Source organism: Lentisalinibacter orientalis (genome assembly GCF_040706535.1).
Taxonomy (GTDB): Bacteria; Pseudomonadota; Gammaproteobacteria; order Steroidobacterales; family Woeseiaceae; genus Lentisalinibacter; species Lentisalinibacter orientalis.
On sequence record NZ_JAPDRJ010000005.1, the window covers coordinates 56,131 to 167,929 of the forward strand.

Annotated in this window: 102 protein-coding genes, 1 tRNA gene and 1 pseudogene (2 of these 104 running past the window's edge); 45 read left to right on the forward strand and 59 right to left on the reverse strand. The window is 69.4% G+C overall.

Translation table 11 applies throughout. From position 1 onward, the window contains the following. From ACJMK0_RS16025 to ACJMK0_RS16050, 6 genes are all read left to right on the forward strand, one after another. Positions 1 to 366, forward strand: partial view of a TVP38/TMEM64 family protein gene (locus tag ACJMK0_RS16025; RefSeq protein ID WP_405239795.1) — the 3' portion only. The gene continues 342 nt to the left of window position 1, outside the view; the window shows 366 of its 708 coding nt (coding positions 343-708); its start codon lies beyond the left edge, outside the window; the stop codon is at positions 364 to 366. Then, positions 363 to 1,820 carry a dihydrolipoyl dehydrogenase family protein gene (locus ACJMK0_RS16030; RefSeq protein WP_405239797.1) on the forward strand — a complete coding sequence of 486 codons (1,458 nt, stop codon included), beginning with the start codon at positions 363 to 365 and terminating at the stop codon, positions 1,818 to 1,820. Before ACJMK0_RS16025 ends, ACJMK0_RS16030 begins: the two co-directional genes overlap by 4 nt. Next, the gene (locus ACJMK0_RS16035) at positions 1,817 to 2,527 is read left to right on the forward strand and encodes a glycosyltransferase family protein (RefSeq protein ID WP_405239798.1); all 711 of its coding nucleotides are present in this window, start codon (positions 1,817 to 1,819) and stop codon (positions 2,525 to 2,527) included. The genes ACJMK0_RS16030 and ACJMK0_RS16035 overlap by 4 nt, the downstream gene beginning before the upstream one ends. Next, positions 2,524 to 2,919, forward strand: coding sequence for a hypothetical protein (locus ACJMK0_RS16040; RefSeq protein WP_405239800.1), 396 nt, complete (start codon positions 2,524 to 2,526; stop codon positions 2,917 to 2,919). Before ACJMK0_RS16035 ends, ACJMK0_RS16040 begins: the two co-directional genes overlap by 4 nt. Then, positions 2,912 to 3,814: a radical SAM protein gene (locus ACJMK0_RS16045; RefSeq protein ID WP_405239802.1), complete on the forward strand. Its 903-nt coding sequence runs from the start codon at positions 2,912 to 2,914 to the stop codon at positions 3,812 to 3,814. The genes ACJMK0_RS16040 and ACJMK0_RS16045 overlap by 8 nt, the downstream gene beginning before the upstream one ends. A gap of 39 nt (positions 3,815 to 3,853) precedes the next feature. Further along, a complete protein-coding gene (locus ACJMK0_RS16050) occupies positions 3,854 to 3,976 on the forward strand; it encodes a hypothetical protein (protein WP_405239804.1) in 123 nt (40 codons plus the stop codon). A 129-nt stretch (positions 3,977 to 4,105) separates the two neighbouring features. Here ACJMK0_RS16050 and ACJMK0_RS16055 read toward each other — a convergent pair whose 3' ends face one another. The 11 genes from ACJMK0_RS16055 to ACJMK0_RS16105 form a co-directional block, all read right to left on the reverse strand. Further along, positions 4,106 to 5,062 (reverse strand): AgmX/PglI C-terminal domain-containing protein, encoded by a 957-nt coding sequence (locus ACJMK0_RS16055; RefSeq protein WP_405239806.1) that lies wholly within the window; start codon positions 5,060 to 5,062, stop codon positions 4,106 to 4,108. A 10-nt stretch (positions 5,063 to 5,072) separates the two neighbouring features. Then, on the reverse strand, positions 5,073 to 5,597 hold the full coding sequence (locus ACJMK0_RS16060) for an ExbD/TolR family protein (RefSeq protein WP_405233865.1): 525 nt from the start codon (positions 5,595 to 5,597) through the stop codon (positions 5,073 to 5,075). 3 nt (positions 5,598 to 5,600) lie between these two features. Then, positions 5,601 to 6,107 carry an ExbD/TolR family protein gene (locus ACJMK0_RS16065; protein WP_405239808.1) on the reverse strand — a complete coding sequence of 169 codons (507 nt, stop codon included), beginning with the start codon at positions 6,105 to 6,107 and terminating at the stop codon, positions 5,601 to 5,603. Further along, positions 6,104 to 6,751 (reverse strand): MotA/TolQ/ExbB proton channel family protein, encoded by a 648-nt coding sequence (locus tag ACJMK0_RS16070; protein WP_405240294.1) that lies wholly within the window; start codon positions 6,749 to 6,751, stop codon positions 6,104 to 6,106. Before ACJMK0_RS16070 ends, ACJMK0_RS16065 begins: the two co-directional genes overlap by 4 nt. A gap of 32 nt (positions 6,752 to 6,783) precedes the next feature. Beyond that, the gene (locus tag ACJMK0_RS16075; protein WP_405239809.1) at positions 6,784 to 7,212 is read right to left on the reverse strand and encodes a hypothetical protein; all 429 of its coding nucleotides are present in this window, start codon (positions 7,210 to 7,212) and stop codon (positions 6,784 to 6,786) included. Beyond that, complete coding sequence (locus ACJMK0_RS16080) at positions 7,212 to 7,877, reverse strand: tetratricopeptide repeat protein (RefSeq protein WP_405239811.1); 666 nt, start codon at positions 7,875 to 7,877, stop codon at positions 7,212 to 7,214. Before ACJMK0_RS16080 ends, ACJMK0_RS16075 begins: the two co-directional genes overlap by 1 nt. Continuing rightward, complete coding sequence (locus tag ACJMK0_RS16085; protein ID WP_405239813.1) at positions 7,855 to 10,656, reverse strand: tetratricopeptide repeat protein; 2,802 nt, start codon at positions 10,654 to 10,656, stop codon at positions 7,855 to 7,857. The genes ACJMK0_RS16080 and ACJMK0_RS16085 overlap by 23 nt, the downstream gene beginning before the upstream one ends. Further along, on the reverse strand, positions 10,653 to 12,500 hold the full coding sequence (locus ACJMK0_RS16090) for a tetratricopeptide repeat protein (protein WP_405239815.1): 1,848 nt from the start codon (positions 12,498 to 12,500) through the stop codon (positions 10,653 to 10,655). The genes ACJMK0_RS16085 and ACJMK0_RS16090 overlap by 4 nt, the downstream gene beginning before the upstream one ends. A gap of 7 nt (positions 12,501 to 12,507) precedes the next feature. After that, the gene (locus ACJMK0_RS16095) at positions 12,508 to 13,053 is read right to left on the reverse strand and encodes an AraC family transcriptional regulator (protein WP_405239817.1); all 546 of its coding nucleotides are present in this window, start codon (positions 13,051 to 13,053) and stop codon (positions 12,508 to 12,510) included. Positions 13,054 to 13,105: 52 nt separating this feature from the next. Further along, a complete protein-coding gene (locus ACJMK0_RS16100) occupies positions 13,106 to 13,609 on the reverse strand; it encodes a TlpA family protein disulfide reductase (RefSeq protein ID WP_405223075.1) in 504 nt (167 codons plus the stop codon). A gap of 392 nt (positions 13,610 to 14,001) precedes the next feature. Next, positions 14,002 to 15,039, reverse strand: a complete 1,038-nt coding sequence (locus ACJMK0_RS16105; RefSeq protein WP_405239819.1) for an FAD:protein FMN transferase — start codon at positions 15,037 to 15,039, stop codon at positions 14,002 to 14,004. Between ACJMK0_RS16105 and ACJMK0_RS16110 the strand changes: the two genes are divergently transcribed. The 3 genes from ACJMK0_RS16110 to ACJMK0_RS16120 all read left to right on the forward strand — a co-directional run bounded on the left by ACJMK0_RS16110 (position 15,038) and on the right by ACJMK0_RS16120 (position 18,604). Then, the gene (locus ACJMK0_RS16110; RefSeq protein WP_405239821.1) at positions 15,038 to 15,631 is read left to right on the forward strand and encodes a LemA family protein; all 594 of its coding nucleotides are present in this window, start codon (positions 15,038 to 15,040) and stop codon (positions 15,629 to 15,631) included. The two genes, ACJMK0_RS16105 and ACJMK0_RS16110, sit on opposite strands and share 2 nt — an antisense overlap. 32 nt (positions 15,632 to 15,663) lie before the next feature. Then, a complete protein-coding gene (locus tag ACJMK0_RS16115; protein ID WP_405239823.1) occupies positions 15,664 to 17,601 on the forward strand; it encodes a M48 family metallopeptidase in 1,938 nt (645 codons plus the stop codon). A gap of 148 nt (positions 17,602 to 17,749) precedes the next feature. Next, the gene (locus ACJMK0_RS16120; protein ID WP_405239825.1) at positions 17,750 to 18,604 is read left to right on the forward strand and encodes a lipid-binding SYLF domain-containing protein; all 855 of its coding nucleotides are present in this window, start codon (positions 17,750 to 17,752) and stop codon (positions 18,602 to 18,604) included. A gap of 91 nt (positions 18,605 to 18,695) precedes the next feature. Here the strand turns inward: ACJMK0_RS16120 and ACJMK0_RS16125 are convergent, their stop codons facing one another. After that, the gene (locus tag ACJMK0_RS16125) at positions 18,696 to 19,163 is read right to left on the reverse strand and encodes an EexN family lipoprotein (protein ID WP_405239826.1); all 468 of its coding nucleotides are present in this window, start codon (positions 19,161 to 19,163) and stop codon (positions 18,696 to 18,698) included. A 240-nt stretch (positions 19,164 to 19,403) separates the two neighbouring features. Here ACJMK0_RS16125 and ACJMK0_RS16130 point away from each other — a divergent pair, with 240 nt between their 5' ends. Then, a complete protein-coding gene (locus ACJMK0_RS16130) occupies positions 19,404 to 21,293 on the forward strand; it encodes an MFS transporter (protein ID WP_405239828.1) in 1,890 nt (629 codons plus the stop codon). Here the strand turns inward: ACJMK0_RS16130 and ACJMK0_RS16135 are convergent. Beyond that, the gene (locus ACJMK0_RS16135) at positions 21,238 to 25,323 is read right to left on the reverse strand and encodes an AAA-like domain-containing protein (protein ID WP_405239829.1); all 4,086 of its coding nucleotides are present in this window, start codon (positions 25,321 to 25,323) and stop codon (positions 21,238 to 21,240) included. The genes ACJMK0_RS16130 and ACJMK0_RS16135 overlap by 56 nt on opposite strands. Positions 25,324 to 25,443: 120 nt before the next feature. Between ACJMK0_RS16135 and ACJMK0_RS16140 the strand changes: the two genes are divergently transcribed. From ACJMK0_RS16140 to aceK, 5 genes are all read left to right on the forward strand, one after another. Beyond that, complete coding sequence (locus ACJMK0_RS16140; protein WP_405239831.1) at positions 25,444 to 26,112, forward strand: serine/threonine protein kinase; 669 nt, start codon at positions 25,444 to 25,446, stop codon at positions 26,110 to 26,112. 63 nt (positions 26,113 to 26,175) lie between these two features. Further along, positions 26,176 to 26,430: a hypothetical protein gene (locus ACJMK0_RS16145; protein WP_405239833.1), complete on the forward strand. Its 255-nt coding sequence runs from the start codon at positions 26,176 to 26,178 to the stop codon at positions 26,428 to 26,430. Continuing rightward, the gene (locus ACJMK0_RS16150; protein WP_405239834.1) at positions 26,430 to 28,550 is read left to right on the forward strand and encodes a TonB-dependent receptor; all 2,121 of its coding nucleotides are present in this window, start codon (positions 26,430 to 26,432) and stop codon (positions 28,548 to 28,550) included. Before ACJMK0_RS16145 ends, ACJMK0_RS16150 begins: the two co-directional genes overlap by 1 nt. A 108-nt stretch (positions 28,551 to 28,658) precedes the next feature. After that, positions 28,659 to 29,957, forward strand: a complete 1,299-nt coding sequence (icd, locus tag ACJMK0_RS16155) for an NADP-dependent isocitrate dehydrogenase (protein ID WP_405239836.1) — start codon at positions 28,659 to 28,661, stop codon at positions 29,955 to 29,957. Between the two features lie 20 nt (positions 29,958 to 29,977). Next, a complete protein-coding gene (aceK, locus tag ACJMK0_RS16160; RefSeq protein WP_405239838.1) occupies positions 29,978 to 31,738 on the forward strand; it encodes a bifunctional isocitrate dehydrogenase kinase/phosphatase in 1,761 nt (586 codons plus the stop codon). A 115-nt stretch (positions 31,739 to 31,853) separates the two neighbouring features. Here aceK and glpD read toward each other — a convergent pair whose 3' ends face one another. The 4 genes from glpD to ilvN are packed head-to-tail and all read right to left on the reverse strand — an operon-like array spanning position 31,854 to position 36,472. Continuing rightward, a complete protein-coding gene (glpD, locus tag ACJMK0_RS16165; RefSeq protein WP_405239840.1) occupies positions 31,854 to 33,476 on the reverse strand; it encodes a glycerol-3-phosphate dehydrogenase in 1,623 nt (540 codons plus the stop codon). Next, the gene (locus ACJMK0_RS16170) at positions 33,473 to 34,777 is read right to left on the reverse strand and encodes a glutamate-5-semialdehyde dehydrogenase (protein ID WP_405239842.1); all 1,305 of its coding nucleotides are present in this window, start codon (positions 34,775 to 34,777) and stop codon (positions 33,473 to 33,475) included. The genes glpD and ACJMK0_RS16170 overlap by 4 nt, the downstream gene beginning before the upstream one ends. Then, positions 34,774 to 35,934, reverse strand: coding sequence for a glutamate 5-kinase (gene proB / locus ACJMK0_RS16175; protein WP_405239844.1), 1,161 nt, complete (start codon positions 35,932 to 35,934; stop codon positions 34,774 to 34,776). The genes ACJMK0_RS16170 and proB overlap by 4 nt, the downstream gene beginning before the upstream one ends. 19 nt (positions 35,935 to 35,953) lie before the next feature. Continuing rightward, positions 35,954 to 36,472 (reverse strand): acetolactate synthase small subunit, encoded by a 519-nt coding sequence (gene ilvN / locus ACJMK0_RS16180; RefSeq protein WP_405239846.1) that lies wholly within the window; start codon positions 36,470 to 36,472, stop codon positions 35,954 to 35,956. Between the two features lie 172 nt (positions 36,473 to 36,644). On the opposite strand from ilvN, the gene ilvB reads away from it, so the two are divergent. Continuing rightward, on the forward strand, positions 36,645 to 38,495 hold the full coding sequence (gene ilvB, locus ACJMK0_RS16185) for a biosynthetic-type acetolactate synthase large subunit (protein ID WP_405239848.1): 1,851 nt from the start codon (positions 36,645 to 36,647) through the stop codon (positions 38,493 to 38,495). A 30-nt stretch (positions 38,496 to 38,525) separates the two neighbouring features. On the opposite strand, the gene ACJMK0_RS16190 is transcribed toward ilvB, so the two are convergent. The 3 genes from ACJMK0_RS16190 to ACJMK0_RS16200 form a co-directional block, all read right to left on the reverse strand. Next, positions 38,526 to 39,962, reverse strand: a complete 1,437-nt coding sequence (locus ACJMK0_RS16190; RefSeq protein ID WP_405239849.1) for an aldehyde dehydrogenase family protein — start codon at positions 39,960 to 39,962, stop codon at positions 38,526 to 38,528. Between the two features lie 43 nt (positions 39,963 to 40,005). Next, entirely contained in the window at positions 40,006 to 40,935 is a 930-nt protein-coding gene (locus tag ACJMK0_RS16195; protein ID WP_405239851.1) for a DUF1838 family protein, read from the reverse strand. A gap of 68 nt (positions 40,936 to 41,003) precedes the next feature. Next, on the reverse strand, positions 41,004 to 41,999 hold the full coding sequence (locus ACJMK0_RS16200) for a threonine ammonia-lyase (protein WP_405239853.1): 996 nt from the start codon (positions 41,997 to 41,999) through the stop codon (positions 41,004 to 41,006). 147 nt (positions 42,000 to 42,146) lie between these two features. On the opposite strand from ACJMK0_RS16200, the gene ACJMK0_RS16205 reads away from it, so the two are divergent. Continuing rightward, the gene (locus ACJMK0_RS16205) at positions 42,147 to 42,941 is read left to right on the forward strand and encodes a DUF1295 domain-containing protein (RefSeq protein WP_405239855.1); all 795 of its coding nucleotides are present in this window, start codon (positions 42,147 to 42,149) and stop codon (positions 42,939 to 42,941) included. A gap of 6 nt (positions 42,942 to 42,947) precedes the next feature. Here ACJMK0_RS16205 and ACJMK0_RS16210 read toward each other — a convergent pair whose 3' ends face one another. From ACJMK0_RS16210 to ACJMK0_RS16220, 3 genes are all read right to left on the reverse strand, one after another. Beyond that, complete coding sequence (locus ACJMK0_RS16210; protein ID WP_405239857.1) at positions 42,948 to 43,289, reverse strand: 4a-hydroxytetrahydrobiopterin dehydratase; 342 nt, start codon at positions 43,287 to 43,289, stop codon at positions 42,948 to 42,950. A gap of 67 nt (positions 43,290 to 43,356) precedes the next feature. Further along, entirely contained in the window at positions 43,357 to 43,929 is a 573-nt protein-coding gene (locus tag ACJMK0_RS16215) for a GNAT family N-acetyltransferase (protein WP_405239859.1), read from the reverse strand. After that, positions 43,926 to 45,578: a serine hydrolase gene (locus tag ACJMK0_RS16220; protein WP_405239861.1), complete on the reverse strand. Its 1,653-nt coding sequence runs from the start codon at positions 45,576 to 45,578 to the stop codon at positions 43,926 to 43,928. Before ACJMK0_RS16220 ends, ACJMK0_RS16215 begins: the two co-directional genes overlap by 4 nt. 143 nt (positions 45,579 to 45,721) lie before the next feature. Between ACJMK0_RS16220 and ACJMK0_RS16225 the strand changes: the two genes are divergently transcribed. Next, entirely contained in the window at positions 45,722 to 46,258 is a 537-nt protein-coding gene (locus ACJMK0_RS16225; protein ID WP_405239863.1) for a GFA family protein, read from the forward strand. Positions 46,259 to 46,268: 10 nt separating this feature from the next. Here the strand turns inward: ACJMK0_RS16225 and ACJMK0_RS16230 are convergent, their stop codons facing one another. From ACJMK0_RS16230 to ACJMK0_RS16290, 13 genes are all read right to left on the reverse strand, one after another. Beyond that, a complete protein-coding gene (locus tag ACJMK0_RS16230) occupies positions 46,269 to 47,450 on the reverse strand; it encodes an alpha/beta hydrolase (protein ID WP_405239864.1) in 1,182 nt (393 codons plus the stop codon). A 167-nt stretch (positions 47,451 to 47,617) separates the two neighbouring features. Next, positions 47,618 to 48,367: a DUF456 family protein gene (locus ACJMK0_RS16235; RefSeq protein WP_405239866.1), complete on the reverse strand. Its 750-nt coding sequence runs from the start codon at positions 48,365 to 48,367 to the stop codon at positions 47,618 to 47,620. A 129-nt stretch (positions 48,368 to 48,496) separates the two neighbouring features. Beyond that, positions 48,497 to 49,501, reverse strand: a complete 1,005-nt coding sequence (locus ACJMK0_RS16240) for a VWA domain-containing protein (RefSeq protein WP_405239868.1) — start codon at positions 49,499 to 49,501, stop codon at positions 48,497 to 48,499. 3 nt (positions 49,502 to 49,504) lie between these two features. Continuing rightward, on the reverse strand, positions 49,505 to 50,605 hold the full coding sequence (locus ACJMK0_RS16245) for a vWA domain-containing protein (RefSeq protein WP_405239869.1): 1,101 nt from the start codon (positions 50,603 to 50,605) through the stop codon (positions 49,505 to 49,507). After that, a complete protein-coding gene (locus ACJMK0_RS16250; RefSeq protein ID WP_405239871.1) occupies positions 50,595 to 51,953 on the reverse strand; it encodes an FHA domain-containing protein in 1,359 nt (452 codons plus the stop codon). The genes ACJMK0_RS16245 and ACJMK0_RS16250 overlap by 11 nt, the downstream gene beginning before the upstream one ends. A 10-nt stretch (positions 51,954 to 51,963) precedes the next feature. Further along, positions 51,964 to 52,764, reverse strand: coding sequence for a MotA/TolQ/ExbB proton channel family protein (locus tag ACJMK0_RS16255; RefSeq protein WP_405239872.1), 801 nt, complete (start codon positions 52,762 to 52,764; stop codon positions 51,964 to 51,966). Between the two features lie 7 nt (positions 52,765 to 52,771). Continuing rightward, positions 52,772 to 53,206: a hypothetical protein gene (locus ACJMK0_RS16260; protein WP_405239873.1), complete on the reverse strand. Its 435-nt coding sequence runs from the start codon at positions 53,204 to 53,206 to the stop codon at positions 52,772 to 52,774. A 122-nt stretch (positions 53,207 to 53,328) separates the two neighbouring features. Then, a complete protein-coding gene (locus tag ACJMK0_RS16265) occupies positions 53,329 to 55,758 on the reverse strand; it encodes a PEGA domain-containing protein (protein ID WP_405239875.1) in 2,430 nt (809 codons plus the stop codon). Further along, a complete protein-coding gene (locus ACJMK0_RS16270; RefSeq protein WP_405239877.1) occupies positions 55,755 to 58,091 on the reverse strand; it encodes a protein kinase domain-containing protein in 2,337 nt (778 codons plus the stop codon). Before ACJMK0_RS16270 ends, ACJMK0_RS16265 begins: the two co-directional genes overlap by 4 nt. A gap of 40 nt (positions 58,092 to 58,131) precedes the next feature. Next, on the reverse strand, positions 58,132 to 59,439 hold the full coding sequence (locus ACJMK0_RS16275) for a hypothetical protein (protein ID WP_405239878.1): 1,308 nt from the start codon (positions 59,437 to 59,439) through the stop codon (positions 58,132 to 58,134). A 24-nt stretch (positions 59,440 to 59,463) separates the two neighbouring features. Continuing rightward, positions 59,464 to 60,132, reverse strand: a complete 669-nt coding sequence (locus ACJMK0_RS16280; protein WP_405239880.1) for a hypothetical protein — start codon at positions 60,130 to 60,132, stop codon at positions 59,464 to 59,466. Further along, positions 60,122 to 60,520 carry a hypothetical protein gene (locus ACJMK0_RS16285; RefSeq protein WP_405239882.1) on the reverse strand — a complete coding sequence of 133 codons (399 nt, stop codon included), beginning with the start codon at positions 60,518 to 60,520 and terminating at the stop codon, positions 60,122 to 60,124. The genes ACJMK0_RS16280 and ACJMK0_RS16285 overlap by 11 nt, the downstream gene beginning before the upstream one ends. Positions 60,521 to 60,699: 179 nt before the next feature. Beyond that, a complete protein-coding gene (locus ACJMK0_RS16290) occupies positions 60,700 to 61,302 on the reverse strand; it encodes a Spy/CpxP family protein refolding chaperone (protein WP_405239884.1) in 603 nt (200 codons plus the stop codon). Between the two features lie 162 nt (positions 61,303 to 61,464). Between ACJMK0_RS16290 and ACJMK0_RS16295 the strand changes: the two genes are divergently transcribed. Together ACJMK0_RS16295 and ACJMK0_RS16300 are read left to right on the forward strand one after the other, a co-directional pair. Next, positions 61,465 to 62,202: a response regulator gene (locus ACJMK0_RS16295; RefSeq protein ID WP_405239886.1), complete on the forward strand. Its 738-nt coding sequence runs from the start codon at positions 61,465 to 61,467 to the stop codon at positions 62,200 to 62,202. Then, on the forward strand, positions 62,195 to 63,556 hold the full coding sequence (locus tag ACJMK0_RS16300; RefSeq protein WP_405239888.1) for an ATP-binding protein: 1,362 nt from the start codon (positions 62,195 to 62,197) through the stop codon (positions 63,554 to 63,556). The genes ACJMK0_RS16295 and ACJMK0_RS16300 overlap by 8 nt, the downstream gene beginning before the upstream one ends. On the opposite strand, the gene ACJMK0_RS16305 is transcribed toward ACJMK0_RS16300, so the two are convergent. The 6 genes from ACJMK0_RS16305 to ACJMK0_RS16330 form a co-directional block, all read right to left on the reverse strand. Further along, positions 63,541 to 64,710: an acyl-CoA dehydrogenase family protein gene (locus tag ACJMK0_RS16305; protein ID WP_405239889.1), complete on the reverse strand. Its 1,170-nt coding sequence runs from the start codon at positions 64,708 to 64,710 to the stop codon at positions 63,541 to 63,543. The two genes, ACJMK0_RS16300 and ACJMK0_RS16305, sit on opposite strands and share 16 nt — an antisense overlap. Continuing rightward, the gene (locus tag ACJMK0_RS16310) at positions 64,697 to 65,614 is read right to left on the reverse strand and encodes a PP2C family protein-serine/threonine phosphatase (RefSeq protein ID WP_405239891.1); all 918 of its coding nucleotides are present in this window, start codon (positions 65,612 to 65,614) and stop codon (positions 64,697 to 64,699) included. The genes ACJMK0_RS16305 and ACJMK0_RS16310 overlap by 14 nt, the downstream gene beginning before the upstream one ends. After that, positions 65,607 to 66,920, reverse strand: coding sequence for a protein kinase domain-containing protein (locus tag ACJMK0_RS16315; RefSeq protein ID WP_405239893.1), 1,314 nt, complete (start codon positions 66,918 to 66,920; stop codon positions 65,607 to 65,609). The genes ACJMK0_RS16310 and ACJMK0_RS16315 overlap by 8 nt, the downstream gene beginning before the upstream one ends. A 123-nt stretch (positions 66,921 to 67,043) precedes the next feature. Beyond that, the gene (locus ACJMK0_RS16320) at positions 67,044 to 68,225 is read right to left on the reverse strand and encodes an acetyl-CoA C-acyltransferase (protein ID WP_405239895.1); all 1,182 of its coding nucleotides are present in this window, start codon (positions 68,223 to 68,225) and stop codon (positions 67,044 to 67,046) included. 58 nt (positions 68,226 to 68,283) lie between these two features. Beyond that, the gene (locus ACJMK0_RS16325; protein ID WP_405239897.1) at positions 68,284 to 69,204 is read right to left on the reverse strand and encodes an SDR family oxidoreductase; all 921 of its coding nucleotides are present in this window, start codon (positions 69,202 to 69,204) and stop codon (positions 68,284 to 68,286) included. A 48-nt stretch (positions 69,205 to 69,252) separates the two neighbouring features. After that, on the reverse strand, positions 69,253 to 69,714 hold the full coding sequence (locus ACJMK0_RS16330) for a MaoC family dehydratase (protein WP_405239898.1): 462 nt from the start codon (positions 69,712 to 69,714) through the stop codon (positions 69,253 to 69,255). 273 nt (positions 69,715 to 69,987) lie between these two features. Between ACJMK0_RS16330 and ACJMK0_RS16335 the strand changes: the two genes are divergently transcribed. After that, on the forward strand, positions 69,988 to 70,782 hold the full coding sequence (locus ACJMK0_RS16335; protein ID WP_405239900.1) for a UDP-2,3-diacylglucosamine diphosphatase: 795 nt from the start codon (positions 69,988 to 69,990) through the stop codon (positions 70,780 to 70,782). 7 nt (positions 70,783 to 70,789) lie between these two features. Here the strand turns inward: ACJMK0_RS16335 and ACJMK0_RS16340 are convergent, their stop codons facing one another. Beyond that, the gene (locus tag ACJMK0_RS16340) at positions 70,790 to 71,326 is read right to left on the reverse strand and encodes a phosphatase PAP2 family protein (protein ID WP_405240296.1); all 537 of its coding nucleotides are present in this window, start codon (positions 71,324 to 71,326) and stop codon (positions 70,790 to 70,792) included. 173 nt (positions 71,327 to 71,499) lie between these two features. Between ACJMK0_RS16340 and ACJMK0_RS16345 the strand changes: the two genes are divergently transcribed. Continuing rightward, complete coding sequence (locus tag ACJMK0_RS16345) at positions 71,500 to 72,549, forward strand: glycosyltransferase family 4 protein (RefSeq protein ID WP_405239902.1); 1,050 nt, start codon at positions 71,500 to 71,502, stop codon at positions 72,547 to 72,549. A 47-nt stretch (positions 72,550 to 72,596) separates the two neighbouring features. Continuing rightward, on the forward strand, positions 72,597 to 73,118 hold the full coding sequence (locus tag ACJMK0_RS16350; RefSeq protein ID WP_405239904.1) for a hypothetical protein: 522 nt from the start codon (positions 72,597 to 72,599) through the stop codon (positions 73,116 to 73,118). Positions 73,119 to 73,127: 9 nt separating this feature from the next. Here the strand turns inward: ACJMK0_RS16350 and glpK are convergent, their stop codons facing one another. The 3 genes and pseudogenes from glpK to ACJMK0_RS16365 all read right to left on the reverse strand — a co-directional run bounded on the left by glpK (position 73,128) and on the right by ACJMK0_RS16365 (position 77,111). Then, a complete protein-coding gene (gene glpK / locus ACJMK0_RS16355) occupies positions 73,128 to 74,624 on the reverse strand; it encodes a glycerol kinase GlpK (RefSeq protein WP_405239905.1) in 1,497 nt (498 codons plus the stop codon). Positions 74,625 to 74,629: 5 nt separating this feature from the next. Next, complete coding sequence (locus tag ACJMK0_RS16360; protein ID WP_405239907.1) at positions 74,630 to 75,154, reverse strand: thioesterase family protein; 525 nt, start codon at positions 75,152 to 75,154, stop codon at positions 74,630 to 74,632. Further along, positions 75,151 to 77,111 (reverse strand): annotated as a pseudogene (locus ACJMK0_RS16365) (acetoacetate--CoA ligase). Before ACJMK0_RS16365 ends, ACJMK0_RS16360 begins: the two are co-directional and overlap by 4 nt. Positions 77,112 to 77,288: 177 nt before the next feature. On the opposite strand from ACJMK0_RS16365, the gene ACJMK0_RS16370 reads away from it, so the two are divergent. After that, positions 77,289 to 78,224 carry an alpha/beta fold hydrolase gene (locus tag ACJMK0_RS16370; RefSeq protein WP_405239909.1) on the forward strand — a complete coding sequence of 312 codons (936 nt, stop codon included), beginning with the start codon at positions 77,289 to 77,291 and terminating at the stop codon, positions 78,222 to 78,224. A 43-nt stretch (positions 78,225 to 78,267) separates the two neighbouring features. On the opposite strand, the gene ACJMK0_RS16375 is transcribed toward ACJMK0_RS16370, so the two are convergent. Beyond that, positions 78,268 to 78,447, reverse strand: coding sequence for a PLDc N-terminal domain-containing protein (locus ACJMK0_RS16375; protein WP_405239910.1), 180 nt, complete (start codon positions 78,445 to 78,447; stop codon positions 78,268 to 78,270). Positions 78,448 to 78,586: 139 nt separating this feature from the next. On the opposite strand from ACJMK0_RS16375, the gene ACJMK0_RS16380 reads away from it, so the two are divergent. Continuing rightward, positions 78,587 to 79,909: an MFS transporter gene (locus ACJMK0_RS16380; RefSeq protein ID WP_405239911.1), complete on the forward strand. Its 1,323-nt coding sequence runs from the start codon at positions 78,587 to 78,589 to the stop codon at positions 79,907 to 79,909. Positions 79,910 to 79,925: 16 nt separating this feature from the next. Here ACJMK0_RS16380 and corA read toward each other — a convergent pair whose 3' ends face one another. Further along, complete coding sequence (gene corA, locus ACJMK0_RS16385) at positions 79,926 to 81,065, reverse strand: magnesium/cobalt transporter CorA (protein ID WP_405239912.1); 1,140 nt, start codon at positions 81,063 to 81,065, stop codon at positions 79,926 to 79,928. Between the two features lie 134 nt (positions 81,066 to 81,199). Here corA and ACJMK0_RS16390 point away from each other — a divergent pair, with 134 nt between their 5' ends. The 3 genes from ACJMK0_RS16390 to ACJMK0_RS16400 are packed head-to-tail and all read left to right on the forward strand — an operon-like array spanning position 81,200 to position 84,522. Beyond that, complete coding sequence (locus tag ACJMK0_RS16390) at positions 81,200 to 82,030, forward strand: DUF6502 family protein (RefSeq protein ID WP_405239914.1); 831 nt, start codon at positions 81,200 to 81,202, stop codon at positions 82,028 to 82,030. Between the two features lie 31 nt (positions 82,031 to 82,061). Beyond that, positions 82,062 to 83,495: a DUF5666 domain-containing protein gene (locus tag ACJMK0_RS16395; RefSeq protein ID WP_405239916.1), complete on the forward strand. Its 1,434-nt coding sequence runs from the start codon at positions 82,062 to 82,064 to the stop codon at positions 83,493 to 83,495. Between the two features lie 31 nt (positions 83,496 to 83,526). Beyond that, entirely contained in the window at positions 83,527 to 84,522 is a 996-nt protein-coding gene (locus tag ACJMK0_RS16400) for an NAD(P)H-quinone oxidoreductase (protein WP_405239917.1), read from the forward strand. Here the strand turns inward: ACJMK0_RS16400 and ACJMK0_RS16405 are convergent, their stop codons facing one another. Then, positions 84,523 to 85,299 (reverse strand): SDR family NAD(P)-dependent oxidoreductase, encoded by a 777-nt coding sequence (locus ACJMK0_RS16405; protein ID WP_405239919.1) that lies wholly within the window; start codon positions 85,297 to 85,299, stop codon positions 84,523 to 84,525. A 70-nt stretch (positions 85,300 to 85,369) separates the two neighbouring features. Here ACJMK0_RS16405 and ACJMK0_RS16410 point away from each other — a divergent pair, with 70 nt between their 5' ends. Further along, positions 85,370 to 86,392 carry a phosphotransferase family protein gene (locus ACJMK0_RS16410; RefSeq protein WP_405239921.1) on the forward strand — a complete coding sequence of 341 codons (1,023 nt, stop codon included), beginning with the start codon at positions 85,370 to 85,372 and terminating at the stop codon, positions 86,390 to 86,392. After that, a complete protein-coding gene (locus tag ACJMK0_RS16415; protein WP_405239923.1) occupies positions 86,392 to 86,796 on the forward strand; it encodes a DUF6285 domain-containing protein in 405 nt (134 codons plus the stop codon). The genes ACJMK0_RS16410 and ACJMK0_RS16415 overlap by 1 nt, the downstream gene beginning before the upstream one ends. Here the strand turns inward: ACJMK0_RS16415 and ACJMK0_RS16420 are convergent. Then, positions 86,793 to 88,061 carry an acyl-CoA dehydrogenase family protein gene (locus ACJMK0_RS16420; RefSeq protein ID WP_405239925.1) on the reverse strand — a complete coding sequence of 423 codons (1,269 nt, stop codon included), beginning with the start codon at positions 88,059 to 88,061 and terminating at the stop codon, positions 86,793 to 86,795. The two genes, ACJMK0_RS16415 and ACJMK0_RS16420, sit on opposite strands and share 4 nt — an antisense overlap. 168 nt (positions 88,062 to 88,229) lie before the next feature. Between ACJMK0_RS16420 and ACJMK0_RS16425 the strand changes: the two genes are divergently transcribed. Further along, positions 88,230 to 88,862: a peroxiredoxin family protein gene (locus tag ACJMK0_RS16425; RefSeq protein WP_405239927.1), complete on the forward strand. Its 633-nt coding sequence runs from the start codon at positions 88,230 to 88,232 to the stop codon at positions 88,860 to 88,862. Positions 88,863 to 88,961: 99 nt separating this feature from the next. On the opposite strand, the gene ACJMK0_RS16430 is transcribed toward ACJMK0_RS16425, so the two are convergent. The 3 genes from ACJMK0_RS16430 to ACJMK0_RS16440 all read right to left on the reverse strand — a co-directional run bounded on the left by ACJMK0_RS16430 (position 88,962) and on the right by ACJMK0_RS16440 (position 92,727). Further along, positions 88,962 to 91,202, reverse strand: coding sequence for a TonB-dependent receptor (locus tag ACJMK0_RS16430; RefSeq protein WP_405239928.1), 2,241 nt, complete (start codon positions 91,200 to 91,202; stop codon positions 88,962 to 88,964). Positions 91,203 to 91,480: 278 nt separating this feature from the next. Further along, the gene (locus ACJMK0_RS16435; protein ID WP_405239930.1) at positions 91,481 to 92,059 is read right to left on the reverse strand and encodes a GNAT family N-acetyltransferase; all 579 of its coding nucleotides are present in this window, start codon (positions 92,057 to 92,059) and stop codon (positions 91,481 to 91,483) included. Continuing rightward, complete coding sequence (locus ACJMK0_RS16440; protein ID WP_405239932.1) at positions 92,056 to 92,727, reverse strand: HAD hydrolase-like protein; 672 nt, start codon at positions 92,725 to 92,727, stop codon at positions 92,056 to 92,058. The genes ACJMK0_RS16435 and ACJMK0_RS16440 overlap by 4 nt, the downstream gene beginning before the upstream one ends. 147 nt (positions 92,728 to 92,874) lie before the next feature. Between ACJMK0_RS16440 and leuC the strand changes: the two genes are divergently transcribed. Together leuC and leuD are read left to right on the forward strand one after the other, a co-directional pair. Continuing rightward, complete coding sequence (gene leuC / locus ACJMK0_RS16445) at positions 92,875 to 94,290, forward strand: 3-isopropylmalate dehydratase large subunit (protein ID WP_405239934.1); 1,416 nt, start codon at positions 92,875 to 92,877, stop codon at positions 94,288 to 94,290. A gap of 1 nt (position 94,291) precedes the next feature. Further along, positions 94,292 to 94,909: a 3-isopropylmalate dehydratase small subunit gene (gene leuD / locus ACJMK0_RS16450; RefSeq protein ID WP_405239936.1), complete on the forward strand. Its 618-nt coding sequence runs from the start codon at positions 94,292 to 94,294 to the stop codon at positions 94,907 to 94,909. A gap of 35 nt (positions 94,910 to 94,944) precedes the next feature. On the opposite strand, the gene purU is transcribed toward leuD, so the two are convergent. After that, positions 94,945 to 95,823, reverse strand: a complete 879-nt coding sequence (gene purU / locus ACJMK0_RS16455; RefSeq protein ID WP_405239938.1) for a formyltetrahydrofolate deformylase — start codon at positions 95,821 to 95,823, stop codon at positions 94,945 to 94,947. Further along, on the reverse strand, positions 95,820 to 96,968 hold the full coding sequence (locus ACJMK0_RS16460) for an aminotransferase class V-fold PLP-dependent enzyme (RefSeq protein WP_405239939.1): 1,149 nt from the start codon (positions 96,966 to 96,968) through the stop codon (positions 95,820 to 95,822). The genes purU and ACJMK0_RS16460 overlap by 4 nt, the downstream gene beginning before the upstream one ends. A 194-nt stretch (positions 96,969 to 97,162) precedes the next feature. Between ACJMK0_RS16460 and ACJMK0_RS16465 the strand changes: the two genes are divergently transcribed. Beyond that, entirely contained in the window at positions 97,163 to 98,353 is a 1,191-nt protein-coding gene (locus tag ACJMK0_RS16465; protein ID WP_405239941.1) for an amino acid aminotransferase, read from the forward strand. A 7-nt stretch (positions 98,354 to 98,360) separates the two neighbouring features. Here ACJMK0_RS16465 and ACJMK0_RS16470 read toward each other — a convergent pair whose 3' ends face one another. After that, on the reverse strand, positions 98,361 to 98,828 hold the full coding sequence (locus ACJMK0_RS16470; protein ID WP_405239942.1) for an Lrp/AsnC family transcriptional regulator: 468 nt from the start codon (positions 98,826 to 98,828) through the stop codon (positions 98,361 to 98,363). A 129-nt stretch (positions 98,829 to 98,957) separates the two neighbouring features. On the opposite strand from ACJMK0_RS16470, the gene ACJMK0_RS16475 reads away from it, so the two are divergent. The 4 genes from ACJMK0_RS16475 to ACJMK0_RS16490 are packed head-to-tail and all read left to right on the forward strand — an operon-like array spanning position 98,958 to position 103,625. Next, the gene (locus ACJMK0_RS16475) at positions 98,958 to 100,058 is read left to right on the forward strand and encodes a Leu/Phe/Val dehydrogenase (protein WP_405239944.1); all 1,101 of its coding nucleotides are present in this window, start codon (positions 98,958 to 98,960) and stop codon (positions 100,056 to 100,058) included. Between the two features lie 25 nt (positions 100,059 to 100,083). Beyond that, complete coding sequence (locus tag ACJMK0_RS16480) at positions 100,084 to 101,325, forward strand: thiamine pyrophosphate-dependent enzyme (protein ID WP_405239946.1); 1,242 nt, start codon at positions 100,084 to 100,086, stop codon at positions 101,323 to 101,325. 3 nt (positions 101,326 to 101,328) lie between these two features. After that, complete coding sequence (locus tag ACJMK0_RS16485) at positions 101,329 to 102,345, forward strand: alpha-ketoacid dehydrogenase subunit beta (RefSeq protein WP_405239948.1); 1,017 nt, start codon at positions 101,329 to 101,331, stop codon at positions 102,343 to 102,345. Beyond that, positions 102,342 to 103,625: a dihydrolipoamide acetyltransferase family protein gene (locus tag ACJMK0_RS16490; protein WP_405239950.1), complete on the forward strand. Its 1,284-nt coding sequence runs from the start codon at positions 102,342 to 102,344 to the stop codon at positions 103,623 to 103,625. Before ACJMK0_RS16485 ends, ACJMK0_RS16490 begins: the two co-directional genes overlap by 4 nt. A 63-nt stretch (positions 103,626 to 103,688) precedes the next feature. Here ACJMK0_RS16490 and ACJMK0_RS16495 read toward each other — a convergent pair whose 3' ends face one another. Then, complete coding sequence (locus tag ACJMK0_RS16495; RefSeq protein WP_405239952.1) at positions 103,689 to 104,894, reverse strand: CaiB/BaiF CoA transferase family protein; 1,206 nt, start codon at positions 104,892 to 104,894, stop codon at positions 103,689 to 103,691. Between the two features lie 177 nt (positions 104,895 to 105,071). Here ACJMK0_RS16495 and ACJMK0_RS16500 point away from each other — a divergent pair, with 177 nt between their 5' ends. From ACJMK0_RS16500 to def, 3 genes are read left to right on the forward strand one after another with little or no spacing between them, the layout of a single operon-like run. Beyond that, a complete protein-coding gene (locus ACJMK0_RS16500; RefSeq protein WP_405239954.1) occupies positions 105,072 to 106,028 on the forward strand; it encodes a hydroxymethylglutaryl-CoA lyase in 957 nt (318 codons plus the stop codon). Then, complete coding sequence (locus ACJMK0_RS16505) at positions 106,004 to 106,822, forward strand: formate/nitrite transporter family protein (RefSeq protein WP_405239956.1); 819 nt, start codon at positions 106,004 to 106,006, stop codon at positions 106,820 to 106,822. The genes ACJMK0_RS16500 and ACJMK0_RS16505 overlap by 25 nt, the downstream gene beginning before the upstream one ends. Continuing rightward, a complete protein-coding gene (gene def, locus ACJMK0_RS16510) occupies positions 106,823 to 107,350 on the forward strand; it encodes a peptide deformylase (protein ID WP_405239958.1) in 528 nt (175 codons plus the stop codon). It begins immediately after the preceding gene. A gap of 13 nt (positions 107,351 to 107,363) precedes the next feature. Here the strand turns inward: def and ACJMK0_RS16515 are convergent. Then, a tRNA-Met gene (locus tag ACJMK0_RS16515) sits at positions 107,364 to 107,440 on the reverse strand. A 126-nt stretch (positions 107,441 to 107,566) separates the two neighbouring features. Between ACJMK0_RS16515 and ACJMK0_RS16520 the strand changes: the two genes are divergently transcribed. The 3 genes from ACJMK0_RS16520 to ACJMK0_RS16530 all read left to right on the forward strand — a co-directional run bounded on the left by ACJMK0_RS16520 (position 107,567) and on the right by ACJMK0_RS16530 (position 110,181). Then, positions 107,567 to 108,091: a PH domain-containing protein gene (locus ACJMK0_RS16520; RefSeq protein WP_405239960.1), complete on the forward strand. Its 525-nt coding sequence runs from the start codon at positions 107,567 to 107,569 to the stop codon at positions 108,089 to 108,091. Next, a complete protein-coding gene (locus ACJMK0_RS16525) occupies positions 108,078 to 109,598 on the forward strand; it encodes a PH domain-containing protein (RefSeq protein ID WP_405239961.1) in 1,521 nt (506 codons plus the stop codon). Before ACJMK0_RS16520 ends, ACJMK0_RS16525 begins: the two co-directional genes overlap by 14 nt. 67 nt (positions 109,599 to 109,665) lie before the next feature. Then, entirely contained in the window at positions 109,666 to 110,181 is a 516-nt protein-coding gene (locus ACJMK0_RS16530; RefSeq protein ID WP_405239963.1) for a hypothetical protein, read from the forward strand. A gap of 6 nt (positions 110,182 to 110,187) precedes the next feature. Here the strand turns inward: ACJMK0_RS16530 and ychF are convergent, their stop codons facing one another. Then, positions 110,188 to 111,279, reverse strand: coding sequence for a redox-regulated ATPase YchF (gene ychF, locus ACJMK0_RS16535; RefSeq protein WP_405239964.1), 1,092 nt, complete (start codon positions 111,277 to 111,279; stop codon positions 110,188 to 110,190). Positions 111,280 to 111,412: 133 nt separating this feature from the next. Here ychF and ACJMK0_RS16540 point away from each other — a divergent pair, with 133 nt between their 5' ends. Beyond that, positions 111,413 to 111,799, forward strand: partial view of a glutathione S-transferase family protein gene (locus tag ACJMK0_RS16540; RefSeq protein WP_405239966.1) — the 5' portion only. It continues 315 nt past the right edge of the window; 387 of the gene's 702 nt are visible here — the first part of the coding sequence; the start codon lies at positions 111,413 to 111,415; its stop codon lies beyond the right edge, outside the window.

A 111,799-nucleotide genomic window follows, 5' to 3' on the forward strand; every position in this document is an offset into this window, starting at 1 on the left:
CTCGCGGCGGTGGACCGTGCCACGGAGGACCGCGGCTTCCTGATCGTCATGCTGCTCCGGCTCTCGCCGGTGTTCCCCTTCAACGCGCTCAACTATTTTCTGAGCCTGACCGGCGTGAAGACCGTGCATTACGTGCTGGCGTCGTGGATCGGCATGCTGCCCGCGACCATCCTCTACGTGTACATCGGCTCGGCGGCACAGGATCTCGCGGCCCTGCTGGCCGGAGACTTCGGCACGGGCACGGCGGGCGACATCCTGTTCTTCGCCGGGCTCGGGGCCACGGCGGTGGTGACGGTACTGGTGACAAGGTTCGCCACCCGCACGCTGCGCACCGAGCTCGCCCGGGCCGAGGCGGCCGAGTCATGAGCGGCTATCCGGGCGCAGCCGCGGACCGGGAGTGGAAGAACCTGGTCTTCCCGGCGGACTACAGCAATCCGACACCGGCGGAGCGCTACCACCTGGTGGTGGTCGGCGCCGGCCCCGGCGGGCTCGTCACGGCCATCGGCGCGGCGGGGCTCGGTGCGAGGGTGGCTCTGGTCGAGCGCCACGCAATGGGCGGCGACTGTCTGAATGCCGGCTGCGTGCCTTCGAAGGCCCTGCTGGCCATGGCGAAGCGGCGCCGCGCGAGCGGCGGCGAGCAGCCGGACTTCGACGAGGCCTTCGCCTGGCTTCGCTCGGTCCGCGCCGGGATCGCCCACCACGATTCGGTGGAGCGCTACGGCGAGGCGGGCGTGGACGTATTCCTCGGCGAGGCCCGATTGATCGACGGCCACACCGTGGCCGTAGGCGATGACCGCCTGCGCGCACGCGCGGTGGTGATCGCCACGGGCAGCCGCGCCGCCATGCCGCCCATCGAGGGCCTGGCCGAGGCCGGACCGCTGACCAACGAGACCTTCTTCGATCTGCGCGAGCAGCCCCGCCGGCTGGCGATCCTCGGCGCGGGCGCCGTCGGCTCGGAAATCGCGCAGGCGATGGCGCTGCTCGGCACCGAGGTACACCTGTTCGAGATGGCCGACCGGCCGCTGGCGGCGGAGATTCCCGCCGCCGGCGAACTGGTCGCCGCCCGGCTCAGGGAAGACGGCGTCCACTGCCGCTTCGGCGCCGGGGTCGAGTCGGTCCGGCGGCAGGACGGCACGGTAACGGTCCGCGCCGGCGACGTCACCGTCGAGGCGGACGCCGTGCTGGTCGCGCTCGGGCGCCGGCCCAATGTGGAGGGCCTGGACCTGGAGGCGGCCGGCGTGGACTACGACGCGCGGGACGGCATCCGCATCGACGAGCGGCTGCGCACATCGAACCGGGCCGTCTATGCGATCGGCGACGTGGCCTCACGGCAGCGCTATACGAGCAACGCGGACCGGCAGGCCCGGGTCGTCATCCGCAACGCGCTGTTCCCGGGCAGCGGCACGATGAATGCCCGCCACGTGACCCGCTGCGTCTACACCCAGCCGGAAGTCGCCCACGTCGGCGCGGAGGAATCCGAACTGGCGGAGGACGGATTCGACGTCTACGAGGTCGAATGGGGCGAGCTCGACCGGGGCCGGGCCACCGGCGATACGACGGGTTTCGCTCGAGTGCTTACCGAGAAAGGCGGCGACCGGATACTGTCGGCCACGCTGGTGGGCAGCGACGCCGGCGAGCAGATCGCACCGCTGTCCATCCTGCTGGCCCGCGGCGAGGGGCTGGGTGCGCTGGATCCGGCCGTCTTCGCCTATCCCACTCGCGCGGAGTACCTGCGGCGCCTGGCGGATGCCTACAACCGCAGCCGGCTCACGCCGTTCGTGGCGAGGTTGTTCCGCTTCTGGCTCAGGCTGCGCGGGTGAGTGGCGAGCGCGTCGCCGTGGTCGTCCCCGTGCGCGGAGACGCGGAACCGCTGGCGGAGTTGCTCGGCGGCCTGGGCGACGAGCCCGACGAGATGATCGTGGTGAGCGCCGGCGACGACACGGCCGTGGAACGCATCTGCGCGGAGGCAGGTGCGCGTTGCCTGACCGCGCGGGCGGGGCGCGGCCCCCAGCAGCATGCGGGCGCGCTGGCGGCGGGGGCCGACTGGCTGTGGTTCCTGCACGCCGACGCGCTGCCCGGTCCCGGGTCGGTCGCGCACATCCGCGAGGCCGGGAGACTCGGCGCCGTGGGCGGCTATTTCCGCTTCCGCTTCCGGGGCCCGCAGACGGCCGGACGACGGTTGCTGGCCGCGCTGATCAACGTCCGCGCCAGCTTCGGCATCCCCTACGGCGACCAGGGGCTGTTCTTCCGGCGCGACGTCTATCTGGCGTGTGGCGGCTTCCCCGACGAGCCGCTGTTCGAGGAGGTCCGGCTGGTCCGGCGCGCGCGGCGTCGTGGCCCCTTCGTCGCGCTGTCCGCCACGCTCGGGGTATCACCCCGGCGCTGGGAACGCGATGGCTGGATACGCCGCACGCTGGGCAACCGCATGCTCGCTTTGGGCTATGCTATGGGGTTTTCCCCGCGCCGCCTGGCGCGCATCTACGAGAACCGAAAGGAGAACCGGTTTAACCGGCAGACACGATCATGACCATCTACGCTGGCAATTCCTGGGCGCTCAGGCTCGCTTCCGGCTGGACCGGCCGCAGCGAGGACGACGCCGAAGTGCTCTATCACCCCGAGGGCGCCGGCGCATTGCGCGTGAGCGCGGCGCGCAAGGACGATCCCGTCACCGACGAGGACCTGCAGGGCTTCGCGGTCCAGCACCCGCAGGAAGGCGCCAGTGTCGAGGCCGTGGAATGCGGCGAATTCCGCGGCTACCGCTACGAGATCGAGGGTGAGAGCGTCCTCGTGCGCCAGTGGTTCCTGCGGGCCGGCACCCTCGCGCTGTTTCTCACCTATAACTGCTCGCTGGAACATGCAGGCGAGGAGGACGAAGCACTGGAGACCATGCTGGAGACCCTGAGCCTTGTTGATGCTTGAACGCCCGTCCCTTCACCACACGCGAGATGGCGAGCCGCGAGGCTACATCGATGCCCATGCGCTCGACGAGCTCTGGTTTCATACGGGCACGGCCTGCAATCTGGCCTGCCCGTTCTGCCTGGAGGGGTCGAAGCCGGGCGACACGCGACTCGACCGCATCACGCTGGAGGATGTGCAACCGCTGATGGCAGAGGCGTGCGACCTGGGCGTGCGGCAGTTCTCGTTCACCGGTGGCGAGCCGTTCATCGTCAAGGACTTCGTGCGCATCCTGCGCCACGCCGCCTCGCTGCGCCCCTGCCTGGTGCTGACCAACGGCACCGAGCCGGTGCTGAAGCGGCTGAAGCAGATCGAGAGCCTCCGGGAATGCGACCAGCCGATATCGTTCCGTGTCAGCATCGACTGGCCCGATCGGGATCGCCACGATGCGGGTCGCGGCGCCGGCACCTTCGATCAGGCGCTGGAGGGCATACGATCTCTGGCGGCGCTGGGTTTCCACGTCTCGGTGGCCCGCCAGGCGGAGAAGGACGAAGACAGCGCCGCGGCGGACGACGTCTTCCGCGAGCTGTTCGCCACCAATGGCATCGACCGCGGCACCCGCATCGTATCGTTCCCGGATTTCGGCACGCCCGGCAGCGCCTTCGACGTCCCGGAGATCACCGAGAACTGCATGACCCGTTATCACACGGAGGAATCCCGGCGCGGCTTCATGTGCGCGTATTCCCGGATGGTGATCAAGAAAGCGGGCAGGATGCGGGTGTACGCCTGCACGCTGGTGGACGATGACCAAGACTACGATCTGGGCGGCAGCCTGGCGGAGGCCGATCGCCGCGTCTTCCTGCGCCACCATCGCTGCTACAGCTGCTTCGCCTACGGCGCCTCCTGCAGCGAATCCTGAAGGTGCCGGGCCGAACATTTGCAACTTTTTNGCACGCTGGTGGACGATGACCAAGACTACGATCTGGGCGGCAGCCTGGCGGAGGCCGATCGCCGCGTCTTCCTGCGCCACCATCGCTGCTACAGCTGCTTCGCCTACGGCGCCTCCTGCAGCGAATCCTGAAGGTGCCGGACCGAACTTTTGCAACTTTTTAAACTTGTTGCCCCGCGATTCAGGCAACCGCCCGACGCGCAAACGTCGAAACGCAAAAAAGTTGCAAAAGTTCGGTCCGGCACCTGCTAGGGGCACCTGCTAGGCGGGGAAGAAGTCGATCGGTTTCGTGGTTGTGACCGGTTCCACGTCTTTCGCGTCGAAGCGGAAGAGTTTCACGCGCTGGACGAGCTTGCGTTCGAGTTCCTCGTCACCGAGATCGCTGGAGACGATATCGCAGGCGGTGACCGCGCCCGATGGCGCGATGGTCAGCCTCAGCACCAGCTTGCCCTGCAGCGTGGGGTCGCGGCGCAGCGCGCGGTTGTACAGCGCATAGATCGCTCCCTTGTTGCGATCGAATACCAGCTCGATCTCTTCCCGGCTGCGCGACGCCCTGCCGCTGTCGCCGGTCCGCCGGGCCTCGCCGCCACCGCCGCCGACGCCGGCGACCGGACTCTCCACCCTGGTCGTGTCCCGTGCGGCGAGTCCGCTGCCGCCGGTATTGCGTGACAGCGAAGCCGTATTGATGCCGCCGCTGCCGCCGGCCACGTTGGAAGTGACCAGCGAACGTTCGTTGCTGGGTCCGCTGCCGACCGACCCGGTCAGCTCCTTGTCCGCCTTGACCGCGGCCACTGCCTCGTTGTCGCGCAAATCGGCAAGCTCGTCCGCGAAGGGCAGCAGACCCGCCACCGACGCCTTCTCCCGTGCCTGCTCCACCCGGTCTACCGGCTCCGGCTCCGGCTCCGGTTCGGGCTCAGGGACCACCTCTTCGGGCACTGTCTCCTCGGCTACCACGGGCTCCGTCTCCTCGGGCTGCTCCTCCACCCTGGGCGGTGGCGGAGGCGGCGGCGTGCGCTCCTCCATCATCAGCTCGACGAAACGCTCGGGGATCTCCTCCGCCTCGAATGGGTCGCGCTCCGGCACAGGCAACCAGGGCCAGACGAGGGCCAGCAACAGCAGAGTGCCGCCCACGATCGCAAGGATGCGCCGGAAGCGCCGCTCCTGCTCCGTCGAGACTGACCAGGGGAGTTCGTACTCTCTGTAGAACGGTATATCCAAGTCCGTCCCCTCAGGCGCCCTCGCCCACCATGGCGAGCTGTTCGGATGGCTTCTGCAGCACCGCCAGCGAGATACGGCCGTAGTCCGCATCGCTGCAGGTACGCATCACCCGCTTCAGAAGACTGTAGGAGATATCCCGGTCACCCATGATCGTGACCTGACGCTGGGCGATATCCTCTTCCGCCGTCTTCCTCAGCACGCGGTCGTTCTGTGACTGGAGGGCCGCTTTCAACGGCGCGATCACATGCTCCTTCTGCGCCATGGCCTCCTCGATCGTGATCACCGGCGTTCCCTGCACCAGGATCTCCGTCTCGGAGACCAGGATCACCACCGTCTCCTCCGCCTTCTCCTCGGCGATGGATTCCGGCAGCTGTACGTCCCTGGCGTTCGGCAGCACCTCCACCTCGCTGGAGTTCACCAGCAGGAAGAACACGAGAATGGTGAAGATGTCCATCAACGAGACCAGGTTGAGGCCCTTGGAATCTTTGTAGCGCTTGTGGCGCCGGTCCATGCGTTTGGCGCGATCGGAATGCATCGGTCAGGCTCCTTCCTGGCGGGCCACGGCGTCACCGATGGCGATCTCGGGGAACAGCTCGGCCTTGACGAGACTGCCGCCGCGCACCTGTTCGGCTACGCGCACCTTGTCGATCACCTGCACGATCACGTCGTAGGAGATGTCCGGCTCCAGCAGCAGGGTCACATCCAGCTTCTCGGGGAAGCGCGCCTTGATCTGCTGCAGCTTCTCGGCCATCGCCAGAAGGTCGTAACCGTCTTCGGTGTTGGGGATACGCGATAGCAGGCCCTGGTTGCGGTCACCGATCTCGATCATGTCCGTGCGCACGGTGATCTCCAGTGTCAGCGTCTGCTGGGGTTCGGCGGCGGCCTCGGAAGAGGAACCCGGCAGGTTCAGTTCCAGAACCGCCAGTCGCGAGAACACCGCCGTTATCAGCAGGAACGGCACCAGGATCACCATCAGGTTCATGAACGCGGTGATGTTGAGCTCCGCCGTCTCGATGTGACGCCGGGGCCTGCGGTTGCGGATCATGCTGCCTCCGCGCCCTTGCCTTCACGCTCGGTAATGGCGTTCAGGAACTTCACCGAGGCCATCTCGAGGCTGTCCACGATCTTGTTCGTCTTGGTCTGCAGCACCGTGTGGATCAGCAGCAGCGGGATGGCCACCATCAGCCCGAAAGCCGTGGTATTCATCGCCACCGAGATGCTGGCCGACAGCATGTCCGCCTTCTCGGCCGGGTTGGCATTCGCCACCGCCGTGAAGGCGCGGATCAGGCCGATGATGGTGCCGAGCAGGCCGAGCAGCGTGGCGATGTTCGCCAGCGTCGCCAGATAGTGGGTGCGCTGCTCGAGTCGCGGCAGCACCTCCATCATGCTCTCCTCCATGGCCTTCTCGATGTCGTCCCGTCGCCGGGCCGAACGGATGCGGTACAGGCCGTAGGTCAGAATGGTGCCGATGGCGGCCTTGGACTTGCTGGTCAGCTCCACCGCCTTCTGGAAATTGCCGGCCTTGAGATAGGGCACGATCTTGTTCCAGAGCTGACGGTTGGAAGCGCCGGAATAGGTGAGATACAGGTAACGCTCGATGGCGATCGCCATACCGATCGCGAACACGATCAGGATGGGGTACATGAATTCGCCCCCGTCCTGGAAGAAACGCACTATGGCGCCGAACATATCCATTTGATTGCTCCTCTAATAATCAAACGTCATTGCGAACTGCCGGCATCGCTGCCGGACTCGGCGCCGGCCTCCGGGCCGGCATAAAGGTTCTGGTAGTAGTCCACCTGGCGGACGAAGACCTCCCGGTCCACGGGCGCGAGCACCTCGTCCAGCAGGCTGTTCACCGGGCGGCCGACCAGGTCGCCGAGGTCGGATGCCTTCCAGGGCACGATGTAGAGCACCTTCGGCAGCTCCCGGTTGCCCGTGATCTCGGTGCGATCCAGGTCCAGCTCGTCCATCACGCGAGCCTCGCCGCGGACGGGCGGCGCCGGGGTCTCGGCCGACAGCGCCGCACCCGAAACGGCCGGCTCCACCGCATCCCGCTCGTCGCTCTCTTCCGCGCCGAGGGGAGCGAGTGCGGGGGCGGCCAGCAGAAACAGCACCGGCAGCAGGCGCATCGCGGGCGCGCAGCGCATCAGTCCGCCCTCGCCGACTGGGTCTCGATGCCGAGACGCCGCCTGATATCCACTATCCACATCGCCACCCTGTCGTCGCCTCCGCTGGTGAGTGCCTGGTATTGCTCGTAGTGGGTCAGCGCCGTTTCCGGGCTGCCCAGATACAGGTCGTTGAGCACGCCGAGGTTGAAGTGTGCCAACGGGTACTCGGGATCCGCTGTGACGGCCTTCAAATAAGCGGCTTCCGCCTCATTGAAGCGTCCGGCCTCCCGGTGCATGACGCCGAGCTGATTCAGGGCCGGCGCATAGCCCTCGTCGAGACCCAGCGCCCGGTCGAGAGCGGCCTTCGCCTCGTCGGGCCGGTCGTCGCGGCGGTAGACGATGGCAAGGTTCGTCCAGGCGCCCGGGTAGGCCGGATTGGCGTCGACGAAGCGGCTCAGCAGCGCCTCTGCACCTTCCAGATCCCCGGCCTCCAGCAGCGCCACGGCCTTGCCGTAATCGGCCCGGACCCCCGGGGCGACCGCGCCCTCCGGATCCGCCGGCCCCTCGTCGGCCACGGTCTTCCCGCCGCCGGTGCTGGCGCAGCCGGCCGCCAGCGCCGCCATGGCCACCATGCCGGCCAGCAGCGCCAGGCGCGGCCAGCGGCGGCGGACGGCACCCGCCTCAGTAAAGGCCCGGTAACGCATCTTCCGTCTTCTCCGCTTTCGCATAACGCGCCGGCATCAGCGCCGCCAGCTCCTCGAAGCTGCGGCGCACCCATTCGTCGTACACGCCTTCGTTGGCGCGAGCGGCGTTGACCTCGTGCAGCTCGATGGACTTCTCCTCGAACGGGAACGCCTGCTCCTCCAGCAGGATCTCGTATTGCTCGAGTTCGAGTTCGTCCAGGCCCGCCGGCCGCTCGGAATCGATCAGATCCTTGCTGAATCGGTGGTAGACCTCCGCGATGCGGAAGGTCGCCGCGGTCGTCACTTCGGCGACGCCGTAATCGGCCGCCCTGCCATAGGCGGCCAGCAGCTCTTCCATCATGGCCTTCTTGGCCGCCAGGCTCTCCTTCAGGGGATGGCTCAGGGGCACGGCGGCGAAGGAGCGGCGCTTCGGCTCGGCGAGTTCCAGCGAAGCCTTCGCCGCCAGGAACTTCGTGCGCTCGGTGCGCGCATCACCGGCGCTGGCGTCCGCGCTGACAATGGCCTCCAGCCAGCGCTGCCGGGCGCCCGCATCGCCGGCTTCCCGGGCCAGGTCGGCCAGACGCTGGCGCGCCTCCACCGCCTCGGCCACCGGCGCGGGGAAGCGCGCCACGATATCCTCGAGCACGGCGCGCTCGTCGGCGACGTTGCCGGTCTCCTGGTAGAGATCGGCAGCCTGCCACAGAGCCTCGCGCTGCAGCTGCGGCGCCGTCGAGCCCGCCACGGCGATGCGGCGGAACTCGCTCGCCGCCCGGCCCTTGCGCCCCGACTCCATGTAGACGACGGCGAGCCGCCGGGTCACCTCGTCGGCGCGCTCGCTGTCGGGATAATCCAGGCGGAAGGTCTCCAGGACGGCGGCCGCCCGGTCCCAGGCCTGCATCGCGATCAGCACGGCGGCCGCATCGTATTCCGCCGTCTCCCGGATCGAAGCGGCAGGCACGACGGTGCCGACGCGCAGGAAGTGCCCGACGGCTGCCTCCTGCTCGCCCGCCTCCCGGGCGATCTCGCCCTGCTTGTAGATGGACGAGGCGATGCGCTGGCGTATCTCCGCCACGGCCTCGGCATCCTGCGGGTCGGTGCGCGCCCGGAGCTCCAGATAGGCGCTCTCCGCCTCGCCATAGCGGCCCAGGTCGAAGCGGGAGTGGGCCATCACGCGCCAGGCCGTCTCCTCGAGCGCGGGGTCGACCGGCGGCATCTTCGTCACCACGTCGCCGGCCACGGCGATGGCCTCCTCGAAGCGGCCCTGGCCGAACAGGTCTTCGGCGACGGTGGTCAGTACCGCGCCGGTCTCGGGATGGGCCGGGAAGGTATCGGCGAAGCGCAGTGCGCTCTCGAGGTAGCGCTCGTGCCAGGCCGTGCGGGCTTCCGTCTGCAGGGACTCCTCGTGGCGGCGATAGGCCAGCAGCGCGGCATAACCGGCTTCGGCCGCCTGGTCGTGGAAGGCATAACCGTAGGCGGTCGCCTCGTAGGCGTCGGTGGCGGCCTGATAGTCGCCGCTCTCGTACAGGATCTCCGCCAGCAGGAAGTGGGTCTTCGCCGAGTCCTCCTCGCCGGGGAAGAAATCCAGGTGCTTGCGGTACCAGCGCGCCGCCCGCTGGTAGTCCGCGGTCTCGCCCTCTTCCTGGGCGCGGGCGTGATAGTACTGCGCCAGATCCGTGATGCTCGATTTGACGTGGCCCACCACGGCCTCGTGCCCGGCCCGCTCGCGCTCCGCCCACCACGGCGTATCCATGCCGTAGCGCTCGACGAACTCCTCCTTGGCTTCCAGCACCAGCGTGGGGAAACCGCCGTCCCCGTAGGCATCCACGACGCGCACCAGCAGGTGGGGCGCGCGGTCATGCAGAGCGTCGCGCTCGACGAAAGCCCGGTAGGTGGCCGCGGCGTCGTCGTAGCGCTCCTTCTCCAGGTAGAGGTCGCCCAGGTTCTCGTAGATCGCATACGTGTAGTGCGGCGCCTCGTGCTCGTCCAGGTAGGCATCGATGCTCTTCGCGCCTTCCAGGTAGGAGAACGTGATGGAGAGGACGCGGAAGGTATCGGCCACCAGTTCGCGCTCGGCGCGGCTCAGCCCGTCCAGCATGGCCTCCCGGTCCGCCGCGCCGGGTGCCACCTTCAGGTCCAGCAGGCCGAAGAACGGCTCCAGGCTCTCTTCGTGCAGCGCCAGCTTGAAGCGGCTCCAGCCGAGCTTGTACAGCGCCTGCTGGTAGAACCCGGTGTCCGTGCCGGCGGCCGCCAGGATGCGGTAGGCCTCCTCGGCTTCCGCGTAGCGCTTCAGAGAGAACAGCATCTCGCCGCGGCGGAACCGGGCCTCGTGCAGGTGCGCGGTGTCGGGCCATTCGGTCACGAGTTCGTCCAGCACGACCAGCGCCTCCTCCTGGCGGCCGGCGCTCTCGTAGGCGCGCGCGAGCTGGTAGAGCACCAGGTCGTTGCGGGCATAGTCGGGATAGGTCTCAAGCAGCTTGCCGTACAGCTCGATGGCATTGTCGTAGCCCAGCCGCTCGATGGCCTCGGCATTCGCGGCCAGCTCGGCGGCCTCGGTGGCCTCCAGCTCGAGATCGGCCAGCCGGCGCATGGCCTCGGCCTTCAGCGGATCGTCGTCGGCGAGTTCGAGGAAGCGCCGGTAGTTCTCCCGGGCCAGGCGGTTGCTGCCCGGGATGGGCCCGGCAGGCTCCACCTCCACTCGTTGCTCCTCGAGGCTGCCGATGGTCTCCTCGCCCGACGGCTCGTCGCCGCCGAACGGCCAGAGCCAGCTCAGCGCGATCAGGCTGATGGCCGCGCCGTTCACGGCGTCTCCCTCAGCTGGGCGGCGCGATCGTAGATGGAGGCGAGCGCGAAGCGCGCCTGCACCGTATAGGTGGCCATGCGGCCCTTCTGCGCCTCCAGCTCACGCACCGAGATGCGCCTGAGGTAGGCCTCCTGACGATCGGCGAGATCGGCCAGGCGGGCCAGCAGGGCATCGATACGCGGTGACAGACTGTCGATGCGCGACTGGAAGCCGGCCAGAGTCTCCGGCCCCTCGACGCGGGCCTGCTCGACGTTCTGGCGCGAACGCCGGCCCTCGGCCAGCGCACGCTCCAGGTCGCGCAGATTCTTGCGCTGACGCCAGACGCGCGCCTTGAAATGCTTGTCCAGATCCCACGCCAGCACCCCCCGCATCAGGCGCAGCTTCGCGGCGGCGTCCTGTGCCTCCGGCAGGTCCGCCTCGAGCACGGGGTCGGCCGACAGCGTCCGCACCTCCTCCCAGAGGCTGTGCTCACGGGGGGTCGCCAGGGCCAGCGTGTCGCGCTCCTGCACGATGCGATTCAGGCGGGACTCGAATTCCCGGCGGCGCTGATCGATCGCCTCCAGGTCGGCGTCGGCAAGCGCCTGCTCCACCCGGGGCAGGCGGCTGGCATAGGCGAGCCGGCGGGTCTCCAGCATGTGGTCGAACACGCCGACGCTGTCCCTCCAGTCCAGCAGGTTGCGCTGCAGGAAGCGAAGGTCGCGGTAGTTCTTCAGCGCTTCCTGGAACTCGTGGCTCGCGAGCAGATGCAGCAGGTAGCGGTTCTCGGTGGTCGCCGGCAGTTCGTCGAGCTGCCAGTACCAGCCCATCTGGTCGCCGGGGTCGGCGGCCAGCAGCGTGTCGATCATCTCGCCCCGGCGGATGCGTTCGATGGCGCCGTCGATGCGCGACGACTCGGCCTCGAAGGCGTCGATGGCCCCCAGGTAGTGCTCCGCGGCCCGGGCGTTGGCGCCCAGCATGCCATAGGCATAGGGCACGGCCAGCAGCGATTCCTGCACGGCCGGATCCAGCAGGTTGCGGGAACGGAGCTCCAGCCACGGCACCAGCGCACGCTCGAATTCCGCATCCGCCGAATCGGCCCACCCCGTGCCCAGCAGCGCCTTGTTCGAGAACGGCCCCTGCAACCGCACCCGCTCGAGCACCGGCCGCGAGGCCTCCGGGCGCTCTTCCTGGAGATAGCTGTAGCCCAGCGCGACGTTCGCCTTGTCCCGCAGGCTCTTCATCTCCTCGCTGTCGGCCCGGATGCGCCCGACCTCGTCGAGCAGCGCGGCGCCCTCCTCCAGCCGACCGTTGCGGACCAGCGCCACGCCGAGGTTGTAGCGGGCATAGGTCAGCCAGTCGCCGGGTCCGCGCCAGTCAGAGAGGTTGTCGATGGCTTCCTGGTAGCGTTCCTGGCCCATCAGCACCTGCGCGGCCAGCATGCGGCGCTCGGCCTCGAGCTCGTCCGGCAGCGCGTCACGGATCTCCGCAAGGGCCAGTTCGGCGTCCCGGTGATAGCCCCGCTGGAACCGGATCTTGGCCAGGAAGAACCAGGTCCGGTCCCGGATCGACGGATCGGTGCTCGCGGCAAGCAGGCGCTCGAAGATGAGCGACGCCTCCTCGTGCTGGCCGTAGGAGAGGTAGAGCCCCCCGCGCAACAGCTCTGCCTCGGCGGCGTGATCCGCCACCAGCCCGCGCTCCTCCGCGGCGGTCAGATGCACCAGCGCGGTGAAATAGTCCCGCTGATAGAAATGGAAAAGGACCTCGCCGTAATGCGGGTCCTCCACGGTGACCGGTCCCTGCTCTGCCACGGCGGCCGCCGGCAGCAACAGGGCCGCCGCGGCGGCCAGGAATTTTCGCCCGGCCACCAAATCCCTACTCCCACTCGGTGACGACGAACTCGGGCTGCTGCTTGTGCTTGCGGTCCGAGATCTTGAGTTCCATGTACTTGGCGCCGATGCCTTTCTCGAAGACGAGATCCGCGCCGCGTCGGTAATCCCGGCCATGGGGACCCTTGCCGCTGAAGAAAGCCACCAGCTCGTGCTCGCCCACCTTGAGGTTACCCACGTGGATGCGGTGCACCCCGCCCCGGCGCAGCGCCTCGGCCTCGCGCTCGGTGTATAGATAGTTGGCGACCTCCTTGCCGTTGACCTCGAGGCTCACCGACTCCACGTCGAAGAAGGTGCCGACGTCGAGAGAAACGAACATCGCCACCTGGGAGTTGGCCGGGAACAGGAGGTCCTCCTCCAGCAGGAAGAGTTCCCGATTGAGATTCAGCACCTCTTTCTTCAGCGACTGGACCTGCTGGTCGAGGCTGCGGAATTCCTGCTCGTCGCCGGTGTCGGCGGCATCGGCGGAAAGCACATGGGCGTTGATCCCGGTGATCACCAGCAGCAGCAGGGGGAAAAGCAATCGTCTCACTGTCCTGTCTCCGGGCGCCGCGGCGCCTGTTCGCGACCGGTTCCGTGCGCCGTCATTCGCGCAGCAGCGTGCGGACCTGGTCCAGGTAATACTCTTCGTAGCCGGGCTTGTAGCCGTAGTGCGTGTAGCGGACCACGCCTTCGCGATCGAGGATCACGGTGACCGGCATCGCCTCCACCCGGTACAGCTCGCTCACTTCCTTGCGGTCATCGAACAGCACCGGGAAGCTGATGCCGAGTTCCTCGGCCATCTCCATGGCACGGCGCGGGTCGTCGTCGATATTCACGCCGAGCAGCTGGAAACCCACCCGCTCGTAGCGGTCGTAGAGTTCGTCGAGCAGCGGCATCTCCTGGCGGCACGGTCCGCACCAGGTGGCCCAGAAGTTGATCATGACGACCTCGCCCCGGTACTCGGAGAGGCGCAGGTTCTCGCCGTCCAGGCTCGTCAGGGCGAAGTCGGGCGCCTGCTGGCCGTCGAGCGCGCCCTTGCTGGCCAGTGCCGGTGTCGCGGCGAACGCCACGAGCAGCAGGGCAGCCAAAGATCTCCTTATCTCCATCACGGACTCCTCACTGGTTGCACGGGCGACGACCCGTACGGATTACACGGGCGGCAGGCCCGCACGAATCACACGGGCGACGGGCCCGTCGGCGACCGGACATAATGGTCGCAGCGCTTGCACGTAAACGGCCGTGATGCCTGTCACAGTACCGTCAGGCCTGGCTCGGGCCGGTCGACGGGCACGGGTGTGACGGGCAGCGACGGCCGCCGCACCGATCTGTAGCAAATGGCGTGCCAGCCGCGGCGGGGCGCGGTTTATCAGGGACTTAGCAGCGGGGTGGCGCCGGGCGGGAGGCGCCGGTGTCGGCAACAGCGGACAGGCCCGGGCGGCTGCCCGGTAATGCACTGAAATTCAGCGATTTTTGCTGTCGCCGAAAGGCGACGCCCGTGTCACCCCGGCGGGGCCAGTCCCGCCGTGTAATGCATGCGCCCGCCGGCATCGATCACGATGGCCTCGTAGCCGGGCAGCTCCTCGATGAGAGCCAGGCCGCGCTCGACCCCGAGCACGAATACCGACGTGGACAGGGCGTCGGTCAGTACGCCGTCCGGACCCACCACGGTCGCGCTGTAGACGCCACGGGCCGGCTCGCCGGTGGCGGGCGACAGGATGTGGTGGTAACGGACGCCGTCCTCCTCGAAGTAGCGCTCGTAGTCGCCGGACGTGGAGATGGCCTCGTCCACCAGCGGCAGGCGCACGGCCACGCCCTCCTCGGAGCGGGGATCGCGCACGCCCACCACCCAGGGTTCCCCGCCCCGGTCGCCGAGCAGGCGGGAGTCGCCGCCCGCCGAAACGATGGCATGGCGGTAACCCGCCTCGGCCAGCACGGCGACGGCGCGCTCCACGGCGTAGCCCTTCGCGATGCCGCCCAGGTTGATGCGCACGCCCTCCCGCTGGAAGCGGATGGCATGATCCTCCGGCACCAGCGTGACCAGGCGATAATCCAGGCGCCCGATCTCCTGCTCGATGGTGCCGGCGTCGGGCCTCCTCCCCGCGCGGTAGTCGTAGTGCTGGCCGACGCTGTCGTAGGTAATGTCGAAGGCGCCGTCGGTCAGGCGCGACACGCGCAGGGCCGTCTCGACCAGGCCGTAGAGTTCCTCGCCCGCCGGCACCGGTCGCTCCGCCGCATCGCGGTTGATCCCGGAGATGCGGCTCTCGTCGATATAGGTGCTCATGAGCTGCTCGATGCGGTCGATCTCGGCGATCGCCGCATCCACCGCCGCGGCGGCGGCCTGCCGGGACGCCTCGCCCTCCTCGTACCAGAGCCGGACACTGACGCGCGTGCCCATCATCGCCTCGCTGCGGTCCAGCCAGGCCGCCGCGGCCGGCTGGGCGAAGGCGAGGCAGGCCAGCAGGCACCAAAGCGCTGGTCCTGCCGTGCCGCGATGGGTATGCTCGGACCCCGGGACTGTTGCGGAGAGCCCGTCCATGTCTGGATTCCTCATATTCCTCGGCCTGATCGTCGTTGTCGCCGTCTTCGGCATCGGCATCTACAACCGGCTCGTCAACTCGCGTAACCGGGTGAAGAACGCCTTCGCCCAGATCGACGTCCAGCTCACGCGCCGTTACGACCTGATACCGAACCTCGTCGAGTCGGTAAAAGGTTACATGAAACACGAGCGTGAGACCCTCGAGGCCGTCATCAGTGCCCGCAATGCCGCCGCCTCCGGGCTGACGGCGGCGAAGGCCGACCCGGCCAACGCCGACGCCATCAAGCAACTGGCGGCCGCCGAGGCGACGCTGGGCGGCGCGCTCGGGCGCCTGTTCGCCCTGGCCGAAGCCTATCCGGACCTGAAGGCCAACGAGAACATGCTGCGCTTCCAGGAAGAACTCGCCAGCACCGAAAACAAGGTGGCCTTCGCCCGCCAGGCGTTCAACGACGCGGTGCTCACCTACAACAACACCCGCGAGAACTTCCCGAACAACATCGTCGCCGGCATGTTCCGTTTCGAGGCGGCTTCCTTCCTGGACATCGAGTCCGAGGAGAAGCGCACGGTGCCGGAGGTCTCGTTCACCGGATGAGCGGGAGCGGCGCAGCCCGCTGAGTAGCCGCCGTGAATTTCTTCGAGGCCCAGGACCGCAGCCGGCGCACCAGCCGCTGGCTCGTGGCCGTCTTCCTGCTCGCCACCGCCGCCATCATCGCGGCGGTGACCCTGATCGTGGCGGCGGCGCTCGCGCTGATGCAACCCGAAGGCGCGGCCGGCCTGATCCATGGCGGCCGGCTGTCCGCGAACGCCGGCCTGCTCGGCACGGTCGCGCTGGCCACGGGCGGCGTGATCGGGCTGGCCAGCCTGTACCGCACGGCACGGCTCTCCGACGGCGGCGGCCAGGTGGCGCGCGAACTCGGCGCGACACCGGTGCCCACCGACGTGCAGGACCCGCTGCGGCTGCGTCTGCGCAACGTCGTCGAGGAGATGGCGATTGCCTCCGGTGTGCCGGTGCCGGAAATCTACGTCCTCGAGGAGGAGCCGGGCATCAACGCCTTCGCCGCCGGCTTCAACCCGGGCGATGCGGCGATCGCCGTCACCCGCGGGACGCTCGAGACGCTGGACCGGGACGAGCTGCAGGGCGTGGTCGCCCACGAATTCAGCCATATCATGAACGGCGACATGCGTCTGAATATCCGCCTCATGGGGCTGCTGTTCGGCATCCTCGCCATCGCGCTGGCCGGCCGCATGGTGCTGCGCGGCACCCGCCACGTGCGCCTCGGCAGCCGCTCCGGGCGGGGCGGTGCGCCGGTCGTGCTCGTCATCGGCGTGGGGCTGTTCCTCATCGGTTCCATCGGCGTGCTGTTCGCCCGCCTCATCAAGGCGGGCGTCTCCCGGCAGCGGGAGTATCTGGCGGATGCCTCGGCAGTGCAGTTCACCCGCCAGACGCAGGGCATCGCCGGCGCGCTGAAGAAGATCGCGGCCGCGAGCGCCGGTTCGCGTTTCCGCGCCGCCGACCCCGAGGAGGTGAGCCACATGCTGTTCGCCTTCGGCGGCCGGTCGTTCACCCGTCTGATGGCCACCCATCCGCCGCTCGAGAAGCGCATCCTCGCCCTCGATCCCTCCTTCGACCCGGACAGCCTGGCCGATATCGCAGCGGGCGCAGGAGCCGCGGACGAAGAGGGCCGGGTAGCCGGTCTCGCGGCGGGTGCGGCGGGCGGCGCCGAAATACCCCTGGATGCCGAGCGCATCACCGCGAGCATCGGCAATCCGGGTGACGAGCAGGTGGCGTTCGCCGGCCGCCTGCGGCGCACGATTCCGGAAGAGGTGCACCATGCGGCACACTCCCGCGACGGCGCCGTGCTGCTCGCACTGGCACTGGTCCTGCACGCCGAACCGGCAGCGAGACAACGCCAGCTCGCACTGCTGCAGAGCCGTATCGGCGAGGCCCGAACCCGGCGCGTGGAAAGGCTGCACGAGGACTGCGCCGCCCTGGGTCCCCTCTACCGCCTGCCCCTGCTCGAACTCGCCTTCCCGGCCCTGAAGGACCGGCCGCAGGCTCAGCTCGCCTTCCTGGTCGATCTCGGCGAGGAACTCACCACACTCGACGGCGCGCTCGATTTCTACGAATACTGTTTCACCCGGACGCTGCGGGGACACCTGTCCGAGGCGCTGGCGCCCCGCGCGGAGGCACGGCGGGACGGTACGGACATCGGCCGCCGCAACGCGCGCGCCGCGGTGCAGCGGCTGCTCGCCACGGTGGCGGCGCACGGCGCACGCAGCGAGGAGTCGAGCCGGCGCGCCTACGAGGCCGGCATCGCCACGCTGGACGGCGACTGGCCGCCCTATCGACCCCTTGCCGAGTGGCAGCGGGAACTGGACGCCTCGCTGCAGATTCTGCGCCACCTCTCCGGCCGCGCCCGGCGCCGCGTGGTGGTGGCGCTGATCGCCGTGATCCGGCACGACCGGCGCACCACCCTGGCCGAAGCGGAACTCCTCCGCGCCGTGTGCGCCATGCTGGACTGCCCCCTGCCGCCGCTGGCCGCGGAGGTGGCGGAGCACTGAGGCCGGATCGCGGATCGCCGCCCGGCGAAATCGCGTATCATTCGCATCCTGTTGCCACTTCGATAATCACTTCGTACCGGGGCGGCGGCCGCCTGCGGGAGGCCGCCGCCGAAATACCCGAACAGCGAATCAGAGAGCGAGCGAACCAATGAGAATCCTGATGACCGCCTGGGTGTGCGCGGCCGTCCTGCTGGCCGGTGCCGCCCGGGCCGAGACGCCGGAAGAACAACGCCTCATCAACGCGACCGAAGTCCTGGAACAGCTGGCCGCCATCCCCGAGGACGGCATACCGCCGGCATTGCTCGGCAGCGCCTACGGCGTGGCCGTCATCCCGGACGTGCTGAAGGTGGGCCTCGTGGTCGGCGCCCGCTGGGGCAAGGGCGTCCTGGTGGTGCGCCAGCCCGACGGCCAGTGGAGTCAGCCGAGTTTCATCACCGTCACCGGCGGCAGCGTCGGCTGGCAGGCGGGCGCGCAGTCCTCGGACCTGATCCTGGTCTTCAAGAACCGCCGCGGTGTCGAGGGCATCACCAACGGCAAGCTGACCCTGGGTGCCGATGCCTCGGTGGCCGCCGGGCCGGTGGGCCGCTACACCTCCGCCAGCACCGACATTCGCCTCCGCTCGGAGGTGTATTCCTACTCGCGCACCCGCGGGCTGTTCCTCGGCGTGGCCGTCGACGGCGCCGCGCTCGGCATCGACCAGTCCGCCAACGCTGCCTTCTACGCGACGCCCGGCGTCAGTGCGGAGTCGATCTTCTCGGCCGACGGCGTCACCGCCCCCGTGCAGGCGCGGCGCTTCGTCGCCACCCTCACCCGCCTGACGCCCGAGGACGGCACGGCGCTGCCGCCGCCGGCGCAGAACGCGGGCGGTGACGGCGGACCGGCACCGGCGCGGGAAGGGCCGGAACCCGAAGTGCGCACCTATGGCATCGGCGACGGGGCCGGCGAGCCGCCGCCGCCCGAGGAAGAGCCGGAGACCTTCGAACCCGTCGAGCCCGACGAATAAAGCCGACCGGCGGCAGCGCCGCCGGCAGGTTCATCCAGGATCAGCAACGAGGGAGACGCGCCGACCGGGCGGCACCGTATCCGCGTTCCGCTCAGCCCTCTCCGGACCGGGTATCCCCGGCGCCGGGGTCGTCGCCAGGGGACTCGCCTGCCGGCGTCCCGCCGGGCTCCCCGGCCGCGGCCTCACCCGCCGGCGCGGTGGCGCCGCCCTCGATCAGCTGCCGCATCAGCTCCGCCTCCTCGGCACGGCGCTCGGCTTCCTCGGCACGCTCGCGAGCCTCGTCGGCCGCGCGCTGCAGCGCCCGCAGCTCGTCGAGCTTGCGCTGGGACTGGGCCTCCAGTTTGCGCAGCCGCTCCTGCTCTTCTTCCACCGAGATGCGGTGTGCGGCCTCCCTCGCATTCTGGCATTCCGGGTCGCGCAGCGTGCGGGTACGGTCTGCGTTGCAGCGGGCCAGCGTCGCTTCGAGGGCGATCGGGTCGTCCAGGAAGTCGGCCGTGGTCCGGGGCGGGGGCTCGGGCACACAGCCCGCCGCCGCCAGGGCGGCGACGGTAAAAAACACTCTGCAGATATGCGAGACAGGCGGTTTCACTGGTTTACGGATCTCTGCCCGGCGGCACGAAATGCGAAAAATACTAGCACGCAGGGCCGGCCGGTCCCGTGACGCAGGTCCCGCCCCGGCCATGACCGGATCTCCTCATCCGCCAACGCCACACGATACCGTCGAGCGATGGCGTCGGTTACCATTGGCCGACGTCGCCACGACGGCCGCCGCGGCAAGGGGGCCTTGCCGGGGAGCAACATGGCGGAGTCTGCTCGAAGCCAGTTCGGTCTGCTGCGGGAACGCCGGTTCCTGCCGTTCTTCGTCACCCAGTTCCTCGGCGCGCTGAACGACAACGTACTGCGCAACGGGCTGATCTTCCTGCTCACCTTCCACGCCGTCAGCATCGCGGGGCTGGCGCCGTCGCTGGCGGTCAACCTGAGCGCCGCCCTGTTCATCCTGCCGTTCTTCCTGTTCTCCGCCCTCGCCGGGCAGCTCGCCGACAAGTATGACAAGGCGCTGCTCATGCGCCGGGTGAAGCTCGCCGAGATCGCCCTGATGCTCCTCGCCGCCTTCGCCGTCATCGCCGCCCACGGCGGCGCCCTGCTGGCGCTTGTTTTCCTGATGGGGCTGCAGTCCACGATGTTCGGTCCGGTGAAGTACTCGATCCTGCCCCAGACCCTCACCGAGAAAGAGATCGTCGGCGGCAATGCGCTGGTGGAGGGCGGCACCTATCTGGCCATCATCCTGGGACTCGCGATCGGCGGGCTCGCCGTCGCGGCCGGCGGCCCGGGGTCGGTGCTGCTCGCGCTGCTGCTGCTCGTCTTCGCGGTGGCCGGCTATGCCGCCTCACGCTTCATACCGGAGGCGCCGCCGCCGGAACCGGACCTGGTGCTGCGCTGGAATCCGTTGACCGAAACGCTGCGTATCATGCGTTTCGCGGGCGAGGAGCGCAGCGTCCTGCTCGCCATCCTCGGCATCTCCTGGTTCTGGAGCTTCGGTTTCGTCGTCCTCTCGGAACTGCCGGTGTACGCCGCGGAGATCCTGCGCGGCGACCCGGGCGTCGCCACCGTCCTGCTGGTGGCCTTCGCCGTCGGCATCGCCCTCGGCGCCCTGCTCTGCGAGCGGCTGTCCGGGCGCCGCATCGAGCTCGGTCTGGTGCCGATCGGCGCGCTGGGCCTCACGGTGTGCGCACTGGACGTGTACCTCGCACACCCGACGGCGGTGGCGGCGGAGCAGGCCGGCATCGTCGCCACCTTCGCCCGGGAAGGCACCCTGCGCGTGTTCGTCGACTTCCTGCTGCTGGGCGCGTTCGGCGGCCTGTTCAGCGTGCCTCTGTACGCGCTGATGCAGGAGCGCAGCGCCGAGCGGCATCGCTCCCGGGTCATCGCCGCCAATAACATCATCAACGCCCTGTTCATGGTGCTCGCGGCCGTGCTGGCCCTGGCCGCGCTGGCCGCCGGCCTGACGCTGCCGGGGATGTTTCTGGTGCTCGCCGCGGTAAACGCCCTGGTGGCCGTCTATCTCTGTGTCACCCTGCCGGAATTCCTGCTCCGCGTCTGCGCCTGGCTGCTGGTGCACGTGATGTACCGGGTGCGGGTCCGGGGGCTCGAACACATCCCGGAGACCGGACCGGCGGTGCTCGCCTGCAACCACGTCAGCTTCGTGGATGCGCTGATCATCGGCGGACTGGTGCGGCGTCCGGTGCGCTTCGTGATGCACCATCGCATCTTCGCGGTGCCGGTGCTCTCCTACCTGTTCCGCGCCGCCCGCGCCATCCCCATCGCCTCGCGCCGGGACGACGAGGCCCTGCTCGAGGCCGCCTACCGCACCATCGACGACGAACTGGCGGCCGGCCACCTGATCTGCATCTTCCCGGAGGGCGCCCTGACCCCGGACGGCCGCATCGGGGAGTTCCGCCCCGGCATCGAACGCATCCTGGCCCGGCGGCCCGTGCCGGTCGTGCCGATGGCGCTGCGGGGTCTCTGGGACAGCTGGTTCAGCCGCCGGGGCGGACGCGCGGTGCTGAAGAGGCCCCGTCGATTCAGGGCCCGGGTCGAACTGCAGGCGGCCGCGCCACTGCCGCCCGGGCGGGTCACGGCCCAGGGGCTGGAGATGGTCGTTCGGGCCCTGCGGGGAGCGGCTCGCTGACCAGGGCGGTGCCCGCCCGCAGGCGGTCCCGCCACTGCTCCACCAGCACGGCCGTCTCGCCCTGCAGCGGCGCCACGTCCGCCGCACCGAAGTCCACACCCGCCGGCCGCGGCGCGCCGTAGCCGGCCAGCACCCGCACCTTCTCGCCGTCGGCGCCCGCCACGCTCATGCCGCCGCGCACGACGGTGGCGGGCAGCAGCCGGGCCGACTCCGGCAGCAGCTGGAATACGGACAGGCGGTAACGATGCAGCCAGTGGCCGCTGCGGGCGACGAGGTGGTCGCCGTCGGCGCTGAACGCCAGCGAGGCCGCCGGCCCGGGCAACGGATCGGCCGCCCCCTTCAGCTGGCGATCGGCCATGTCCAGGAGTTGCAGCGCGCCCTCGGCGGTGGCGACGGCGAGGATGCCGCCGTCCGGGCCGGACGCCAGCGCCGAGACCGGCCCGGCGACGCCGGCCAGGCGTTCCAGCCGATCGTCGCCGGCCAGGCGCCACACGCTGCCCGACGCGTCGCCGAACAGGAATCCCTCGCCCCCAGGCAGGCTCTCGACTGCCGTGATCCGGGCGCCCGGCTGGCGCTCCGACAGCAGGGTGCCATCCCGGGCATCCCAGATCCGCAGATAGGGCCCGGCGATGACGGCGACCCGCCCGCCGTCGGCGGTCAGCGCCAGCGCGCTGACCGGATGGGCGCTCGGCTGCAGCGCGAGAAACGCTCTCGGTTCGCCCGTCCCCGCATCCCATACCCGCAGGCTCCCGTCGACGGCGGCACTGGCCAGCACGCGGCCGTCACGGCTGAACGCCGCGCAGCAGACCGCGCGGGCATGGCCGAAGTAGTCGACCTGATCCGCCGCCCGCTCGTCGGCACCGCCTTCGTCGCGGGCCTCGTCGCCGCGCTCTTCGCGGCCATTGCCATTGCTCCGGTCATCGCCGACCGACTGCAGTCGGAGGCTGCCGTCGCGGGTACCGACGGCCATCGTCTGGCCGTCCGGAGACAGCGCGACGGTCGTCACGGCACCCGCCGCGCCGCGGCCGACGGCCGACGGCGGGGGCGGCAGGCGCCACACACGTATCCAGCCCTCGCCCGGGCTGCCCGTCAGCGCGAGACGGTCCGCATCCCGGTGCGCCGCCCAGACCGGCTGGCCCGTCGCGAAGCCGCCCCGCAGCAGGGGCCCGGCCAGGGTCTCCAGATCCTCGCCCAGCAGCCGGAAGCCGGAGGCGGCCGACCCCACCAGGAGGCGGTCGCCGGTCTCGTCGAAACTCACCCGCCAGGGGCCCGGCCCCGGGAAGCTGCGCACACGCCCCGCCCCCTCGTCGCCCGCCCGCCACAGCATCAGGCCGCCGTCGGCGAGCTGCACGGCCAGGCGGCCGCCCCGCGAGTCGAAGTTCAGCGCGACGGGCTGGCCCGGCGGATCCAGCTCCGCGGCGGGCTGCTCGTCACCGAAACGCCAGATGCGCACGGCGCGGTCCGGATCGGCGACGGCCACCATCCGCCCGCCGGGCGCGATCGCGATGGCACTGTGGTCCACGCCGGCCGCCGTGGCACCCAGCTGCCGGCCTTCGATGAGATCGAAAGCCTCGACGGCCCGCTCGGGGCCGGCGCCCACCAGGGCGAGCATCTCGCCGTCCGACGACAGGGCGCTGAGCGTCGCTTCGCGGCCCACCCCCGGCAGCTCGACCGGATCCCCGGTGGACAGCGTCCAGGCCTCGATGCCCGCAGCGCCGTGCACCAAGACGACCCGCTGATCCAGGACGAAGCCGATGATGCGGTCTTCCCGGGTGATCGGCAGCGTGGACACGGGGCTGAGCGAGGCCAGATCCCAGACCCGGGCGGCCGCATCCCCTGCCGGCGGCACGGCGATGGCGTAGCGCCCGGCGGGGCCGAGGAACAGCGCCGATGCGGACTCCGGTATCGGGTCCTCGAGCGGCAACGGCGGTCCGCCCGGCGATCCGTCGGCCCGGACGTCGCCGAAATCGAGGCTCCAGCCCGCCAGCGCGCCGGTGACTCCGGGCACCCGATCGGCGACGGACAGCGTCCAGGTGCCGCCCCGCGGCTCGTCCGCCAGCGGCGCCAGCACGCCGCCCACTTCCGCCGTGAAGCGATGGCGCAGCGGCGACGCACCGGCGAGACCCGGCTGGAAGGTCACGCTCCGGCCCGAGGGCGCGGTCAGCGTGATGCTGAGGTCGAAGGGGCGGTCGTGATCGAGCTGGGCCTCCAGCACCAGATCGGCGCCGGCCCTGCCCTCGGCCGGCACCTGGCGGCGGCTGACCGCGGGCAGGAACGCGAGCGCCGTGGCATCCCAGGCGGGCTCGGCCACCGGCGGCAGGCGGTCGATGCGCCAGGCGTGCACGCTGTTGCCGCGCACGGCGATCAGCCGGCTCCCGTCCCGGTCGAGCACCGCCTGATCGAAGCCGCGCGGCACGCGCAGCGTCGCCGCCAGCAGATCGTAGTCCGCGCCGATGAGCGCGGCCGCCCTCCGCCGCCGCTCCACGGTGGGCTCCACCAGCGAGCGAAGCCTGGCCAGCAGGGCGGCGTCGCGCTCGTGGCGGAACTCGGCCGCCAGCGCCCTGCGGTCCCAGAATTCGGCCACCAGCTGGTCCGCCACCGGCTCCGCGCCGGGCAGCGTCCGCAGCAGCTCGTCTGCCGCCTCCACGGCGGTGACGTCCGTGGCGCCGCGGCTCAGGCGGGTGAGGTAGTCGAGGAACATGCGGTCCGCGCTGGCCCCATGGCCCGGCAGCCGGGAGAGCGTCTCCCACGCCTGCCGTGCCTCCGACAGGGTCGCGGTGGCCGAGGTCAGGACGGCGGTCCACGGACGCGGCAGGAACTGGGTGTACCAGATCGGGATCAGGATGGTGAGCAGCACCGCCGCCGCCACCGCGCTGATGCGCCGCCAGCGGAAAGGCAGCTGCTCGTTGGCCCAGCGCGCGGTGAATACCTGATGGTAGAGCCGGCTGCGGACGGCCAGCGTGCCGCCCCTCGTCGGCACCAGCAGGCCCTGGGAGATGAGACGCCGCTGCGCCGGCGACTCCGGATCCAGGATGACCTTGCCGCCCTTGCGCACGCGTCCGTACACCGCAAGGATCTCGTCGTGCTCCTTGCGCGGCTCCGTGAGCGCGTGGTGCAGGTAGCTGAGATGGGGTTCGTTCCTCAGCGCCGACGGGTTCAGATACAGTCGGTAGACGAGCGCGTCGACGACGAACGCCGGGTCCTCCAGGTCGGCCTCGCGCATCTTCGCCCGGGCGACCGCGCGGGCGAGTTTCTGGGTGAGATAGGGCTGACCGTTGGTCCAGAAGTGGATCCGCTCCAGCGCCTCCTTCGCCCGCGCCGGCGGCAGCCCGAGCGCGGGGCCGAACACGTCCAGCTGATGCAGGCGGAAGTCGCGCAGCACCACGGGCTGGGCGACGGCGAAGGGCGAGTATTCCGAATCCGTGTCGAAGCCTTCCGGCACGCTCATGCCCAACATGACGAAATTGAGCCGGGCCAGCGCCGGCTCCGCGGCCCGGGCATTGTGGGCCGCCCGGATGCTCGCCAGCAGCTGTTCGACGCCGGGGAAGTTGTCCAGGCACTGCATCTCGTCGATGAAGATGGTCACCGGCCCGCTCGTGCTCTCCAGGATCAGATCCCAGTAGAGCTCCGTGAGCCGCTGCCGGTTGGTGAGCACCGCCTTGTCCTGCCACCACTCCTGCAGGTCCACCTTGAGACGCAGCTGGCGGATCAGGCGGAAGGCGAAGCTGTAGAACCAGCGCCCCAGGTCGTCCGGCCGCTCCCGGGCGCCCACCTGGGTGAGGTCGACGACCGCGACGTGGCGGCCCTCGCCGCGCAACTCGTCGGCGAGCCGGGCCATCAGGCTGGATTTGCCCATGTGGCGCGGCGCCATGACCTGGACGTATTCGCCGGCGCGCACCAGCCGTCCGAGTTCGCGGTCGGCCGCCCGGCGCACGTAACAGCCCCGGCCCGGCTGCACGGGCCCGCCGGCGACGAAGAAGCCATCCGGGTCCCGGCGACCGTCCTGTTTTTTCTTGCCCGGCTGGCTCATGGCTCCCCGGCGGTTATCATGCGTCCACCGGTCCGTCCGGCGGACGGACCCGAGCGGGCCATTCTGGCCAAATCCCGCCGCGGGCGCTATCCCGGCGGAGGCCCGGGGCACCACGGAGCCATGGAAAGCACGGAATTACTGAAGAGCGATACGTTCGGCCGCGTCCTGCGGGTGCGCGACGACGCCGGGCGCAACTGCATCCGGCGCGACGTCGGCGCGGCGCCCTGGTGGTCGCGCTGGCTGGCGCGACGGCTGGCGCGCCGCGAGGCACGGGCACTGGCCGTGCTGGCGGCCGTGCCGGGCACGCCGGCGATACTGCGTGAAGGCTCCTGGGGCCTGGACCGGGAGTGGCTGGCCGGCCGCCCCATGCACGAAGCCCGGCCGCAGGACGCGCGCTACTTCCGTGAAGCCTTCCGGCTGCTCCGGCGACTGCACCGTGCCGGCGTCGCCCACAACGACCTGGCCAAGGAGCCGAACTGGCTGGTGGACGACGACGGCATGCCGGCGCTGGTCGACTTCCAGCTGGCCTCCGTCAGTCGCCGCCGCGGCCCGCTGTTCCGTCTGCTGGCACGGGAAGACCTGCGCCACTTCCTGAAGCACAAGCGCACCTATCGGCCCGAGGCACTGACCGCCCGGGAGCGGCGCATCCTCGCCACGCCGGCCTGGACCTCGCGCATCTGGATGGCCTCCGGCAAGCGCCTCTACCTGCTGGTCACCCGCCGCTGGCTGGGCTGGGCCGACCGGGAAGGCGCCGGCGACCGCCCGCCGCGAACGGATGGTCGGCAGTGACGCGGCCCGGCTAACCGTTATAATCCCGCCTCCGCCCCAGCTGCGGACCAACCGCGAGCCGTCATGGAATACGCCCACCGCCACAATCTCGTCGACAAGGACCGTGCCGGGCAGGACCGCCCGTGGGGCATCCGCGTCACGCTGCCGCCGTCGGACCCGTTCAACAACCTGGTCGACGAGGACTGGGAGAAGGTCCACTGGTACGCCACCGAGCGCGAACGAGACGAGGCGCTGGAGCGCATGCGCACCCGCCACGGCTACTACCGCATCGGCGACGAGGTGAGCCTCATCTTCGAGAAGGTGGGGAAGCAGACCTGATGCCGCTCCGCGCCGGACACGGAGCCCGCCTCACGCCGGCGCTCCTGCCGGCCGCCGCGCTGTGGGCGGGCGCCGCGATGCCCGCGGCAGCGCAGACGACGACGGCCGCGGAACCGATCCAGGAGATCGTGGTCACCGCCACCCGGCGCGACCAGCCGCTCATCACGGCGACCGGCAACGCCGCGCGGATCGAGGGCGAGGCGATCGAGGCGCTGGGGCATCATCACGTGCACGAACTCATGCTGGAGATGCCGGGCACGTGGATCAGCCGCGGCAGCGGTCAGGAGCATCTCACTGCCATACGCTCGCCCGTCCTGACCGGCGCCGGCTCCTGCGGCGCGTTCCTGTTCCTCGAGGACGGCCTGCCCGTGCGTCCCACCGGCTTCTGCAACGTCAACCAGCTGTTCGAGGTGAACACGGAACAGGCCAGCGCCGTGGAGGTGGTGCGGGGTCCCGGCAGCGCCTTCTACGGCTCCAACGCCCTGCACGGACTGGTGAACGTCATCACGCCGGACCCGCGCAGCGACCGACGCCGCGGCTTCAGCGCGGAAGCGGGGCCGAACGACTACCTGCGGGGCTCGGCGCGCTGGGCGGGTGGCGAGGCGGCGCCCTGGGCGCTGCGGCTGCACGGTGAGCAAGACGGCGGCTTCCGCGCGGATTCCGGCTACGGACAGGGCAAGCTGAACCTGAACCTGGTGACGCCGCTGGCCGGCCGCGAGATGCGCTGGTCGTTCGCCGCGACCCACCTGGAACAGGAGACGGCCGGCTATATCCTCGGCGAAGATGCCTACGAGGACCCGGACCTCAACCGTACCAACCCCAACCCGGAGGCCTTCCGTAACGCGGACGCGCAGCGGCTCAGCGCCCGCTGGGCGGCCTTCAAGGGCGACACGGTCGAGCTGGACCTCACCGCCTACGCCCGCCGCTCCGACATGGAGTTCCTGCAGCACTTCCTGCCGGGACAACCGCTGGAGGAGAACGGCCAGGTGAGCGCCGGCCTGAACGGCGTGCTCGACTTCGCCGGCGCCAGCCTGCCGCTGCTCGCCGGCATCGACATGGAGTGGTCCGACGGCTACCTGCGCCAGACCCAGGACGGTCGGGTGGAGGACGGCCCGCCCTTCCTGGTCGAGACGCGGCCGCCGGGCAAGCAATACGACTACGAGGTGGCGGCCTGGTCGGCTGCGCCCTTCTTGCACTGGACGCCGACCATCGGCGAGCGGCTCACGCTGGAGCTCGGCCTGCGCCTCGAGCACCTCAGCTACGACTACGACAACCGCATGCTCGCGGGCAACACCCGGGACGACGGCACGCCCTGCGGCTTCGGCGGCTGCCTCTATACCCGTCCCGCCGATCGCAGCGACGATTTCACCAATCTCGCGCCGAAGCTCGGCTTCAACTACCGCCTGGACGCGGCACAGGCCCTGTTCGCCAACCTGCGCCGGGGCTTCCGCGCGCCCCAGGCCACCGAGCTCTATCGCCTGCAGAACGGCCAGGAAGTGGCCGACCTGGACAGCGAACGCGTGGACAGCCTCGAGCTCGGCTATCGCCGCCTGGGCGAGGCCGTTCGGCTGGAGCTGGTCGGCTTCCTGATGGACAAGGAGGACAGCGTCCTCAGGGACGCGGAGGGCTTCAACGTGAGCGGCGGCGCCAGCCGGCACGTCGGCGTCGAGGTGAACTTCGACTGGTTGCTCGCCGACACGCTGAGCCTGTCGCTGGACGGCACCTGGACGCGCCAGACCTACCGCTTCGACCTGGTGGCCGATCGCGGCGAGACCTTCGTCTCCGGCAACCTGGTGGATACGGCGCCGCAGACGCTCGCCAACCTGAAGCTGCGCTGGGAGCCGGTGCCGGGCTACGCCTTCACCGCGGATCTGCGCCATCAGGGCAGCTATTACCTGGACGCCGAGAACGAACACCGCTATCCGGGCCACGAACTGCTCGATCTGGGCGCCGAGCTCGACCTCTCGCCCCGGCTCGGCCTGCGCGCCCGGCTGAACAACGTCGCCGACCGGGACTACGCTGACCGCGCCGACTTCGCCTTCGGCAATTACCGCTATTTCCCGGGCCGCGGCCGGGAGCTTTACGTGGAGCTGGCCTGGCGGCTGGCGCCGGCCCGCTAGCGGGGTGGGACTGCCGCGGCCTATCCCTCATAATACGGGCATCGCGCGACGCCGGCGCCCGCCTCCGGGCGCCGCCGCCGGAACAACGACATCCAGAACGGAGACACCATGTCCGAACCAACACTGACACCGCCCCAGGGCGGCGAGAAGATCGTCAACGACAACGGCAACCTGCGCGTGCCGGACAATCCCATCATCCCCTACATCGAGGGTGACGGCACCGGTCCGGACATCTGGGCCGCGGCCGTGCGGGTCTTCGACGCGGCCGTGGAGAAGGCGTACGACGGCAAGCGCAAGATCCACTGGATGGAGATCTTCGCCGGCCAGAAGTCCAACGACCGCTACAACAGCTGGCTGCCGGAGAGCACGGTGGAGGCGTGCCGGGAGTACCTGGTCGCCATCAAGGGCCCGCTGACCACGCCCATCGGCGGCGGTATCCGCTCCCTGAACGTGGCGCTGCGCCAGCTGCTCGACCTCTACGTCTGCCTGCGGCCGGTGCGCTGGTTCAAGGGCGTGCCCTCGCCGGTGCGCAACCCCGCCGACGTGGATATGGCGATCTTCCGCGAGAACACGGAGGACATCTACGCCGGCATCGAGTTCCAGGAGGGCTCCGACGACAACGCGCGCTTCCTGCGCATCTTCAAGGAGAACTTCCCGGCCGAGTACAACAAGATCCGCTTTCCCGAGACCTCGGGCATCGGCATCAAGCCGATCTCCCGGGAGGGCACCGAGCGGCTGGTGCGGGCGGCCATCCAGTACGCCATCGACAACAAGCGCAAGAGCGTGACCTTCGTGCACAAGGGCAACATCATGAAGTTCACGGAAGGCGCCTTCCGCAACTGGGGCTACCGGCTGGCGGAGACCGAGTTCGCCGACCAGACCTACACCTGGGATCAGTACGACCGCACCAAAGCCGAGAAAGGTGGCGACGCGGCCAACGCGGAGCAGGAGGCGGCGCTGGCCGAGGGCCGCATCCTCATCAAGGACGCGATCGCCGACATCACCCTGCAGCAGGTGCTGACGCGACCGGCCGAGTTCGACGTGATCGCCACCATGAACCTGAACGGCGACTACCTCTCGGACGCTCTGGCCGCCCAGGTCGGCGGCATCGGCATCGCGCCCGGCGGCAACATCAACTACGAGACCGGCCACGCCGTGTTCGAGGCCACCCACGGCACCGCGCCGAAGTACGCGGGGCAGGACAAGGTGAATCCGGGCTCGCTGATCCTCTCCGGCGAGATGATGCTGCGTCATCTCGGCTGGGAGGAAGCCGCCGACAAGATCATCGCAGCCATGGACGCGACCATCGGCTCCAGGACTGTCACCTACGACTTCGCCCGCCTCAAGGAAGGCGCCACCGAGGTGAAGTGCAGCGAATTCGCCACGGCGATGATCGGCAACATGTAAGCCGACGGATCGCGTCGATCTTGAGCGCCGACGACAACGCCTCCACGATGGCCGCCGATACGGCGGAGTACATCGTGGAGGCGTTCCTCCATTACAACCGGGAATTCCGCCTGATCACCCAGCGAGCCCGCGGGCGGTTCGAGCGGCGGGAGTGGGCCGCGGGCCAGCAGGACGCGGCCGAGCGCATCGACCTCTACGACAAGATCGTCAACGGCACCGTCGCCGAGCTCAAGGCGCGTCTCGGCGACCGGGGGCAGGACCGGGAACTCTGGGCGGCTATCAAGGAACACTATGCCCGGATGATCCTCGAGTATCCGGACTCGGAGTTCTTCAAGACCTTCTTCAGCTCCATCACCCGGCGCATCTTCGCCACCATCGGCGTGGACCCGGCCGTGGAGTTCATCGCGCTGGACGTCGAGCCGACCGAGCACCTGCTGGACGGTATCCAGCGCCGCGTCTACAAGAACCGGGGTGCGCTCGACTTCGTCTTCGACGAGGTGCTGTCGGATTACAGCTTCTCGGTGCCGTTCCGCGACCGCGAGCGCACCATCAACTACATCACGCTGGAGGTGGACGCCTTCCGCGGGTCGCACGGGGCCGATGCGCGGATCCGCCGCATCGAACTGCTGGAGCCCGTCTTCTACCAGGGCACGCGGGCGTACCTCGTCGGCCGCATCCAGGGCAACGACTGGTGGTCGCCGCTGGTGATCGCGCTGAAGAACACGGACGAGGGCATCTATGCGGACGCGGTGATCCTGTCGGAGAACGACGTCAGCATGCTGTTCGGCTTCACCCGCAGCTATTTCCACGTGGACCTGGAGGTGGTGGGGGCGACGGTCGCCATGCTGAAGTCCATGCTGCCGCAAAAGCCGATCGCCGAGATCTACACGGTGCTGGGCCGGGCGAAGCAGGGTAAGACGGAGCGCTACCGCAGTTTCTTCCACCACCTCGAGCAGTCGGACGACCTGTTCGTGCGGGCGCGGGGCGACAAGGGCATGGTGATGGAGGTGTTCACGCTGCCCTCCTACGACATCGTGTTCAAGATAATCAAGGATCGCTTCGCGTTTCCGAAGACGACGGTGCGCAAGGACGTGCTGGAGAAGTATCAGCTGGTGTTCAAGCACGACCGGGCCGGGCGGCTGGTGGACGCGCAGGAATTCCGCCAGCTGGAATTCGGCAAGCACCGCTTCGAGCCGTCGCTGCTGGAGGATCTGCTGACCGGCTGCGCGGATACCTGTCGGATCGAGGGTGAGGATCTGGTCGTGGAGCACGCCTACATCGAGCGCCGGCTGACGCCGCTGAATCTCTATGTGCAGGAGGCGGAGCCCGATGACGCGCTGCGGGCGGTCATCGACTACGGCCAGGCGATACGGGATCTGGCCTTCAGCAATATCTTCGCCGGCGACCTGCTGCTGAAGAACTTCGGCGTCACCCGCCACGGCCGGGTGATCTTCTACGACTACGACGAGCTGTGCCTGGTCACCGAGGCGAATTTCCGCAACATGCCAACACCGCGGGACGACATGGAGGAGATGCAGTCGGGTGCCTGGTTCTACGTGGGCCCGAACGACGTGTTCCCGGAGCAGTTCATCGAGTTCCTCGGACTGAAGCCAGACTACCGGGAGGCCTTCATGGAGCACCACTCGGAACTGCTGCAGGCGGAGTGGTGGATCGGCGTGCAGAAGCGGCTGAAGGCGGGCGAAATCATCGAGGTAGTCCCCTACTCCCCCCGAAGCTGGACCGACCACCGCGGCCCGGGCCTCTACGCCCTGCGTCACTAATAAGAATAAGGTGCCGGACCGAACTTTTTAAACTTTTGAAACTTATTTGCCGGGAAGACGGCGGGCAATGGTGGCAGCCGCCTTTGTACTGCCACGAGGAATAAGTTTCAAAAGTTTAAAAAGTTCGGTCCGGCACCTGAAAGCGGTCGAGGCGTTGGTGGTAGGCGGACTTCGCGGCACTGCGTTCTTCGTCGCTCCAGCCCAGGTGGTCGCCAGCGACCGACGCCACGGCGTCCAGCACGTCCAGCCCCAGCTGCGGACCCAGGCCGATCATCATGCGCCGTTGCAGCAGATCGTCCAGCGTCCGGGCATGTTCCTGCTCCAGGCTGAAGACCACCTCCGCCGCGATCGCGCCGGTGCGCTCGCAGACGATCTCACCCAGCGCGGGCTCGGCGACCGCCATCTCCGCGATCTCCAGGGCCCGGCTGCCGTAGACCGATAGCAGGTGGCCGGCAGTCTTCTCCGCGACGATCCCGGCCGCAGCCAGCCGCTCCCGCGCCTCCTCGAACTCCGCGCCACCGGGCAGCGGCTCGTCATCGGTGGGACACCCCGGCAGATCCCGCTCCAGCAGCCGCCCGATGCGGTCCACGACCTCCTCCGCCAAGTGGCGGTAAGTGGTCAGTTTGCCGCCGATGATCGACAGCAGCCCGCGCGCCACGTCGTCATGCTCGCGGATGATGTGCTTGCGCGTGATCGCGCCCTCCGGCCCCTCCTCCCAGGGCAACGGCCGCACGCCACAATAGGTGTAGTGCACCGATTGCCGCCGGAGGCCGGCCCGCGGGAAGACCCGGTTGGCCTCCGCCAGCAGGTAGTCCACCTCCTCGGCGCTCGCCCGGGCGTCGGCGGGATCACCGGAATACCGGATATCCGTCGTGCCGATCAAATACAGCCCGGCCCACGGGATGATGAACATCGGCCGCCCGTCGGCCTCCGCCTCGATATAGAACGCGCTCTTCGGCGCGCCCTCGAACGGCGAGACCACCACGTGGCTGCCCTTCGAGCCGCCCATCAGCCGCGGCAGCCGCGCGGGCAGGCCTTTCAGCACCCGGTCCACCCACGGACCGCCCGCGTTTACGACCACCGGCGCATGCACGCGGTGCCGCTCGCCTGTGGCGAGGTCCCGATACTCGACCCCGTCCATCGTACCCGAGCCGTCGCACAGCGCCTCCACCCGGCAATAGTTGCGGAGCTCGGCGCCGGCCCGCTCGGCCGCCACCAGATTCTCGATCACCAGTCGCTCCGCCCAGGGCACCTGGGCGTCGTAATAAGCGGCCGCCCCACGCAGCCCCTCGGCCAGTATCCCCGGCTCCTCGGCCAGCAGCTCCCGCCGGCTCAGCATGTCGTGCCCCGGCAGCTCCTTGCCGAGCGAGAGCAGATCATAGGCGAGCATGCCCGCGCGGATCAGCGCCTTGCCCCGCCGCGCGCCCCGATAGACCGGGATCACCAGCTTCAGCGGATGCACCAGGTGCGGCGCGGCCTCGAGCAGGTGGCGCCGCTCGTGCAGCGACTCGTACACCAGCGAGATCTCCGCGTATTCCAGATAGCGCAGCCCGCCGTGGATGAGCCGGCTGGACCAGGCCGTGGTGCCCGCGGAGAAGTCGTCCTGCTCGAGCAGCAGCACATCGAGCCCCCGCTCCGCCGCATCCCGCGCGATACCCGCGCCGTTGATGCCGCCGCCGATAACGACGACATCGTAGCGGGACCCGCTCCCGCCCTCGCCGGCCGCGGCCTCGCTCACGGCCGCGTCTGCCCGTCGCCGCGAACCAGGTACTTGTAGCTCGTGAGCTGCTCGGCGCCGACCGGCCCGCGCGCGTGGATGCGCCCGGTGGCGATGCCGATCTCCGCGCCCATGCCGAACTCGCCGCCGTCGGCGAACTGGGTGGACGCGTTATGCAGCAGGATGGCGCTGTCGAGCTCGCGGAAGAACCGCTCCACCGGCGCCGGGGCTTCCGCGATGATGGATTCCGTGTGCCCCGAGCCGTAGCGGCGGATGTGCCCGATGGCTCCCTCCACGGCGTCCACCACGCGGATGGCGATCACCGCGTCGAGATACTCGGTGCGCCAGTCCGCCTCGTCCGCCGGCTCGCAGCCGTCCAGTATCCGGCACGCCTCCGCATCGCCCCGCAGGCGGCAGCCCGCCTCGCCAAGCGCCGCGCCGATCCGCGGCAGCAGCGCACCGGCCACCGCGCGGTCCACCAGCAGCGTCTCCGCCGCGCCGCAGATGCCCGTGCGCCGCATCTTGGAATTGACGACGACCGCCACCGCCTTGTCCGGATCGGCACTCCCGTCCACGTAGACGTGGCACAGCCCCTCCAGATGACCGATGACGGGCACCCGGGCATCCCGCTGCACCCGCTCCACCAGGCTCCGGCCGCCCCGGGGCACGACCACGTCCACGCAGCCGTCCAGCCCCGACAGCAGCGCGCCGACCGCGGCCCGGTCCCGCGTGGGCACCATCTGGATGGCCGCCTCGGGCAGACCGGCGTCGGCCAGGCCGGCGGTGAGGCTGGCGAGAATCGCCCGGCTCGAGTGGTAGCTCTCCGAGCCGCCGCGCAGTATCACGGCGTTGCCGGACCTGAGGCACAGGCCGCCCGCATCCGCCGTCACATTCGGCCGGCTCTCGTAGATGATCCCGATTACACCCAGGGGCACGGTCACGCGCTGGATGACGAGGCCGTTCGGCCGGTCCCACTCGGCGATCACCCGGCCGACCGGATCCGGCAGCTCTGCAATGGCCTCCAGCCCGGCCGCCATGGCCTCGACCCTGCCTTCGTCCAGCGCGAGGCGATCCAGCATGGCCGCCGACAGGCCCTTCTCCCGGGCCAGCGCCATGTCCCTGCCGTTCGCGCTCAGCACGTCGGCGGCCGAGTCGCGCAGGTGCGCGGCCGCGGCCCTGAGCGCCTGCTCGCGCTGCTCGCCCGTGGAACGGGCCAGCTCGCCGGCGGCGTCGCGCGCGGCGCGCCCCATCTCTTCCATCAGTACGTCCACTTCCGCCTGCAGTACGCTTTCGTCCGCACTCGCGCGCGCGCGTTCGCTCATGCCGTCGCCTCGTCTTTCCGTCCGTCGTCCGCCGCCGCCGGAAACAGCACCAGATCGTCCCGATGGACCATCACGCTGCGGCCGGCGAAACCGAGTATCCGATCGATCTCCGCCGAGCGCCTGCCGAGGATGCGGCGGGCGTCCTCCGCGCCATAGGCGATCATACCGCGGCCGATCTCCGTGCCGTCGGCGTCGGCGAGCGCCACGGTATCGCCGCGGGCGAACTCGCCCTCCACCGCCGTGACGCCCACCGGCAGCAAGCTGCCGCCCCGGGCCAGCGCGGCCACCGCGCCGGCATCCAGCCGCAGCCGGCCGCGCACTTCCAGGCTGCCGGCGATCCAGCGCTTGCGCGCCGCCACCGGACTGGCACCCGCCCGGAACAGGGTGGACCGCCCGCCCGCCGCCAGCGCCGCGATCGGGGCTCTCACCCGGCCGTCGGCGATGATCATGTCGCAGCCCGCCGCCAGCGCGATACGGGCCGCGGCGAGCTTGGTGAGCATGCCGCCGGAACCCCAGCGGGAAGAAACCGGCCCGGCCATCGCCTCGATCTCCGGCGTCAGACGCTCGACCTCCGGGATGTGTTCCGCACCGGCATCCGTGGCCGGATCGGCCGTGTACAGGCCGTCGATATCCGAAAGCAGCAGCAGGCCGTCCGCGCTGATCATCTGCGCCACCCGGGCCGCGAGGCGGTCGTTGTCGCCGTAGCGCAGCTCGTCCGTGGCCACGGTGTCGTTCTCGTTGATGACCGGCATCGCGCCGAGCTCCAGCAGCGTCTCCAGCGTGCCGCGGGCATTCAGATGACGGCGCCGGTCCTCGGTGTCGTCCGGCGTGACCAGCACCTGGGCGACAGTCACGCCGTGATCCGCCATCACCGACTGCCAGGCATGGGCGAGGCGCACCTGGCCCACCGCAGCCGCCGCCTGCTGCTCCTCCAGCCGGGAGCGGCGGCGCGCGAGTCCGAGGGGTGCGCTGCCGAGCGCCACGGCGCCGGAGGAGACGACCAGCACCTGGCGTCCCTCGGCGCGGAGCGCGGCCAGGTCGGCCGCCAGCGCCGCCAGCCAGTCACGGTCCAGCGCGCCGTCCTCCGTGGTCAGCAGTGCCGAGCCGATCTTGACCACCAGCCGCCGGTAGTCCCCCGGTCTGCCGCGTGAACTCACGGCCTCGGCTCCGACGGTCTCAGGCGCTGTCGCGCAGGCCGGACTCGTGGGCCAGCACCTGCTCGCCCCGGGACATGGCCAGCGCGCCGCTGCGCACCACCGCGATGATCCGCGCGATGCCGGCGGCGCGGTCCATGAAATCCTGCACTTCCTTCACGGTGGCCGTCAGCTCAAGGGTGAAGCTGTTCTGGGAGTCGTCGAGGACGCGCGCGCCGGCCGCGTCGACCAGCCCGCGCAGCTGTTCGTAGGCGCCGGTGGGTACCTTCAGTTTCAGCAGCAACAACTCCCGCTCGAAGTGCTCGCCCAGCGTCATGTCGTGGATGTTCACCACGTCGATGAGCTTGCCCATCTGACTCACGATCTGGGCGATGACCGCATCGGAGCCGCTCGAGACCACGGTGAGCCGGGACAGCGTCGGGTCGTCCGTGGGCGCCACGTTCAGCGATTCGATGTTGTAGCCGCGCGTGGAGAACATGCCCGTGAGACGGGTCAGTGCCCCCACCTCGTTCTGCATGAGTACGGAGATGACGTGTCGCATGATCCGGCGGGTCCCGTGACAAGAATGACGTAACGTGATGATACTGGCGCTTATTCCCGCCTATTGCAATGCACAAGGAATTGACCGAGACTCGATCGGACCCTTGATTTTCCGCCGTTCCCGGAGTTGCGGCAGGCCGCAGCCCCCAGCGCGATGCCGCGAGCGAGTTGCCATGAGCGAGATCAGCGAGACGAGAGCCACCCCCGCCCACCCGCTGGCGGGCAAGACCATGACCGGCGCGGACATCATCGTGCAGGTACTGGTGGACGAGGGCGTGGACACGATCTTCGGCTACAGCGGCGGCGCGATCCTGCCGACCTACGACGCCGTGTTCCGCTACAACGACGAGCACCGGGGCGAGGACGGGCGCTCGCCCGTGCCGCTGGTCGTGCCCGCGAACGAACAGGGCGCCGGTTTCATGGCGGCCGGCTATGCGCGGGCCAGCGGTAAGGTGGGCGTGGTCATGGTGACCTCCGGCCCCGGCGCCACCAACACGGTGACGCCGGTGCGCGACTGCATGGCCGACTCGGTGCCCATCGTCGTCATCAGCGGCCAGGTGCCCACGGGCGCCATCGGCAGCGACGGCTTTCAGGAGGCGCCGGTCTCCGCCATCATGGGCGCCGTCGCCAAGCACGTGTTCCTGGTCACCGACCCGGAGCGCCTCGAGGCCACTGTGCGCACCGCCTTCGAGATCGCCCGCACCGGCCGGCCCGGGCCGGTGGTGGTGGACGTCCCCAAGGACGTGCAGAACTGGGAGGGCACCTTCCGCGGCAGCGGCTCGCTGCCCGTGCCGGGCTATCGGCGCCGGCTCCAGACGGCCATGAGCGACTCGCTCTCGGCCGAGCAGTGCGAGAACTTCTACCGCATGCTGGCCGAGGCCGAGCGTCCGCTGATCTACGCGGGCGGCGGCGTCGTCAACTCCAACGGCACCGAGGCGCTGCGCGAGTTCGCCGACCAGCACGGCATCCCCGTCACGACCACCCTCATGGGCATCGGCGCGGCCGACACCACCCGGCCGCTGTCGCTGCACATGCTGGGCATGCACGGCACGGCCTTCGCCAACTACGCGGTGGAGGACTGCGATTTCCTCATCGCCGTGGGCGCGCGCTTCGACGACCGGGTGGCGGGGGTGCCGAAGAAGTTCGCCCCGAATGCGCGCTACATCGCCCACTTCGACGTCGACCCGTCGGAGATCGGCAAGGTGAAGAGCGTGCACTGGCACTACATCGGCGAGCTGACCTCCAGCCTGCGCAAACTGTCCGCGTACGGCCGGCGCATCGGCTTCGACAAGGACTATTCCCGCTGGCACGGCGAGATCGCCGACCTGAAAAAGACCTACGCGCTGAACTACGACCGGGAGAGCGAGCTGATCCAGCCCCAGTACGTCATCGAGGAGATCAACCGGCTGACCGGCGGCGAGGCCATCATCTCCACCGGCGTCGGCCAGCACCAGATGTGGGCGGCGCAGTATTTCGACTTCAAGGCGCCGCGCCTGTGGCTGACCTCGGGCAGCATGGGCACGATGGGCTTCGGCCTGCCGGCGGCCGTGGGTGCCCAGTTCGCGCGCCGCGACCGCCTGGTCATCGACATCGACGGCGACGCCAGCATCCGCATGAACCTCGGCGAGCTGGAGACGGTCACCACCTACGAGCTGCCGGTGAAAGTCGTGGTGCTGAACAACTACGGCGACGGCATGGTGAAGCAGTGGCAGCGGCTCTACTACCGCGGCCGCCTGTCGGCCAGCGACAAGTCGCTGCACAGCAAGGACTTCGTCAAGGCGGCCCAGGCCGACGGCTTCCGGTACGCCGTGCGGCTCGAGGACAAGCAGCAGGTGCCCGAGACCATCCGCGAGTTCATCGAGTATCCCGGCCCGGCGTTCCTCGAGGTCATCATCGACCCGGAGGCGAGCGTCTTCCCGATGGTGGGCCCGGGCATGCCCTACTCGGAGATGATCACCGGCGACTTCATCCCGAGCCGCAGCAAGCAGGGCTCGCGGGAGGCCGGTCCGTCCGAGATGTTCTGACCGCGCGCCGCCGCGTGTGCGCGGCCGCGCTCAGGGGCGGCCGTGGCGTTCGGCCAGCGCCTCGATGGTGGCGGGCGCATTCTCCTGGCGGATCAGCGCGCGCCGGCGCAGGAAGCGCCGCATGCCGGCCGGCCCCATGCGTGAGCCGCCCAGTCCGGAACATTTGAACGAATCCTTCTCCGCCTCGTAGAACCGGGCGGTCATCGCGCCGTCGTTGAGGCTGACGGCACCGGCTTCCAGGTGCCGGCCCACGGCCTCGGCCTCCTCCAGGCTGCCGGCCAGGACCGCGGCCGAGAGGCCGAACTCGCTGTCGTTGGCGAGCGCGACGGCCTCCTCCACGGTATCGAACGGCATCACCGGGATCACCGGCCCGAAGGTCTCCTCGCGCATCAGCGCCATGCCGTGATCGACGCCCGTCACCACCGTCGACCGTATCCACAGGCCGCCACCGTGGGTCTCGATCTCGCCGCCCGTCCGGATGTGCGCGCCCCGCGCCACCGCCTCTGCCAGCTGCGCGCGGATGGTCTCCGCCTGCCGGTCGAAGATCAGCGGACCGATGTGGCCTTCGTGGATGTCGGGCCAGTTCAGCTCCACCCGCTCCGCCGCAGCGACCAGCGCCGCGACGAACTCGTCGAAGATTTCCCGCGCAACGTACACGCGCTCGATGGACTGACAGGCCTGTCCGGTCGCCGTCACCGACGCCCGCAGCGCCGTGGCCGCCGCCTGTTTCGGGTCGGCGCTCGCCAGCACGAGCATGGGATCCTTGCCGCCGAGCTCCAGGAACGCCGGGATGAAGCGGGCGGCGGCCGCCGCGCCCACTTTGCGCCCGGTGGCCACGCTGCCGGTGAAGCACACGGCGTCCACGTTGTCGATCAGCGCCGCGCCCGTGGCGCCGTCGCCCTGCACGAAGCCGAGCACGGCATCGAGCGCCGGCACCTCCGCCAGCGCCGCGGCGAGCGGCGCGACGAAGCGTGGCGTCACCTCGCTCGGCTTCACCAGCACCGCGCAGCCCGCGATCAGCGCCGGTATGGCGTCGATGAGCGACAGCGTCAGCGGGAAGTTCCAGGGGCTGATGGCGCCCACCAGCGGCACGGGCACCAGCTGGGTGCGGTAGGTGATGCCCGGTACCGACGATGAGCGCAGCGGCTCGGCCAGGATCTCCGGCGCGAGCCGCGACCAGCGCTGCACGGTGCCGGCGATGCCGTCGATCTCCGCGACCGAGACGAAATAACGCCCGGTGTCGGCGGCCAGGGCGTCCAGCAGCGCTTGCCGATGTCGCTCTATCGCGGCGACCCATTCATCGAGTACGCCGATGCGCTCGTCGAGCGGCCGCGCCGCCCAGGCGGGCTGGCCCGCCCGCAGGCGGGCCGCGGCGGCCGCCACGGTCCCGGCGTCGGCCGCCGCGATCCGGTAGTCGTACTCGCCGGTACGGGGATTGCGGACGTCGAGCAGGCGCTCGTCGCTCATGGCGTTCCGGGGCGCTTTCCGGCGTCCTGACGACGGCGGAGGATCAGTGGCGGGACTCCGTTTCCTCGCGCGTTTCGCGGCGCTGCTCCATGAGGCTGCGGAAGTACGACCAGCTGGTGACGTTGCGGCGGGCATCGTCCACCGGCGGCGGCTCGCGATAGATCGGGTAGTTCTCCTCGATCTGCGCCTTCATGGTATCCGAAAGCTCGTCGTAACCGTTGATCTTGAGCCCTGCCGTGTGCATGTAGATGTCGCCGTGACGGCCGCCCATCTTCATCCAGGGCAGCCACTGGGAACGGCGCACCCAGCCCACGCGCACGTCGGCGGTGTGCTGGTCGGCGTCCACCAGGTCGTCGATGTCGCCCAGGAAGTTGAACATCTCGGTGGCATGGTAGGTGCCGCCGACGTAGGGCTGGTAATCGCCACCGAGAGGGTTGGGGTAGAACAGCGGCACCGTGATGGTCATCCACCAGGCGTTGTTCTTCATCGACAGGCCGACCTGATACGGCTCGCCGTCGGCGGTGCGCTCGAAGGTGGGCCGGCCGTTCACCGGATCGTTGGTGACGTGCACCACCTCCACGGTCTCGCCGGTCCAGGGGTTCTCCCACTCCTCCAGCACTTCGCCCGTCTCAGGGTCCTTGTAGAGCAGGATCTCGCGGCTCACCAGCCGATAACCCTCGCCGCGCTGCGGATCGGTGACCGTGCCGCACTGACGCACGTTCATGCCCTCCACCAGGAACAGCAACTTGTCGGCCTCGCCGGGCACGCGGCTGTAGGCCCGGCCGTGCCACCAGTAATACACCGGCTTCTCGTCCTCGAGGGAACACATGATCTTGCGCGAGGCGGCTACCGCACCGGCGCCGGTGGACAGATCGATCTCCGCCGACTGCGCGACGGGCGCAGCCACCAGTCCGGCAAGACCGGCAAGCGTCGCGACCACAACTGCAATCATCGCTCTCGGGCTCACGTGCATTCCTGTTCTCCTTCTCGCTGTTCCCGCAATGCCCGCCGGACCGCTCCCGCGCGGGCGGCTCAAGCTTATCATGCCGGTTCCGCGCCACCGCCGGTGAGGCGGCAGAAATCCCCGGCGGCCACGTTGCCGCCGGAGAGTACCACCACGGTGGTGCCGCCGGTGGCGACCTTGCCGGCCAGCAGTGCCGCGAGCGCCACGGCCCCGCCGGGCTCCAGCACCAGGTGCAGTTCCTCGAAGGCGTGGCGCATGGCGGCGACGGCCTCCTCGTCCGTGACCGTGAGGACGCCGGCGAGACGGCGCTGCAGCACCGGGAACGTCAGGCGGCCCGGCGCGGGCGTGAGCAGGGCATCGCAGACGGATCGCGCCTCCGGCGAGACGCTCTCCCGCCGGCCGCTGGCGAGCGACCGGGCCGTGTCGTCGAATGCCGCGGGCTCCACCGCCCAGATCTCCGCCGCCGGCGCGAGCGACTCAGCCGCCAGCGCGATGCCGGCGCTGAGACCCCCTCCGCCGCAGCACACCAGGATGCGGTCGGGCACGACGCCGAGCGCCCGGGCCTGACGACAGATCTCCAGCCCCACGGTGCCCTGGCCGGCGATCACCGCGTAGTGGTCATAGGAAGGCACCAGCGTCGCGCCGCGCTCCGCGGCGATGGCACGGCCGATCGCCTCGCGGTCCTCCCGATAGCGGTCGTAGGGGCGGATCTCCGCGCCGAGCCGGCGCGTCGCCTCCACCTTCCTTTGCGGCGCGTCCTCCGGCATGACGATGGTGGCGCGCATGCCGAGCAGCCGGGCCGCCTCCGCCACGCCCTGGGCGTGGTTGCCCGACGACCAGGCCACCACGCCGCGCTCCCGTGCCTCCGGCGGGATCTGCGCCAGGCAGTTGTAGGCGCCGCGGATCTTGAACGAGCCCGTGCGCTGCAGGCACTCCGGCTTCAGCAGCACCCGCCCCCCGGCCCGCTCGTTCAGCGCCGGCGATTCCAGCAGCGGCGTCTCGACGGCCACGCCCACGATGCGTGCGGCGGCGGCCTCGATGACCGCCAGGTCCGGCTCGCGCTCCGCCGTCATGGCGCCGCCCGCCGGCGCGCGCCCGCACGGAAACTGCTACGCTGCACGCTGCGTCCGGCGGCAGCCGCTATACGAATAGCGACACGAATTGCGACACGAAAAGCCGCCGGCAAACCCACTCGTCCCGGCAGCAAGGAGCCGTCATCCATGCAGGAACTGGCACTCGTCCTCGGCACGACCCTCATCGTCACCCTCGTCTGCGTGTTCATCCTGTGGCTGCTCAGCATACCGCTGAAGAACGCCAGCATCGTGGACATTTTCTGGGGCCCGGGCTTCGGCGTCATCGCCGTGGTCACCTGGTTCCTGGCCGAGGGCACGCCCGCGCGGCAGGACCTGCTGACGGCGCTCACCGTCATCTGGGCGGCGCGGCTCGGGCTGTACCTCGCCTGGCGCAACATCGGTCACGGCGAGGACCCCCGCTACCGCCGGATGCGCGAGAAGACCGAGGCCGCCGGCGGCAACTTCGTCACCGCCAGCCTGTTCAAGGTGTTCCTGCTGCAGGGCGTGCTGATGTGGCTGATCTCCATGCCCGTGCAGGTGGGCCAGATCTACGACCGGCCGGCCGAACTCGGCATCGTCGCCGCCATCGGCGCGGCCCTGTGGCTGATCGGCTTCCTGTTCGAGGCCGTCGGCGACTGGCAGCTGGCCCGCTTCAAGGCCGACCCCGCCAACGAGGGGCAGGTGATGGACCGGGGGCTGTGGCGCTATACCCGGCATCCGAACTACTTCGGCAACGCCTGCCTGTGGTGGGGCCTGTTCGTCATCGCCTGCGAGAATCCGGTGGGTCTGTGGACGGTCTACGCCCCCATCGCCATGACCTGGCTGCTGCTGAAGGTCAGCGGCGTGAGCCTGCTGGAGCGCTCGCTGAAGAAGACCAAGCCGAAGTACGAGGAATACGTGCGGCGCACCAGCGCGTTCTTCCCACTGCCGCCCAGGGACTGACGCCACTCACGCACCTGCGGCCAGCCGGTCGATCTTGGCCGCGCAGATGAAGTCGTTATCGGAAAGACCGTCGATGGCGTGGGTCGTGTAGCGCACCAGGCAGCGCCCGTAGCTCACCTCCATCACCGGGTGATGGCCCTCCACCGTCGCCACCCAGGCGACCGCGTTGGTGAAGGCGATGGTGCGCGCGAAACCGGTGAACTCGAAGTCCCGGCTGATGGACTTGCCGTCGCCGGACAGGTTCCATTCGGGGTCCAGCCCCTTCATCAGCGCCTGCGCCTGTTCGGTGGTCAACGGCTCCACGCCGCCCTCGCAGGGCCGGCAACGTCTCTCCGCCAGTGCCGTCATCGTCTCTTCCCCCAGTCGTCTGATCGTGCAATATACCCCGCGTGCCGGCCGCATTCGAGGCCCGCGCTCAGCCGGGCGGAGCGCTGCGCAGCCAGTCCCGCCGCAGGATGCCGTAGAGCGCGATATCCTCGCGCTCGCCCTCCTTGTGGAACGCCTCGCGAGCCACGCCTTCGGCACTCATGCCGATCTTCTCCATGACACGCCCGGAAGCCGGATTACGCAGCAGATGGTGGGCATGTATCCGATCCAGCTCGAGGACGCGGAAGCCGTAGTCCAGCACGGCCGCCGCCGCCTCCGTGCAGTAGCCGCGATTCCACCAGGGCACGCCCACCCAGTAGCCGAGTTCGCCACCGCCGGACGCCTCCCCATCCAGTTTGAGGCCAATCGAGCCGATCAGCGCCCCGTCAGGCGACAGCGTGATCGCAAAATTCACCAGCCTCCCCTCCGCGTACTCGCGGGCGTGAGTCTCTATCCACGCCTCCGCCAGACCGTCCTCGTAGGGATGCGGGATGTTCAGGGTGGTGTCGGCAATGGCACGGTCGCCGGCGAGCCGCTGCACGTCGGCGGCGTCGGAACGTTCGAAGGGGCGCAGCACGAGACGGGGTGTCCGCAGCGTTGGCCGGGGCGCCAGACCGCTCACCGGTCTACTCTCTCCGCCCGCTGCCGGATGGGGCCCTGATGCAGCACCAGGGCGTCCACGCGCCCGTCAGCGTCCCGCTCGAACAACAGATCGGCATCCACCGCCCTGTAGAAGAACCGGTCGTCCCCGCCGGGATAGACGGGCAGGAAGGGCTGACCCGTCAGGCGCGCCTCGAGACCCTCGTCGCCGAGGCGGATGGTGAAGCGCGCCGACTCGCTGATGGCGTACTCGCCCGTGTATTCCGCCAGGGCCTCCCGGGGCAGCGCCTTCTCGGAGCGACCGGCGGCTGCCGCCTGTTCGGCTACCTTCTCGGCTCGCTGCACGACACCGTTTTGCACGAGTTCCAGCGCCACCGCTGCCGTGCCACCCTCGCCGCGCACAAAGTGCACACTGGCATCCGCCACGTCGATGGCGTACCAGTCGTCACCCAGCGGCGTCAGGGACAGCGGCGGCTGCCCGGTCGCCTGGGCCAGCAGCCGGCCGCCGGACGCGAAGACGCCGATGCCGAACTGCGGGGTGACCCGGTACTGCCCGGTCACGGTCGTGTCCGGCGCCGGCGCGTCCGCCGGCCGCGGCTCGCCGCCCAGCCACTCCAGTCCCGCGGCGGTCGGGTCCGTATCGCCGCTCACGAGGATGGTCACGGCTTCGCCGGTCGCCGGACGAAAGCCCAGGAATGCACCGTAGCCGCCGGTGCGGCCGCTGTGCCAATAGACCGGTCCTTTGGCGCTGGCCGCCATGTGCCATACCCGGGTAAGCCGGTAAGGCCCCGCCCGTTCGACAACGATCTCCAGGTCCGCCGCCGGATCGTGGCGGAGGCCGGTTACGGCGGGGTCCAGATACCAGCGGGCCAGTCTCATGAGGTCGGTGGAAGTGGACCACAGGGCACCGGCAGCGGCGAGCGCGTCGAAACTCCACGCGGGTACGCGCTCACCCGAGCGATACCCCGTCGCTGCATCGCCGGCCGGCTCGAAGGTGGTCGAGTCCAGCCCGAGGAGATTGAGGACCCTCTCGCGCAACGCCGCCTCGTAGCCGCTGCCCTCCACCCGGCCCAGCAGCCAGCCGAGCAGACCGGCGCCGAAGTTCGAGTAGGCAAAGTGGTCGCCCAGGGGTTGTTTTTGCCGGGCCGCGGCAAGCCCGGCCAGCAATGCCGCCTCCCCGTAGCTCCGGTAGGGGTCGGCAGCATCCGCCGGCGTCAGGTTGGCAGGCAGCCGGGGGAGCCCGCTGGTATGGGTTGCCAGTTCGAGCAGCGTGGTCTCCGCCACGGCCGCATTGGCGAATTCGAACCCCGTTCCCCGTTCACCCAGGAGTTCGCCCAGCGTCGTGCCGTAATCGACGTCGCCTGCCGCGGTCATCTCCGCCAGCAGCAGGTGGGTAAAGGCCTTGGTGACGGAGCCGATCTGGAACTGCGTGTCGGGTCCCGCAGCCGGTGCCGCGTCCGCCGGCGAAATGCTGCCTCCGGCGTAATGGCGGGTCGCACCGCCCCGACGCTCGCCCACCACGATGGCGAGCGCGGCACCGGACGCCACCTGCTCGTCGACCCAGTCCTGCCGGTCGCTCGCCGGCGCGCCGCCGGCCACGGCCAGGAGCAGCCCGCCGAGCAGAAACCGACTGCTGATCGCACGCATACGGCAGCGGACATCGATAGGCATCGTTCTTCCTCCAATGACATTGCCGGGGCACCGCCCTGCCCGGCCGCAGCGGGCCGTCTGCACAAACCCGGAAACCGGACCGTATCGTGCCGCGTGTCGTTCCGCTAGCATCCTCCGGGAAGCCACTGTCAGCGGATCGAACAATGCCGGATCGGGACAACAGCGGATCGCCAGCCGGCGAGCCTGTCGGAGCAGCCGAACTCGGCCCGGACTATGCCTCGCCCCGGGACCCCGCGTTCGAGGCGAAGTACGCGGCCCGTTGCCACTGCGGCGCCGTGCGCTACGAGGTGCGAGCCGACCCGGTGGATGCCAAGCTCTGCCACTGCCGGGACTGTCAGGTGCTGCACGGCGCACCCATGCAGTGGGCGGCGATATTCCACAAGCAGGACGTGCGCATCACGGCGGGGATCGATCGCCTGCGCTTCTACGCCAGTGGCCCGGGACGGGCGGAGCGCATCCTGCCCTGCAAGGTCTCCTGCGGCCGCTGCGGCACCCCGATCGCCGACGAAGGCCGGCGGATGTGGCTCGCGTTCCCAGAGCTGTTCGACTTCGGCCGGCCCCGGCGGATTCCGGACGCGTTCCGTCCGACCTGTCACATCTTCTACGGCATGCGGGTGCTGGACGTGGACGACGACCTGCCGAAGTGGGCCGGCCACAAGGAGCGATCTGGCCTGCTCTAGTCCGACTTCCTCAGCCCTCGCCGGCCGCCGCCGTCTCGAATTGCGTCTTCAACAGCCTGAAGCGGGCAAGTCGGCTGGGCAGATAGTCCGCTGTCTCGCCCAGACGAATGGCCTCGTCGATCGCGGCCACGGCTTCAGCGTGACGCCCGATCGTAGCGAGGATGACCGCGTGATTGGCCGGTATCTCCGGATGCGCCGGAAACGTCCGGCGGAGCTGGGCCATGATCGCCATCGCCTGGTCTTCCAGCCCGTCCACGGCGAGACTCATGGCGACCAGCGAGTAGGGTGTCCTCTGGGGGTGGAACCGGAAACCGAGCGCGTCTCGTCGAGCCTCGAACCAATCGTCGACGGCCCCATCCCCGGCCTCTCGCGCTGCGGCTGCGAGTTCCTGCTCTGATTCCCATGTCGGAAACAGGAGGTCCATTGCCCGATGCACGCTCGGCGGCACGGCGGTGAAATGCGTGGTTCTCGGTATCACCTCGTAATGCCATTCCAGCGACGGCGGCGCCAGGCGCTCGAGCAACGCGGCGAACTCGTGCCCCGCCGGGACGGTCTCGCCTCCGTCGGCTTCGGCCACCGACATATAGAGAAAACCGTCCAGGTCTTCTCCTCCCTGCAGTGTTTCCTCCGCCGCGGCGAAGAGCACACGGTCGGCGACCCAGGTGCTGGTGCCGACGACGATCCAGGCATCGAAGAGTTCGGGCGCCCGCAGCATCGCATGCAGTCCGAAAGTACCGCCGAAAGAGTGGCCGAAGTAAATGCGCCTGCCGTTCGTGCGGTAGCGGCGGTCGAGAGCCGGCAGGATCTCTTCGCTCAGGGCGCGCAGGAAGCTGTCCGCGCCGCCCGTACCCGGGAAGTTGGAATCCACCGCCGGCACGTAGTCCCGGTTGCGATCCGTGTTCATGATGCCCGCAATGATCATGTCCGGGTACCGGTCTCCCGTGAACTCCAGATAGGCGCGCACCAGATCGAAATTCCAGTCGGCATCGGTCAGGAACAGGAGCGGATAACGGCGTTCGCCCGTCTCGTAGCCGTCAGGCAGGCTGACGTGAAGCCGGCGGTCTTCATCGAGCATCTGCGACTCGATGGTCACGGAGTCGAACTCCGGTGCGCGAACTTCCGCAGCCACCGGTGTGGCAAACCATGCAGGCCATGCGAGCGTCACGCACAGCCAGGCGAGGAATCTCTTCATGCTCTCCCCCTCTCGCTGGATGTCGCGGCTGCGAATTCGCCGCGACTCCTGAATGCGACCGGCGCGGCGAGCGGAAAGTTCACGGGTGGCCCTCTCCCGCGAGAAAGGCGGCTGCCGTCACCGGCAGCCGCCTCGTCTCTCCGTATGGCGGGTTCGGATCCCGTCTTTCAGCGCGTCTCCGCCACCCGCTGCGCCCCCTCCTCCGGCACGTACAGCGTCAGACTGACCCGCCGCTCGAGGGCGTTGCGGTCCGGGTCGCTCTCCTCGCCGCCGGCCTCGCCGTGGGCATTGGCCGTGACCCGGGAGGCGGGGATACCGCCGGCGGTGAGCAGGCTCACGACGTGCTCGGCCCGGCGTTCAGACAGGGACTGGTTGTAATCCTCCTCGCCGCGGGGATCGGCCCACGCGTCCAGCCTGATCTGCACCGAGGGCAGCGCCGCGAGCACCCGGGCCAGTTCGCCCACCCGGTCCGCCGTCTCGGCATTCAGCGCGTCGGCCTCGGTGCGGAACAACAGGTCCATCTCGATACCCGTCTTCATCAGCTCCAGCATCTGGGGCGCACCGCTGGCGACCAGCGCCTGCAGTTCCGCGCCCACCTTCCGAAGATCGCCGTCGGTGGCGGCCAGCTCGGCCTCCATCCCGTCGAGACGCTGCCGCGCGGCCGTCAGCTCGTCACTGAGGACCTCGTTGCGCGCGTCCTTCTCGTGGTACATGTCGCCCAGCTTCGCCCCCAGCGCGGCGCCCACCAGGAATCCGACCGGGCCGCCGGCGGCGGCGCCGACGAGGGCGCCGGTACCGAAACCGATGGTCTCCTGGCGCGATGCCTCGGCGGCCGAGGCCGGCTGCACGGCGGCGGTGACGCCGAGCGCGAGGCTCGTGATCAGGGCGAGGGACTGGCTCATGGCTTTCGTCTTCATGTCGTCATTCTCCTGCGGCGATGGCCGCGTCCGTTGGCTACGGTTGCCATTGAAGCGCCGTGGCCGGGCACCGCCATGGAGGAGCCGTGACGGATCGGGACGAAAAATGACGAATTGTGGCGGGGCGCCTCAGCGGTTGTCGTCGACCAGCGCGACGAAGGTGCCGCCGTTGCGATGGGTGAGCTCGCGCATGAGCGCGGCGAACTGGATGGTGGAGTTCTGGATGTTGCCGGGGCCGCCGAACCGATAGGGGAAACCGACGGCGTGGATGCGCACCAGGCGCCGGCCGTCCGGCCCCTCCGGATTCAGCCGGTCGACCGTGTCCGCGACCGCCTCCACCGACTGGCCGGTGTACTCGTCACCGAACACGTACAGGCTCACCTTCTTGTCGGGCGCGGCGAAGGTGCGGATGGCCGTCTGGATGCCGTTCACGGGTGTGGAGAAACTGAGCGGCCGCCAGTTCGCCATGGCCGAGAGGATCGCCTTGCGGCGCGACGGCGTGTCCGGTATCCACTTGCCGGCGAAGCTCTCGAACATGTAGCGGCCGTTGTCGTTCATGATCTGTATGCCCTTGACCTGGGGATACAGATCGAGGGTCTCGGTGAGCTTGCGCCGCGCCAGGTTCCAGCTGAACTCCTGCATGGAGCCGGATGTGTCGATGATGAAGATGATGTATTCGCTGTCCACCGGGATGCCGCCCACGGGCGCATCCTCCGGACGCCTGTAGTCCGCGTTCAGACGCCGCATCTCCTCGGTCAGACGCTGCCGGGCCGCCCGCAGCTCGCCCTCGTCCACGGTGGGGACGCTCTGGTCGCCCGCTGTAGCGTCGTAGCGCCCCTCGATGCGGGAGAGATCGCCGTACAGCCGCGCGAGCTTCTCCTTCGACTCGGACACCTGCTCCTTCGCGCTGTCCAGATCCCGATTCAGGATCACCGTCTCGCCGCGGATGTCGAACAGCTCCTGCTCGAGCCGGGCGATGAGGCCCTCCAGGTCCTGCTGGGTGCGCTCGATGGTCTGGGGCTCGTAGATCTTCGTGAGCACGAGCAGCAGCAGCACTGCGCCGAAACCGCAGCTGATCGCATCCAGGAACGAGAGGCTGAAACCCTCCGCGTCTCTTTTCCTGCGCCGCGCCATGGTTCAGGGCCAGTCCTTGCTGATGCTCATGAAGGAACCCCGGGTGCGGTAGGCGAGCTTCCAGAACTCGATGGGCGCCGCGTAGTCGCCCTCCATGGGGAACAGCATGATGTTGATCGGCACGCCGCTCGGCACTTCCCGCGCGGCCTGGGCGTGCAGGGCCTGGCGCTGCGGCCCGGAGATGGTGCGCCTCGCGGGCGGGCTGTTGCCGCGGGTGGGCAGGCTGTCCACCAGCAGGAAGACGTTGTCCGGCCGCGGGTTCATCTTCCGTATGACCTCGTAGGCGCCCTGCAGGTTCGTGCCCCCCTGCGGCACGGTGATGCGCAGCCGGCGGATGGCCTCGGCGATCTTCAGGCCGTCGCCCACCTCCAGCCAGACACCGTCGCTGCCGTCCAGCACGGGCTCGGCGCTGTCGTTGAAGGTGTAGATCTGGAACTTCGCGTCCGGCCGGAACTGGGTGGTAATCCAGTCCACCGACGCGATGGCCTGGCGCCATTTCGCCGCGCGCAGCTTCTCCTCGTCGGCCATGTTGCGCCGGCGAATGACGTTCACCACCTTCTTGTCGAGCATGCTCGCCGAGGCGTCCACCAGCACCAGGACGCGGTCGCCGCCCACCTTCAGGCCGGTGAGGTACTGGCGGTCGCCCTCGCCGCGGAAGGCGCGCACCTGATCGCCCAGCGCGGCCTCGCGCTCCGCGGCGGCCGCCTCCAGCCGCTTCTTCTCCGCCTCCAGCTGCTCGATGTCGGAGCGCAGCTTCTCGATGCGCTCGATGCGCGCCAGGGTGGTGTCCTCGTATTCGGACAGCTCCTCGCGGATGCGCTCGATCTCGCGCTGCACCCGCTCGGCCTCGCCCTCGGTGCGCACCCGCTCCTCTTCGATCTCCTCGAGGACGTTGCGCACCTTGACCATGTCCTTGCGGCCCTCGAGCACCTGCTCCTCGAGTCGGTTCGTCTCGCTCATGAGCTCGGCCGTCTCGGTGTCGGCATTACGGGAGACGGTGGCGTTGATGATCATGAAGAACAGCACCACCGCGCCGAAGCCGCAGCTCATGATGTCGAGGAACGACAGGCTGATGGCCTCCGTCCTGCGCCGCTTACGCGTCATCGCTCTCCACCACGCGGATGAGCCGGAACTCCTGGCCCGGCGTACCCACCCGCAGGCTGTCGCCCGCCTGCAGCACCGCCGAGCGCTCGATGCGGCTGCCGTTCAGCCAGGTGCCGTAGCGGCTGAGATCCTCCACGATGCACTGGCCGTTGTCCCGCCGCAGCACGCAGTGGCGGCGGGAGACGCCGGCCATGTCGGCGGCGAGCGTGATGCCCCGTTCGCCGCCGAGGCTGGTGCCGATGGCCAGACCGTCGCCGTCCAGCGCCCAGGCCCGGTGGCCGTGCAGCAGATGGCTGGGCGACTCCCCGGCCTCGCGGACGGGCGCGGCGGGCGCCTCGACCGGACTCTGGTCCCAGGGCAGGCGCCGGGTCAGCCGGGTGGGTCCCGCCGTCGCCGCCGACGCCCGGGCCAGCGCGCCGCGCGCGGCCGCCGCCTCCTCCAGCACGAACGGTTCGCCGCCGGCGCGGGCCACCAGAAAGTCCACCAGGCCGGGCAGCGCGGCCGTGTGCCGGGTGAACTGCAGCGCCGGTGACTCGGCCGCGCGGATGAGGGAGCGGACGTGGCCGGCGACACTCTGATAGATGCCGCTCACCGCCTCGGTGAAGGTCAGCAGCGGCAGCGCCGCCTCGTGGGTATGGCCGCCGAACTCGAGCTGCATGCGCACCTCGCCGCTACGCTGCGCCGTCTCCAGCCACGCCTCCAGGCGGTCGTAGAGGAGCTGCTCGGACTCGGCCGTGTGCAGCGGGTCGAAGCGGCTCTGGCGCACGAAGGCCTCGGCGATCACCGCCACCCAGGTATCCCGCAGGGCCGCGAGACCGGCGGCGTCCATCAGCTCCACCCGATCGATCGCGGCGCCCTCTTCCTGGGCGATGCGGCTGACCGTGGCGGTATGCAGGGAGATATCGATGTGCAGCAGCGAGCGGCCCGGGTAGGCCCGCCGGGAGCAGGCCACGGCGGAGTCCACGAGGGCCGTGACCGGCAGCGCGAGTTCGCCGGCGATGCCGAGCAGCACGCCCAGGCTGTCGCGCTCCATCCAGGCAGGCACCGCGAACACCACGCTGTCCGCCGCCGAACGCTCGCTGCGCCAGATCTCCTCCAGCTGCCGGGAGGCCAGGTCCGCCGGCGTCAGGTGGCGAAACTTCAGCTCCTGCACCGGCTCGAGGCCGAGGTGGCGCCAGAAGTGGTTCACCACACTGCGCGGATGGCGGCGCGCCTCGGCCATCGCCCGGCGGCCGGTGACCAGATCGCCGTCGGCGAGCAGCGCGAATCCCGGCTCCCGATAGACCAGCCGCGAGCCGGTCACGGCGGTGACGGCAGCATCGTTCAGGGATATCGCGAGCGTCGTCAAACCGTCTCCGTCAGTCGGACTTCATGTGCCGGATCAGCTGCTGGTCCACGTAGCTCTCGGTGTCGAACACGAGCCGTTCCTGGAACAGCTGCACCTGGTGCACCAGGAACATCAGCACGATGGAGAGCAGCAGCGCGATGAAAGTGGAGTTGAAGGCCACGCCCAGGCTCTGGGTGACGCCGGCGATGTCGCCCTCCACGGCCCGATCGGCCTGGGCCAGCGCCTCGCCGATGCCGCGCACCGTGCCGATGAAGCCGATGGACGGGATGGCCCAGGAGATGTAGCGGATCATCGACAGCTCGGAATCGAGCCGCTCGGCCTCGGACTCGCAGATGGTGTGGGTGCTCGAGGCGACGTCCTGCACGTTATGCGTGGAGTTGAAGCGCTGCAGCGCGTTCAGCAGCGCACGCGGCAGCAGCATCCGCCGCTGGTCGTCGCCCAGCGCCTGGATCTGGCGTGCGTACTCCCGGGTGTCTTCCGGCAGTATCCGCATCCCCTCGGCCACCGGCACCAGCTCTTCTTCCAGCAACGAGCGCTCGCGCAGGATGCGCACGGCCTTGTAGCCCATGATGGCCAGCGCCCAGAACATCAGGATGAAACAGGCCTCCTGCTCGAAGTCCTTGATCAGCACCCACACGGAGCGCTCGCGCACATAGTCCGGGTCTTCCTCCACCAGCCGGTTCTGCTCGACGATCACCTCCGCGGCGTTCGGTCGCACCACCGAGACGTAGAACGTGTGCACGACGATGATCACGATGATCAGCGCGAACAGCTGATAGACGAACTCGAAGGGGATGTTCTTCTTCTGCATGGGTCCCTCAGATATCCACGGGGAAATTCACTGACTGGTCCGAGGAGACCTCCTGCGTGGGCACGAAGTCGTCGTCCTCTTCCTGTTCGTAGTCGCCGCTGGCGCCCTGTTCGTCGGCGCCGACGATCTCGGCGAGCCGCTCCTCTTCTTCCGTCAGACCGTCGTCCCCGTCGCCCGCGGCGTCTTCGCCGTCGCCCGCGCCTGCGGCTTCATCGTCGCCGTTGGCTGGCGGGGCTTCGCCCTCGCCCTCCGGCGCCCCGCTCTCCTGGGCCAGCGCGACGGCGCCGGACCACGGCGTGGTCGCCAGCAGCGCGGCGGCAGCCATGGCCATGGTCATGGCCGTCGCCACGATCACCGCCAGGGCGGCAGCCTTGCGTGCCAGGGTCGAAAGGATGCTCGACGCCGCCGTCGCTTCCGTTGTCCGTTCCGTTGTCGGTCTCATCGTCGATTCCGTCGTCGATTCCGTCGTCGATTCAATGGTCGATACCGTGGACATGCTGCCCGGTGCCATTGTCCCAGAATGCCCCAGTATGACAGCGCGGACGGCCAATTATTCCGCCGCCCTCACTCCGGCGCGTTGCGCACCAGCCGGAAGCCCACGTCCGTGCGGGGGTCGGTGCCGAAGTCGCGGAAGCTCAGCCGGAGCTGGGTGATGCCCGAGTGCTGCCAGCTGGAACCACGGATCACCCGATGCGTGCCGCTGTCCGGCCCCAGCGGGTCCACGGCCACGTCGTCGGCGGGGCCGGTGTAGACGGCGTAGTGGTCGTTGGTCCACTCGGCCACGTTGCCGCCGACATCGTACAGGCCGAGCGCGTTCGCCGGGAACGTGCCCACCGGAGCCGTGGAGGCGAAACCGTCGTTGTAGCGCGGCAGCACGGTCGGCACGATCTCCTTCGCGGCCTGGTCGGCGAAATTGCCCGACTCCTCCGGCGGCGGCATCTCCTGGCCCCAGGGATACTTCAACTTGCCGGCGCCGCCCTGGTAGCGCGCGGCCCAGGCCCACTCGGCCTCGGTGGGCAGGCGGTAGCCGTCCGGCAGGGGTCGGATGGGCACCAGCTGGCCGAACTTCTCCTCGTACACCGGGGTGAGGCCTTCCTTCTTGCTCAGCCAGTTGCAGAACGCGGCGGCGTCCTGCCAGCTCACGCTGGCCACCGGGTTGTTGTCGCCGGCCAGCGCGGGATGCGTGTCCGCGCCCGAGTCGTGGGCCTCCCGAAAGGCCAGGAACTCCCGGTTGGTGACCTCGTTGATGCCGATGTAGAACGGCCGGGTGATGCGGACGCTGCGCAGGTTCTCGTTGGCCCGCCGGCCCGGCTCGCGGCGCGACGCACCCATCATGAACTCGCCGGGCGTGACGTAGCGCAGCGCGGCGCCCTGGGACGTGGTCACCCGCTGGGCAATGGAGGCGAGCCTCGCCTCCTCCTGCGTGCGCAGCCGGATATTCACGGTCTGTGGAAAACCGGGCCGTGGCGTCACCTCGCCCTGCCAGGTCTCGTAACCCTCGCGGCGCACCTCGATCGCCTGGGGCTCGGCCGGCAGTTCCAGCCGCCTGTCGCCCCGCCCGACGGCGCGGCCGTCCACCAGTATCTCCGCATCGCCGGGGGTCACGGAGAATCGCACCTCGCCGATGCGCGCGGTCAGGTCCACCCGCAGGGTCTCGCCCTGGGCCGCCTCCAGCACCACGTTGCGGCTGTAGGCCCGATAGCCCGCCTTGGACAAACCCACGGTGTAGCGCCGGCCCGGCGCCAGCGAGATACGCACGGGCGTCTGCCCCCGGTAGCGGCCGTCCACGGTCACGTTCGCGCCCGCCGGCTCGCTGATCACACGGAGCACCCCGTCGGCCCTCTCCAGTTCGACCGTCGGCAGGGTCATGGGCGTGTCGGCGAAGGCCGTCACGCGGCCCTCCCAGGGCTTGTAGCCTTCCAGCACCAGGGAGACCTCGTTGCGGCCCTCCGGCAGTTCCACCGTGGCCGGCGTCTCGCCGAGCGGCTCGTCGCCCGCCAGGATGGTGGCGCCGGCGGGCCTGGAAGTGACGGTGACGGGGGCGAAGGCCGGCACCAGCTGCACGGTCAGCCGCTGGGTCCGGTCCAGGCCGGGCACCTCGAGCCGGGCCTGCCAGGGCAGGTAACGCTCGGCTAGCACTTCCAGCCGGTACTCGCCGGGCTCGAGCACCCGCGTCGGCAGCGGCGTCCGGCCGACCTCCTCGCCGTCGATGAAAACCGCGGCGCCGGTGACCGGCGCGGAGTCCACCACCAGCCGGCCGGGCATGCGCTCCTGCTCGAGCTCCAGGGTCAGGCTGTCCTCGTCGCCCACCTCGAAGCGCCGCTCCAGCGGACGATAGCCCTCGCTCTCCAGGGTCACGGTGTAGACCCCCGGGCGCAGCAGGTGGCGATCGCCCAGCGGCAGGCGGAACCAGCCGCCGCTGATCTCGACGCTGCCCGGTTCGGCGGGGACGGTCTCCAGCCTCACCGAGGTGGAGGTGAACAGCAGCCACGCCATCGCGGCGAGCACCGCCAGCGCGGCACCGACCCACCCGTACCAGGGGACGCCGCGGCGCGCCTCGGCCTGCTGCTGCTCGATCTCCCGCCGCCGATAGGCGATGGGCGCGATCTCTTCGGCATCCTCCGCCGCCTCGCCTTCCTCGGCGACCGGCGGGGCGGTGACGTAGCGGCTCTCGTCCAGCGCCAGTTCGAGGCGCAGCACGTCCTCCGCCAGGGCCGCGCGCATGCGCGTGCCGTAGGCATCGATCTCGTCGCCGTCGCGCAGGCGCCGGGCGGCCGACAACGGCTCGCCGTTGACCTCCACCCTGCCCTCGGCGCCGCCGGGCTGGACGAAGGGCGCACCGTCCAGCACGTCCACGACGGCCAGCGGCAGCGCCGCCGCGGGACCGGGCACGGGGATCTGGCTGCCCGGCGCCGTGGCGATGCGCAGCGGCAGGTCGGATGTACCGTATTCGCGTTCGCCGACCTCGCTGACGACGATAATCTTGAGGCTCAAATGGGTTCCTCGCAGCGGACCACGATCGGCTCGAGTTCGATCTCCGGGGCCACCCGGAAGTCGATGCGCACGTCCCGGTAGCCGACCCGGGAGCCCATGACTGTATAGCTGCCCGGCCGGAGTTCAAGCTCCCGCCGCTCGAAGGTGCCGAGCCGGCCGACCCGGAACACGGTGACCTCGGTCTCGCCGTCGGAGACGAACTCCACCTCCAGGGGCGTGGCCGCCCGCTTCAGCAGCCGGGAGAGTTCGCGGCGCTGGCTCGCGAGCCGCGGCCCGCCGTCCATCTTCGCGAGTTCGGTCAGCACCGTGGAGGCGCGGCGCAGCGTGGCCTGCTCGCTCAACTGATCCGGCTTCGCGATCCAGGCCTCGAGCTGGCGATCCAGGGTCAGGCGCTGGCGGGCACGGACGCGGCCCTCGCGGGCGAAGTCCAGGTTGGCATCCTGTTCCAGGATCTCGCCCCAGGTGGCCAGCGCGGCCTCCCAGTCCTCGGCGGCCTCCTGGCGCTCCGCCTCGGCGGTCAGGCGCTCGATGGTCCGCAGGCGCACCGCCTGCTCCACCTGCAGCAGCCCGTCCCGCGGTTCCTGCGAAGAAGGCCGCATGTCCCGGGCGGCCTCGAACGCCTGGCGGGCGGCATCGAAGCGCTCGGCCTGCAGCGCCTCGAAACCGGCGGTCATGCGCTCCTCGAACCGGCGCCGCTCCAGCGCGGCGCGCACGCGCGCCAGCCCGGCCGCGGCCCGGTCGTAGTACGGATCCAGATCGGCTGCCGTCCGGAATCGCTCCGCCGCCGCGCTCAGCTCGCCGCGCCGCTCGAGTGCCTCGGCCTCGTCGGTGAGTTCGATGACCTCCAGCAGGGTCTCCGCGCGGGCGAGCCCCCGCTCCGCATCCTCGTTGTCCGGGGTGATGGCCAGCGCCAGCTCGAACTGGCGCCGCGCCGTCGCCACGTCCTCGGCCGCGAGCGCCGCCCGGCCCGCGGCCAGCGCGCTCTGGAATTCGCTGTCGACACGCTCGATCAGGCCGTCGAGCCCGGTACTGGCTTCGCGGTACAGCGCCTCGGCGCGCCGGTAGTCCTTCGCGAGATACGCCTCGTCACCCTGCTCGTAGGCGGCACGGGCGGCGGCGTAGTCTTCGCCGCCCCAGCGTTCCACGCCGCGCAGCTCCAGCACCTCCAGCTTGGTCAGCAGCTCGCCCAGCGCGCGGTCGGCCCGGTTTCTGGCCTGCACCACTTCGTCCCGGGCCGCATCGTCCACGAGGTTCTCCGAGAATCGCACGGCCTCCTCGTCGCCTTCGTCTTCACCGCCCTCCAGCGCCTCGGCGGCCGTCTGTGCGGATTCGACGGATGCGGCCTCCCGCTCACCGCCGGCGCGGCGCTCCTCGATCCGCTCCGGCAGGAAGGCCACCACCCAGATCGCCGCCGCCAGCAGCACCACCAGCGCCGCCCCGACGACGGTGGCCGGCACGCCCTGTCGGCGCGCAGGTGCGGCCGCCGGCGCGGCGGCAGCGCGGCGGCGCGGCGCCACCGCCTCCGTCGGCTCGTCTTCCAGGGGTCGGGCCGGCGACGGCCGCACCGCCCGCGCACGGGCCTGTTCCCGCGGCAGCAGACCGGCCGAGATGCCGAGGCTGCCGAGCGCATCCGCCACGGTCTCGGCGTCGGGGCGCGCCTGCGCCTCGCCCAGCATGGCCTCCGTCAGGTCGCGCAGGCCGGCCACTTCGAAGTCGTCCCGGGCCGGCCAGCGCGGGCCCGGCTCGTCCGGCGCGCGGCCGTGCCAGAGCTCGAAGATCAGCACGCCGAGGGCATGGATATCGTCGGCGGCCGAGGGTGGGCCGTCCGCGCCCCGCTCCGGGCTGAGCGCCGCGGGGGTCCCGCCCGCGCTGCCGGCCGCGGCGAAATCGCTCAGCACGGTGCGCCCGCCGGCATCCACCAGCACGTTGCGCGCCGTGACGTCGCCGTGGGGCAGATGCCGATTGTGGGCGTACACCAGGGCCGCAGCCACGCTGGCGATCCCGCGCAGCCACTCCGACGGCGGCCGGTCGGCGAAGGCGGCGATATCGGAGCCGTCGACGTACTCCATGCCGTAGAACGGCCGCGGTTCTGCGTGGAACTCGAAGATCCTGACGATGTGGGGGTGGTTCAGGGCACGGATGCGGCGCCAGCCGGCTTCGAAGCGCTCCCGCTGCGCGGGGTCGCCGCAGAGCGCGTCGGACAGCAGCCGCAGCGCGACGGCGGAGCCCGCCCGGCGATCGTGGGCGAGCCATACCTCCGCCGTGCCGCCGGCGCCGAGGCGGCGGCGCAGCTCGTAGCGGTCCAGCAGTCGCAGTCCGGGATGCAACTCCATTATCGATCCGGCGGGTTGGGCGTGGTTCCGGGCGGCCGTCTCAGCCGGACGGGCCGGGCGACGATTCTGCGGAGGATTCTCTGGACAGATCTTTGGACGACACTGCGCGCGAGGGGGCGCCTACCTCGAGGTCTTCGGGGAACCCGGTCTCCGCCTCGTAGATCTCGTGCAGAAGTCGGCGCCACTGCTCGTACTGGGCCTCGGCAGTGCCGGTGAGCCGTCGTGCCTGACCTTTCACCGTCACCACCATCGGCGCGGCCTCGGAGTTGAACGAGTCCGCCAGCTCACGGATCGATTCCTTGTGCAGGCGCGCTTCGGCAAATCGCCTGAAACTGCTTCCTATGGTCCTGAAGCCACCCTCGAAGACCATCGCCTGGGTCGCTCTCTTGACTCGCCGCTGGGTGCGGCTGTCATCTTCGTCGTCCGTGTCGATCATCGCGCCGCCCGCAATGATCGCCACGCCCAGAAGCCCCCGGCGGAGCGCGGAATTTCGCATCTCGCGGTGAGTCACCACCTGTTCCCGCGCTGCTTCACGCCAGCCCTCGTAGGGTATGGCAATGCCGTAATAGAAATTCGCGTAATGCTCGTTCAGGGTGTCGACGAACAGGTTGTCCCGCTCACGCACCTGGCGCAGCCGGCGCAGCATGGGATCGTTCTCGGCCGGTAATCGGCGTATCTCGTAGCGGCCGCGGTCCGTCTCCTCCACGTAACCCTCGAAGACCCTTGGAGCCAGGTCTTCGATAAAGCGCAGTTCCGCCACAGTACGGATGCGCCCGACTTCCTCCGCAGAAAGCTCGTCGAGCAGCAACTTCAGATCGTTCGCGATCTCATTGTAGACGTTCTGGTAGGGGTCATTGCGGCGATCCCGGTTCCGCGCATAGTCCGCCCCCACCATGCGCGCCTTGTAGCGCTTGTCCATCCATTCCCGGCCGGTAACGTCGAAGGCGACCACCTCCAGTTCCACCGTGTCCCCGTCCGACTCGATGATCTCGCCGGTGACGTAGAGATCGGTGTACACCTCCCGACTCGGCAGCACCCGCACCGCGCCCCAGTAACCGGTGCGCTGCAGCGTGTTTTTCAGGTGGTAGGCGAAGTAGCGGGCCTCCGCCCGGCGGATCTCCGGATAGATGCCGGTCTCCTCCGGTTCGTTGTCCTCCTCGATGCCCGGCGCGAATTCGATGACGCCGACGTCCAGCAGGCGTGCCTCCGGTATCTCTACCTCGGCACGGGTCAGGTCGATATCCTCGCCGGCGCTCTCGACGCGTGCGACACTGCAGCCCGCCAGCACGAAGCCGACCAGCAGCAGGATCGCCGCACGGCAGAAGACGGTTGCGGTGCTAGGCGCCATGGCTTCCCGGCTTGCGTCGATTCATCAGAGCCCCTTGTAGGACCGGTATTCGTCCCAGAGACGCTCGCGGAGCTCCGGGTCTTCCTCGGCCAGCGCGGCCTCTCGCAGCTGCCTGGCGACGATGTCGTCGTCCACGCCCGCCGGGATGTCCTCGGGGGTGCGCTCGCCGATCTGCTCCGTGGAGAGCTGATCCACCGAGCCGGGTTCCTGGCGCATGCTGCCGCCGGAGCCGCCCGCGGAATTGTTCACGACGCCCACCGTGCCGCCGGTGCCTTCGCCGGCCTCGCCCGCCTGCTCGCCGAGCCCGACACCGCCACCGCCACGGCCGCCAGCGTTCTCGAAGGCACCCGTGTCGCGGCTCACCTCGGCCACCTTCTGCTGCTCCTCGAGCAGCGAGTCATCGAAGTCGCCGAGGGAGCGCTCGAACTCCTCGTCCAGGGAACCCTGACCGCCGCCGGGTACGTCTGTCATACCGCCCGGTCCCGAGTCGCGTTCGCCCACGGAGCCGACGCTGCCGTAGGCGCCGCCTTCGCCGGTGGTCGCGCTGCCGCCTTCGCTACCGGCGCCGTCCTGGCCGCCGGCGGCGTCGCCCGACGCCCCGCCGGACGCCCCGCCCGACGAATCGTCGCCGGGCATACCGCCCGACATGCCCCCGGGCATCTGGCCCGACTGGCTGCCTTCGCTACCGGGCATACCGCCGGGCATCCCGCCGGTGGATCCGCTCGGCGAACCACCGGCCGGAGAGCCGGTGCTGCTGCCCGTCGATCCGGAAGGGGATCCGCTCGTCGAGCCGGAGGGCGAGCCGGTGGAGCCGCTGCTCGGGCTGCCGGTGCTCGAACTCGGGCTGCCGGAGCTGCTGCTGGGGCTGCCGGAGCTGCTGCTCGACGAGGTAGAGGCGCAGCCGCCCAGCGTCAGGCCGGCCGCGCAGAGACCGAGGACCATCAGTCTGGCCGCTCGTGGGGTCAGGTGTCGCGTGCTGCTCATGTCTCCCTCTCGATTGCCCGTCCGGGCAGGCCTGCGGCGGATGCCGGCCGCGCTCGCTGCGAGCAAGCGCCTGAATGGCCTCCCGGAAGGTGACCATAGCTTTCGAGGCCAAAAGCCGCCGCAGAGTTCCCTGAGACCTATTTGCCACAGACGGGACCCTGTATTCAATGCCGGCGGGATGCCGGCGGCCCGTTCCGGGAGGAGGCGGCGAGGCGGATTGTCGAGTTGGGGAGCAGAAGAGCCGCCCCGGGCGCGCCTGCCCGGGGCGGCAGAGGGTCAGAGGACGTCGTCCTCCTTCGCGCCTGAATCGTTCGCGTCGGGACCGGCACCGCGGCCCTGGCCGGCACCTGCACCGCCGGGCGCCGACGGCCGCTGGTGCTGCTGCAGTTTCTGCCGGCGCTGGTCCATGCGCGCCATGCGATCGGCCCGCATCTCCGTCAGCCGGGCCTGCTGGTCCTCGTCCAGCGCCGCCATGATGTCGGCGTGGGTCTCGCTGCGCAGCAGGGCCATGCGGCTGGTCAGCTCGCCCTGGCGCTGGGCCAGCGTATTGGCGAGCGTCTGATGATTCGGGTCGGCAGGGTCGAGGTTGCGCAGTTCGCGGTGATTCGCGCGCAACTGCTCGTGCAGCGTGCGGATCTCGTCGCGCCGGGAGTCGAGGGCCTGTCGGACCGCCTCCCGCTGCTCGGCGCTGAGGTCCAGTTCCGCCGACATGTGAGCCAGCATCCGCGCCGGATCCGGACCGCCATGAGGGCCGCCGCCGTGAGGGCCTGCGCCGTGAGGCCCCGCCAGGGCGGCTCCGGCGAACAACAGCGCCGCCAGGGCCAGGGCGTTCCGCCGTAGCGCGCGACCGGTGACTCGACCGGGGATGATCCCTCTCATGTCAGCCTCCTTTCCCGCAGGGGGGGAGTGATTTCTGCCACGCCTCCAGAGTAGACCCTGTAGCGCAAAGTTGCGCCACGGCCGTGCAAAGAAGTGTCAAGCCGCGCCCCGGGAGACGCTCTTGGTCTTGCAGCTTCGCAGCCGGCAGCGGAGCATACGCGCATGAACAGCGCAGCCGCCGACAGCACGGGCCGCGAGGAGGCCGACGGACGCCTCCTGCTGGTGGACGACGATCAGGAACTCGCCACCATGCTGCAGGAGTATCTGGAGCCCGAGGGGTTCGCCGTGGAGTGGGCCGGCGACGGCCCGAAGGCGCTGGAGCGCCTGGCAGACGCCGCATTCGACCTGATCATACTGGACGTCATGATGCCGGGCATGAACGGCTTCGAGGTGTTGCGGCGCATCCGTGCCGAGCGCGACACGCCCGTGCTGATGCTCACCGCCCGCGGCGACGACGTGGACCGCATTGTCGGGCTGGAGATCGGCGCGGACGACTATCTGGCGAAGCCCTTCAATCCCCGCGAGCTGGTGGCCCGTCTGCGGGCGGTACTGCGGCGGACGAGACCGCCCGCGGCCGCCGAGACGGGCCACCTGAGCGCGGGCTCCATCGCGCTCGACCTGCGCACCCGCCGGGCCACCCGCGGCGGGCGCGAGCTCCGGCTCACCGGTACCGAGTTCCAGCTGCTGGGGCTGCTCGTGGCCGCCGCCGGCGAGGTGGTGAGCAAGGAGACCATCTCCCGGGAGGTGCTGGGCCGGCGACTGCAGCCCTGGGACCGCAGCGTGGACACCCACATCAGTAATCTGCGCGGCAAGCTGACCGGCGACGAGCGCGGTGAGAACCCCATCCGCAACATCCGCGGCGTGGGCTACACGCTGGTCCCGGACGAGCCGGATGCCTAGCCTGTTCCTGCGCATCTTCCTGGGCTTCTGGCTGGTCATCGGCGTGCTGCTGGCGGCGGCCATCCTGGTGGTCTGGCAGGTGGCGGAACAGCGGCGCGAAGCCTGGCAACAGTTCGACCCGCGGGCCGTGCACATCGAGGCCTCCCAGGTGCTCTCCGGCGGCGGGCCCGAGGCCCTGCGGGAATGGCTGCAGGACGGCGCCGGACTGCCCCCGGAGCTGCGCCTGTTCGTCCTGCTGGAGGACGGCCGGGACATCCTCGGGCGGCCCCTGCCCGAGGTGCTGGTGGCCGAACTCGCGCGTCTGCGCGCCGTGGCGGAACAGCTGAACAGGCCGCGCGCCCTGCCGCCGAACTTCCGGCCGGCGCGGCCGATTCCCCAGATCATCGGCCCGGACGGCCGCGTCTACAGCCTGTTTCTGTTCCGCCGTCCCGGCGCCGCCCTGCGCCTGTTGCCGGATCTCCCCGTGCGCGTGACGCTGCTGCTGTTCGCGCTGGCGGTCAGTGCCGGCGTGGCATGGCTACTGGCGCGCACCCTGTCGCGGCCGGTGAAGAGCCTGCGTGATGCCACCCGCGCGCTGGCTGAAGGCAGCCTGGATACGCGCGTGGGAGGGCCTATCGTGACCCGCCGGGACGAGCTCGGCAGCCTCGCGCGGGACTTCAACGACATGGCCGCACAGCTGGAGGCCTCACAGCGTTCCCAGCGCGAGCTGCTGCGCAACGTCTCCCACGAACTGCGTTCGCCGCTCGCGCGCATGCGGGTGGCGCTGGGCCTCGCCCAGCGCGACGCCGGCGAACTGCCGGCACTCGCGCGCATCGAGAAGGAATCGGATCGGCTCGACTGGCTCATCGGCGAGATCATGGACTTCGCCCGGGCCGATTCCGGCCGCGGTCCCCGCAGCGAGGAATTCGATCTGACGGCGATGCTGCGCGAGCTGGTCCGCGACGCGCGTTTCGAGGGCGGCGACGACGGCCCGCGCATCGAGCTGGAGGCGCCGGCGGGCGTCCTGGTCCGCGCCCAGCGGGCCTCGCTGGCGAGCGCCGTCGAGAACGTGCTGCGCAATGCGGCCCATCATGCCGAGCAGCGCGTCGACGTGCGGCTGAGCCGTGGCCCGGAGGGCCTGTCCGTGACCATCGCCGACGACGGCGGCGGCGTCCCCGACGAGGAACTCGGCCTGCTGTTCGAACCGTTCTACCGGGGCGACAAGGTGGGCACCGCCGGACTGGGGCTCGCCATCGCGCGGCGGGTCACCGAGCTGCACGCCGGCAGCATCGTCGCCCGCAACCGGAAGGACGGCGGGCTGCAGGTGACCATCACGCTGCCGGCGACGATGCTGGCGACTCAGAGACCGAGCTGACGCGCGGCCAGGTCGCGCATGATCTCCTCGGAACCGCCGCCGATGGCGTTCACCCGCACCTCCCGGTAGATGCGCTCGATGCGGCTGCCGCGCAGATAACCGGCGCCGCCGAGAATCTGCATTGCCTCCCGGGCGCAGAACTCCATGGTCAGCGTGGCCTGCACCTTCAGCATGGCCAGATCCGCCGCCGGGGTCTCGCCCCGGTCGACGCGCCAGGTGCAGTGTTCCAGATAGGCCTGCGTCGCGTTCACCTGCCGCAGCATCTCCACCAGCTTGTGGCGGATGACCTGGTGATCGGCGAGACGCCGGCCGAAGGTATGGCGCTGACGCGCCCAAGCGAGCGCGTCCTCGACGCAGACCCGCGCCGAGGCATTGGCGCCGGCCGCCATGGCCAGCCGTTCGCCGTTGAAATTTTTCATGATCAGGGCGAACCCGGCACCCTCCGTGCCGATCAGATGATCCCGCGGCACGCGCACGCCGTCGAAATGGATGGTGGCCGTGTCGGACGACCACCAGCCCTGCTTGCGGTCGAGTTCCGTGCGGCTCACGCCGTCCGCGTCGGCAGGGATCAGAAGCATCGAGATGCCGTCGTAGCCCTCGCCCGTGCGTACGGCGGTGGTGAAGTAGTCCGCCCGCATGCCGCCGGTGATGAAGGTCTTCTCGCCGTCGACCACGTAGTGATCGCCTTCCGCGACGGCCCGGGTGCGGATGGCGGCCACGTCCGAGCCGCCGCCCGGCTCCGTGATGGCCAGCGACATGTGCCGTTCGCCGGTGAGCACCCGCGGCGCGATCGCCGCGCGCAGCGGCTCGGGGCCGCCGGCGAGCAGCGGCGGCAGGGCGATGCCGTGCACCATCAGGCTCGCGTTGACGCCGCCGGCGCCGCTGCGGGCCAGCTCCTCGGAGACGATCAGGCGATGGAAGCCGTCGATGCCCTCGGAGACGCCGCCGTAGCGCTCGGGGTAGCCGACCTGCAGCAGGCCGAACTCCGCCGCGTCGTGGAACAGGGACTCCGGGATGCGGCCCGCCTCTTCCCAGTCGTCCACGAACGGCATGATCTTGTCGTCGACGAAGCGGCGTACCTGGCGGCGCCACTCCTCGTGGCTCTCCGTCATCCAGGGACACGGCGGTCGGGGCAGTTCGCTATCCGTCGGCATCGTCGTCACCTTCCTCCTTCTTCGTCTCGTGCGCCGCATCTCCGTCCGGCGCCGCGGCATCCTCTTCCGCGCCGGGCTTGCGGAACAGGATGATGCTGAGGTCGTCGGGCTTGCTCGGCGTGGGCGCCTCCGGCGTCAGCATGCGCTCGCGGGCATAGTCGGCCAGCTGCGCCAGCGTCTCTGCCGCCGGGCCTTTGCGGGCGATCTCCACGATCTCGGCCAGGTGGAGGTTGTCGGTGAGGCCGTCGCTAGCGAGCAGCAGCGTATCCCGGGGGGCCAGCTCCAGTTCGGCGCCCACCTCGATGCGCATGTCGGCGGTGCCGAGAAAGTTGAACACCAGGTTGCGCTCGGCATGGTAGAGCGCCTCCACCTCGTCGAGGAAACCCGCCTCCACGGCGAAGGCCACCGGCGTATGGGCTATCGTCTGCATCTTGAGCCGCCCGCGCTGACCCGTCACCAGCGCCGCCGAGTCGCCCACGTGGTACGGGCGCACCAACCGTCCCTCCACGGAGACCACGGTCAGCGTGGTCGCCGATCCGTTGGCCAGCGCCATCACGGCCGCGTTGGCTTCCTCCATGGCGTTCAGGATGGCCGTGCGTAGCATCACGGCGGGGTCGCTGACCGCCTTCAGCGACTCGATGACGGTGCGGATCGCCGTGCGCGAGGCCCGCTGCCCGGCCGGCAGGCCGCCGGCCCCGTCCGCGACCGCCAGCACCACCGTGTCCCCGGCCAGCGGTATCACGGCGAGCGTGTCCTCGTTGCCGGTCTCCTTGTCCGGGCTGCGGCGGCAATAGGCCACGGCCTCGCCGCCTGCTGCCTGCGCCGTCAGAATCTCGCCGGAATCCTCTTCCACCGGCAGTACGAGGGGCTCTTCCTGGGTACCCCATGCCCGCGCCTCAGCCATTCCTGCGGCGCCGGCCCGGCGTCCGGCCGGAGACCGGCTGCCGGCACCAGGCACAATAATTCCAGAATTCCGCCGCGATGCCCCAGCCGCAGGAGCTGCAGCACCGGTCGGAGCCGGGCAGCGCCCACTTGCGCTTCACCTTGGCGCGGCACCAGGGGCAGTAACGCATGAAGGGCATCAGCGGACCGCCGCAGCGCTTGTTGGCGCAGCGGGCCGTATAGCGGCGGTCGCTGTAATGCCGGTTGGTCTCTTTCTCGAAGCCCGGCCCGTAGCACCAGGCGCAATAGTCCCAGTCCAGCTTCACGCCCCGCTCGCAGCGGGGACAGTGAGCCGGGAACGTGCGCGTGTCGCCGGCGGCCGGGTTGTCGGCGCCGCACCAGGGGCAGGCCTGCATCACCTCGGCCACCGGGCCCTCGCAGCGCCGGCATTGATGGCGGGTGTCCAGCACCTTGCGGTAGCGGCTCTGGAACTCCCGCCACTGCACCCGTTTCCAGACCGGCCCTTCCACCTTCGGGCTGCTGCGCCGGCGCTGGCGGCGCGCACGGCTGCGCGCCCGCTCGAACTCCGCGCGCATCTGCACGGCGTCGCGGGTGCGCGCGGAGATGTCCACCTGCATGGCCCGGCGCAGCACCTCCAGCAGGTCGCCGCTGGCGTGCTGGCGGGCCCGCTCGATGCCGGGCGGCGGCCAGTCGAAGGGCCATTCCGGCAGGCGCCCGGAGAACAGCTGGTAGAGCACGAGACCCAGCGAGAAGACGTCGGACTGGAACTTCGGTCTGCCCATGGCCTGCTCGGGAGCGATGTAGTCGATGGTGCCGGAACCCGACGCCTTCAGCGTGCGCAGGTTCAGTTTGGCGAAGCCGAAGTCGGACAGCCGCAGCCGATTGCCGGGGAAAATGATGAAATTCTCCGGCTTGATGTCGCAGTGGATAACCCGGTGCTCGTGGGCATGCGCCACCGCGGCCAGCGCCTGGGAGGCGAAGTCCATCCGCAGGCTCTGGGACATGCGCCTGACCAGGCGATCGGCCAGGGACTCCGTGCCGAGCGGCATCGAGATGACGAAATGATCGCCGATGAAGCCGGCATCGTAGACGGGCAGAATGTTCGGGTGCTCGAACTTGGAGGCCATCCGCACTTCGTGCAGGAAGTCCTCGACGGCCGAGAGACTCCTGGCCGTGGTCAGCGGCACCTTCAGCGCGACGTGAGCCGAACGCACGGTATCGTAGGCCTGATACACGTTGGCGAGCGGCCCCTTCGACAGGCAGCGGACGATGCGGTATTTACCGAGTTTCTGTCGCGCACGGAGCAATGCGTGCCGGTCCCCCCTGCTGGCCGGCCCCCCGGCCGGATATCCGTACGCTCCGGGAACCGGAGCGCCGGAGACGATGATTGGGCCTGGGCCGGGAGCCGTCAAGTCGGGGTACGCCGTACCTCAGAGCACCTCGAACAGCCCGGCCGCGCCCATGCCGCCGCCGATGCACATGGTGCACACCACGTAGCGGGCGCCGCGTCGGCGCCCCTCGATCAGCGCATGGCCCACCATGCGGGCACCGGACATGCCGTAGGGGTGGCCGATGGAGATCGAGCCGCCGTTGACGTTCAGCAGTTCGTTCGGGATGCCCAGCTTGTCGCGGCAGTAGATCACCTGCACCGCGAAGGCCTCGTTGAGTTCCCACAGGCCGATGTCGTCCATCTTCAGCCCGGTGCGCTCGAGCAGCTTCGGCACCGCGAACACGGGGCCGATGCCCATCTCGTCCGGAGCAGTGCCGGCCACGGCGATGCCGCGATAGATGCCCAGGGGCTCCAGCCCCCGTTTCTCGGCGAGCTTGGAGTCCATCACCACGCAGGCGGAGGCGCCGTCGGAGAGCTGGCTCGCGTTGCCGGCGGTGATCACGCCGCCCTCGAAGACCGGACTGAGGCTCGCCAGACCTTCGGCGGTGGTACCGGGCCGGTTGCCCTCGTCCTTCTCCAGCGTGACCTCTTCGAAGCTGATCTCCTTGGTCTCCTTGTCCATCACGCCCTTGGTCGTGGTCATCGGGACGATCTCGTCGTCGAAAGCCCCTGCCTCCTGACCGGCGGCGGTACGCATCTGGCTCTGCAGACCGTACTCGTCCTGCTGCTCCCGGCTGATGCCGTAACGCCTGGCGACCACCTCGGCAGTCTCCAGCATCGACATGTAGATGTGCTCGCTGGCGGCGATCACGTTCGGGTCCTTGGCACGGTAGGTATTCATGTGCTCGTTCTGGACCAGGCTGATCGACTCCAGCCCGCCGCCGACCACGATGGGCATGTTGTCGTGCAGCACCTGCTTGGCGGCGATGGCAATGGCCATCATGCCGGACGAACACTGCCGATCCACGGACATACCGCTGACGGTCTCCGGCAGGCCGGCGGCGAGCAGCGCCTGGCGGGCGACGTTCTGACCGCTGGAGCCCTGCTGCATCGCGCAGCCCATGATCACGTCGTCCACCTCGGCCGGGTCGACGCCGGCCCGCTTCACCGCCTCGCGGATGGGATGGGCCGCCAGTGTCTGGGCCTGGGTGTTGTTGAAGGCGCCCCGATAGGCCTTGCCGATGGGCGTGCGCGCCGTGGATACGATTACCGCTTCTTTCACTGCCTTTCTCCCGGCGGGCGCCCGCGCCCGCCTGTCGATGTTCCGTGGAGACGGGCGCTCAGCCCGTCTTGATGCCCAGCTCCTTCGCCGCGCGGGTGAGGAACTTCATGCTCTGGCCGCTGCCGTCCTGGTACTCCTCGGCGCCGGTCTTGTCCGCGATCTTCTCCCAGCTCGCGGCCACGTGATCGGCGTCGCGCTCGTCGGGCGCCAGCCAGATGCCCGGCGTCTCCTCCAGATACACGCGGGCATAGCCGCCCGCCCCGGCCGAGATGATCTGCCGGCTCGGCGCGTCCGGGCTCACCATGAACACCACGGCGGGCGTGACGTATTCCGGCTGCAGCAGCGCCAGCGCCTCTTCGGGCATGAGCCCCTCGGTCATGCGGGTGGCTGCGACCGGTGCCAGGCAATTCACGCGGATGTCGTACTTCTGGCCTTCCAGGTGCAGCGTGTTCATGAAACCCACCACGCCGAGCTTGGCGGCGCCGTAGTTCGACTGGCCGAAGTTGCCGTACAGGCCGGTGGACGACGTGGTCATGACGATGCGGCCGTATTTCTGCTCGCGCATGATCTCCCACGCCGCTTTGGTGCAGTTCACCGAACCCATGAGGTGCACGTCGACGACCAGCTGGAAGTCCTCGAGGTCCACCTTCGCGAAGCTCTTGTCACGCAGGATTCCCGCGTTGTTGACCAGCACGTCCACGCGGCCCCACTTGTCCATGGCCGCGGCCACCATCGCCTGGACCTGCTCGTAGTCGGCCACGTTGGCGCCGTCTGCGATGGCCTCGCCGCCGGCGGCCTCGATCTCGGCCACCACGGCCTCGGCGGCCTCGCTGGAGCCGCCGCTGCCGTCCCGGGCTCCGCCCAGATCGTTCACCACCACTTTCGCACCGCGGCGGGCGAGTTCCAGGGCGTGACAGCGCCCCAGGCCGCCGCCGGCGCCCGTCACGATAGCCACCTGATCGTCGAATCGGATCGTCACTTCAGCCTCCCTTGGTCAATCGGTTGCCGGTCAATCGGTTGCCGCGGCTCACTGCACGAAGTACAGGGCCAGCGTCTCGGCCACCAGGGCCGGTTTCTCTTCGCCCCTGATCTCCACCGTCACCTCGGACGTGGTCAGGATCTGGCCCGGCTTCTTCTCGTTCACTTCCTTCAGCTTCACGTGGGCGCGCACCTCGCTGCCCACCTTCACCGGCTGCAGGAAACGGACCTTGTTCGAGCCGTAGTTGATGGCCATGGCGATGCCCTCGGGGATCACGCCGCACTGCCCGGTGAGGTGGGGCAGCAGTGAGAGCGTGAGATAACCGTGGGCGATGGTCGTGCCGAACGGCGTCTGCGCCGCCTTCTCCTTGTCGACGTGGATGAACTGATGGTCGAGCGTGGCATCGGCGAAGGCGTCGATGCGCTCCTGCTCGATCTTCAGCCACTCCGACGGCGGCATGTCCCGGTCGATGTAATCGGCGAGCTTGTCTTTGGACACTGTTTCCGGCATGTCCCCTCTCCTGCTTCTGAGACTGGATATCGGCGGGCCGGCACGGTCCGCCACGGTCTTGCCGGGCGCCTTGTTCTTCGCACGCGGAGCCGCCTGGGCGCCTCGGCGGACGCCAAGTGTACCCGAGATGCGGGCCCGGGGGCGCGGCGGCATCCGGCTCCGCGCTCCGCTGCGCGGGCGGGGAGCCATCAAAACGTCACGGCAGCGTAAGAAAATCTTCAACTTGCGTGACTATCTTCACCGCCATCTCGGAATGCCGGCGGGGTAGAGACTATGAAGCACGCGGAGGCACGAGTTCAGGCGGAAGCGGTCTGGCTCTCGGATACTCATCTCGGCACCCGCGGCTGCCGCGCCCGGCAACTCCTCGACTTCCTCCGCGCCCTGGAGACACGCCGGCTCTACCTGGTCGGCGACATCCTCGACTTCGAGGCGATGCGCAGCACCGTCTACTGGCCTCCCGTCCACGGCGAGGTGCTGCACGAGATCATGCGCCTGTCCCGGGAAGGCACCCGGGTCATCTACATCCCCGGCAATCATGACGCCGAGCTGCGGCTGTTCGACGGCACGGATCACCACCTGATCGAAATACGGCGCCGCCACATCCACGAGACGCGCTGCGGGCGCCGGCTGCTGGTGACGCACGGCGACGAATTCGACCGGGATCTGCGGGTGGGCTCGATGAAAGAGCGCCTCGGCTCGGCCGCCTACCGCTGGCTGGTGGACATGGACGCCGGTCTGAACCGGGTCCGCCACCGCCTCGGCTATCGCCCGGTGCGCATGGCGAGTGCCATCAAGATGCGCATCAACGCGGCGCTGGACTACATCCACCGCTACGAGAACACGGCCATCGAGTACGTCCGGGCCCAGGGCCTGGACGGCATCGTCTGCGGCCACATCCATCGACCGGCCGTGCGTCGGGCCGGCGACGTCATCTACTGCAACGACGGCGACTGGGTCGAGCACTGCACCGCGCTGGTGGAAGACCGGGAAGGCCGCCTCGGACTCGTGTCCTGGGACGGCGCAGCCGAACCGGAGCTCGGCCAGGTGGAACTCGGCGCCGTCGCCTGAGACGGACTCAGAAAGGTATTGGCGGCAGGCGCAGGAACGCCAGGCTGGCGGCGGCCAGCAGCAGGCCGACGGCGGCGCCCGCGAGCACGTCAGTGGGATAGTGCAGGCCGAGTACCACCCGGGAGGCGGCGACCAGCAGCGCGAATGGCAGCATCGCCAGGCCGAGCACCGGCAGGTAGACCAGGAAGAACACCGAGAACAGCGCTGCGTGCAGCGTGTGGCCCGAGGGGAAGCTGTAGCGGTCCAGGGGCGCCGTGCCGCAGCGGATGTCCGCAAAGGTGATGAACGGCCTCTCCCGCACGAGCCTCTCTTTCAGGAAACGGTAGAGCCCGACGCCGGCCAGCGCCGTGACTCCCGTCTGCAGCACGGCGCCGGCGGCCTGCTCGCCGCCGATCAGGAGCATGACGCCGAGCCCTGCATACCAGGCGACGCCGTCGCCCAGACGGCTCACCGCACGGAACAGGGTCAGTATGGGCGTGCGTCGGCTGAGCCGGTTTACCTTCAGCGTAAAGCCGATCTCGGCTGCCGCCACCTGCTGCCACATCGTCTGCACGGAAACCTCTCCCGGGTTGCCCGAAGCTGGCGAGAGTCTCGCCGGGCGACAAGTCAGGGAGGTGACAGCTTCTTTAAAGATCGGTGACACGTTCGGCACTGCTGTCCCGGAATTTTCTCCGAACGGCAAGATTCCGGTAACAGTCGCGGCGGACACTGCCGGCCATGCGCATCGCCATCGTCACCGATGCCTGGCTGCCCCAGGTAAACGGTGTAGTCACAACGCTGGGCAGGACCCGTGACGAGCTGATCCGTGCCGGACACCGGGTCAAGATGATCACGCCGGCGGATCACAGCACGCTGCCCTGCCCCACCTATCCGGAGATCCGGCTCTCGGTGCTGCCGTACCGCCGCGTCCGCAGGACGCTGGACGCCTTCCGCCCCGACTGCATACACATCGCCACCGAGGGACCGCTGGGTTTTGCAGCGAGGCGCTACTGCGTGCGGCGCGGCCTCGCATTCACGACTTCCTATCACACGCGCTTCCCCCAGTACGTGCGCGAGCGCGCGCCGATACCGGTGTCGTGGATGTACGCCTGGCTGAGGCGCTTCCATCGGCCGGCGGCGGCGACCCTGGTGCCCACGCCCGCCGTGCGGGACGAACTCACCGGCCGCCGATTCGGCGGGCTCCGGCTGTGGAGCCGCGGTGTCGACGTGGAGCTCTTCCGTCCCGAGCCGAAGGCGGCACTGGCGGGGCCACGCCCGATCTGCCTCTACATGGGCCGTGTCGCCGTGGAGAAGAACGTGGAGGCCTTCCTGCAGCTCGGCCTGCCGGGCACGAAGTACGTGGTGGGCGACGGCCCCGACCTCGCCAGGCTGCGCGCGGAATTCCCCGACGTGGTCTTCACCGGCTATCGCTTCGGCTCCGAACTGGCAGCGCACCTGGCTGCCGCCGACGTCTTCGTCTTCCCCAGCCGCACGGATACTTTCGGGCTGGTGATGCTGGAGGCCATGGCCTGCGGCACGCCGGTGGCCGCCTACCCGGTCACGGGACCGCTGGACGTCATCGAGCAGGGCCGCACCGGCGTCCTGCACGAGGACCTCGGCGTCGCCATCCGCCGGGCGCTCACGCTGGACCGCGGCACCTGCCGGCAAGCCGCGCTGGAGAAGAGCTGGGCCCGGGCGACCGCGGAATTCCTCGGCCATCTCGCCGGCAACGACGCCGTGGCCCGGCAGGGCGACGCGCAGGTATTGTCGACCGCCGTCGATCCGTGATCCTCGCGGCCGTTTGCATGCGCCCGCCGCCCGGGCACAATGCCGCCATGACCATCACCGAAAGACGGCCGGACGAACCGCCGCAGGGCAGCGGCCGTGTGCTGACCGCCGTGGCCACGCTGGTGCTCGCCATCACGGGCCTGCTGCTCGCGTTCACCGCCATGATGGCGCTGTTCCTCGGCGCGGACGGGCCCGGCATGCAGTCGTTGCTGGCGCTGACCGGCTGGCTGCTGCTGCCCACCGCCGTGCTGGCCCTGCTGTGTCTGCGCCTGCTGGAGCCGGACGGCGGCAGCCGTCTTTCCGCGTGCTGGGCCCGGCTGCCCGCCTGGCTGGTGCTGCTGATCGCCATGATGCTGCTGCTGGCCGTTCTCGCGGAGCTCGCGATCTGGCTGGTGGAGTTCGCCGGCGGCGGCACGGTGGCGCTCGGCCACTACCTGCCGATCATGAGCGTACTGATCTACTCCCTGGCGCTCACCGCCGGCTACGCGGTGGTGGCGCCGGCGGGGGAAGGCGGCGAGCATCGCGGACCGGTGCGCCACACCGATCCGGTGCGGCGCGACCTCGACTGACCGGCCCGGTCAGGACTCCTGCGCCACCGAACGCACCCGCGCGACGGCGGCGAGCCAACCCTCGTGCAGCGCCCGCCGCCGTTCGCCGGACATGGCGGGTTCGAACAGCGCGTCCCGCTGCCAGAGCTGTTCCAGTTGCTCCAGCGAATCGAAGACGCCGCGCTGCAGGCCCGCCAGGCAGGCCGCGCCGAAGGCCGTGGATTCCGTGATGCGCGGGCGCTCCACGGTGATGCCGAGCATGTCCGCGAGAAACTGCACCAGCCAGTCGTTATTGACCATGCCACCGTCCACCCGCAGCAGTTCCACGTCCAGGCCGTCGTCGCGCATGGCCAGCATCAGGTCCCGGGTCTGGAAGGCCACCGACTGCAGCGTGGCCGTCACGATCTCGGCGACCCCGCTGTCGCGGCTGAGGCCCAGGATGGCACCGCGGGCGTCCGGGTCCCAGTGGGGCGCGCCGAGCCCGGCGAACGCGGGCACCACGTGGATGTTGTCGATGACGCCCTGCTCGCGCGCGATGGCCTCGGAGTCCGGTGCGGCGGCGATGATCTTCAGCGCGTCCCGCAGCCACTGGATGGCCGAGCCGGCCACGAAGATACTGCCTTCCAGACCGTAGCTCAGGCGGCCGTCCACGCGGCTCGCGATCGTGGTCAGCAGCTGGTGGCCGGAGGCCAGCGGCTTCTCGCCGGTGTTGGCGATCACGAAGCAGCCGGTGCCGTAGGTGCTCTTGGTCATGCCCGGATGGAAGCAGGCCTGGCCGAACAGGGCGGCCTGCTGGTCGCCGGCCATGCCCGCCACCGGGATACCGGCGCCCAGGGTCTCCGCGTCCGTCGTGCCGAAGTCGAAGGTGTTGTCGCAGACCTCCGGCAGCAGCGAGGCGGGCACGCCGAAGTGTGCGAGCAGGTCGTCGTCCCAGCACTGGCGGTGGATGTCGTAGAGCAGCGTGCGCGAGGCGTTGGTAATGTCCGTGCGGTGTTCGGCGCCGCCGGTCAGGCGCCAGAGCAGGAACGCGTCGATGGTGCCGAAAGCGAGCTCGCCGCGCTCGGCGCGCTCCCGCACGCCCTCCACGTTGTCCAGTATCCAGGCCAGCTTCGTCGCCGAGAAATAGGGATCGATGCGCAGACCCGAACGGCTGGTGGCCAGCTCCTCGCCGCCGCCGGCCGCGTATTCCCGGCATTTCGCCGCCGTGCGCCGGTCCTGCCAGACGATGGCGTTGTAGACCGGCTCGCCGGTGCGCCGGTCCCAGACCACCGTGGTCTCGCGCTGGTTCGTGATGCCGATGCAGGCCACGTCCCGCGGCAGGCAGCCGGCGTCCGCGATGGCGTCGTGGACGACGGAAAGCACGCTCTGCCAGATCGCCTCCGGGTCGTGTTCCACCCAGCCGGGTTTCGGGAACACCTGCGGGAATTCCCGCTGGCTCACGGCGAGGATGCGCGCCTTGCGGTCGAAGACCATCGCCCGGCTGCTGGTGGTGCCCTGGTCGATGGCGAGTATCACGTGCTCGGTCATGGTGGTTATTGCTCCGTGGGACTTTGCTCTGCCGCTGCCCGCGGGCCGAGCGGTTGAGGGACGCGCATGCGGTGTCCCGCCTGCTCCGGCCAGGGGGCATCCGGATGGCGCCCGGCGAAAGCATCCAGCCGGCAGAGCACCGCGTCGGGCCAGGGCGAGACGCGCCGGGTAGCCGTGTCGACGTGCAGGTTCATCCACTCGCAGGTGGCGGCGAGCCAGCCCTCGTCGGCGTGGTACATGCGCATGAACTGGTGGATGCGCTTGGCATCCCAGGCGAGGAGCTGGGCGGTGACCGCCACCGGGTCGCCCTCGCGCAGCTCCCGCAGGTAGCTCACGTGGCACTCCACGGCGAAGGTGGTGCCGCCACTCTCCTCACGGTAGGCGGCGTCGAGGCCGAGTTCCTCCCAGAGCCCGTCGACGCCGCGGTCGAATATCAGCACGTACCAGGCCACGTTCATGTGGCCGTTGTAGTCGATCCACTCCGGGCGGATCGTCTCGGCGTGCACCCGGACGCCCTGCAAGGCGCTCACGATTCCGCCAGCTCCGGCCGGTCGCGAAAGTATTCCAGCGCCTCAGGGTTGGCCAGCGCGTCCGTATTCTTCACGCTCTCGCCGTGCACCACCGAGCGCACGGCCAGCTCCGTGATCTTGCCGCTGATCGTGCGCGGGATGTCCGGCACGGCCAGGATCTTCGCGGGCACGTGCCGCGGGGTGGCGTTCTCGCGGATGACCCGGCGGATGCGGCTCTCCAGCTGCTCGTCCAGCTCGACACCGGGCCGCAGCACCACGAACAGCACCACGCGCACGTCGTCGTCCCGGTCCTGACCGATGGCGATGGACTCCAGCACGTCGTCGATCTTCTCCACCTGGCGGTAGATCTCCGCGGTGCCGATACGCACGCCGCCGGGGTTCAGGACTGCATCGGAGCGGCCGTGGATGATCATGCCGTCGTGTTCGGTCAGCTCGGCGAAGTCCCCGTGGGCCCAGACGCCGGGGAAGCGGGTGAAATAGGCGTCCCGGTACTTCTCGCCGGATTCGTCGTTCCAGAAACCGATGGGCATGGAGGGGAACGGCTGCGTGCAGACCAGCTCGCCCTTCTCGCCGGTGACCGGCGTGCCGTCCTCGTCCCACACTTCCACCGCCATGCCCAGCATCCGGCACTGCAGCTCGCCCCGCCACACCGGTCGTATCGGGCAGCCGCCGGCGAAACAACCGAGGATGTCGGTGCCGCCCGAGATGGAGGCCAGCAGTACGTCGTCGGCGATCTCCCGGTAGACGTAGTCGAAGCTCGCAGGCGCCAGCGGCGAGCCGGTGGACAGCACCGTGCGCAGCGCGGACAGATCGTGGTCGCGGCCCGGATGCAGGCCCGCCTTCTCCAGCGCCGCGATGTACTTCGCGCTGGTGCCGAACACGTTGATGCGTTCCTGCTCGGCCATGCGCCAGAGCCGTCCGCCGTCGGGATGGAAGGGCGAGCCGTCGTAGAGCACCAGCGTGGCACCGCAGGCGAGACCGGCCACCAGCCAGTTCCACATCATCCAGCCGCAGGTCGTGAAGTAGAAGAGATGATCGCCGGACTTCAGGTCCACGTGCAGTACGTGTTCCTTCATCTGCTGTATCAGCGTGCCGCCGGCGCCGTGCACGATGCACTTCGGCGTGCCCGTCGTGCCCGAGGAATACATGACGTAGAGCGGATGATCGAAGGGCAGCCGCGCGAACTCGATCTCATCCGCCTCCTGCACGAAGTCCGTATAGTGCACGCTGCGGGGGACGCCGCCGATGGCCGGCTCGCGCTCGATGAACGGCACCACCACGCAGGTCTGCACGTCCGGCAGCTGCGCGAGGATGCCGGCCACGGTGTCGCGCATGTCGAACACGCGGCCGTTGTAGCGGTAGCCGTCGGTGACGAACAGTACCTTCGGTGCGATCTGACCGACGCGGTCCAGCACGCCCTGCACGCCGAAATCCGGCGAGCACGACGACCACACCGCGCCGAGGCTCGACGCCGCCAGCATGGCGATCACCGTCTCGGGCAGTTCGGCAGGTAGCCGGCCACCCGGTCGCCCGGTTCCACGCCGGCCCGGCGCAACCCGGCCGCGACCCGCGCCACCTCGTCATGCAGCTCGTCGCGGCTCAGTTCCCGGCGCGTGCCGTCCTCGCCGTGGAAGATGATCGCGGGCAGCGGCCCACGGTAGCGCAGCAGGTTCTCGGCGAAGTTGAGTTCGGCCTCCGGGAAGAACTTCGCGCCCGGCATGGCAGCGGCATCGCGGATCACGGTCTCGGGCTGGCGCCGGCACACCGGGTCCAGGTAGTGGAACAGCGTGGACCAGAACGCCTCCGGTTCGTCCACCGACCAGCGGTACATCGCGGCGTAGTCCGCGAAGCCCTCGCCCCGGGCCTCCGCCGCGAAGGCGGCGAAGCGGGTCAGGTTCGCGCTCGCCTTGCGTTCCGGCGACGGCTCCCACAATGGTTCCCGCAGTGATCGGCTCATAGTCGCTCCGGCTCGGTTGCGCCCGTGCGGCGCGTCGGCCCCGGCATTGTAACGACACCCTCGGCGAGCCGTAAGGGACGCGCTGGCCGTGGCGGCGCGACGCGCTTACCATCGACGGAGGCATCGGGAAGCGACCAGGGGCACGGGCATGGACAGCAGCAGCGCCGGCAGAGGGACATGAGGGCCGTCGTCAACGCCGTGCTGGTCCTGTTCATCGCCGTGGCGCTGGTGCTGGCGTGGGCCTGGGAGCCCGATCGCAGCGTCGAGTCCCTGACCGAGCGCTATCGGGTCACCGGCTCGCAATTCCTGGAACTCGACGGCATGAGCGCCCACGTCGCCGTGGAGGGCAGTGGGCCGGCGCTGGTGCTGCTGCACGGCACCGGCGCCTCGCTGCACACGTGGAACGGCTGGGTGGAGGCGCTGGCCGGCGACTTCCGCATCGTGCGCGTGGACCTGCCGGGATTCGGGCTGACGGGTCCCCATCCCGCCGGCGACTATTCCATCGGCGCCTACGTGCAGTTCGTCGACGACGTCACCCGGCGTCTCGGCATCGACACCTTCCACCTGGCCGGCAACTCGCTGGGCGGGCGCATCGCGTGGAACTTCGCGGCCGCCCGTCCGGAGCGCGTGCACCGGCTGATACTCATCGACGCATCGGGTTATCGGCTGCGCCGCACGCCCGCGCTGATTTTCCGGCTCGCGGCGTTGCCGGGTGTCGGCGACGCGCTGGCGAAACTGACGCCGCGCAGCCTCTACCGCCGCAGCCTGGAGGAGGTCTACGCAGACGACAGCCTGGTGGACGAGGCGCTGGTGGACCGCTACTTCGAGCTGTCGCTGCGGGAAGGCAATCGGGAGGCTTTCCTGCAGCGGGCCCGTGCCGCCTCGCGGTCCGCCCGGGAGGATCCGTCAGCCGCGCTCGTACAGATCGACGCGCCCACCCTCGTGCAGTGGGGCGGGCAGGACGAGTGGATACCGCCGGAGCACGGCCGGCGCTTCGCCGAGGACATCCCGGACGCACGGCTCGTCGTCTACGACGACCTCGGCCACGTGCCGATGGAGGAGGCGCCGGCGCGGACGGCCGAAGACGCGCGGGCGTTCCTGCGGGACGACTGAATACCGCCGGCCCGGTCCGGCCCCCTGCAGCCGCTGCGGCCGGCTAGGCCTTAGGCCCGAACAGGGCCCAGAGAATGAGCCCGAGCAGCGGCAATAAGAGGATGACCACGATCCACAGCACCTTGCTGCCGGTGCTCGCCCGGCTGCCAAGGGTCTTCACGATCGCATAGACATCCAGTATCAGGATGATCAGGCCGAACAGGCCGCCAATTTCCAGTCCCATCCAGGGCCTCCCGTGAAGCGTTGACGTCCGCCGAGGATACACACCCGGCCGGCGCCGCGCACGGCGCGGCGCGCCGACGCCTGACCTTTTTGCGTTTGCTAGTATCCCCCACCTCCGCAGGACACGACGAGGCATCGACTTGGCGCAAACGGCTCCGAAACCCGGCCCCGCGAGGGACGTCTACGACCTGCTGACCGGCGACGAGGACGCCCGGGTCTGCAAGGACATCCCCGATGCCGCCTGCCGGGAGCAGCCGCGCAATTACCTGATCCACGTCGCCTCCCTGGTCGCGACCAAGACCGGCGACCGGCTGGCCGGGCCGAAGCTGGTGCTGGCCTGGCTCCTGACCAGTCTCGGCGCTCCGGCGTGGATGCTGGGCTGGCTGGTGCCCATCCGCGAATCGCTCGCGCTGCTGCCGCAGCTCGTCGTCGCCCGCTACCTGCGCGCCGTACCGGTGCGCAAGTGGTTCTGGGTGGCCGGCAGCGTGCTGCAGGGCGTGGCGGTGATGCTCATGGGTGCCGTCGCCCTGAGCCTGGAGGGGGCTGCAGCCGGGTGGGCGATCCTGGGCCTGCTCACCCTGTTCAGCCTGGCGCGGGGGGTCTGCTCGGTGGCCAGCAAGGACGTGCTCGGCAAGACCATCGCCAAGACCCGGCGCGGCTCGGTGACCGGCTACGCCGCCTCGGCTGCCGGCGCCGTGACGGTGGCCGTGGGCGTCGCGGCGATCGCGCTCGACCCCGGCAGCCGGGGCATCGGCTTCTTCGTCGCCGTCCTGCTCGCCGCCGGCGGCCTCTGGCTGCTGGCCGCCGCCATCTACAGTTTCCTGGCCGAGTACGCGGGCGCCACGGAGGGCGGCGGCAATGCGCTGACCGAGGCCATCCGTCAGCTCGGCCTCATCCGCCGCGACCGGGACCTGCGGGAGTTCCTGATCACCCGCACGCTGCTCCTCTCCACGGCGCTGGCGGCGCCTTTCTACGTGAGCCTCGCAAACCAGAGCATGGACAACACGCTGTCCGGGCTGGGCTCGCTGATGCTGGCCTCGGGCGCCGCGAGCTTCCTCAGCGCGCCGGTCTGGGGACGGCTGTCGGACCGTTCCAGCCGACGGGTGATGAAGCGCGCCGCGCTGCTCGCCGCGGCGGCCAGCCTGGCCACGGCGGGGCTCGCGCTCGCGCCGGGAGTGCCGTTCGCGCCCGTCGCCTTCGCGGCCACCTACTTCGCACTCAGCATCGCCCATGCCGGCGTGCGGCTGGGGCGCAAGACCCACCTCGTGGACATCGCCACGGCCGAGAACCGGGCGAGCTACGTGGCGGTCAGCAATACCGTGATCGGTGTGATGCTGCTGGCCGGCGGCGTCTTCGGCGGCATCGCCACGCTGGTGGGCTCCGCCTGGACCCTGGTGCTGCTGGCGGCGCTGTCGGTGGCCGCGGCGGCCTCGGCCCATCGACTGAGCGAGGCGCAGCAGTAAGTCGTCGGAACGGGGGCTAGAGCCAGCGCTTGCGGCGAAAGTAGATGAGCATGCCGGCGACGATCCCGAGCATCACCAGCCACAGCAACGGATAGCCGTAGCGCAGACCGAGCTCCGGCATGTTCCAGGGGCTCGCCTCCGTATCGAAGTTCATGCCGTAGACGCCGACGACGAAAGAGAGCGGGATGAACACGGTGGCGATGACGGTGAGCACCTTCATCACGTCGTTCATGCGGTTGGAGAGGCTGGACAGATACACCTCCAGCAGGCTGGAGGCCATCTCCCGGTAGCTCTCCACCAGATCGAGAGCGTGCACCGTGTGGTCGTAGCAGTCGCGCAGATACGGGTGGGTCTCCGCCGCCAGCATGTGATGCTCGTCCCGCACCAGGCTGTTGAGGGCATCGCGCTGGGGCCACAGGCTGCGGCGCATGACGACCAACTCGCGCTTCAGGCGGTGGATCTCGTCCAGCGCCTGCCGGCTGGGATCGTCGAAGACGGTGAGCTCCAGGCTCTCGATACGCTCGCCCAGTGCCTCCATGACCGGGAAGCTGAGGTCCACCGCCGTGTCGATCAGCGCATAGAACAGGTAATCGGCACCGCGCTCCCGGATCCGTGCCGCAGGCTGGCGCAGCCGGTGGCGCACCGGCTCGAACGGATCGGCATGTCCCGGATGGAAACTCACCACCCAGGTGTCGCCGAGGAACAGGCTGAGCTGGGTGGGCACCACCCCGTCCGGCCCGTGCTCCGGTGCGCCGACGATGGCGAAGAGCTGACCCTCGTAGGCCTCGACCTTGGGCCGCTGCCCGGTATGCAGAACGTCCTCGAGCGCCAGAGGGTGCAGTCCGTAGGCGTCGCCGATGGCACGCAGCAGTTCCTCCGACGGTGTGCCCTGCACGTGCAGCCAGGTCGTGCGCGGGCTGTCGAAATACCGCCCGGCCTCCTCGAGGCCGCAGTCCGTCTCCTCCACCAGCTGGTCCGCGTCGAAGTCGGTCAGGGACAGCGTGACCGGGACGCGCTCGGCCTCCGGCGGCGCGGTGAGATCGCCGGGCGCCGTGCCGGGGCGGGTATAGCGTCCGGGGAAAAGATGCAGGGAATGACGCCGGGTCAGGTAGTGCCGGGGGCGCGGTTTCTCACTCGAATTCGTGGGCTGCGTCATGGACTCGAGCCTGCCTGAAGGTGGATACTGTGCCGCTTTATCGCAGTGTATCCGCTCGCACGCCATTATGTCGCGTGGGGGACATCGGGACCCGGGCCGACGGGTGACCGACGCTCAGCCACCGGACGAAAGCCATGGATGAGTACCGCAGAGTTCTGATAGACGCCTGCCGCCGACTGTTGCGGCCGATCGCGCGCATCATGCTGCGGGGCGGGATGACGTGGCGGGAATTCGCGGATATCAGCAAGTCCGTCTTCGTGCAGGTGGCCACCAGCGACTACGGCATCGGCGGCCGGCCCACCAACGTTTCCCGCACCTCCATCCTGACCGGCCTCACGCGCCGTGAGGTCAAGCGCCAGCGGGAACTGCTCACCGATCAGCTGGACCAGTCCCTCACCCGCAAGACCAACAACGCCACGCGCGTGCTCGCCCGCTGGCACCAGGACCCGGACTTCTCCGACGGTCAGGGCAACGCCCGCGAACTCGAGTACGAGCACGGCGACCACAGCTTCACCGAACTCCTGCGCCGCTACGCCGGCGACATCCCGCCGAAGGCCATGCTGAAGGAGCTGCTGACCACGGGGGCCGTCGAAGAGGCCGCGGGCGGGCGCCTCCGGGCCCTGCACCGCTATTACATGCCCGCGGCCACCGATACCGAGACCCTGCGCCGCGCCGGCGAGGTACTGGAGGACGTGGGGAGGACGGTCAATCACAATCTCGGGCGCGGGCAGGACGAGCCGTCCCGCTTCGAGGGCCGCGCCACGGCGCTGCAGGTGCCACGCTCCGCCATCCCCGAACTGCAGGCGCTGCTGGAGGACAAGGGCGAGGAGTTCCTGTACATGATCGACGACTGGCTGGCCGAGCAGGAACGCCAGGCAGGCAGGGAGGAGACGGACACGGTGCGCCTCGGCATCGGCCTTTATTTCATCCAGGGCCCGCAGACCACGGAAGACAGCGATGAGTGACAGGATGCGCAGTCAATCACATACCTACAGGATGGCCACGAAGAGGGCCACCACGACACTGACGGCCGCGGCGCTGTGCGCCGTGCTGCTCGCCGGCTGCGACAGCACCGAGCAGGTGGCCGGCGTCGACCGGGGCGGCAACCCGGTCGCGGTGGTGACGAAGGGCGAGATCACCGGCTTCGGCAGCGTCATCGTGAACGGCGTCCGCTACGAGACCGGGAGCGCCGAGATCGTGATCGACGGCGAACCGGGCACCGAGGCCGGACTGTCCGTGGGTGCCGTGGTGACGCTGCGCGGCGAGCGGGTGCCGGGCGCCGACACCGGCACGGCCAGCCGCATCGAATTCGACGACAGCGTCGAAGGGCCGGTGGATGCCGTCGATGCGGCCGCCGGCACGGCCGTCGTGCTCGGACGCATCGTGCACGTGTCCATCGACACACTGTTCGAAGGCAACGATGCGGTCACCGGCCTCGATGATCTGACCGCGGGGGATGCGGTGGAGGTCAGCGGATTCGACCGTGCCGACGGCAGTGTCGAAGCTACGCTGATGCGTCTGAAGTCCGCGCCCGACCGGCTGGAGCTGACCGGCGTCGCCGCTCAGGTGGACACGGTCGCGCAGCGGCTGCGCATCGGCGGCGCACTCGTCGACTACGGCAGCGCCATGCTCGACGGATTCGCCGACGGCGCTCCCGCCAACGGCGACCGGGTGGAAGCCCGCGGCAGCCAACGGGCCGCGGACGGCACGCTGATCGCCGAGACGCTGAGCTTCAAGGAACAGGGCGTGGACGCGGCCGCGGAAGGCGAGGAAGCGAAAGTGGAGGGCCTCATCACGCGCTTCGCCTCGGCCGCGGACTTCGACGTGGACGGCCAGCCGGTCGCCACGGATGACGCCACCGTGTTCGAGGGCGGCAACGCCTCCATGCTCGGTCCCGACGTCCGGGTCGAAGTGGAAGGCACCGTGACCGATACGGGCGCCATCCTCGCCGAGCGCGTCAGACTGGAGTCCCCCAGCCAGGCGCGACTGGACGGCACGGTGGACGACGTCGACCCGGACGCCGGCACGCTGACGGCCGCCGGGGTCGCTATCCTCACCGACGGCAAGACCCGCTTCCGCGACGCGAGCAGTCAGCGACAGCGTCCGTTCTCCCTCGCCGACATCGCCAGCGGCGACCGCGTGGAGGCGGCGGGCACGGAGAGCGGCGACGCGCTCATGGCGCGCACCGTCACCCGCACGGACGCCGATGCGGGCGTCGTCCTGCGGGCGCGGGCCAGAGACGTCGGCGAATCCCGCTTCGTCATGCTCGGCGTCACCGTCGTCACCGACGGCACGACGGCGTTCGAGGAAGACGGGCAACCGATCGACGCCGCCGCCTTCTATGCCACGGCGGAAGGCCGCGACGTCGAAGTGGAGGGTACGCTGAACGGCGATATCGTCGCCGCGCGCGTGCGCCTGCTGGAAGACTGACCGGGCCGGAGATCAGAGGAGTCGAGCGTACATGGGCCTGCCGAAGACGATGACGGCCGTCGACATCACCGAGCCGGGCGGCCCGGAGGTCCTGCGGGCCGTGGAGAGGCCGGTGCCGGAACCGCGGCCGGGGGAGGTACTGATCCGGGTGCGCGGCGCCGGCGTCAATCGCCCGGACTGCCTGCAGCGTCAGGGCCTGTACCCAGTACCGGCGGACGCCGATCCCCTGCCCGGCCTCGAGGTGGCGGGCGAGGTGGTCGCGAGCACCGAGGGCGCGGGCCGCTGGCGCCCGGGCGACCGGGTCTGCGCGCTGGTGCACGGCGGCGGCTATGCCGAATACTGCCGGGTGCCCGCCGAACACTGCCTGCCGGTGCCGGATGCGCTGACACTGACCGAGGCGGCCTCGCTGCCGGAGACCTACTTCACCGTCTGGTACAACGTCTTCACGCGCGCCGCGCTGGCCGAGGGCGAGTGGCTGCTCGTCCACGGCGGCTCCAGCGGCATCGGCAGCGCGGCCATCCAGCTGGCGAAGGCCCGCGGCGCGCGCGTCGTCGTCACCGCCGGGACCGAAGCCAAGTGCGATTACTGCCGCGAACTCGGCGCCGACCTCGCCCTGAACTATCGCGAGAGCGACTGGGTGGCGGGCGCGAAGGAGATCACCGGCGGACGCGGCGTCGACGTGGTGCTGGACATGGTGGCCGGACCCTACGTCGACCGGAACCTGGACGTGCTGGCCTACGACGGCCGCTACGCACTGATCGCGTTCCTGCTGGGACCGAAGGCGGAGGCCAACTTCGCCCACGTGCTGCGCAAGCGGCTGACCATCACCGGCTCCGCGCTGCGCCCGCAGACGGTGGAGGAGAAGGCCGCCATCGCCGCGGGCCTGGAACGCGGCATCTGGCCGCTGCTGGAGGCAGGGCGCATCCGGCCGACCGTCTACGCGACCTTCCCGCTCATCGAGGCCCCCCGGGCCCACGCGCTCATGGAATCGGGCGAGCACATGGGCAAGATCGTGCTGGAGCCCTGATCAGAGGTTCCCCATCGTCAGCCGCGAGATCGCCCGGGTGAGGCCCCGCGGCAGGAAGCGCAGCTGGAACAGCGAGATCTGGGTGGCGACCCCGGGGACCGCGATCACGTCGCCCCGCAGCATCGCTCGATAGCCGTAACGTGCCACCTCGTCCGGCGCTGAAGCCACGGCGTCGAACATCTGCCGGTTGGTCATGCCGGCGGCATCCACGAAACCGGTGGCGACCGGTCCCGGGCAGAGCACCGTCACCGTCACGCCGGTGCCGGTCAGCTCCGCCGCAATCGCCTCGCTGAACGACAGCACGAACGCCTTGGTGGCGAAATAGGTCGCGAAGTTCGGCCCCGGCAGGAAGCCCGCCACCGAGCCCACGTTGAGGATGCGCCCGCTGCCCCGTTCCACCATCGCCGGCAGGAATCCGTGCGTGAGCGCCGCCAGCGCCGTCACGTTCAGGTTGATCATGTCCCGGTCCCGGGCCCAGTCCCGCTCGTGGAAGCGGCCCTGCCCGCCGAAGCCCGCATTGTTGATCAGGATGTCCGGCACCAGACCCTCGGCCAGCAATTCGTCGGCCAGGCCCTCCGCGGCGCCGGGCACGGCCAGGTCCCGCGCCACGACGCGCACGTTCACCTCGTGGGCGTCGATGAGCTCGGCGGCGAGCTCAGCCAGCCGGTCCTCGCTGCGCGCCACCAGCACCAGGTCGCCGCCCTTCCCCGCATGGATACGCGCGAGCTGCTCGCCGATGCCCCCCGATGCGCCGGTGATCAGTGCCAGGTTCTCCATCGCTGCTCCTTTCGCGGCTTCCGCCGTCTGCCGCGCGCAATGCCGCGCCGATGTCCGCTAAAGTAAAGGCGTGACAACCTCCGGTAAAGCATCCAGTCCCGACGAGCTCGCACAGGCGCTGGCCCGGATACTCACCGGCGGCGCCGGCCGGGTGGAGGGGCTGCGCCGGCTGACAGGCGGTGCGAGCCGCGAGACCTGGTCGTTCGAGCGGGTGACAGGCGAGTCCCGCCGGCCCCTCGTCCTGCGTCGGGCCTGGAACGGCAAGGAGCGGGACGGCGAGGAGCCGGACGAGGACCTGCTCGCACTCGACCCGGGCCTGGAGGGCCGGCTGGTCGGGGAACTGGCCGCCGCCGGCCTGCCGGTGGCCGGCGTGGTGCACGTGCTCGCGCCGGACGAAGGGCTGGGCGCCGGCTTCGTCATGGAACGGCTGGACGGCGAGACGCTGGCGCCGCGGATACTGCGCCGCGACCAGTACGCCGACGCCCGCAGCCGCCTGGCGCAGCAATGCGGCGCCGCGCTCGCCGCCATCCACGCCGCGCGGCCCGCCACGGCCGCCGCGCTGCCGGCCATGCAGGCCGCGGACGTGCTGTCGGCGTACCGGCAACGCTACGACGCCTATGGTCACGCGCGGCCGGTCTTCGAACTCGCCTTCCGCTGGCTGGGCGACCGCCTGCCCGAGCCCGTCGAGCCCGTGCTCGTACACGGCGACTTCCGCAACGGCAATCTGGTGGTCGACGAAAAGGGACTCGTGGGCGTGCTCGACTGGGAGCTCGCGCACCGGGGCGATCCCATGGAAGACCTGGGCTGGATCACCGTCAACTCCTGGCGCTTCGGCATGAGCCACCGGCCGGTGGGCGGCTTCGGCCGGCGCCGCGAGCTGCTGCGGGGCTATCGTGAGGCCGGCGGCACGGCGGACGAGCAGCGGATGCGCTACTGGCAGCTCATGGGCAGCCTGAAATGGGGCGTCATGTGCATGACCATGGCGGAGATATACCGGCGCGGCGTGGACCGTTCCGTGGAACGAGCCGCGATCGGCCGGCGGGTGAGCGAGGCGGAGATCGACATGCTGAACATCATACGGGGCAGGGACTGATGGATGAGACGCCGGCCCTGGGGGAGCTGCTGGAAGCGGTGCGCGGCTTCCTGGCCGAGGCCAGGGAGGAACTCGGCGGGCATCGCGGATTCCACGCGCTGGTCGCCGCCAATGTGGTGGACATCGCGCGCCGCGAGCTCGAGCTGGCGCCCGCTGCCGAGGCGGCGGAAGCCGGGCGCCTGAGAGCGCTGCTCGGACGCGACGGCGAGCCGGCCGAGCTGAACCGCGCCCTGTGCGATGCCATCCGCGAGGGACACATCGCCATCGACGACGCCCGGCTGCTGGAGCATCTGGAGCGCACCACCCTGGACCGGCTGGCGATCGACCAGCCCGCCTATTCCGGAGCGCGCATCGCGGCCGAGGCCGGCACCGCCGGCAACGGGGAGGACGGACCCCGCCGCTAGCCGCGGATGAAGCCGAACAGGTGCCCGGCCACCTTGCGCATCTGTATCTCTTCGGCCCCCTCGGTGATGCGGTAGCGCCGGTGGTGGCGGTAGATGTGCTCGAAGGGCTCGTGCCGCGAATAGCCCATGCCGCCGAAGACCTGCATCGCCCGGTCGGCGGCCTCGCAGCAAAGCCGGTTCGCCCGATAGTTGCACATGGCCACCTTGTCCGACAGCTCCGCCGCGATGCGCCGGCGGTCGAACCGGTCCATCTGCCAGGCGGTCTGGCGGATCAGCACCCGCAGCATCTCCGCCTCGGTCGCCAGCTCCACCAGCGGAAACTGGATGCCCTGGTTCGAGGCCAGCGGCTTGCCGAAGGGCTTGCGCTCCCGGGCGCGGGCGACCGCGCGGTCGATGCAGTACTGCGCCGCGCCCAGGCTGCTGGCCGCCTGACGGATGCGGTTCTCGTGCACGAAATGCTGGGCCACCGCCAGGCCCCTGCCCGCCTCGCCCAGCACCGCCTCCTCGCCCACCCACACGTCGGTGAACGACACCCGCGGGTGGTCGGTGGGCATGTTGAAGGTCCACAGATATTCCTCGATCCGCACCCCGTCCGCATCGGCCGGCACCAGGAAGCAGGTGATGCCGGCGGCGTCGCCGTCCGCGCCGACGGTGCGGGCGAAGACGAGATCGGTGCCGGCGACGTGCATGCCCGTGTTCCACATCTTCTCGCCGTTGATGCGCCAGCCGGGCACGCCGTCACGGCGGGACCGAACGGCACGGGTCTCCATCCAGGTGGCATCCGAGCCGTGCTCCGGCTCGGTCAGGCCGAACGCGATGGGGTGCTCGCCGGTGATCGCGGGTTCCACGTAGCGCTGCACCTGCTCCGCCGTGCCGAAATCCCGCAGCATGAGCACGATGGGCAGGTTGCCCACCACCGAACTCTCGTTCTGCAGATCGTTGTGCAGGCCCAGGCCCTTCGCGGCGAGGCGTTCCCGCACGACTGCCATCGCCAGGTTGCCCGCCTCCTCGCCGCCGAATTCCCGCGGCAGCGCATAGCGGTAGTGGCCGGCCGCGTCCGCCCGGCGGCGCATCTCGGCGAGCAGCGCCTCCCAGTCGGCCGCGGGCAGGCCGTCCCGCTCCCAGTCGGTGCGGGCGTACTCCCGCCGGTGGTCGAAGAAGCGGATGTTGTCGTCCGCGGCTTCCAGCGGCCGGATCTCCGCCTCGATGAAGCGGTCCAGTGCCGCGAGCTTGTCGCGCACCGCGGCCGGAATCTCGAAGTCCATTGTTTCCCCCGTTCCGGTCCAGGCGCAACCGCTCCCCGTACGGTGCCGTCCCGTCCGGTTCCATTGCAATGGCCGTCGCCATTCCCGATGCCATGGCCGTCGCCATTGTCATCGCCATGGCCAGGCAGTGGATGCTCGCGTTTTCCCGGCCGCGGGTAAAGCCTTAGAATGCCGCATTGCCCGGCGCGGCTGGCGGAGGCGGAACAGGTGCTGAACGACACGGCCACGGTCACTGCGATTGTTGTGGTGGTCCTGCTGCTGGCGGCGGGGCTGGTCTTCTGGCTGCTGCGCCGGCCCGGCGAGAAGGCCAGCGACCGGCTCGTGCGCGGCCGCCGCATCCCGGAATTCACCGTGCAGACGGAGGACGGCGAACCCGCGGGCCCGTCCGACCTGCGCGGGCTGCCGGCCGTCCTGATCTTCCTGCGCGGCAACTGGTGCCCCTTCTGTTCCGCCCAGGTCGAGAACCTGACGCAGCACTACCGGCAGATCAACGAACTCGGCGCCCGCCTGATCCTCGTCGTACCGAAGCCGCAGCAGACCACCCGGCGCGTGGCGGAACTGTTCGGCGTGGACTTCACCTTCTGGATGGACCCGGATCTCGCCGCCGCGCGCGAGCTCGGCATCCTGCATCCCGGAGGCGTGCCGGCCGACTACCGCGACGACTACGGCGCGGACACCCTGCGGCCGGTCTCGGTGGTGATCGACGGCGAGGGGATCATCCGCCATGCCAACCGCTCGAGGGACGTGCGCGAGCGGCCGGACCCAACCGAGTTCGTGAAGGTACTCGAACGCCTGCGCTAGCCGGCGGGATACGCCTCACCGCGCCGGCCCCGGAAAAAGAAAACGCCCCGCTGCGGGGGCGTTCTCCCGGAATGCGCCGGCGAGTGCCGGCGGCACCCCTCAGCGGGCGCCGAAGTTCCAGCGGCCGCGCACCTGCCAGGTCATGGGCGGCGTCCAGTAATTGGTGAACAGGTTCGAGGTGATGTATTCCTCGTCCGAGCAGTTGTTGCACTCGGCGGTGACGGACCAGACGCCGCCGTCGTCCACCAGCGAGATGCCGGCATTGACGATGACCTCCGTATCGTTCTCGCCCAGCTGACGGGTGCCCACCACGTTCGGCCCGATGAAGCGGGACGATAGGTTCGGCTGCAGCGACGCACCGAGCGCCTCGACGGGGAAGTTGAGGAATGCGCCCAGCGTCAGCGTCCAGTCGGGCGAACGCTTCGGATCGGCCACGCTGCAGTTGCCGTCCAGTGCCGCGAAGTCCGTGTTGGGCACGGTGCAGGCGGCGATCTGATCGGAGATGTCCACGTATTCCGCGTCCTGCAGGCCCAGCGAGACGAACAGGTTCAGCCAGTCCGTCGGCACGGCGTTCACCTCCAGCTCGAAACCGGTCACTTCCAGCCCGCCGGCGTTGGTGGTCAGGAAGTTGCCCGACGGCGTTGCGGAGGTGGTCTGCAGGTCCTCGAGATCCGTGTAGAAGAGCGTGCCGTTGGCCCGCACCAGGTTATCGAACATGTCGGCGCGGAAACCGAGCTCGTAGGCCCAGAGCTTCTCCGGCCCGAATGGCTCCATGGTGGCCGCCAGCGCCTCGCGGGCATTCCAGCCGCCCGACTTGAAGCCGCGGGTGGCGGAGGCGTAGACCATCAGGTCGTCCGAGTAGTCGTACTTCAGCGCGATGCGCGGCGTGACGATGGACTCCTCCTGCTCCACCGGGATACCGGCGGCGATGAGGTTCGCCGTCTCCAGTGTAATGGTGCCGGGAATAACGCCCCGGGCACCGAGATTGTCCGTGATCTCGATCTCCTTGGTCTCGTCCGTGTAGCGGGCGCCGAGGGTCAGGGTCCACTTGTCCGACAGCGCGTAGTCGCCCTGGGCGTAGACGGCCCAGCTGTCGGTGAAGTTCTCCATCACCCGGTCGGCCAGCACGAAGGAGCCGAGCAGCCAGTCGGCGAAGTCGGTCTCGTTGTCCTCGTTCAGGTAGAACACGCCGGAGACGAAGTCGAGCTTGTCGTCGAAATAACGGGCCGACCACTTTACCTCGGCGGTGAACTGCTCGTGGACGCCGTTGTTGTCGATCCAGAAGAAATCGTCCGCGTCACCCGGCGCGTTGGGGAAGTTCAGGAAGAAGTCCTGCTCCAGGTCACGCCAGCCGACGATGAACTCGAGCTCGCCCGCGGGTGCGGCGTAGGTCAGGTCCGAGATGATGCTGGTGGTCTCCGAGACACTGCCGTAGTCGGCCTTCTGCTGATAGCTGATCGGCACGAAACCGCCCGTGATCGAGAAGTTCAGGAAATCGAAAGCGGTGGTCGGCGCGCCCAGGGGCGCCACGGACGTGGAGACCCGGTCGTCGCCGACGAGATCGCCGTGGATGTTGCCGGCCTCGTCGTCGATGTACTCTAGGGTGAGATCCCACGTCAGCATATCCGTCGGCATGTAGCGGAAGTCCGCCCGCAGGCCGATGCTGTCGCGGACGTTGTAGTCACCGCCGACGGCCGGGTTGCGATTCTCCAGCCAGCCGTCGTTGGAGATGTGGTAGCCGGAGAACTTGGTCAGGAAGGTCTCGCTGACCGGGATGTCCACGCTGCCGCGCGCCCGGTATTCACTGTAGCGGCCGAAGCCCGCTTCCACGAAACCGCCCATCTCCGGCGACGGGTCCTTCAATATCACGTTAATGGCGCCGCCCGTGGTGTTACGGCCGAACAGGGTCCCCTGCGGCCCGCGCAGCACCTCGATGCGCTCGACGTCGAAGAGCGTGAAGTTGTTGGCGTTCTGGCGGGACACGTAGACGCCGTCGATATAGGTCCCGACCGGCGGGTCGAAGGTGGCGATGGACTCGTCGTTACCCTGGGCGCGGATGTAATACATGTTCGCGCTGCCGATACCGGTGTTGTTGCCGCCGAAGAGGTTCGGCACGACGTTGATCAGGTCGAGGGTGTCCTCCACCTGCAGCGCCTCCAGCGTCTCGTCATTGTATGCACTGACCGCCACAGGCACGTCCTGGATGGACGCCTCGCGACGCTCGGCCGTGACGATGATCTCCTCGACCTGGGCGCTCGCGCCCGCAGAAAACAACAATGGCACCAGGAGGGCCGGAAGGGTTGCGCTCAGGCCCGGCCCGCTTCTGAAAGATTTGCTCATGGATACTCCCCTGCTCAGAAAAAGATAGAACATTCAGTGTTTTCGGGACGTTCCGGCTCTTCCCTGCAAATCCGTAACGCAGACAACCCCCGTCGGGGGAATCCTGCCTCATACGGGGGGCATTTTCAAAACAATACGTAGATGTCGCGACCCTGCAACAGGGCGGCGCAGCAACGGCCACGGGGCATCCGCACGATGACCGGCCCGGGCCAGCCGCCGCAGATTGTATACAATTTAGATCTAAGCCATTGATTTTCAGTGCGAATTGATCCTGCGGCTCACAGGGTCCTGACCATCAGCAGCCAATCTCCGCCGTGAGCCGCCCCCGGCCAGGGCACGATCGGAGCCCGGGCCTCCACCCGATAGCCGAGGCGCTCGTAGAGGCGTTTCGCGCCGGCATTCTCCTCGGCCACGATCAGGCTCAGACCGGGAACCCCGGCCTCGCGGGCCATGGATTCGGCCAGATCCATCAGCCGGGTACCCGCACCGAGACCGCGGGATTCGGGGAACGTGGCGAGCGCATTGACGTACCAGGTGCCGGGTGCCGCGGCCTCCAGTTCGACGAGGGGCCTGACGACCGCCGGCAGCTCGGCGAGGTCCGGCAGCTCGTGGGGGTCCGGCTGGCGATACGAGAGCAGCATGCCGACGATGTGCCCCGTGGTATCCACACAGACCCTTGCGTTGCGGTAACTGAAACCACCCTCTGCCCTGGCTGCCCGCTCGCAGCCGACCTGCTCGGCGCTCTGACCGGGCTCCGCCGACCGGGACCAGAGCCAGCTCGGGATCCCCTCGCCGGCGATGTCGATCAGCCTGGCGAGGGCGGGCGCATCATCGGGTCGTGCTTTACGGATATTCATTGCGGGTCCTCCTGCTGCTGCGGCATCGCCCGGGCGACGCAGCCCGGGAGGTTGGCGGGGTTCTCGCACAGGGTGTCGGCACCGGCCTGCACGAGTTCGCGGCGGCTGCCGAAGCCCCACAGTACACCGACGGAGGCGACGCCCGTGCGCCGCGCGCCGATCACATCGTCCCTGCGGTCCCCGATCATCACCGTTGCGCCTGCGTCCAGACCGTGCGCAGAGAGCGCGTGGCCGATCAGCTCGCCTTTGTCGGAGCGGCTGCCGTCCAGGTGGGCGCCGACCACGTCCGCAAAATAGCCGGCCAGCCCGAAGTGCTCGACGACACGCTGCGCGAACACCGTGGGCTTGGTGGTCACCACCAGCATCGTGCTGCCGTCGCCGGCGAAACCGCCGAGGGCATCGTCGATGCCCTCGTGCAACCGGTTCTCGTACAGGCCGGTGTCCGTGTAGCGCTCCCGATAAAGGGCCACGGCAGCGCGCACCCGCTCCTCGTCCTGCGTGCCGAGCAATTCGCGGAAGCTCACGAACAGGGACGGGCCGATGTAGCGCTCCAGGGAGGCGAGCGGCGGCGGCTCCCTGTCCAGGCGCTCCAGCGCGTAGGCGATGCAGCGGGTGATGCCCTCCCGGTGATCGGTGAGCGTGCCGTCGAGGTCGAAAAAGAGATTCATTGCAGATCCGTGAGGCAACTTGTCCAGGCGACGAGTTCAGGTGACGGGTTCAGGCAACTTGAGGCGGCGGGCGGCTGCGCCTATCTTGTGACAATCCCGCGCAGAGTCAATTCGGAATCGGGAGTCGGCAACCCACAGGAATATCCCATGGCCCGGACGCTGGCCGAAAAAATCTGGTCGCAGCATGCGATCGCCGACCCGGGCGACGGCACGACGCTGCTCTATATCGACCGCATCTTCCTGCACGAGCGCACCGGCAGCATCGCGCTGAAGGGGCTGGAGGCCGCCGGCCGCTCCGTGCGGGACCCGGAGCAGGTGTTCTGCACGATGGACCATATCGTCGACACCTTCCCCGGCCGCTCCGACATCACGATCATGCCGGGCGGCACCGAGTTCATCACCGCCACCCGGGCGGCGGCCAGGGAGGCCGGCATCCGTACGTTCGACATCGGCAACCCGAGCCAGGGCATCGTGCACGTGGTCTCGCCGGAACAGGGCATCGCCCTGCCCGGCGTGACGCTCGTCTGCCCCGACAGCCACACCGGCACCGTGGGCGGCCTCGGCGCGCTGGCCTGGGGCATCGGCTCCACCGAGGCCGAGCACGCGCTGGCCACCAAGACGCTGGCGGTGACGAAGCCGAAGCAGATGCGGGTCACCTATTCCGGGCGTCTGCCCTTCGGCGTGACCGCGAAGGACATGATCCTGGCGCTGATCGGCCGGCACACGGCGTCGGGCGGCGTCGGCTACGTGGTGGAGTTCGCCGGCGAGGCGGTCCGGGCGCTGGACGTGGAGGCGCGTCTCACGCTGTGCAACATGGCGGTGGAGTTCGGCGCCTGGAGCGGCATCGTCGCGCCCGACGAGAAGACCTTCGAGTACGTGCGCGGGCGCCCCTACGCGCCGGCAGGCGAGGACTGGGACAAGGCGCTCGCCCACTGGCGTTCGCTGGCCACCGACGAGGACGCGGTGTTCGACCGGGAGATCGAACTCGACGCGGCGGGCATCGTGCCCCAGGTCACCTGGGGCACGAGCCCGCAGCACGAACTGCCGGTGGACGGCGCGATACCCGACCCGGCCGGCGAGCCGGACGCCAATCGGCGCAAGGCCATGGAGCGGGCGCTGGAGTACATGGCGCTCGTGCCGGGCCGGCCGCTCGCAGGGACGCCCATCGACGCCGCATTCATCGGCTCGTGCACGAACAGCCGGCTGAGCGATCTGCGCGCGGCCGCCGACGTGCTGCGGGGGCGGCGCGTCGCCGACGGCATCAAGGCCATCTGCGTGCCCGGCTCCAGCCGGGTGAAGGCGGCGGCCGAGGCCGAAGGGCTCGACCGGGTGTTCACCGCCGCGGGTTTCGAGTGGCGGGAGTCCGGCTGCTCCATGTGCTTTTTCGCCGGCGGCGAGCATTTCGGCCGCGAGGAGCGCGTGATCACCAGCACCAACCGCAACTTCGAGAACCGCCAGGGACCCGGCACCCGCTCCCACCTGGCCAGCCCCACCACCGTGGCCGCGTCGGCTATCGCGGGACGCATCGCCGACGTGCGCGAATTCGCGCCGGAGGAAGACTGAAATGGAACCGTTCGTAAGCCACAGCGGCATCGCCGCACCGCTGCTGCGCATCAATATCGACACAGATGCCATCATCCCGAGCCGGGAGATGAAGCGGGTATCCAGGGAAGGGCTCGGCGAGGGCCTGTTCGCGAACTGGCGCTATCGGGACGTGGCCGCCCGGGAGGAGGACCCGGAGTTCGTGCTGAACCGCGAACCCTTCCGCCACGCCACCATCCTGCTGGCCGGCGAGAACTTCGGCTGCGGCTCGTCCCGGGAACACGCGGTATGGGCGCTGAAAGATTTCGGCTTCCGCGCGGTCATCGCGCCCGGCTTCGGTTCCATCTTCTACGGCAACTGCGTGCGCAACGGCATCCTGCCCGTGCGTCTCGCCGAGCCGGACATCGAGGCGATCGCCCTGCACGTCGACGCCGAGCCTTCCCAGCAGGTGACCATCGACCTGCCGTCGCAGACGGTCACGGACGCGGCCGGCGCGGACTACCCCTTCGACATCGGCGCCGGGGACAAGGAGATGCTGCTGCAGGGCCTCGACCCCATCGCGAAGACGATGAAGCTGGACGCGGAGATCCTCGCCTTCCGCGAGCGCGATCGCGCCGACAGGCCCTGGATCTATCTGTAGGAGCATCGGCCGCCAGATCGGGCCAGAGGGACAGGCTAGGGGAAGACGACGGTCTTCGCGCCGTTCAGCAGGATGCGGCGCTCGACGTGCCAGCGCACGGCCCGGGCCAGCACGCTCGCTTCCGTCTCCCGGCCGATCCCGGTCATCTCGCTCTCCGTGGTGGCGTGGGTCACGCGTCGCACGTCCTGCTCGATGATCGGGCCCTCGTCCAGATCCTCGGTGACGTAGTGCGCCGTCGCGCCGATCAGCTTCACGCCCCGCTCGTGGGCCTGCCGATAGGGCATCGCCCCCTTGAAGCTCGGCAGGAAGGAGTGGTGGATGTTGATGCAGCGGCCGGCCAGCTCGCGAACCATGCCGGCCGACAGGATCTGCATGTAGCGGGCCAGCACGACCAGGTCGATGCGGTGCTCGCGGACGAGGCGCAGCACCTCCGCCTCCTGCTCGGGCCGGCTGTCCTTCGACACCGGCAGGTGCACGAAGGGGATGCCGTGCCACTCGGCGAGCGCCCGGGCGTCGTCGTGATTGGAGACGACCAGCGGGATGTCTGCCCGGAGTGCGCCGGTCTCGCGCCGGTGCAGGAGGTCCCGCAGGCAGTGGTCGAACTTCGACACCATGATCATCACGCGCGGCGCCACCGCGCAGTCGTGCAGTTCCCAGCCGATGCCGAGCCGCACCGCGAGCTCGCCGATTGCTGCGCCGAACGCGGCGGCCGCCTCGTCCGAAGGCAGCAGTGCGTGCATGCGCACGAAGAACTCGTCCGTGCTGTCGTCGGCGAACGACTGGGCGTCACGGACGTCGCCGCCGCGCTCCGCCAGCGCGCCGGTCACCGCCGCCAGGATGCCCGGACGGTCCGGGCAGTGCATCGTCAGGATGTACTCGCGGGACGGCTGCCCCGCATTTTCCCCGCCGCTCACAGGCGCTCCAGCGCCTCGGCCAGGCGGGCCACGGTGCGCTCGACGTTCGCCAGCTTGTCCAGCCCGAACAGGCCGATACGGAAGCTGCGGTAGTCGTCCGGCTCGCCGCACATCAGCGGCACCCCGGCGGCGATCTGCAGCCCTTGTGCCGCGAACCGGCTGCCGTTCTGTATGTCCGGGTCGTCGGTGTAGGAGACCACCACCCCCGGCGCCTGGAAGCCCGGCGCGGCGACGCTGGCGAAGCCCGCCCCTTCCAGCGCGTCCCGCACCCGGCGGCCGAGTGCCACCTGCGCGTCGCGGGCGCGCTCCAATCCGAAATCGCGCGTCTCGTGCAGGGTGTCGCGGAACTGGCGCAGGCCGTCGGTGGGCATCGTGGCATGGTAAGCATGCCCGCCGTTCTCGTAGGCCTGCATGATCTGCAGCCACTTGCGGAGGTCGCAGGCGAAGCTGCCGCTCTCGCTTGCCTCCACGTACTCGCGCGCGCGGCGGCTCAGCATCACCAGCCCCGCGCAGGGCGTGGAACTCCAGCCCTTCTGGGGCGCGCTGATCAGCACGTCGACGCCGAGCGCCTGCATGTCCACCCAGAGGCAGCCGGAGGCGACGGAGTCCAGCACGAACAGTGCGCCCACCTCGTGCGCGGCATCGGCGACCGCGCGGACGTAGTCGTCGGGCAGCAGCAGGCCGGCCGAGGTCTCCACGTGGGGCGCGAAGACCACCGACGGCCGTTCCGCCCGGATGCACTCGACGACCTCGTCGATCGGCGGGGGCACGAACGGTGCCCGGGCGCCCTCGCCGCTCTGTCGGGCGGTGAGCACCGTCGATCCGGCTGCGAATCCGCCCATCTCCAGGATCTGGGTCCAGCGGTAGCTGAACCAGCCGTTGCGCACGATGAGGCAGCGCCGCCCGGTCGCGAGCTGGCGGGCGACCGCCTCCATGGCGAAGGTGCCGCCGCCCGGCACCACCGCCACGGCGTCGGCGCCGTACACGTCCTTCAGGCCGGCCGAGATGTCGTTCATGACCCCCTGGAAGAGGGCGGACATGTGGTTCAGCGACCGGTCGGTGAAAACCACCGAGTACTCGAGCAGACCCTCCGGGTCAACCTGGGGATCACTTGCAGGATCGATGTCGGATCGCGGGCCGGGCATGGCGCTTCCTCGTTGGCTGGGGTCGGCAAGGCAATGGCAATGGCAGGAGCGGCGAGAGAATAGCAGCCGGGCCGGCCCCTTCCCAGCCGGCCTGGCGACCAAAACCCTGCGCGAACGCGTTATGCTTGGCCGGATTGCACCGGATACCGCCGGCCCGCCGGCAGAACACAAACCAACAAGGCGAACCAGACTCCATGTTCGAACAAGTCAAACCCGTCCCGCCCGATCCCATCCTCGGCATCATCGCCGCCCACGCCGCCGACACGAACCCGAAGAAGGTCGACCTCGGCATCGGCGTCTACCGCAACGAGGAGGGCGAGACGCCGGTCCTCGGATCGGTGAAGGAGGCGGAGGCACGGCTCCTGCAGACCCAGACCAGCAAGGCCTACCTCGGCCCCGCCGGCGTGGCCGGATTCAACGAGGGCATGACCGAACTGCTGTTCGGCGCCGACAGCGAGGTGGTCCGCGCCGGCCGCGTGCGCACCATCCAGACGCCCGGCGGCACGGGCGCGCTGCGGGTGGCCGGCGATCTCATCCACCGGGCGAGCCCCGGCACCGAACTCTGGGCCAGCGACCCGACCTGGGGCAATCACCTCGCCCTGTTCCCCGCCGCCGGCCTGCCGATGCACAGCTATCCCTACTTCGACCCGGAGACCAGCAGCCTGCGCTACGACGACATGATGGAGGCCATCGGCCAGCGCGGCCCGGGCGATGCCGTTCTGTTCCACGCCTGCTGCCACAACCCCTGCGGCGTCACGCCCGACCCGGACCAATGGGAGGAGGTCGTGGATCTCGCTGCGGAGAAAGGCTTCACACCCGTGATCGATACCGCCTACATGGGCTTCGAGCGCGGCCTGGAGGAGGACTGCCTGGCCGTGCGGCTGTTCGCGGAACGCTGCCCGGAGGTGATCATCGCCACCTCCTGCTCGAAGAATTTCGCGCTGTATCGGGACCGTGTCGGGGCGCTGACGGTGGTCACGGAGAATGCCGACCGGGCCAGCGCCGTGGAGACGGTCATCAACAAACTGACCCGGGCGAACTACTCGATGCCGCCCGCCCACGGACCGGGAGTGGTCGACATCATCCTGCACGACGAGGATCTGCGCGCCCGCTGGGTCGGGGAAGTGGACGGCATGCGCGACCGCATCAACGGCCTGCGGCGGGTGCTGGCGGAGAAGTTCCGCGACGCCGGCGTCGAGCGCGACTTTTCCTTCATGGAGCGCCAGTCCGGCATGTTCTCGTTCATGGGGCTGTCGGTGGACCAGGTGCGGCGGCTGCGCGACGAGTACTCCATCTACATGGTCGACTCCGGACGTATTAACGTGGCGTCGCTGAACGCGGGCAACATCGACTACTTCGTCGAATCCGTCGCCGCCGTACTCTGAGGCGGCGCTACAGCGGCAGCACGGTGGTGTGCTTGATGCGCGACAGCGCAATGTTCGACGTGATCTCCTGGACGCCCGGCACCTGGGAGAGCTTATCGAAGAAGAAGCGCTCGTAGGCCTTGATGTCCTCGGCGACGATGCGCAGCAGGAAGTCCACCGTGCCCATGAGCAGGTAGCATTCCTGCACCTCCGGGAAGGCCCGGACGGCATCGGCGAATGCGGACAGGTTGCTGCGCCCGTGGGAGGTCAGCTTCACCAGGGCGAACACCATCGTGTTCAGCCCCACCTTCTCGGCATCCAGCACCGCCGCCTGATCCCGGATCACGCCGGCCTCGCGCAGCCGCTGTATGCGGCGCCAGCAGGCCGACTGGGACAGCCCGATGGCCTCGCCGATGGCCGAGGCATTGATTCCAGGCTCCGTCTGGAGGAGATTGAGGATCTGGCGGTCGGTCTTGTCGAGATCGAGAGTCTGCATGGCGAAAGCGTTCTGACAGCCAATGACGCATTCATTATGCGCAAATCGTGGTTGATGCCAATGAAATTTCAGAAATAATTCCCTGTCACCGGGATATATTTGAAGGTTAGACACTGCAGGGGGCAGCCGGTGAGCGTATTCGACCATCCCGAATTCGATCAGCACGAATCCATCCATCACTTCTGTGATCCCGACTCAGGGCTGGAGGCCATCATCGCCGTGCACTCGACGGCGCTGGGTCCCGCGGCCGGCGGCTGCCGCCGCTGGCAGTACGCGAGCGAAGCCGACGCGCTGACCGACGCGCTGCGGCTGTCCCGGGGCATGACCTACAAAAACGCCATCGCGGAACTGCCCTTCGGCGGCGGCAAATCCGTCATCCTGGCCAGTGACCGGGCGCCGAAGTCGCCGGAACTGTTCGCCGCCTTCGGCCGTTCCGTAGCCTCCCTGCACGGGCGCTACATCACCGCCGAAGACGTCGGCATCAGCGTGGAGGACATGCGCGCGGTGCGCACAGAGACCGAATTTGTCTCGGGCCTGCCCCAGAGCGGCGAGAGCGCCGGCGGCGATCCCTCGCCCTGGACGGCGCTGGGCCTTTACCTCGGCATCCGCGCCGCCGTGGAGACGAAACTGGGCGCCGACTCGCTGCAGGGCATCCGCGTGGCCGTGCAGGGCGTCGGCCACGTCGGCTGGCACCTGTGCCGGCTGCTCCACGAGGACGGCGCCGCGCTGATCGTGGCGGACGTCAACCGGCGCAACGCCGAGCGCGCCCGGGAGGAACTGGGCGCAACGGTGGTGCCGGTGGGCGAACTGCTGGCCACGGAGGCCGAGGTGCTGGCACCCTGTGCACTCGGCAACATACTTACCTCGGCCAGCATCCCGCGGTTGCGGGTGAAAATCGTGGCCGGCGGCGCGAACAACCAGCTCTCGACGGCCGGGGACGGCGCACGACTGGCGGCACGCGGCATCCTGTACGCGCCGGACTACGTCATCAACGCCGGCGGCGTGATCAGCGTGGCGCGGGAGTACCTGGGCGGCAGCTCGAGGGAAGAGGTACGCGCCGAGGTCAGCCGCATCCCGGACCGCCTGCGCGCCATCTTCGCCGAGGCGGAGGAGACCGGGCGGCCCACGAACGAGGTCGCCGACGAACTCGCCCGCCGCATCGTCGCCGGTGGCGGGGCGGCCGACCGGCCGGCGGAGGAGACAGCGCCTTCCGGCCGACAGATTTCATGAGTATCTCAGGGGGGATCCTCGACGCATGACCAAGAAGTCACGCCTGCACATTCCGCATCCTGCGGCACGTCCCGGCGAAGAGCCGGATTTCAGCTATCTGCAACTGGAGCCCGCCGGCGCCCACGCCCGGCCGCCCATCGACGCGCGCACCCGGGAGCTCGACGAGCTCAGCACGGGCCTGATCCGCGTGCTGGACGACGATCACAAGGCGGTGGGGCCCTGGGATCCGGACATCGATGCCGCCGAGCTGCAGCGGGCGCTGCGCTGGATGCTGCTCACCCGGGTCTTCGACGAGCGCATGTGGCAGGCCCAGCGCCAGGGGCGCATCTCCTTCTACGTGCAGTCCCTCGGCGAGGAGGCGGTCTCCATCGGCCAGGGCATGGCGCTCAGGCCGGGGGACATGTGCTTCCCCTCCTACCGCAGTCAGGCGCTGTTCCTGTACCGCGGCACGAAGCTGGTGGACCTCATGTCCCAGTGCCTGTCGAACACCCGTGACATGTGCAAGGGTCGGCAGATGCCCATCATGTATCACAGCCGGCACGGCAACATCTTCTCCGTTTCCGGCAACCTGGCCACCCAGTACCCGCACGCCGTGGGCTGGGCCATGGCGGCGGCCATCAAGGGCGAGGATCACGTGGCCACGAGCTGGCTCGGCGACGGCAGCACGGCCGAGGCCGACTTCCATCACGCGCTGACCTTCGCCGCCGTCTACCAGGCGCCGGTCATCCTGAACGTGGTGAACAACCAGTGGGCCATCTCCACCTTCCAGGGCTTCGCCGGCGGCGAGCGGCGGCCGTTCGCGGCGCGCGGCCTCGGCCTCGGCATACCCGGGATCCGGGTGGACGGCAACGACCTCCTGGCGGTGTATGCGGTCACGCTGTGGGCGGCGGAACGCGCCCGGCGCGGCGGCGGTCCCACCCTGATCGAGCACGTCACCTACCGCGGCGGCGCGCACTCCACCAGCGACGACCCCTCCAAGTACCGGCCGAAGGACGAATGGGCGGCCTTCCCGCTGGGCGACCCGATCGAGCGCCTGAAGGATCACCTGATCGCCATCGGCCACTGGTCGGAGGACAAGCACCAGGCATTGCGCGACGAGCTCAAGGAGGAAGTCTCCGCCGCCTGGAAGGAGGCACAGACCTACGGGACGATGACCGAAGGTCCCTGGCTGGATCCGTCGGAGATGTTCGACGACGTCTTCGCCGAGACGCCGCCGCATCTGGAGGCCCAGCGCCGGCAATTGCTCGAACTCGAGGAGGAGGACTGAGTCATGGCACAGATGACCATGGTGCAGGCCATCCGTTCGGCGATGGACGTGATGATGGAGAAGAACCCGGACGTCATCGTCATGGGCGAGGACGTCGGCTACTTCGGCGGCGTGTTCCGCTGCACGGACGGCCTGCAGAGAAAGTACGGCGAACACCGGGTGATCGACGCGCCCATCGCCGAGGGCGGCATCATCGGCGCGGCCATCGGCATGGCCGTGAACGGACTGAGGCCGGTGGCCGAGATCCAGTTCGCCGACTACATCTACCCCGGCTTCGACCAGGTGGTGAGCGAACTGGCCCGCATCCGCTACCGCACCGGCGGGGACTTCTCCGCGCCAGTGACCATCCGCACGCCCTGCGGCGGCGGCATCCGCGGCGGCCAGACCCACTCCCAGAGCCCGGAGGGCATCTTCACCCACGTGAGCGGCATCAAGACCGTGATGCCGTCGAACCCGTACGATGCCAAGGGCCTGCTGATCAGCGCCATCGAGTCGCCGGACCCGGTAGTCTTCTTCGAGCCGAAGCGCATCTACCACGGCCCCTTCGACGGCGACCCCGACAAGCCGGCGCTGTCCTGGTCCAATCACCCGAAAGGCGAGGTGCCCGAGGACTACTACACCGTGCCGCTGTCGAAGGCGGACATCGTGACCGCGGGCGAGGACCTCACCATCGTCACCTACGGCACCATCGTGCACGTGGCCCGGGCGGCGGCGAAACTCGCCGGCGTGAACGCGGAGATCATCGACGTGCGCACGCTGATGCCGCTGGACATCGACACCATCGCCGAGTCGGTGTGCAAGACGGGACGCTGCCTGATCGCCCACGAGGCCACCCGCTTCAGCGGCTACGGCGCAGAGCTGACGGCGAGCATCCAGGAAGCCTGCTTCTACTACCTGGAGGCGCCCATCGAGCGGGTGACGGGCTGGGATACGCCCTACCCCCACGCTTTCGAATGGAAATATTTCCCCGGCCAGAAGCGCGTGGCCGCCGGGATCCGCAAGGTGATGGAGGCAGGATGAGCGAATACATCTTCAAACTCCCCGACCTCGCGGAAGGCACCACCGAAGCCGAGATCGGCGAGTGGAACGTGAAGGTCGGCGACCAGGTGGCCGAGGACGACGTCGTCTGCACCATGATGACGGAGAAGGCCGCGGTGGAAGTCTCTTCCCCGGTGTCCGGCAAGGTGACGAAGGTCGCCGGCGAACCCGGCGACATGGTGCAGGTAGGCACGCCGCTGCTCGTCTTCGAGACGAAAGATGATGTAGGAGGGCCTTCAGGCCCGACCGACGACGAGGCGGAGAATGGAATCGGGGCTAAAGCCCCTCCTACAGGAGGTGCTTCAGACCAGGCCAGGGAACCCGAGGCCGCGCCGAAGCATGTAGGAGGGCCTTCAGGCCCGACCCAAAAACCCGGGTCACCCAAACGCGCCGGCAAAGGCAAAGTCATCACCTCCCCCGCCATCCGCCGCCGCGCGAAGGAAGCCGGCATCGACCTCACAGACGTGGAAGGCTCCGGCCCCCGCGGCCGCATCCTGCGCGAGGACTTCGACCGCTATGTCGAGCAGCGCTCGGCCGGCGGCCCGTCGCCCTCCCCGCGCCGCGCCACGGGCGCCACCGAGGTGAAGATCATCGGCCTGCGCCGGGTCATCGCCGAGCGCATGGCGAAGGCGAAGCAGGAGATACCCCACTTCGCCTACGTCGAGGAGATCGACGTCACCGAACTCGAGGCGTTGCGCAAACACCTGAACGGGAAGAAGTCCGACCCGGCCGAGCGACTCACGCTGCTGCCGTTCATCGGCCTGGCACTCATCCGCGCGCTGGCCGATTTCCCCCAGTGCAATACCACCCACGATGCCGAGCGCAAGCTGCTGCTGCGCCACAACCCGGTGCATCTGGGCGTCGCCACCCAGACGCCGGACGGCCTCAAGGTGCCGGTGGTGCGCCACGCCGAGGCCCGCGACCTGGACGATCTCGCCGGCGAGATCCGGCGGGTCACCGAGGCGGCCAGGGACAAGAGCGCGAAACCGGACGAGCTGAAAGGCTCGACCATCACTATCACCAGCCTCGGCAAGCTGGGCGGCATCGTCTCCACGCCGGTCATCAATCAGCCGGAGGTGGCCATCATCGGCGTGAACAAGGCGGTGCAGCGACCGGTGATCGTCGACGGCCAGGTGACGGCGCGGCTCATGATGAACCTGTCGTCCTCCTTCGATCACCGCTTCGTGGACGGCTACGACGCGGCCGCCATGATCCAGTGCATGAAGGAACTGCTGGAGCACCCGGCGACCCTGTTCATCTGAGGCGCGTCAGCTGACGCGCGAGGGCCGGCGTGTCGCAGCCGCGGCCGGGGCCGCCGCTGCCGGCTACTCGCCAGCCGCGAGGCCGCCTTCGAACAGCCGCGCGATCTCCTCGTCCGGATAGCCGAGTTCGCCCAGCACCTCGGCGGTATGCTGACCCTGGCGCGGCACGTCGTGGTGCAGGCCGAAACGCTCGCCCGCCATCTCCAGCGGCAGCGCCGGCAGCTTCGCGGTCTCGCCGGCATGCTCGCCGCCGGGCACCGTGACCTCCACCAGGCCGTCGCCGGCATTGAGGTGCGGGTCGTCGAACATCTCCTCCGGCTTCGCGATGGGGGCGAACGGCAGGCCCGTCTGCTCGAGCCTTTCCATCAGCTCGGCCTTGGTGTAGCGGCGGAACGTCTCCCTGATGACCGGGATGATGCGGTCGCGCTGCCGCACCCGGTCGCCGTTCGCCGCCAGGGTCTCGTCGTTCGCGAATTCCGTCAGGCCGAACGCCTCGCAGAACAGGCGCCACTGGGTGTCGCTCACGACGCCGACGAACACCTGCTCGTCATCGCCGGTATCGAACACCTCGTAAACCGCCCAGGCGGAGATGCGCGCCGGCATCGGCGCCGCCGGCGTGCCCGTGACCGCGTACTGGGCCATGTGCTGGCCCACCAGGAACACCGTGTTCTCGAACAGCGAGCTGACCACCTTCTGCCCCTCGCCGGTGCGATGGCGCTGCTCCAGCGCGGCCAGCACGCCCATGGCGCCGAACATGCCGCCCTGCACGTCGATGACGCTCGCCCCGGCCCGCAGCGGGCGCCCCGGCGGCCCGGTCATGTAGGCGAGACCGCCCATCATCTGCGCCACCTCGTCCAGCGCCGTGCGGTGCTCGTAGGGCCCGGCCAGGAAGCCTTTTTCGGAACAATAGATCAGGCGGGGGTTCAGCGCGTGCATCGCCTCCCAGCCGAAGCCCAGCTTGTCCATGGCGCCCGGCCGGAAGTTCTCGATGAGCACGTCCGCCGACTCCGCCAGCTTCAGCGCCGCCGCCTTGCCCTCGGCGGACTTCAGATCCAGGCAGATCGAGCGCTTGTTGCGGTTGTACATCGGGAAGTAGCCTGCGCCGGAGCCGAGCAGCCGCCGGGTGTTGTCGCCTTTCACCGGCTCGATCTTGATGACATCTGCGCCCATGTCCGCCAGCAGCAGCCCGCAGGCGGGCCCCATCACCATGTGGGTGAACTCGACCACCCTGATGCCGGCCAGCGGCAGGTCTTCCCGGTTACGCGTCATCGTTGTCCTCTTGCAGGTAGGAGGGCCTTCAGGCCCGATTCCCGAATCCGGCTGGCGAATCGAGCAGGCGAATCGGGGCTGAAGCCCCTCCTACGAAATCCCGAGCCGTCGAGGGTTGGGGACGTTAGCGTAGGATAGTATGGTTGTCATCCGCACGTCAGCCGAGTAACGGAGACCATGAGCACGAACACTACCCGCATCCTGGTGAGCGAGGTCGGACCGCGGGACGGCCTGCAGAGCATCGAGACCATCATGCCCACCGAGGCGAAGAAGGCCTGGATCGCTGCCGAGGCGGAAGCCGGCGTGCGCGAGATCGAGGTGGGCTCGTTCGTGCCGCCGAAGCTCCTGCCCCAGCTGGCCGACACGGCGGAGATCGTCCGCTACGCCCGCACCCTGCCCGGCCTCACGGTGGCCGCCCTGGTGCCGAACCTCAGGGGCGCGCAGGACGCCATCGCCGCCGGCGCCCACAAGATCACGCTGCCGCTGTCGGTCAGCGAGACCCACAGCAAGGCGAACCTGCGCAAGACCCACGCCGAGGTGCTGGAAGAGGTGCGCGCCATCGTCCAGCTGCTGGGCACCCTGCCGGCCGACGAGCGCCCCGAGTTCGAGGGCGGGCTGTCCACCGCGTTCGGCTGCACGCTGGAGGGACCGGTGGACGAGCGCAGGGTCGTGGAGCTTGCCGTCAGGCTGATGGAACTCGGCTGCGACGAGGTGGGCTTGTCGGACACCACCGGTTACGCGAATCCGGCCCAGCTGCAGCGGCTGGTGAAGCTGGTGCGCGCCGAGGTGGGCGACGACGCTCTCACCGGCGTGCATCTGCACAATACCCGCGGGCTGGGGCTGGCGAACGCGCTGGCGGCCCTGGACGTCGGCATCACCACCCTCGATGCGTCGCTGGGCGGCATCGGCGGCTGCCCCTTCGCGCCGGGCGCCAGCGGCAACATCGTCACCGAGGACCTGGTGTTCATGCTCGACAGCATGGGTTACGACACCGGCATCGACATCGAGAAGCTGCTCCGGGTGCGCGACATCGTGCGCGAGGCACTGCCCGACGAGGAACTCTACGGCTTCACCCCCGACGCCGGCCTGCCGAAAGGCTACCGGGCGCCGTGGGGCCTGCCCTCCGCCGCGTGAACGAGAAGACCGAAAAGAAGGAAGCACAGGAGCGGCAACGCCTGCGCTCGCCGCTCATCTACGAGATCGTCCGCCGCGAGGGCATCGAGGAACTGCGCCGGCCCACCTCCTCCCTCTGGTGGTCCGGGCTCGCGGCCGGCGTCGGCATCTCCGCGTCGCTACTGGGTACCGGACTGCTCTTCCATTATCTGCCCGCGGCCGACTGGGCACAGGCGGTCACGAGTTTCGGTTACTGCCTGGGCTTCCTCATCGTCGTCCTCGGTCGCCTGCAGCTGTTCACGGAGCAGACGGTCACGGCGGTGTTGCCGCTGCTGAAGAACCCGAAACGGGAAAACTGGATCGGGCTCGGCCGCCTGTGGGGCGTCGTCCTGATCGCGAATCTGACCGGCACTTTCCTGACCGCGGCCTTCGTCGTGGCCGCAGGACCGGTGCATCCTGAGCATCTCGAAGCCATGCTCGAGGTGAGCCGGAAGTTCGCCCTGATGGCTCCCGGCGAGGCGATAGGCCTGGGCATCCCCGCCGGCTTCCTGGTGGCCGCCATGGTCTGGATGATCCCCAACGCCAAGGGCAGCGAGTTCTGGGTGGTGATCGCGATGACCTATCTCATCGCACTGGGCGGGTTCGCCCACGTCATCGTCGGCTCCTCCGAGGTATTCCTGCTGCAGCTCTCCGGCGAGCTCGGGATCGTCGAGGGCGTGTTCGGCCTGATCCTGCCCAGCCTGCTCGGCAACATTCTCGGCGGCACGGGACTCTTCGCACTGCTCGCCTACGGCCAGGTGCAGGAGGAGTTCTGAATGGCCATCCGGCCGATCCTGCGGATGGGCGATCCCCGACTGCGCCAGGTCTCCCGGCCCGTCGAAGCCTTCGACACGCCCGAGCTGCACGACCTGATCGCGGACATGTTCGACACCATGGCCGACGCCGACGGCGCCGGGCTCGCCGCGCCCCAGATCGCCGTGCCGCTGCGGGTCATGATCTTCGGCGTGGAATCGAACCCGCGTTACCCGGACGCCGAACCGGTGCCCACGACCGTGCTGGTGAACGCCAGCTACGAAGTGCTGGACGACTCGCAGGTGAGCGGCTGGGAGGGCTGCCTGTCCGTGCCCGGCCTGCGCGGCTGGGTGCCCCGCTACCGGCGCATCCGTTACCGGGGCTTCGACCCGTACGGCGAGCCGGTCGAGCGCGAGGCCGACGGCTTCCACGCCGTGGTCTTCCAGCACGAGTACGACCACCTGGACGGTATCCTCTATCCGGACCGCATCGTCGAGAAAGAGAAATTCGGCTTCGAGCGGGAACTGATCGAAGCCGGCGTCTTCGATTAGCGGGCGGTGTGGATGGTGGTGATGGGTGGATTTGAACCACCGACCTCAGCATTATGAGTGCCGCGCTCTGACCAACTGAGCTACATCACCACGGCAGGGGACCCCCGGGTCGGGGGCGTGAATTGTCGACCGCGGGGCCCGCGGAGTCAAGCGCCGCTGCCGGGTCCTCGCTGCCGGTATAATCCCGGACCTTCTTCGCTCCAGACCGCCTCCCCGATGTTCGAGAACGCCGAGATACCGCTGGAATCCCTGCCCTCCGTGGAGGAGGTGAGCTGGCAGCCAATCGCACGCAGCTACCTGGCGGAACTCATCGCCGGGCACGTCGTCGGCCTCGGCATCGCGCTCCTCGTGGCGTTTGGCGGCACAGCCCTCGGCATCATCGATGCGCCCGGCTCCGTGCCGAAGGGCGTTGCGCTCTATGCCGCCGTCCATATGCTCGTGGTCGCCGTCTGGTCGCCGCTGTCGGTCCGGCACCGGGGCTACGCATTGCGCGAGCACGACCTCCTGTATCGGGTCGGCGTGCTGCGCCGCAAGCTCATCGCGATTCCGTTCAACCGCATCCAGCACGTCGAGACCACCAGCGGCGTCACCGAGCGTCTGTTCGGCCTGGCCACGCTCGTGGTCTACACCGCCGGCGGCAGCGGCGGCGATCTCAAGATCCGCGGGCTGGAGACCGACCAGGCACACCGGCTGCGGGAACACATCCTGCGCCGTGCCGGGCAGGCCGATGAGTCCGGCTGAGGCGCACGGCTGGCAGCGGGCCTCGCCCCTTTCAGTGCTGTTCTATGTCGGCCAGATACTGCGCGGCGTAGCCCGCAACCTGTTCCAGGCCGTCGTGCCCGCCACCGCAGTGGTGATCAGCACGGGCTGGACCACCCAGGATCGGCTCTACGGTCTGGCCGGCGCCCTCCTCGCCGTGCTGATCCTGGTGGCCGTCGGGCGCTGGCTGCGGTTCCGTTTCCGCATCGACGAAGAAGGCATCCGCATCCGCCAGGGCATATTCCAGCGCGAGGAACTCGATATCGGTTACGACCGCATCCAGGGCATCAACACCACGCAGAACCCGATCTACCGGCTGTTCGGCCTGGTGGACCTGAAGCTCGACACCGCAGGCTCGGCGACGGCCGAGGGCCACCTGCCCGCCATCCCGGCCGACCTGGGCGACCGGCTGCGGGGCCGCATCCGGCGCCGCAAGAACGAGAGCGCGGATAGAGTGGCCGGCGCGGAGGAAGCGAACTCGGAGGAAGGCGAGACCCTGCTGGCGCTGTCCCCCGGCGACATGGTCCGGATCGGCCTTACGAGCAACGGAGCGCTGATCCTGCTCGCCGTGCTGGCGCCTCTCGCCGATGAGCTCGCCGAACGCGCCGGCCCCTGGCTCGAGCGCACGTTCGGGCCCGTCGCCGAGATGCTGCAGGACCTGCCCGCCGGTGCAGCCGCATTCGTTGCCGTCGCCAGCATCCTGGCCGCGGCCATGGTCCTGATGGGTATCTCGGTTCTGGGCGCCTTCCTGCGCCATCACGGCTACACGCTCGGCACCGACGGCGAGGTCATCCGCTCCCGCGGCGGACTGCTCACCACCCACGAGCACTCCATGGGGCTCGGCAAGCTGCAGGTGCTGCGCATCGGCCAGGGACCGCTGCTGCGGCTGTTCGGCGCCTTCCGCATGGTCGCCAAGCAGGCCGCCAGCCACGCAGTCAACACGCGCAAGAGCTTCCTGATCCCGCTGGCATCGCCGTCGTTCGTCCAGCGCGCGCCGGCCGTGTTCTTCGGCGACGAAGGCCGCGAGCTCGATCTGCGCATGGACGGCAACGGCTTCCACCCGATCTCGCGGCGCTACGTCCGCTCGCGGACGCTGCTGTTCGGCGCGATCGGCGCCGTGACCGGACTGGCGCTGCTGGCGATCAACGTCCCGTTGGCCGTCGCCGCCGTCATCGCCCTGCTCGTACCCGCAGGCGCCTGGCCCTTGATCCGGCGTCGATACGCACGCTGGGGCCTCGCGCTCACCGCGGATGCCGCCGTGGTGCGCCAGGGCTTCGTTGGCTCTACGCTGCAGGCGTTCCTGTTGCGCAAGGTGCAGCGGGTGGACGTGGTGCAGTCGCCGTTCCAGCGCCGCCACGGCCTGGTCACGCTGCAGTTCGTGCTGGCGGCGGAGACGGTAACCGTGCCCTGGATCGACGAGACCGTGGCGCTGCGCCTCTGCGACCGGGTGCTCTACCGGGTGGAATCCAGCCGCCTGGCCTGGCTGTAGGAGGGCCTTCAGGCCCGATCAGAGAATCAATCGGGCCTGCAGGCCCTCCTAGTGTGGATCTTGGACGATGATGATGACGCGCGCCACCAGCCGAATTCCCGCTTGGACCTGCCTGTCGATGACGCTGGCACTCTGCACCGGAGGATGCGCCGTCGGGCCGGACCCGACCGGCAATTGGGTCTCGGCGGAAAGCGAAACTCCCCGCACCCTCGTGCTCGAGAACCGGAGGCTCCGGGGTACCTGGGGACGCGCGTCCGAAGAGGGTCGCTACCCGAGCGGCAGCTACGACCTCGCGCGCGTCGGCACGAACCGCTACACCGGCACCGCCCGCGCGACCTGGCAGTGCTGGTACTACGAACGCGGTTATCGCCGCGAGAACGCGTGCGAGGCCGAGTATCCGATCGAACTGACCCAGACGGACCGCAACCGCATCGAGGGTCGTCTCTTCATGCCGAGCCTCGATGCGCAGCTTACCGACGAGGAACGCGCCCGTGCCTGCGACGCCTGTGACGGCAACCGGGAGAGCGTCTGGCAGGGGTTCCTGTGGCTGCGTGAGGAACCTTCGTCCGGACCGTCGTCGTAACGCCCCTCAGACGTTGAACCGGAAGTGCATCACGTCGCCCTCCCTGACGACGTAGTCCTTGCCTTCCAGACGGAGTTTGCCGGCCTCCCGGGCCCCCGCCTCGCCGTTCTTCGCCACGTAGTCGTCGTAGGCGATGACCTCCGCGCGGATGAAGCCCTTCTCGAAGTCCGTGTGGATCTCGCCGGCGGCCTGGGGTGCCGTGGCGCCGACGCGCACCGTCCAGGCCCGCACCTCTTTCGGCCCGGCGGTGAAGAAGGTCTGCAATCCCAGCAGCCGGTAGCCCGCCCGGATCACCCGGTTCAGACCCGGTTCCTCGAGGCCCAGGTCCGCGAGAAACTCCGCCTTCTCGTCCTCGTCGAGCTGGGCGATCTCCGCCTCGATGGCCGCGCACACCGCCACCACCTCGGCACCCTCGGACGCAGCCAGTTCCCTGAGCGCGTCCAGGTAGGGATTGTTCTCGAAGCCGTCTTCGTTGACGTTGGCGATGTACATCACCGGCTTGCCCGTCAGCAGGAAGAGCTCCCGCAGATCCGCGCGCTCGTTGTCGTCCAGCTCGAGGGTGCGCAGGGGTGCGCCGGTATCCAGGTGCGCCTTCACCCGCTTCAGTAGATCCCGCCAGGCCACGGCCTTCTTCTCGTTGGTCTTGGCCGCGCGCTCGGCCTTGTCCAGCGCCTTCTCCACCGACTCCAGGTCCGCCAGCGCCAGCTCGGTGTTGATGACCTCGGCATCGCCCACCGGGTCCACCCGGCCCGCCACATGGGTGACGTCGTCGTTCTCGAAGCAGCGCACCACGTGCGCGATGGCGTGGGTCTCGCGAATGTTGGCCAGGAACTTGTTGCCGAGGCCCTCGCCCTTGGAGGCACCCGCCACCAGGCCGGCGATGTCGACGAACTCCATCGTGGTGGGGATCACCTTCTCGGGACGGACAATAGCCGCCAGCCGCTCCAGCCGGGGATCCGGCACGGGCACCACGCCCACGTTGGGGTCGATGGTGCAGAAAGGATAGTTCTCCGCCGCGATCTCCGCCGCGGTGAGTGCATTGAATAGCGTGGACTTGCCCACGTTGGGCAGTCCCACGATGCCGCATCTGATTGCCATGGTCCGGGTCCGTGCGCCCGCGCCGGCAGCGGGGCTCTGTATAATCGAATTAACTCAAGGGGCGTCCGACAGGGCGCGTATCCTAACAAGAATGCCCGGCCCGCATAAGGCGCCGAATCCCCCCGGAGGACCAATGGTCAAGCTCTACCAGTTCGAGGTCTCGCCGTTCTGCGAGAAGGTCAAACGGGTGATGAACCTGAAGAAGATCTCCTACGAGATCGTCGAGGTGCCGATGCTCGCCTTCCTGTTCGGCAAGGCGAAGGCCGTCTCGTCCACCAACAAGCTGCCGGCCATCGAGGACGGCGGCGTGCGCCTGGCGGATTCCACCGACATCGTCGAGTACCTGGAGGAGAAGTACCCGGAGCCGCACGTCTACCCCATCGTCCCGGCCGAGGCGGCCATGTGCCACGTACTGGAGGACTGGGCGGACGAATCCCTGTACTTCTACGAGTTCTACCTCCGCTTCGCGGTGCCGGAGAACGCCCGGCGCTGGGCGCCGGAACTGCTGAAGTATGACCCC

Excerpts from the sequence above, each read along its gene's own strand:
- ACJMK0_RS16100 (WP_405223075.1), bottom strand. The coding sequence starts at position 13,609 with ATGGAGATAAGGAGATCTTTGGCTGCCCTGCTGCTCGTGGCGTTCGCC.
- ACJMK0_RS16435 (WP_405239930.1), bottom strand. The coding sequence starts at position 92,059 with ATGAATATCCGTAAAGCACGACCCGATGATGCGCCCGCCCTCGCCAGG.
- ACJMK0_RS16130 (WP_405239828.1), top strand. The coding sequence starts at position 19,404 with ATGGCGGAGTCTGCTCGAAGCCAGTTCGGTCTGCTGCGGGAACGCCGG.
- ACJMK0_RS16310 (WP_405239891.1), bottom strand. The coding sequence starts at position 65,614 with ATGGCTGAGGCGCGGGCATGGGGTACCCAGGAAGAGCCCCTCGTACTG.
- ACJMK0_RS16080 (WP_405239811.1), bottom strand. The coding sequence starts at position 7,877 with ATGCGTTACCGGGCCTTTACTGAGGCGGGTGCCGTCCGCCGCCGCTGG.
- ACJMK0_RS16030 (WP_405239797.1), top strand. The coding sequence starts at position 363 with ATGAGCGGCTATCCGGGCGCAGCCGCGGACCGGGAGTGGAAGAACCTG.
- ACJMK0_RS16060 (WP_405233865.1), bottom strand. The coding sequence starts at position 5,597 with ATGCATTCCGATCGCGCCAAACGCATGGACCGGCGCCACAAGCGCTAC.
- ACJMK0_RS16225 (WP_405239863.1), top strand. The coding sequence starts at position 45,722 with ATGCCGGATCGGGACAACAGCGGATCGCCAGCCGGCGAGCCTGTCGGA.
- ilvB (WP_405239848.1), top strand. The coding sequence starts at position 36,645 with ATGAGCGAGATCAGCGAGACGAGAGCCACCCCCGCCCACCCGCTGGCG.
- ACJMK0_RS16285 (WP_405239882.1), bottom strand. The coding sequence starts at position 60,520 with ATGGTCACCTTCCGGGAGGCCATTCAGGCGCTTGCTCGCAGCGAGCGC.
- ACJMK0_RS16195 (WP_405239851.1), bottom strand. The coding sequence starts at position 40,935 with ATGCACGTGAGCCCGAGAGCGATGATTGCAGTTGTGGTCGCGACGCTT.
- ACJMK0_RS16245 (WP_405239869.1), bottom strand. The coding sequence starts at position 50,605 with ATGACGCGTAAGCGGCGCAGGACGGAGGCCATCAGCCTGTCGTTCCTC.
- ACJMK0_RS16305 (WP_405239889.1), bottom strand. The coding sequence starts at position 64,710 with ATGCCGACGGATAGCGAACTGCCCCGACCGCCGTGTCCCTGGATGACG.
- glpK (WP_405239905.1), bottom strand. The coding sequence starts at position 74,624 with ATGACCGAGCACGTGATACTCGCCATCGACCAGGGCACCACCAGCAGC.
- ACJMK0_RS16145 (WP_405239833.1), top strand. The coding sequence starts at position 26,176 with ATGGAATACGCCCACCGCCACAATCTCGTCGACAAGGACCGTGCCGGG.
- ACJMK0_RS16330 (WP_405239898.1), bottom strand. The coding sequence starts at position 69,714 with ATGCCGGAAACAGTGTCCAAAGACAAGCTCGCCGATTACATCGACCGG.
- ACJMK0_RS16465 (WP_405239941.1), top strand. The coding sequence starts at position 97,163 with ATGTTCGAACAAGTCAAACCCGTCCCGCCCGATCCCATCCTCGGCATC.
- ACJMK0_RS16230 (WP_405239864.1), bottom strand. The coding sequence starts at position 47,450 with ATGAAGAGATTCCTCGCCTGGCTGTGCGTGACGCTCGCATGGCCTGCA.
- ACJMK0_RS16190 (WP_405239849.1), bottom strand. The coding sequence starts at position 39,962 with ATGAGCGACGAGCGCCTGCTCGACGTCCGCAATCCCCGTACCGGCGAG.
- ACJMK0_RS16220 (WP_405239861.1), bottom strand. The coding sequence starts at position 45,578 with ATGCCTATCGATGTCCGCTGCCGTATGCGTGCGATCAGCAGTCGGTTT.
- ACJMK0_RS16390 (WP_405239914.1), top strand. The coding sequence starts at position 81,200 with ATGGATGAGTACCGCAGAGTTCTGATAGACGCCTGCCGCCGACTGTTG.
- ACJMK0_RS16525 (WP_405239961.1), top strand. The coding sequence starts at position 108,078 with ATGAGTCCGGCTGAGGCGCACGGCTGGCAGCGGGCCTCGCCCCTTTCA.
- ACJMK0_RS16110 (WP_405239821.1), top strand. The coding sequence starts at position 15,038 with ATGTCTGGATTCCTCATATTCCTCGGCCTGATCGTCGTTGTCGCCGTC.
- ACJMK0_RS16340 (WP_405240296.1), bottom strand. The coding sequence starts at position 71,326 with ATGTGGCAGCAGGTGGCGGCAGCCGAGATCGGCTTTACGCTGAAGGTA.
- ilvN (WP_405239846.1), bottom strand. The coding sequence starts at position 36,472 with ATGCGACACGTCATCTCCGTACTCATGCAGAACGAGGTGGGGGCACTG.
- ACJMK0_RS16500 (WP_405239954.1), top strand. The coding sequence starts at position 105,072 with ATGAGCACGAACACTACCCGCATCCTGGTGAGCGAGGTCGGACCGCGG.
- ACJMK0_RS16490 (WP_405239950.1), top strand. The coding sequence starts at position 102,342 with ATGAGCGAATACATCTTCAAACTCCCCGACCTCGCGGAAGGCACCACC.
- ACJMK0_RS16440 (WP_405239932.1), bottom strand. The coding sequence starts at position 92,727 with ATGAATCTCTTTTTCGACCTCGACGGCACGCTCACCGATCACCGGGAG.
- ACJMK0_RS16425 (WP_405239927.1), top strand. The coding sequence starts at position 88,230 with ATGCCGCATTGCCCGGCGCGGCTGGCGGAGGCGGAACAGGTGCTGAAC.
- ACJMK0_RS16485 (WP_405239948.1), top strand. The coding sequence starts at position 101,329 with ATGGCACAGATGACCATGGTGCAGGCCATCCGTTCGGCGATGGACGTG.
- ACJMK0_RS16430 (WP_405239928.1), bottom strand. The coding sequence starts at position 91,202 with ATGAGCAAATCTTTCAGAAGCGGGCCGGGCCTGAGCGCAACCCTTCCG.
- ACJMK0_RS16150 (WP_405239834.1), top strand. The coding sequence starts at position 26,430 with ATGCCGCTCCGCGCCGGACACGGAGCCCGCCTCACGCCGGCGCTCCTG.
- ACJMK0_RS16420 (WP_405239925.1), bottom strand. The coding sequence starts at position 88,061 with ATGGACTTCGAGATTCCGGCCGCGGTGCGCGACAAGCTCGCGGCACTG.
- ACJMK0_RS16295 (WP_405239886.1), top strand. The coding sequence starts at position 61,465 with ATGAACAGCGCAGCCGCCGACAGCACGGGCCGCGAGGAGGCCGACGGA.
- ACJMK0_RS16460 (WP_405239939.1), bottom strand. The coding sequence starts at position 96,968 with ATGCCCGGCCCGCGATCCGACATCGATCCTGCAAGTGATCCCCAGGTT.
- ACJMK0_RS16070 (WP_405240294.1), bottom strand. The coding sequence starts at position 6,751 with ATGTTCGGCGCCATAGTGCGTTTCTTCCAGGACGGGGGCGAATTCATG.
- ACJMK0_RS16260 (WP_405239873.1), bottom strand. The coding sequence starts at position 53,206 with ATGAGACCGACAACGGAACGGACAACGGAAGCGACGGCGGCGTCGAGC.
- ACJMK0_RS16350 (WP_405239904.1), top strand. The coding sequence starts at position 72,597 with ATGACCATCACCGAAAGACGGCCGGACGAACCGCCGCAGGGCAGCGGC.
- ACJMK0_RS16140 (WP_405239831.1), top strand. The coding sequence starts at position 25,444 with ATGGAAAGCACGGAATTACTGAAGAGCGATACGTTCGGCCGCGTCCTG.
- leuD (WP_405239936.1), top strand. The coding sequence starts at position 94,292 with ATGGAACCGTTCGTAAGCCACAGCGGCATCGCCGCACCGCTGCTGCGC.
- ACJMK0_RS16120 (WP_405239825.1), top strand. The coding sequence starts at position 17,750 with ATGAGAATCCTGATGACCGCCTGGGTGTGCGCGGCCGTCCTGCTGGCC.
- ACJMK0_RS16235 (WP_405239866.1), bottom strand. The coding sequence starts at position 48,367 with ATGAAGACGAAAGCCATGAGCCAGTCCCTCGCCCTGATCACGAGCCTC.
- ACJMK0_RS16345 (WP_405239902.1), top strand. The coding sequence starts at position 71,500 with ATGCGCATCGCCATCGTCACCGATGCCTGGCTGCCCCAGGTAAACGGT.
- ACJMK0_RS16075 (WP_405239809.1), bottom strand. The coding sequence starts at position 7,212 with ATGCGCTGCGCGCCCGCGATGCGCCTGCTGCCGGTGCTGTTTCTGCTG.
- ACJMK0_RS16200 (WP_405239853.1), bottom strand. The coding sequence starts at position 41,999 with ATGACGGCGGAGCGCGAGCCGGACCTGGCGGTCATCGAGGCCGCCGCC.
- ACJMK0_RS16495 (WP_405239952.1), bottom strand. The coding sequence starts at position 104,894 with ATGACGCGTAACCGGGAAGACCTGCCGCTGGCCGGCATCAGGGTGGTC.
- ACJMK0_RS16270 (WP_405239877.1), bottom strand. The coding sequence starts at position 58,091 with ATGGAGTTGCATCCCGGACTGCGACTGCTGGACCGCTACGAGCTGCGC.
- ACJMK0_RS16530 (WP_405239963.1), top strand. The coding sequence starts at position 109,666 with ATGATGATGACGCGCGCCACCAGCCGAATTCCCGCTTGGACCTGCCTG.
- ACJMK0_RS16470 (WP_405239942.1), bottom strand. The coding sequence starts at position 98,828 with ATGCAGACTCTCGATCTCGACAAGACCGACCGCCAGATCCTCAATCTC.
- ACJMK0_RS16290 (WP_405239884.1), bottom strand. The coding sequence starts at position 61,302 with ATGAGAGGGATCATCCCCGGTCGAGTCACCGGTCGCGCGCTACGGCGG.
- ACJMK0_RS16405 (WP_405239919.1), bottom strand. The coding sequence starts at position 85,299 with ATGGAGAACCTGGCACTGATCACCGGCGCATCGGGGGGCATCGGCGAG.
- ACJMK0_RS16280 (WP_405239880.1), bottom strand. The coding sequence starts at position 60,132 with ATGCCCGGTAGCGAAGGCAGCCAGTCGGGCCAGATGCCCGGGGGCATG.
- ACJMK0_RS16045 (WP_405239802.1), top strand. The coding sequence starts at position 2,912 with ATGCTTGAACGCCCGTCCCTTCACCACACGCGAGATGGCGAGCCGCGA.
- ACJMK0_RS16210 (WP_405239857.1), bottom strand. The coding sequence starts at position 43,289 with ATGACGGCACTGGCGGAGAGACGTTGCCGGCCCTGCGAGGGCGGCGTG.
- ACJMK0_RS16240 (WP_405239868.1), bottom strand. The coding sequence starts at position 49,501 with ATGGCGCGGCGCAGGAAAAGAGACGCGGAGGGTTTCAGCCTCTCGTTC.
- ACJMK0_RS16205 (WP_405239855.1), top strand. The coding sequence starts at position 42,147 with ATGCAGGAACTGGCACTCGTCCTCGGCACGACCCTCATCGTCACCCTC.
- ACJMK0_RS16480 (WP_405239946.1), top strand. The coding sequence starts at position 100,084 with ATGACCAAGAAGTCACGCCTGCACATTCCGCATCCTGCGGCACGTCCC.
- ACJMK0_RS16520 (WP_405239960.1), top strand. The coding sequence starts at position 107,567 with ATGTTCGAGAACGCCGAGATACCGCTGGAATCCCTGCCCTCCGTGGAG.
- ACJMK0_RS16370 (WP_405239909.1), top strand. The coding sequence starts at position 77,289 with ATGAGGGCCGTCGTCAACGCCGTGCTGGTCCTGTTCATCGCCGTGGCG.
- ACJMK0_RS16170 (WP_405239842.1), bottom strand. The coding sequence starts at position 34,777 with ATGAGCGAACGCGCGCGCGCGAGTGCGGACGAAAGCGTACTGCAGGCG.
- ACJMK0_RS16255 (WP_405239872.1), bottom strand. The coding sequence starts at position 52,764 with ATGCAGAAGAAGAACATCCCCTTCGAGTTCGTCTATCAGCTGTTCGCG.
- ACJMK0_RS16395 (WP_405239916.1), top strand. The coding sequence starts at position 82,062 with ATGGCCACGAAGAGGGCCACCACGACACTGACGGCCGCGGCGCTGTGC.
- ACJMK0_RS16400 (WP_405239917.1), top strand. The coding sequence starts at position 83,527 with ATGGGCCTGCCGAAGACGATGACGGCCGTCGACATCACCGAGCCGGGC.
- ACJMK0_RS16335 (WP_405239900.1), top strand. The coding sequence starts at position 69,988 with ATGAAGCACGCGGAGGCACGAGTTCAGGCGGAAGCGGTCTGGCTCTCG.
- leuC (WP_405239934.1), top strand. The coding sequence starts at position 92,875 with ATGGCCCGGACGCTGGCCGAAAAAATCTGGTCGCAGCATGCGATCGCC.
- ACJMK0_RS16135 (WP_405239829.1), bottom strand. The coding sequence starts at position 25,323 with ATGAGCCAGCCGGGCAAGAAAAAACAGGACGGTCGCCGGGACCCGGAT.
- corA (WP_405239912.1), bottom strand. The coding sequence starts at position 81,065 with ATGACGCAGCCCACGAATTCGAGTGAGAAACCGCGCCCCCGGCACTAC.
- ACJMK0_RS16065 (WP_405239808.1), bottom strand. The coding sequence starts at position 6,107 with ATGATCCGCAACCGCAGGCCCCGGCGTCACATCGAGACGGCGGAGCTC.
- ACJMK0_RS16105 (WP_405239819.1), bottom strand. The coding sequence starts at position 15,039 with ATGGACGGGCTCTCCGCAACAGTCCCGGGGTCCGAGCATACCCATCGC.
- ACJMK0_RS16375 (WP_405239910.1), bottom strand. The coding sequence starts at position 78,447 with ATGGGACTGGAAATTGGCGGCCTGTTCGGCCTGATCATCCTGATACTG.
- def (WP_405239958.1), top strand. The coding sequence starts at position 106,823 with ATGGCCATCCGGCCGATCCTGCGGATGGGCGATCCCCGACTGCGCCAG.
- ychF (WP_405239964.1), bottom strand. The coding sequence starts at position 111,279 with ATGGCAATCAGATGCGGCATCGTGGGACTGCCCAACGTGGGCAAGTCC.
- ACJMK0_RS16275 (WP_405239878.1), bottom strand. The coding sequence starts at position 59,439 with ATGGCGCCTAGCACCGCAACCGTCTTCTGCCGTGCGGCGATCCTGCTG.
- ACJMK0_RS16300 (WP_405239888.1), top strand. The coding sequence starts at position 62,195 with ATGCCTAGCCTGTTCCTGCGCATCTTCCTGGGCTTCTGGCTGGTCATC.
- icd (WP_405239836.1), top strand. The coding sequence starts at position 28,659 with ATGTCCGAACCAACACTGACACCGCCCCAGGGCGGCGAGAAGATCGTC.
- ACJMK0_RS16040 (WP_405239800.1), top strand. The coding sequence starts at position 2,524 with ATGACCATCTACGCTGGCAATTCCTGGGCGCTCAGGCTCGCTTCCGGC.
- ACJMK0_RS16415 (WP_405239923.1), top strand. The coding sequence starts at position 86,392 with ATGGATGAGACGCCGGCCCTGGGGGAGCTGCTGGAAGCGGTGCGCGGC.